Raw genomic sequence first — 115343 nt, forward strand, 5'->3', positions numbered from 1 at the left:
TCGTTGATGGTCACCCAGAACGAGGCACGCGCGCCGAGCTTCAGGTCATCCACCTGCTTGCCCATGTTGAAGCCCAGGTAGTTGGGCAGAAAGCCCATCTTCACCCGTGACTGGCGGCGATCGAACTGCTCGCCCTGCCGGTCGACATCGCTGTTGACGTAGAAGGCGTTGATATAGCCGTCGGTGGAAAACGTCGTCTGGTCCTTGTCGTACAGCATGATCTCGGCCTGGGCGAGGCTGCTCAGGCAAAGGGTCGACAGGCTGACGGTAACAGCCGCCAGCAAGCGTGGGGACAGATTCTTATTGTTGTACATGGCGCGCTCCGAAACGGGGACGGGATGTCGGAGGCGATTATCAGAAGCTGGCAAACAGCCAGAAACGCTGCCTTGGAGGGGGCTGCCAGGTGCTTTGGGCCCGCGCGCGGGGCGTGATGATTCCGGCCCAGGACCGGGTTACACCCAGAGGCAAGACTTCTGGCGTAACCCAGAGGAGCAGGCGAGGATCAATACGGCAGACTGGAGCGAGCCCCGTCAAAGGTCCAGGGCACCACTGAGCAACGCGCCTAGCGTGCTTGAGGTATCAGCCCGTTGCTCGTCCAGCAGACACAACGGCAGGCCTTGCCAGGCGGGTGGCGAATCGGCCAGCCCCTCGCCAATCAAGGCCAGCGGACAAGCGATCTGCATTTGCAGCGAACGCAGGCGCCTGGCCAAGGCTGGGTCCACCGGCACCTGAACCTTGATCACCAGTGCCGCAGGCTGCATCGCCGCACATAGCATGGGGATTTCTTCCAGCGGCTGCCCGCACCCGAGCACTTCGATGCGTTGCTGCTCGCCGCTCAACAACAGCCCGGTACACAATACCTGCAGTTCGGCTTGCCCCTCGGTGCCTGCCAGCAGCACGCGCGGCGCATCGGCCTGGTTCATCTGCAGACGCAGCAGCAGGCGGGCGCGCAGGAACATGTCCAGAAACAGCCATTGGCTACGCTGGCCCGGCGCAATGCCTGAAGCCAGGCCATGCCAGACCGGCATCAGCACCTGGCGCAGCACGCTGGCCTTGGGCAGGATGGTGAACAACTGCCCGTGGATGGCTTCCAACGCTTGTGTATCGAATGCCTGGGTGGCGCGCTCCACGGCGACGCGCCAGTCGTCGAAGCCCGAGTGCTGCTGCACCGGCGCATCTGGCTGACCTGCGAGGATGTCGCCTACCTTGCTGATGGGCACGCCATTGCCGGTCCAGTGCAAGATGTCGCGTATGCGCTGGACATCCCGGGCCGTGTACAGGCGATGGCCGCCCTCGGTGCGCTGCGGGCTTATCAACCCATGGCGCCGCTCCCAGGCCCGCAAGGTCACCGGATTGATGCCGGTCAGGCTGACCACATCGCGCATGGGTAACAAATCGGCTGGGGTGGCGTCAGTCATGATGAGGGTTTATCTGGGGGGTGGCACATTCTAAACCCATATGCACCTTCTGCGGCGAGCCTCGTTGGTTCATCATGCAACAAACGGCGCCGAGGCCTTCTGCACGCAGGCCAGGCTGCGCACTTCGCATACAAATGCCTGTAGGTGGGCCCCATGATCAACGCGAAACTCCTGCAACTGATGGTCGAGCATTCCAACGATGGCATCGTCGTCGCAGAGCAAGAAGGCGACGACAGCATCCTCATCTACGTCAACCCCGCCTTCGAGCGCCTGACCGGCTATCGCGCCGAGGAAATCCTGTATCAGGACTGCCGTTTTCTGCAGGGCGAAGATCATGACCAGGCGGGCCTCGACAGCATCCGCGAGGCAATCCGTGGAGGCCTCCCATGCTGCCAGGTGCTGCGCAATTACCGCAAGGACGGGAGCCTGTTCTGGAACGAGTTGTCCATCACGCCCGTGCACAACGAAGCGGACCAGTTGACGTACTACATCGGCATCCAGCGCGACGTTACAGCGCAGGTTTTCGCCGAGGAAAAGCTACGCGAGCTGGAGGCCGAGGTAGCTGAATTGCGCCGGCAACTGGGCCAGGCGGAGCGCTGACCAAAACCTATACAAGGTCGTTGACTTGTATAGATTTACGCTTAGACTTCAGCTATACCTGTACAGCAAGCCATTTCTGTACAGGATTCCTGGAGCCCAGCATGTCAGCGTATCTGCAGCAATTCGCCGAGCATTTCACCCGCCTCGACGGGGGCAACCTCGGCACCCTTGAAAAGCTGTACAGCGACGATGTCACCTTTCGCGATCCGTTGCATCAGATCCAGGGGCTGACGGCTCTGCGGGCCTATTTCGCGCAGTTGTACGCCAACGCTCACGATATCCGCTATGCCTTTTCCAGCGCCGACGAAGTGACGCCCGGGCAAGGTTACCTGCGCTGGACCCTGCAGTTCCGCCATCCACGCCTGGCCGGTGGTGAGCAGATCACCTTGCAGGGATGCAGTTACCTGCAATGGCATGAACGGGTGCATTTCCACCAGGATTATTTCGACGCAGCAGCACTGCTCTACGAACACGTTCCGGTCATGGGCCGTGCGATTCGATGGCTCAAAGGCAGGGTCGCATGAGCCGCTGCTGGCTGACAGGCGCAAGCAGCGGTATCGGTGCCGCACTTGCACAATGCCTGCTGGAGCAAGGCCATCAGGTTGCCTTGGGCGGACGCAATGCGGATCGTCTCGCGCCGTTGGCTGAACACTTTCCCGGGCAGGTGCTGCTGGCCATCGGCGACCTCGACGACCCTGTACAGGTATCCGGGATCGCAACCCGTATCGAGCAGGCCTGGGGAGCGCTGGACCGGGTGATCCTCAATGCAGGCACCTGCGAGTACCTGGAACCGGGCCATTTCGACCCAGCCCTTGTCGAGCGCGTGATCCGTACCAATTTCCTTGCCGTCAGCTACTGCCTGGCAGCAGCCCTGCCCTTGCTTCGCGCTGGTCAGCACCCTCACCTGGTAGTGATGGGCAGTTCGGTGACCTGGCTGGCCTTGCCCCGCGCCGGCGCCTATGGCGCGTCCAAGGCAGCCGTGCGTTATCTGGTGGAATCGCAGCGCATCGACCTGGCCCGCGAAGGCATCGCCGTCACCCTCGTCAGCCCGGGCTTTGTCGACACGCCATTGACCCGTCGCAACGATTTCCCCATGCCGCAGCTGTGGTCGGCGCAGCGCGCAGCCAGCCATATTGCCAAACGCCTTCCCGAACGCCCGCTGGAAATCAACTTCCCCCTGCTTTTCACCCTGGTATTGCGACTGCTCGGCGCACTGCCCGCACGCCTGCGCCTGGCGCTAGGGCAACACCTTGCCCGTCATGAACAGGAATGATGATCCATGCGTATAGCAATAATCGGCAGCGGCATCGCAGGGCTATCCTGCGCTCATCTGCTGTCACGCAGGCATGAGGTTACGGTTTTCGAAGCCGAGCAATGGATCGGGGGCCACACGCATACCCTCGATGTGATCTGGCAGGGTGAACGCCATGCAATAGATACCGGCTTCATCGTATTCAATGACTGGACCTATCCGCACTTCATCCGCTTGCTCGAGCACCTGAAAGTCGCCTCGCGGCCGACCGAAATGAGTTTCTCCGTGCATGATCCGGCCACCGGCCTGGAATACAACGGGCACGACCTGAACACCCTGTTTGCCCAACGCCGCAACCTGGTGTCCCCGGGGTTCTGGGGGATGCTAAGGGACATTCTGCGTTTCAACCGTCAGGCGCTCGCCGACCTGGATAACCAGCGTATCGATGCCAACGCTACCCTGGGCGCCTACCTCCAGATGCAGCGGTATGGGCAGCGCTTCATCAATCATTACATCGTACCGATGGGCTCGGCGATATGGTCGATGTCCCGCGCGGACATGCTCGGCTTCCCACTTGCGTTCTTTGTGCGGTTCTGTCGCAACCACGGCTTGTTGTCGGTCAACCAACGCCCACAGTGGCGCGTGATCGAAGGGGGCTCGCGCAGCTATGTCGGTCCGCTGTGCCGACCGTTTGCCGGGCGCATCCGCCTCGACTGCAAGGTTTACCGGGTCAGCCGCGACGAAGGTGGCGTCACCCTGATGAGCGCTGCCGGTACCGAACGTTACGACAATGTGGTGTTTGCCTGCCACAGCGACCAGGCCCTGGCGCTGCTGGAAGCGCCGAGCGTGCAGGAGCGGGAAGTGCTCGGCGCCATCGGCTATGCCAGCAACGATGTGGTGCTGCACACCGATACCCGTCTGCTACCCCACCGCAAACGCGCCTGGGCCAGCTGGAACTACCGGCTCGGCGGGCCACAGCAGGCGCCTGCCGCGCTGACTTACAACATGAACATTCTGCAAGGCATCCAGGCACCGGCGACGTTCTGCGTGAGCCTCAACCAGACCGCGCTGGTGGATCCGGCGCAGATCATTGCCCGCTTCCAGTACGACCATCCGCAGTACAGCCTTGCGGCGTGCGCCGCGCAGGCGCGCCAGGAACAGCTGCAGGGCCAGCGCCACAGTTACTTCTGCGGCGCCTACTGGGGCAACGGCTTTCACGAAGATGGCGTGGTCAGTGCATTGAAGGTGGCCGCGCATTTCGGAGAGCACCTGTGAACAGCAGCCTTTGCGTGGGCTGGGTCAGCCACCGGCGCCTGGCGCCGCGCCCCCACGCCTTCCGCTACAGGATCGGCATGTTCTACCTGGACCTGGACGAGCAAGCCTTGCTGACAGGCCTGTCACGCTGGCTGTGGCGCTGGCGCCTGGCGCCGCTCAGCTGGAACGAGGCAGATTACCTGCCAGCCCAGACCCGCCGGGGCGAGCCCCTGGCCCAGGCTGCACGCTTGCTGGTGCGCAGCGCGACGGGAGAGATGCCTGAGGGGCCGGTGCACCTGCTCACGCAATTGCGTTGCTGGGGGCTGTCGTTCAACCCGGTCAGTTTCTATTTCTGCCATGACCGCGACGGACGACTGACGGCAATCCTGCTGGAGGTGCGAAACACGCCATGGCGCGAACGCTTCCATTACGTGCTACCGGTCAGCGAAAACCTTGCCAGGCCCTTCACTGTCACCAAGGCCTTTCATGTGTCGCCTTTCATGCCACTGCACATGGACTATCGCTTGCACTTTGCCCTGGACGCAGAGCATGTGCGCATCCACATGGAGAACTGGCAAGCCGATAGCAAGGTGTTCGAGGCCGACCTGGCCCTGCATCGCCAGCCGCTGGATAAAGCCGCCGTGCACCGATACGTACTGGCCTTCCCCTGGATGAGCCTGCGCACCGTCGCGGCCATCTACTGGCAGGCACTGCGCCTGTTGTTCAAACGCACACCCATCCATGACCACACGCCCAGCCAGAGTGACCTGGCGCTCGGCCATTCCTGCGAGGACCCTGATGATGTCGAACCCCACCCTGAGCGTTAGCAAGTTCGCCGGCCTCGGGCCGTTGTTCGGTGGCCTGGCACGAAACGCCGTGCTCGCCAGCCTGGGCAGGCTGCGCCATGGCCATTTGCGCCTGCTCAGCCACGGGCAGCAATGGAGCTTCGGTGACGCCGACAGCCCGCTGCAGGCCGAGGTGGAAATCCTTGATGACATCACCTGGAGCCTGATAGCCGGCAATGGCTCGATCGGTGCTGGCGAAGCCTACATCCACGGCTATTGGCGAAGTCCCGACCTGGCGCTGGTGACTCGCCTGTTTGTCGCAAACCTTGAGGTACTTGACACCCTCGAGGGTGGCCTGGCCCGCCTCGGCCGCCCTGCCCTGCGGTTGCAGCACAAACTCAACCGCAACAGCAGGCGCGGTGCCCGTCGCAATATCCTGGCGCACTACGATCTGGGCAATGCCCTGTTCGAGCGGCTGCTGGACCCCACCATGATGTATTCGGCAGCCCGGTTCGAACACCCTGAACAGACGCTGGAACAAGCTCAGTTGCACAAGCTGGAGCGCATCTGCCAGAAGCTGGAACTGTGCCCTGCCGACCATCTGCTGGAGATCGGCTGCGGGTGGGGCAGCCTGGCAATCCACGCCGCCACCCGATATGGCTGCAAGGTCACCACCACCACGCTTTCCGAGGCGCAGTACAGCCATACCCTGCAACGCGTTCAGGCCCTGGGGCTGGAGCAGCGCGTGAAAGTGCTTCGCGAAGACTACCGCGATCTTCAAGGCACCTTCGACAAACTGGTCTCGATCGAGATGATCGAGGCTGTCGGCCACCGTTACCTGCCGGTGTATTTCCGCCAGTGCGCCTCGCTACTCAAGCCCGACGGGCTGATGCTGTTGCAGGCGATCACCATCCGCGATCAGCGCTATGCACAGGCGCGGCGGTCGGTGGATTTCATCCAGCGCTACATCTTCCCCGGTGGCGCCCTGCCTTCGTTGAGCGTGATGCTGGAAACTGCCAGCCGGCACACCGCACTCAACCTCTTGCACATGGAAGATTTCGGTCAGGACTATGCCCGCACCCTGCGGCACTGGCGAGAAAACCTGCGCCAGGCACGCGCAGCGTTGACGGACCTTGGCTACGACGACATGTTCCAGCGCCTGTGGGAGTTCTACCTGTGTTACTGCCAAGGCGGTTTTGAGGAGCGCGCCATCGGTGTCGCGCATCTGCTCTGGGCAGCGCCCCAGGCACGGCGCGCGCCCTTGCCTGGCAGTGCCTGATGAGCCGTCGCTGGCTGCTCGCCAATGCCTTGTGGCTACAGGCTGGCTGGTGGCTATGTGTATTGGGGGCCGAAAAAACCTTCCTGTCGTTGCTTGTGATTCCTGGCCTGGCCGTGCACCTGAGCCTGTGCCCGGACGTCCACGCAGAGGTCAAGGCGCTGTTGCGCGTAACGCCGGTGGGATGTGTGCTGGACAGCGCGCTGGGCGTGTTCGGTTTTGACACTTGGCCACTGCCGCTGTGGCTTGCGCTGCTGGGGCTGGTGCTGGCCAGCGGCATGCGCCACAGCCTGGCATGGGCCGACAGGCACTGGCGGCTCGGTGCGCTGATGGGTGCAGTTGGCGGCCCTCTGGCCTATCTGAGCGGGGCGAGGTTGGCAAATGTCGACTTGCCCATGGGCACGCTGGAAACCGGCCTGTTACTGGTGCCGATATGGGCCGCTACCCTGCCCTTGCTCGCGCGCCTCGCGGTGCGGTGCTGACTTGCGGCATCGTTCGGAGCAGTAGCGCACCTGCGCCCAGCAACGCGCCCAGCGCTTGCGCCAGTTGAACGGCCGCCCACACACCACGCAGATCTTGCTGGGCAAAAGACCCTTTTTCATATCGGCTGCGCCGCATCGAGTTGTGCCAGCAGTGACTGGCCACGCTGCCACACGGCATCGCGACGGTCAGCCGCCATGCCATCCAGGCTTCGATAGACCAGCGCCAGACGCGGGTTAGCCGAAAGTTCCGAGCGATGGCGAATCAGAAAATGCCAATACAACGCATTGAACGGGCAGCCATCCACCTCGGTCACGTGGTCAACCCTGTAACTGCATGCCTTGCAATGGTCGGACATGCGCTGGATATAACGACCACTGGCGCAGTAAGGCTTGGACCCCAGGTAGCCACCGTCGGCGTACATCACCATACCAAGCGTGTTGGGCAGCTCGACCCAGTCGAAGGCATCCATGTAGACCGCCAGGTACCACTCACAAATCGCGGCTGGGGCGATACCGGCCAGCAAGGCGAAGTTGCCGGTGACCATAAGCCGCTGGATATGGTGAGCGTAGCCCAGGCGAAGGGTCTGGCCGATGGCCTGCTCCATGCAGCGCATGCGGGTGCGCCCGGTCCAATAGAATTCTGGCAACGCTCGCTCGTTGCCCAGGTAGTTGAGCGCCGCATACTCCGGCATGCGCAGCCAGTAGATGCCGCGCACATACTCGCGCCAGCCGATCAACTGGCGGATGAAGCCCTCTGCTGCATTGAGCGGTACTCGCCCCTCGCGCCAGGCCTTGTCGACCTCCTCGCACAGGCAACGTACGTCCAGAAGCCCGATGTTCAGCGCCGCACTGATGCGCGCATGGAACAGGTACGGCTCGCCCTCGGCCATCGCATCCTGGTAGTCACCGAAAGCTGCCAGGCCGAAATCCAGAAAGTGTTGCCAGAGCTGCCTTGCCTCGGCATGAGTCACCGGGTAGTCGAAACCGTCGATGGCTCCGTAGTGGTCGCTGAAGCGTTGGCGTACCAGGGCTATTACCGCTGCCGTGATCTCGTCCTGCTCGAAATGCGCGGCGAAGGGGCCACGCAGCTGGCGGGGCAAGGCCTTGCGATTGTCGCCATCGAGATTCCAGGTTCCACCTGCCGGGCTGCCGTCAGGCTCCAGCAGCAGACCGGTACGCTTGCGCATGCCACGGTAGAAGTACTCCATACGCAGTTGGCCGCGTTCCCGGGCCCAGCGCGCGAAGGCTTCGCGAGAACAGAGAAATCGCGTGTCGCGATGCCACACAAGCGGCAGTGAGGCATCGCGCAACGCCTGCTCCAGGCGCCACTCTCCGCACTCGGTCAGGTGAATATGCGTGGCTCTCAGGGCTTGCTGCCAGCGCCGCAACTCGCCAACGATGGTTCCGCTGTTGCCGTCATCATCAAGTTTCACATAATGCACCTGCCAACCGCGCTCGCGCAGTGCCAGTGCGAAGTGCCGCATGGCGCTGAAGATCAGGACGATCTTCAGCGGATGATGCGGCACGTACCTGGCCTCCCCTTCCACTTCCGCCATCAGCACAGCATCGCGGGCAGGATCGAGGGCTTTCAGGCTTGCCAGGTCGAACGACAGCTGGTCACCCAATACCAGGCCCAGGCGCATCGTTCAGGTTACCCCAGGCTGGTAAACGTTACCGCTACGCAGATTCATGGCACACCCTCCAGCAGACGCTGACGCAGTTGTTGATCCCTGGCCCGTGGATCGAGCCAGATGGCGAAGAACGCCCGGGCAAAGGCCGGGTCGGCGATCGCCCGGCTGAGTTTGCCATCGACGTAGAAACGGCAGCCCTGCCCCGGCATGTACAAGCCGGTGATGCGCATCCCAGGGCGTACATCCACGAACGCCTGCTGCATGGCCTGGGACCACGCCGCGCGCCGCTGCGGCGTCAGGCTATCAGGATCCAGGCGGTACATTTCCTCGAGGCTGGCCTTCACGAGCATGTCTCTGGACAGCGTCCGGTGATAGGCGAGTTCAAGGGCAAAAGGCCGGTTCCAGTCCTGAACCGGACCTGCTGCCCATAGCTGTGCGGTGTAAAGACGCAGGCCGAACCAGGTGAACTCACCGGAGCCCAGCCGTTGCGCTGCCGGCAGCTCCGCTCGCCAGTCCGCCGCCTCGGACAGGCCTGTCAGTAGCAGGCAAAGCCAGGTCCAACGAGCAGTGCGCCCCATGGTAACCTCGAGCACTCCAAAATACCTGTACAACATTGGTAATTATGTACAGGTTTTAGCCATATTGTACAATTTTTAGTGTCTACCCCGTAGCGACATGTCGGCGCAAGTGGTGAACAGGCGGACATACGGTGATGCCAGGAAAAGGAGGCAGTTCAGTGAACCTTATCAATGACCTTCAATCTCCCGCCAACGTACTGGTCTGCGGAGCCAGCCAGGGAATTGGCCTTGCACTGTGCACGCAGTTGCTGGGGCGCGCCGACATCGGGCGGGTGTTTGCCGTCTCGCGACATGCCACCAGCAGCCCTGCGCTGGATGCTTTGTTCGCCGAGCACCCAAGACAGTTGGTTCGCATCGACTGCGACGCGTGTTCCGAAGTGGCACTGCAAACACTGGCGGCGCGGGTGGGCGCCTGCTGCGACCAGCTGAACCTTGTACTGTGCACGCTTGGCGTGCTGCAAGAGGCACCCGCACGGGCCGAAAAAGCGCTGACACAGGTAGACATGGCTGGGCTGCTGGCCAGCTTCACGACCAACTGTTTCGCCCCTGTCCTGCTGCTCAGGCACTTGCTGCCCTTGTTGCGACAGCAACCGATGACCTATGTGGCACTGTCGGCGCGGGTCGGGTCGATCAGCGACAACCATCTTGGCGGATGGTATAGCTATCGCGCCAGCAAGGCCGCGCTCAACCAGCTTCTGCACACTGCGAGCATCGAACTCAAGCGACTGAACCCTGCTTCCACGGTACTATTGCTGCATCCCGGGACCACCGACACCCGCCTTTCCCAACCCTTTCAGGGCAATGTACCGCCGGGAAAACTGTTCTCGCCGGCATTTGCAGCGACATGCATCCTAGCGCTGGTGAGCCGACACGGCCCCGACCAGAGCGGTACATTCTGGGCGTGGGACGGCACACCGATTGCCTGGTGACGCCAAAGCCAGCATGGCTTGGCTTCTCTTGTCAGCTGAACACCCAGAGCACGCGGGTGGGCTTGTCGGTGAGGTTGGCGTAACGAAAACTTGCGTGGGGTTGCAGCTGAAAACTGTCACTGGCGCGCAGCGTTACCGGCTCGCCGCCATCCAGCCAGACGGTCAGTTCGCCTTCGAGCACGAAGCAGCCCTGCTCCGAGCTGTCGTCCAGGTACTCCTCGCCACTGCTGGCCCCAGGCTCCAGGTGGCTGTCGAGCATGGAGAACGCGCCCGTTATCGTGGGGGATGCCAGCACATCGGTGATGCCACCGGCCAGGTGAAGGGTACGACGCTCGTGAGGGCGGGTGACCCACTCGAGTTCGCGCGGCTGGTCCAGCTTGTAGAAATAGGCCGTGGAGACGCCGAGCTCTTCGCTGATAGCCGTGAGGTCGGCCACGGTTGGGCGGGATACACCCCGTTCGACCTGGGACAGAAAGCCCACCGAACGGCCGATGCGCTGCGCCAGTTCGCCCAGTGTCAGGCCCTTGAACTTGCGCAGGTCGCGAATCAGTACGGCCAGGCCTTCGATCTCTTCGTGAACTTTCATGGTTGAATCGCGACTTTCGGATGGGAAAAATGATGCCCTGAAAAGTACATGATTCATTTCACAAAGCAAGATGCTTCATGGCGATCTTGGGGCTGCTTTGCAGCCCTTCGCGGGCGTGCCCGCGAAGGGTCGCAAAGCGGCCCCAAACAATTCAACTGACTGGCACCAGTCCCAGGGCTCTTCCCTTACCGAACAGCCTCGTACGTCAAGTCCAGGCACTTGCGGGCTTTTTCCACCAGTTCGTCGATCTCCTCGATGCTGATCACCAGCGGCGGCGCGATGATCATGGTGTCGCCCACGGCACGCATGATCAGCCCGTTGTCGAAGCAGTGCTGGCGACAGATCATGCCGACACCTTTACCTTCATGACGCGCACGGGTGGCCTTGTCCTTCACCAGCTCGATCGCGCCGAGCATGCCCAGGCCGCGTACCTCGCCTACCAGCGGGTGGTCGGCCAGCTCGCGCAGGCGTTGTTGCAAGTACGGAGCGGTCTTGTCGTGCACCTGCTCGATGATCTTTTCATCACGCAGTATCCGCAGGTTCTCCAGGCCCACCGCAGCCGCCACCGGGTGGCCGGAATAAGTGAAGCCGTGGTTGAAGTCGCCGCCTTCGCTGATGACTTTGGCCACTTCATCTCGCACGATCACGCCGCCCATGGGGATATAGCCGGAGGTAAGGCCCTTGGCGATGGTCATCAGGTCAGGCTTGAGGTCGTAGTAGTCGCTACCGAACCACTCGCCTGTACGGCCGAAGCCGCAGATCACTTCGTCAGCGACGAAGAGGATGTCGTACCTGGCCAGAATCTCCTTCACCTTCGGCCAGTAGGTCTGCGGTGGAATGATCACCCCGCCAGCGCCCTGGATCGGTTCGGCGATGAAGGCGGCAACGTTGTCCACGCCAACTTCGAGGATCTTCTTCTCCAGCTGTTCGGCCGCCCACACGCCGAAGTCGGCCTCGGTCATGTCGCCGCCTTCGCCATACCAGTACGGCTGCGGGATATGCACGATATCCGGGATCAGCCCGCCCTGCTGGTGCATGCCGCTCATGCCGCCCAGGCCCGCGCCGGCCACGGTGGAGCCGTGGTAACCGTTGATGCGGCCGATGATGACCTTCTTGCTCTTCTGGCCCTTGAGCGCCCAGTAATGGCGGACCATGCGCAGCACGGTGTCGTTGCCTTCGGAGCCGGAGCCGGTGAAGAACACATGGGTCATGCCTTGCGGGGCCACATCGGTGATCGCCTTGGCCAGTTCCAGCGCGGGCGGGTGCGCGGTCTGGAAGAACAGGTTGTAGTACGGCAGCTGCTTCATCTGCTGGCTGGCGACGTCGGCCAGCTCATCGCGCCCATAGCCCACCGCCACGCACCACAGGCCCGCCATGCCATCGAGAATCTTGTGGCCTTCGCTGTCCCAGAGGTATACGCCCTTGGCCGAGGTGATGATGCGCGGGCCTTTCTCGGCCAGTTGCCGAACATCGCTGAACGGGGCCAGGTGGTGGTCGCGGCTCATGGCTTGCCAGGCGAGGGTCTGGGAATTCTGCTCACTCATTGACTTCACTCCATCACGTTGCGCAGCCGTGCCACGCAGGTACTTTTTTGTAATTGGGAAAGATCGCTGTCAGGCGGACTTCAACAGCATCTGGCGCAATACCGAGCGATGCCGGCAGGCCTTGCCAAAGGACTGGAAGATGGTCAGGTAATGCGGGTTGTCCATGACCTGGTACTCGGGGTGCCATTGCACGGCCAGGGCAAAACCCTTGCTGTTCTCGACCGAAATCGCTTCCACCAGGCCATCGGGTGCCAGCGCCTCCACCCTCAGCCCGGGGGCCAGTACATCGATGCCCTGGCCGTGGATGGAATTGACATCGATAACCGCCGGTAAGCCCATGCGGTCGAGCATGCCGCCGGGCTCTATGTGCAGGGCGTGACGCGGGCCGTATTGCTTTTCGATGGGCTCACCCTTGCTTTCGCGGTGGTCCATGAACATGCCGGTCTCATGCACCTTCTGGTGCAGGGTGCCGCCCAGCGCCACGTTCATTTCCTGGAAGCCACGGCAGATGCCAAGCACCGGCACACCGGCGGCGATGGCCGCACGCATCAGCGGCAAGGTGGTGGCATCACGCAGCGGGTCGTGATGGGTGCCCGCTGCACTGGCCGGGCCGTTGTAGTGCAACGGTTCGATGTTGGACGGCGAACCGGTGAAGATCAGCCCATCCACCACGTCGAGAATATCGGCGCTGTCCATCAGGTCTGCGAGGCTGGGTATCACGATGGGCAGCCCGCACGCTGCCTTGGCCGCCGCGCGCGCGTACTTCTCGCTGATGGTCTGGGTTGCATGCAGCTCGATCATGCTGGTGCATGCGGTAATGCCGATAACGGGCACACGTGGCATATCTTCCTCCGGCAAATCCATATTGCGCGTTGTATTGAAACGGTAGAAAGGCAGGGGGCAGCGGCGCTGCCCCAACCCCGGCACCTACAGGAACCAGCGGTATTCGCGGGCATCGATGTGGCGCATGAAGTCCAGTTGCTCCTGGTATTTGTTTTCGCAGTAGACCATCACGAATTCACTGCCCAGGCCCTCGTTCACCTCCGGGTGGTGACGCATGGCCGCCAGGGCACTGAAGGCATCCTTGGGGAACTCGATGCCGCTCTGGCGGTTGTCGTTCAGCGGGGCAATGGGCTCGACGCCACGTTCCAGGCCATGCTCCATCCCGGTCAGGATGGCCGCCAGCACCAGGTACGGGTTGGCATCGGCACCGGCGAGGCGGTGTTCGATGCGCAGGTTGCGCAAGTCGGACTCGGGGATGCGAATACACGCATCGCGATCTTCGAAACCCCAGCTGGCCTTGCTCGCCGCGTTGACCATGGCGCCGTAACGGCGGTAGGCATTGTGGTTGGGGGCGAAGATCGGCATGCAGTGCGGCAGCAGCTCCAGGCACCCTGCCACCGCATGGCGCAGCTTGCGCTGGTCATCGCCGGCCAGGATGTTGTTGCCGGCGTTGTCGTACAGGCTGACATGCACATGCATGCCGCTGCCCGGCGCGTCGAGGTACGGCTTGCTCATGAAGCTGGCTCGGTAGCCGTGCTTCATCGCGATCCCGCGGGTACTGCGGCAGAACAGCGCCGACCAGTCCGCCGCGCTCATGGCATCGTCGCTGTGCGAGAAGTTGATCTCGAACTGGCCTGGGCCCAGCTCCGCGGTGATGACGTTCGCCGGCACGCCCTGCTCGTTGGCGCCATCGACCATCTCGTGCAGCACCGGTGCGAAACGCGACAGCCGCTCGATGTGCATGTTCGGCTGGTCGTCGTGGTCGTCGGTCGCCTTGTCGCGTGGGTACTGTGGCAGGCCGTTGTCGAGCTTGCGGTCGAACAGGTAGAACTCCAGCTCGAAGGCCACCACCGGGCGAATGCCGCGCCTGGCCAGGCGCTGGATCACCCGGGCCAGCACTTCACGGGGCTCGAACTCGATGGGCTTGGCAGTGCCGTCGGAGGTGATGAGCATCTGCGCGATCGGTTCCTTTTCCCAGCGCACCGGCTTGAGGGTACCCGGCACCAGGCGGCGGGCGGCATCCGGGTCGCCGTCGGCGAAGCAGTAGTCACCGATCGGGTAGAGGCCACCCTGGGTGCCCAGCAGCACGCAGTTCTGCGGCAACTTCAGCGGCGCGCCGGCTGCGACTTTTTCCAGCATGTCCATGGGGTAGCGCTTGCCGTAGAAGTGCCCGGGAATATCCAGCGCAATCAGGTCGACATAACGTATTTCTGGGTGCTGCGCTCGGAACGAGCGCACTTCAGTCAGCAGATCCGGAAAGACGACACTCATCTTCTTGTCCTTGTGAGGTGAACGAATTCAGTTGAAGACCCAGAGCACGCGGGTGGCTTTTTCCGTCAGGTTGGCGTAACGGAACTGCGCGTGGGGGTGCAGCTGGAAGCAGTCGTTGGCCTGCAGGGTCACGGCGTCGCCGTGGTCCAGCCAGACCGTGAGTTCGCCTTCGAGCACGAAACAGCCCTGCTCGGAACGGTCAGTCAGGTACAGCTCGCCACTGCTGGCGCCTGGCTCGAGATGGCTGTCGAGCATGGAGAACGCGCCGCCGATGGTGGGCGAAGCCAGCACATCGGTAATGCCCGACTCGAGGTACAGCGTGCGCCGCTCGTGGGGGCGCGTGACCCAGCTGACGCTGCGCGGCTTGCTCAGGTTGTAGAAGTACGCGGTGGATACGCCGAGCGCTTCACTGATGGCGGTGAGGTCGGCCACGGTAGGGCGCGAAACACCGCGCTCGACCTGGGACAGGAAGCCGACCGAGCGGTTGATGCGCTCGGCCAGTTCGCCCAGGGTCAGGTTCTTGAATTTGCGCAGGTCGTGAATAAGGATCGCGAGGGCTTCAACCTCTTCGTGCATCTTCATCGTTTGAGACTGCCGTGAAATTTTTAGAGTTATTTTTCATGAAAAATTACATGAAAAATTTCACGAGTCAAGCCGAAGCTGAAAATGGGAAGCCGCGAATGGAGGTGGGGGGCAACAAGTAGCGAAGAGGCGTAACGAGAAAGGTAACTTGAGGCCCTCAGGACGCGAGGGCCTGCGAACGCTGCCGTACCGGCATTTCATAGCGGTGCGGTTGCTGCCAGGCCAGCTGTGCCTGGACATCGACCGCCGCATCCATCACTTTCTGCGCCCAGTTCTCATCCTTGGGGCACACCACCACCACGCGAAAACCGTGGTCGACGCCTTCCAGCCGCACGCCCTCGGAATCATCGACATGCAGGTCGATGTCGAAGGCCGACGGCAACTTCGAGGGCGCATTCTCAAGCCCGTTCACGGCCAGAATATGCTGGTGCCGGTCACTGTTGACCACGCCATCGACGCGGATACCGTAGAGCATCAACCAACGGCGGATGTAGGACGGCGTGCGCCCCGACGAGGTGTAGATCCAGATGCTGCAACCCTGGCGGCGCAGGTCGCGGATCAGCGAGCGCGTGCCACTGCGCAGGGGTTCACCCAACCAGCGGTGGACGAACGCCGGCAGCTTGCTGTGCTCGGCGGCGGCGTGCTCGGCCTGGCAGGCGAGCGTGTCGTCGATATCGAACGAAATGCGTACCTGCGGGCGATTGAACGTGCGCTCGAGGGCTTGCCGCCCGCGCTGGAACAGAGAAGGGCTTTGCATCAGCGGCACCTCTCGCGCGCAGGCATGGATGCGCCGCCGAGGAAGAACTTGCCGGGCTCGGGCGCGTGCGCTTCAAGGAAAGCTGCATACTTTTTCTTGATCTTGGGTAGTTCGTACAAAGCCTTGACCCCATGCTTGGCGGAGTTGCGTATGACCGAGGACGGGTTGAAGTAACCCTCGGCGTTGTCCAGCGACAGCACGAATGGTGGTAGCCCCGCGCGCATCAGCAAGTAGCTGACAATGAGCGACCCTGTGCGGTTGTTGCCTTCGATGAACAACTGCGGCTTGCTCAGAATTCGAACGTAGACACCCGCCGCGCGCTTCCAGATCGAGTCGCTGCCATACGAGCAATACCAGTTGTAGAGGTCCTTGATGCCGCCCTCCACATTATTGAAAAAGTGCGCCTCGGTCGCCGCCAGGTGCGGGGCAAATTCCAGCCTGCGTGCCGGGTCGCTGCCGCACAGCACGGTGGCGTTGATCTCCAGCATCAGGTTCAGTTGCTGCAGGTCGAAAAGGTCGACACCCCGGGCGACATAGTCGTCAATCAGGGCATAGCCTTCAACCACATTCAGCAGCACCTCGTCGGTGAATGGATCCCGCGGTTCGGTGAAATGCTGGCTGAGTTCGGCAAAGCGGGCCTGCACCTCACGCAGTGCGCGCTCTACCGCTGGCAGATCAAGACGACGCGTCGCTGGCATTGGAAATCCCTGGTAACACTTGGCGGAAGGTAATGCGGCCGGGTGTTGCAGCCTTCCTGGCTGCAACACCCGGCCACCTTGGCAGGTACGGCCTCAGCTGAACTTGCCGCTGATGTAGTCAGCGGTCAGCTGTTCACGCGGGTTCTGGAAAATCTGCGTGGTCGGGCCCATTTCGACCAGGTAACCGGTACGGGTGCCCTTGGAGATGTCGACCGAGAAGAACGCAGTGGTGTCGGCCACACGAATCGCCTGCTGCATGTTGTGGGTCACCAGGGCGATGGTGTAGTCCTTCTTCAACTCGACCATCAGCTCCTCCACCCGGCGGGTGGCAATCGGGTCGAGTGCCGAGCAGGGTTCGTCCAGCAGCAGCACTTCCGGCTCGGTGGCGATGGCGCGGGCGATGCACAGACGCTGTTGCTGGCCGCCGGACAGGGCCAGGCCGCTGACCTTGAGCTTGTCCTTCACCTCGTCCCACAGCGCGGCACCCTGCAGTGCGTGCTTGACGCGGTCGCCGATGTCGCCCTTGTAGCGGTTCAGGCGCAGGCCGAAGGCGACGTTGTCGAAGATGCTCATCGAGAACGGGTTGGGCTGCTGGAACACCATGCCGATGTAGCGGCGCACCACCACAGGGTCGACGCCCTTGCCGTAGACATCCTGGCCCAGGAAGTGCACATGGCCTTCGAAACGGAAGCCCTTCACCAGGTCGTTCATGCGGTTGAGGCTACGCAGCACGGTACTCTTGCCGCAGCCGGACGGCCCGATGAAACCGGTGATCTCGTTCTTGCGGATCGGCACATGGCTGTCGCGAACGGCCATGAAATTGCCGTAGAAGATCTTGTCCAGCTTGCAGTCCATGACGATGGGGGCTTCGCTGACCACGGGAGCGGCTTTTGGCGCAGTGGATACGTTCAAGGTCGGATGCTCCCTTTCTCAATACTTGGGCTTGCCGAATACTCGGCTCAGAATGTTGATTACCAGCACGATCATCACCAGTACCAGCGAGGCCGCCCAGGCGAGCTCGAGCTGGTTGTCGAATGGCATGCCGGAGAAGTTGTAGATCAGTACGGCCAGCGAGGCCGTCGGGTTCATGACTGCCAGGTCGCCGTCATGCAGGATCCAGTAGTTGCTGAACAGCGCGGTGAACAGCAGCGGCGCGGTCTCGCCGGCGGCACGGGCCACGGCCAGCATGACGCCGGTCAGGATGGCCGGCAGGCCGGTGGGCAGGACGATTTTCCAGATCACCTGGGCACGGGTGCAGCCCATGCCGTAGGCGGCATCCTTCATGATCTTGGGCACCATCTTCATCGACTCTTCAGCGGTCAGCACGACGATGGGCAGCATCAGTACTGCCAGGGCCACACCACCTGCCGGGGCGGAGTAGGTGCCGGTGGTCATCACCACCAGGGCGTAGGCGAACACGCCGGCCAGGATCGACGGCAGGCCGGTGAGCATCTTGGCGGCGAAGCGCGCGGCGTTGGCCAGCTTGCTGTCCGGGCCGAGTTCGGCCAGGAACACCGCGGCCAGGATACCGACCGGTACGGCGATGGCGGCAGCAATGCCGACCATGACGAAAGTACCGGCCATGGCGTTGCCAAAGCCCCCGCCCATCTCGAAGCCGGTGGGTGGCAGCTCGGTGAACACCTCCAGGTTGAGGCGTGCGCCACCGCGGGTGATCAGCATGTACAGCACGGAAATCAGCGGCACGCTGGCCACCAGTGCCGCGAACCATGCCAGCGTGGTCAACACCAGGCTGCGCAGGGAACGGCCTTCCAGCTTGCGCTGCAGGCTGGGCAACGCGTTTGCAGGGGTGGTGAGGTTGGTCATCATTTGTTACCCCGCTGGGCGTAGAGCATGATCATCGAGCCGAGCACGTTCACCGCCAGGGTGATGAACATCAATACCAGTGCGGCGTACATCAGCACCTCGATCTCGTTCGGGCCGGCCTCCGGGAAGTTCAGCGCCAGCAAGGCCGCCAGCGTGTTGGCCGGGGCGAACAAGGACAGGGAAATGTTGTTGGCATTGCCCACCAGCATGGCCAGCGCCATGGTTTCACCCAGCGCACGGCCCAGGCCGAGCACCAGCGAACCGAAGATGCCGGTGGCTGCCGATGGCACCATTACCTTGAGGATGGCCTCCCAGTGGGTGGCGCCCAGGCCGTAGGCGGCCTGCTTGGTCTTCATCGGCACGCTGGTCAGGGCGTCCTGCGAAACGGCGGCGATGGTCGGCAGAATCATGATCGCCAGTACCAGCGCGGCAGGCAGCAGCCCTGGGCCGCTGAGGGAAGTACCGAAAAAGGGAATCCAGCCCAGTTCGCTGTTCAGCCAGGTGGTCAGCGGGCGAATGGCCGGGATGACCACATAGATCCCCCACAGGCCGTAGACGACGCTGGGGATGGCAGCGAGCAGCTCGACGATGGTGCGGAACACCGCCGCCAGCCGGGCCGGGAGGAAGTCCTGGGTCAGGAAAATGGCCATGCTGACGCCGAAGAAACCGGCGATCAACAGGGCGATCAGGGCGCTGTAGAGGGTGCCCCAGATCGCTGGCAGAATACCGTACTTGCCTTGGTTGACGTCCCAGACACTGCCGAACAGCACGTCAAAGCCGTGCTTCTCGATGCCTGGCAGTGCCTTGCGGCCCACTTCGTAGACCAGCGCGAAGACCAGCGCCAGCACCAGCACCACACCGATGCGTGCAAGCGCACGGAAGGTGCGATCAACCAGGAAGTCTTTCGCAGACGGTGGCTGGCACGCGGAGTCGGGGTTAGCCGGGATGGCAAAAGGAGTGTTCATTGGCAAGTTCCGGGACAGAGGGCAAACACACCCGGCATGGCCGCCAGACCACACCGGGAGCGCCTGGGCGTGTTACTGGATGTTGGCGGACGCTTTGCGTACCTGATCGACAACCGACGCTGGCAGCGGGATGTAGCCCATCGAGTCGGCGATCTTCTGGCCTTCGGTCAGGCTGTATTCGACCATTTCGCGCATGGCCTTGGCCTTGGCCGGGTTACCGTTGTCCTTGCGGAAGATCATCCAGGTGTAGGAGGTGATCGGGTAGGACTTGGCACCGTCCGGGTCAGGCAGCCAGGCCACCAGGTTCTCCGGCATCTGCACCGCAGCCAGCGCCTCGGCACCGCTCTCGGCGTTCGGCACGACATATTGGCCGGCCTTGTTCTGCAGCTGGGCGAAGTCGACCTTGGCCAACTTGGCGAAGCCGTATTCGATGTAGCCGATGGCGCCTGGGGTCTGGCGGACGGTGGCGGTTACGCCGTCGTTCTTCGGCGACTTGATGAACTTGTCGCTGGCCGGCCAGTTGACGGTGTTGCCTTCACCCAGCGCTTGCTTGAAGTCAGCGTTGATGGCCGACAGGTGCTTGGTGAATACCGCAGTGGTACCACTGGAGTCGGCACGCACGACCACGGTGATCGGGGTAGCTGGCAGTTTCAGCTCAGGGTTGGCCGCGACGATCTGCGGGTCGTTCCACTGGGTGATCTTGCCGAGGAAGATGTTGGAGTACACATCGCGTGGCAGCTTCAGCCCTTTAGGGTTGCCTGGCAGGTTGTAAGCCAGGACGATTTCACCGGCGGTCATTGGCAGCAACTGCACGCCCTCGCCGACCTTGGCGATTTCTTCGGCTTTCATTGCCGAGTCGCTGGCGGCGAAGTCGACGGTCTTGTTCAGAAAGTCCTGAACACCCGCCCCGCTCCCCTTGGACTGGTAGTCAACGGTGACACCGTCGGTTTGCTTGCTGAAGGCCTTGAACCAGGTCAGGTAGATCGGTGCCGGGAAGCTGGCGCCGGAACCGGTCAGGCGGACGTTCTCTGCGGCGAAGGATGCCGAAGTGGCGCAAAGAGAAACGGCAACGGCGAGTGCAGCAGACTTCATCAGGCGTATCATCGAAAAGCGCTCCGTGTGATGGCCGGCACACTTTGCAGCAGCAATGTTACAGCTTTGTGACCAATGAATGGCAAGCCGCACGGTAGAGCCGTCTGGCGGCGCCATCACGGCAACATCAGTGAGCAGAGCCCTGGACGGGTTCCTGTTTCAACCCTAAGGCCTCGATGTGTCGGTTGAATGACTGTTTCGAGTGGGCGACAGGTTTCCTGGCACCGCTGGTCGATTACCGGGCACTCGGGCGTTGCCGCGGCATTCAACCGCTCATGCAAACCAGACGGGAGTGAATGCCATGCCACGCGGCGACAAGGACAAATACACCGACAAGCAGAAGCGCAAGGCCGAACATATCGAGGAAAGCTACGAGCACAAAGGCGTGCCGAAAGACCAGGCCGAAGCGCGCGCCTGGGCCACCGTCAACAAACAGTCCGGTGGTGGCGAGAAGAAAGGCGGCTCGGGCAAGGCCACCTCTTCCAGCGAGAAGAAAACTGCCCGTTCGGACTCGGCCAAACGGGCGGCGAAGTCACGCCAGGGTCATTCCCGCACATCGGGCAGTTCCCTGGAAACCCAGAGCAAGCAGAGCCTGATGAAGGAAGCGCGCAGCAAAGACATCAAGGGGCGCTCCACCATGACCAAGGCGCAATTGGTGGAAGCGCTCAAACACGCATGACACAAGCCCCCGGCCCGGCGAATGTAACGCGGTGCATGGCACCGGCTACGCCGGTGTTCGCGGGCAAGCCCGCTCCCACACCGCCCCGTGCAGGCACCACGATCCCTGAGCAAGGCCATGGCCTTTACTGGAATGGCGCCAACCCTGGGCCAGGCGCGATCCCTGTGGGAGCGGGCGTGCCCGCGAAGAATGCAACGCGGTGCATGGCACCGGCTACGCCGGTGTTCGCGGGTGAACCCGCTCCCACACCGGCCCGTGCAGGCTTTCGCGATCCTTGGGCAAGGCCATGGCCTCTACTGGAATGGCGCCAACCCTGGGCCAGGCGCGATCCCTGTGGGAGCGGGTTTACCCGCGAAGAATGCAACGCGGTGCATGGCACCGGCTACGCCGGTGTTCGCGGGTGAACCCGCTCCCACACCGACCCGTGCAGGCTTCACGATCCTTGGGCAAGGCCATGGCCTCTACTGGAATGGCGCCAACCCTGGGCCAGGCGCAATCCCTGTGGGAGCGGGCGTGCCCGCGAAGAATGCAACGCGGTGCATGGCACCGGCTACGCCGGTGTTCGCGGGCACGCCCGCTCCCACACCGACCCGTGCAGGCTTCACGATCCTTGGGCAAGGCCATGGCCTCTACTGGAATGGCGCCAACCCTGAACCAGGCGCGATCCCTGTGGGAGCGGGTTTACCCGCGAAGAATGCAACGCGGTGCATGGCACCGGCTACGCCGGTGTTCGCGGGTGAACCCGCTCCCACACCGAGCCGTGCAAGCTTCACGATCCTTGGGCAAGGCTATGGCCTTTACAGGAATGGTGCCGATCTCGGGCCAGGCGCGATCCCTGTGGGAGCGGGTTTACCCGCGAAGAATGTAACGCGGTCCATGGCACCGGCTACGCCGGTGTTCGCGGGTGAACCCGCTCCCACACCGGCCCGTGCAGGCTTCACGATCCTTGGGCAAGGCCATGGCCTCTACTGGAATGGCGCCAACCCTGGGCCAGGCGCGATCCCTGTGGGAGCGGGCGTGCCCGCGAAGAATGCAACGCGGTGCATGGCACCGGCTACGCCGGTGTTCGCGGGTGAACCCGCTCCCACAGGGACCGCGCACGTCTCAAAAAATTGAGCAAGTCAATTGCGCCCACCTGGACCGCATCGCACTCAAGTTCCGCGAAGCTTCAACTGCATCAACCAATCCCGGCGATATCCGCCGCGTCGGCATCCCGGCAACTGTTGCGGGACGCGCATACGAATTCCGCCTCGGCGCGTGTCGGGTAGTTGAAGGTCAGGCGCAGCTTTTCTCGTGTGTCATAAAGGTCATAACCCTCCCCTAACGTCGCGGGAAAGCCAAGACTACGCGGGTAAATCTCTTTCTTGAGCGGCACAGCGGGAACCACAACAAAGCGCGTCTGCATGTTCATCCCCCTCCCGGCAGTCTCTTAGTATTAGTACCGCTAAGGGAAAGCATCAAGGTGACTCATACAAACAATCGCAACGCCGGGGTTACCCGCGAAAAGGCTGGGGCATCGCTACAGCGTAAACAACAGCTCCTGGCCAAGATACCTGGCGCTAACCTGATGCCCTGTTTCGTTCAGGTCGAATGGCTGGCACATGGCCCCTGTAGTCACCACATCGCCTGCCTTCAGGGTCTGGCCACGTTCGGCGGCATGCGCATAAAGGTGGGCCAGCGATGCCAACGGGTCGGTCGCCGCATCGCCAGACAAGCCCCGCGCCCGCAACTGGCCGTCTACGTATACCTCGGTGGTTTCGGCCAGGTCAGCCAGCAACGGCACATCGATGCCTGCTGCCAGGCTGTTGCCAATCACCAGCGCTTCAAACCCAACGTTGTCCGCCACGAAGCTTGGCCACCCAACAATCTTGCGATCGACGAAGCGCGAGCGCACCACTTCGAAGGTGACGCAGGTAGCGCGAATATCTTCGCTGGCCGGCACCCGCCCAACCTGGGGTGGAATATCGCGATCCAGCACGAAGGCGACCTCGCACTCGATGGTTACCGGCGTAACGGCCGGCAACCGGATATGCACACCACCAGCATGACAGCGCCCCGCCTCCAACTGGCCAATCAAGGGCCGGGACAAATTGGCTGCACGCATGGCTGCGGAGCTGCCGACACCCAGCTTCCACCCGGCACGCTGGCCTGCGGCGGCCGCAAACAACTCGTCCTGGCTGTCATAGCCCTGTTTCAACGTCTCGGGTTTGAGGCTGGCGGGCAGTTCCGCCAGCAGCTCACCGCTAAGCCAGTGCTGCAGCAACAAGGCTGCGGTACGTTGGTGAATGAAGAGCGAATTGTTCATCAAGACCTCGAGATTGATGGGCGATGGCGGGCAACAGATGCTAGAGCGTGGCATTGATAAGGATAAATATATTGTCATGATGCCTGGCATCACAAACCGTTATGACTCCCTTGTCTCCGACAAGCCAGCGCCCCCAGGTACTGCGCATGACTAATAGCCAACGCGGTCGATGTGGGAGCGGCCTTGTGTCGCGAAAGGGCCGCAGAGCGGCCCCGGCGATTTCGCAATGATGCGAAGATCCTGGGGGCGCTTCGCCCCCCTTTCGCGACACAAGGCCGCTCCCACAGGTGTTGCGTATCCTTGCGATTACTGACCGGTACTCACCGGCTGCTTCAGCAGCAATACGTAGGCCATCGCCGCCACCGCCGCGACCGCCGCACTGATCAGGAACGCCGAAGCAAACGACCCGGTCTGCTGAATGCTGAACCCCGTCACGATCGGTGCCACCGAACCCGCTAGGTAACCGCCGAAATTCTGGATGGAGCCAAACGAGGCCACGCGCCGGCTATCCACGACGGTATTGGCAATCATCCAGGCGGTGGAGCTGGCCATGTTCACGCTGAACAACGCGCAGCACAGCAGGGCCACGCTGAGCATGAAGCCGCTGCCGAACGATAGCGGCACGGTGAAGGCCGCCGCCGCGAACAACGCGCTCACCACTACCCGCTTGCGGCTACCCAGCACGCTGGCGCCGTTCTTCACCAGCCGGTCGCACACACGGCCCGCCACAATGGTGCCCAGGGCGCCGAAAACGTAGGCCAGCGACACCACCCAGGCTGTCTTGTACAAGCTCAGCCCGTGCTCACGCTCGAAGTAGCCCGGCAACCAGGTCAGGTGCAGCCACAGCATGTAGATCACCCCCATGAAGCCCAGCACAGCGCCCCAGGTGCTCTTGTGCCGGAACAACTCGGCCCATGCCGCCAGTTGTGCCTTCATGCTCGGCCTGGCCGTTGCCACCGCCTGCTTCTGCGCCTGGGCCGCCAGCAGGCGTTCACGCTCCTCGGCAGGCAACTCGGCCAGGTAACGTTCCTTGCTTTTATAGAAGGCGAACCAGCAAGCGGCGACCAGGATGCCGAACACCCCGGTGACTATGAACATGCCTCGCCAGCCCCAGTTGACCATCAGCAGCGTCAGCAACGGCGGCGCAATGCACGGCCCGATGCAGGTCGATGACAGCACGATGCCGGTCGGCGTGCCGCGTTTCTCGGCCTCGAACCACTCTGCCAGCGCCTTGGCCGCCGACGGGAACATCGGCGCCTCGCCGATCCCCAGCACCACCCTCAGCCCGATGAACGCGGAAAAACTGTTGATCAGGCCGGAGGCCGTCTGCGCCACCGACCAGCCCAGCAGTGCAGCCCCCAGCGAAATCTTGCTGCCCAGGCGGTCGATGATCATGCCCAGCGGCAACTGGGAAAAGGCATATGCCAGGGAAAATGCCGACAACAGAATGCCCATCTGTGACGGCGTGATCACCATGTCCCGCTGGATCGAGGTGTTGGCGATCGACAGCGCGCTGCGGTCGACGTAGTTGATGATGCCAATCACCAGCAGCAGGCTGACGGTGATGACCTGGTACTTCCTGAACGGGTTCGAGCTCGCGATCGCTTCAGGCTCGCGACCAAGCTCGGCTTGCGCATATTTGGTAGTCATGGGCGTTCACTTTTGTTGTTATTGGTTGAACAGCGGATCAGTGAGCTACATGGATGCCTCAAGCAGCCACTGGTAGTCCTCGGCAGACGCTTCACGCGGGTTGGTGCGGTGGCTGTGATCGGCCAGCGCGCCCTGGATGATGCGCGGGAACAGCTCTTCGCTGACGCCCAGCTCACGCAGCCCGGTCGGCAGGCCCAGCGCACGAGTCATGCGGCGGATCGCGTCTTCGATCTGGCCTTCGTCGGCCAGCCCCATCGCCTGGGCTATGCGTTGCATCTTGTGCTCGTTCAGCACCGTCTCGGCTTTGCGGTTGAAGGTGATGACGGCGGGCAGGAAGATCGCGTTGAGGGTGCCGTGGTGCAGCCGTGGGTTGATGCCGCCCAGTGCGTGGCTGAGGCTGTGCACGCAGCCCAGGCCCTTCTGGAATGCCAGGGCGCCTTGCAGCGAGGCGCTCATCATGTTGACGCGGCTATCCAGGTTGCCGGGCTCGCGGGTGGCGGTTTCGATGAAGCGCCAGGCGCGCCACAGCCCATCCAGGGCAATGCCGTCGGCGGGCGGGTTGAATGCAGGTGCCATGAAGGTTTCCAGGCAGTGGGCAATGGCGTCCATGCCGGTGGCGGCGGTGAGTTGCGCCGGCAGGCCAAGGGTCAGCGCCGGGTCGCAGATGGCAGCCTTGGGCACCACGTGGGGTGAGATCACGCCCACCTTGCGCCCGTCGTCGAGAATCAGGATGGCGCCCCGCCCTACCTCGCTGCCGGTGCCCGCCGTGGTCGGCACGGCGATCACCGGTGCGGTTGCCGCCGTAATGCGCGCCAAGCCGCCTTCGATCACCGCAAAGCTTTTCAATGGGCCGTCGTGCCTGGCACACACGGCCACACCTTTGGCCAGGTCGATCGCCGAGCCCCCACCAATGGCGATGATCCCGTCACAGCCACACTCCTGGAACATGGCAACCGCTTCACGCACGGCGTTCTCGTTCGGGTTGGGCGGTGTGCTGTCATAGATCGGCAATTGCGCGCTGCTGTCACTGAAGGTGCTCAAGGCCACATCGACGATACCGGCAGCACGCACGCCACGGTCCGTCACGATCAAAGGCCTGGTTATACCAATGCGCTCGCACTCGGCAGGCAGGCGCGCAATGGCGCCGATATCGAACTGGATCTGGGTGATGTAGTTGATCAGGGACATAGGGCCTTCACAGCCTCCTGGCGCTATTGTTATGGGCGGTTCCGCCGCACTGGATGCGACACCGTGCAGCGCCAGTATAGGAATGCGCGCCTGGCCATGGTATTGAGAACAATCCATATCGGTATAACCCGGACGCATACCAGATGACCCCTTCACTCAACTCGATCATGTCCAGGCTCCACGCCCGCCACCTGCGCCTGCTCATCGAACTGGACGAGCACCGCTCGCTGCTCGGCGCGGCAAGCAGCGTCGGGCTTACCCAGCCCGGAGCGAGCAAGGCGTTGCAGGAAATCGAAACCACCTTCGGCACGGTGCTGTTCAACCGCACCAATCGCGGGCTGGAGCCCACGGCTGCCGGGCACTGCGCCATCCGCTACGCGCGCGTGGTGCAAACGGACATTTCAAACCTGCGGCATGACCTGGATGCCATCCTGCGCGGGGTCGGCGGCCGGCTGGCGGTGGGGGCGATCATGGGCGCGGTGCCATTGCTGATGAGGGCGGTGTCGCAGCTGGCGAGCATCCAGCCGCAGATGTCGTTCGAGATCATCGAAGACACCAGCCAGTCGCTGCTGGCACAGATCGAGAGCGGTCGCCTGGACGTCGCTTTGTGCCGCACCAGCGTGAGCAATAGCCCTCAGCTGTTTGCCAGCAGGTTTGTCCAGGACGAGACGCTGGCGGTCATCGCCAATATCGACCACCCGCTCAAGCACGCGCAAAACCTGAACCTTGCCGACCTGGCCGAGAGCCGCTGGATCGTGTACCGGGCCAACATGCCGATGCGGGTACAGCTGGAGCGCGAATTCCACGATGCCGGGCTGCGCTTCCCGTTGCACCTGGTGGAAACCACCTCGATCCTGGCGACCTTGTCGCTGCTACAGAACCGCCCCGACTTCGTGGCACTGGTATCGATCGACGTGGCCCGGCAATGCGCGATGAACCAACAGGTGCGCATTCTGCCCCTGACCATGGGCTCGGTCAGCGACCCGTACGAGCTGGTCACCCGCAAAGGCAGCCAGGCGACACCGGCCATGGACACGCTCGCCGAACTGCTTCTGCCGGGAGCCGCCCGGACTACTACCTAGGTAGCTCGCCGGCATTGAGGTGGTGCGCATAAGTGGTCAGCTCGGGCTCGGTCCTTCACTCCATTGACGCATATCAAGCCGCCGGCCCCGGTTCGCGAGACGATGGCTGTCAGCAAGGAACGAATCGAAAACCGCCATGCGCATTGTGCTCAAGGCCATCGCCATCGATCACCGTGCGCGGCTTTGGACAAGGAGCCCCACATGAGCCCGCTGAACCACATACTGGTAGCCACCGACCTGTCCACTTCTGCCCGCAACGCGGCAGAACGCGCTGCGTACCTGAGCAAGGAGCAACAGGCATCGCTGGACCTGCTGTACGTTGCCAACCCGGCCCCCTTCGAGCGCCTGAAGCAGCTGGTGGCACCGGGTGACGACCTGCTGAAGCGCGTGCTGGATACCGCAGGCGAAAAAATTCGCGCACTGGCTGCAATGCTGTTCCAGCGCCATGACATCGCCGCTGGCGTGCAGGTCGCGCACGGCTCGGTGACCACGGAGATCACCCGTGTGGTGCAGGATAAACGCAGCGACCTGCTGGTGTGCGGGGCGAAGGGCCAGAGCGTGGCGCGGCGCCTGCTGCTGGGCTCCACTGTGCAGAAGCTGCTGAACCGCATGCCCTGCCCTTTGCTGGTGGTCAAGCAGGCGCCACGCGATGCGTACCGGACCTTGCTGGTTGCAGTTGATTTTTCGCCTTCGTCACTGCGTTCCATCGAACTGGCAAAAGCCATTGCCCCACAGGCCGAGATCATTCTGTTGCATGTGTACGAGGCGCCGTTCGAAGGCAGCATGCGCTTCGCCCACATCGACCATGACACGCTTGCACACTACCGCAATGTCATCCGCAAGGATGCGGTGAAGCAGCTCGCGGCCTTGAGCGAAACCGCCGGAGTGGCAGATGCTCGGCAGATCGTGGTGCATGGCGACCCTGGCTGGCGGATTGCCGAGCAGGAACAGGAGCTGGAATGCGACCTGATCGTGGTTGGCAAGCAAGGGGAAAGCGCACTTGAAGAACTGCTGATAGGCAGCGTCACCAAGCATGTGCTTAACGAATCCCAATGCGATGTGCTGGTGTCGCCATAGGATGCAGGTGATGTGGAGGACGCTTGCGTGTCCTCCACCGAAGCCCGCGCCATCCACCGCGGCGCCTGCTTCGCGGGTCAGACCGGAACAGACAACCCGACCTTGACCTTGTCCAGAACAATCAGCGTTCGGTAGGTCAGGATGTCCTCGTTATCCGCAAAATGCAGCCTGACCAGCTTTTCGAAATGCGCCACATCACGGGCAAGCATGACGATGATGAACGAAACCCCGCCGTTGACGAAGTAACACTGCTGTATCTCCTCGACATTGGCGAAGTACCGCTTGGCGCGGTCCATCACCAGGGATCGGTCGTCCCGCAAGCGCGATTCGACAATGGCGGTAATCATCTGGCCGACGCTCTCCGAGGCGATCACCGCAGTGTTGGCGACGATCACCTCGCTTGCCTCCATCTGGGCGATACGCCGCTGTACAGCAGGCGTGGACAGGCCGATTTCCTCGGCAATCGCTCGCTGGGAGGTTTTGTTGTCGCGCTGAAGCAACCGCAGAATCGCATGATCGAAGCCGTCAAGCGGGCGGCTGGTGGAGTCACTCATTTTCGGGTTCCAAAGAAAGCAGTTCGCTCATCAGGGGGCTATTTTCACAGCAATTCCTTCGAACGCCGAGCCCTAAAATTGCGTCTCGTATGTCGCTGGAGACGAGCGTGGACTCAAAAAGTGTTGGAGCATTCGCTCCTGTCGGCGCTGCCATCGCCGCCCTGGTGTCTGTGCAGACCGGTGCTGCCTTGGCCAAGACCCTGTTCCCACTGGTCGGCCCCGAGGGCGTGGCCGCACTGCGGCTAGGCCTGTCAGCCGTGATCCTGCTGGCCGTGCTGCGACCCTGGCGCATCTGGCAGCAGGCGAACATGCTTCACCTGCTGGGCTATGGCGTGATGATGGGGCTGATGAATCTGCTGATTTATCGGGCATTCCTCTACATACCGGTTGGTATCGCGGTGTCCATCGAGGTGATCGGCCCTCTGGGGGCTGCCTTGTTGTCTTCCCGACGCCGAATCGACCTGCTCTGGATTGCCTTGTCGGTCGCCGGCCTCACCTTGCTGCCCTGGGGTACGGATAGCCATGGCCTGGACCCGCGCGGGGTGTTGTACTCGCTCGCCGCTGCACTGGCCTGGGGGCTGTATGTGATGCTCGGCAGCAAGGTGGCGGTTCACGGCAAGCAGGCGGTCGCCACCGGGATGTTGTTCGCAGCGTTGCTGGGTGTACCCTTAGGCGTTGACCAGGCAGGTACCGACCTGCTGGCGCCCTGGGTGCTCACGGTAGGCCTGGGCGTCGCCCTGCTCTCCAGCACCGTGCCCTTCCTGCTCGACATGTATGCGATGCGGCACCTGCCACCGAGCATCTTTGGCGTGCTGCTCAGCGCTTCACCCGCCGCCGGGGCCATAGCCGGCTGGCTGATCCTCAACGAGGTGCTGACGCTGCTCCAGTGGCTGGGCATTGCAGCGATTGCCCTGGCCTGCGCAGGCGCTGCGCTGGTTGGCCAGCGCCGCTGAAAGCCTGCTTGCGGAACCTGCAGCATTACTCTCCCTCCAACAGCGGGCGCTCTGCGCAAGGCGTTTCATCGATTGCGCTGATGATTACTATCGAGCGACCCGCATGTTGGCCTGGCAAAAGCGCCCCCTATAATCGCCAGCAAATTTCCCCCGCTCCTTGCGCCTGCTTCAGGCGACATCCCTCTCTTGGAATCCAATACCATGCCAAGTGCCAGCCAGGCCCCTAGCGGCCTCCCCGAACATGATCAACAAAGCGTCAGCCAGCAGTGGCTGGCAATCCTTTCGGTCGCCGTCGGCGCCTTCGCCCTGGTGACCAGCGAATTCCTGCCGGTGGGTGTACTCAACGATGTCGCCAGCGACCTCGGCATCAGTGCAGGCCACGCCGGCCTGATGGTTACCCTGCCCGGCATCATGGCCGCCCTCGCCGCCCCGCTACTGTCGGTGGGCATTGGCGCCCTGGACCGTCGCTACCTGCTGATCGGCCTGACGCTGATCATGATCATCGCCAACGCGGTGGTGGCCTACGCCAGTGACTTCAACCTGCTGCTGTTCGGCCGCGTGCTGCTGGGCGTGAGTATCGGCGGCTTCTGGGCGACGGCCATTGCCCTCAGCGGCCGCCTGGCGCCCAAGGGCGTCGGCGTAGCCCAGGCCACCTCGATCATCATGGTCGGTGTAACCCTGGCCACCGTGCTGGGCGTGCCGGTAGGCACCTGGTTGAGCGGCCTGATGGGCTGGCGCATGACCTTTCTGGTAACCGCGCTACTGGGCGTACCGGTGCTGCTGGCGCAGATCCTGTTGCTCCCGCGTCTCAACCCGGACAAGGCCATTCGCATCAGCGACCTGCCGGCCCTGTTCATCAACCCACAGGCGCGGGTTGGCCTGATCGCCGTGTTGCTGATCGGCCTGGCGCACTTTGCCGCGTACACCTATGTCGCGCCCTTCTTCAAACAAAGCTCCGGCTTCGATGGGCCGACCATTGGCTCGTTGCTGCTGCTTTATGGCGTGGCCGGGGTATTCGGCAATATCTTCGCCGGTTTCGCCGCCAACCGCAGCGTACGTCACACCCTGCTGCTGGTAGCGTTGATGATCGGCACCAGCACTGCCCTGTTCCCTCACTTCGCCACCGGCATGACCGGTGCAGCGATGCTGATCGGGTTGTGGGGCTTCGCCTTCGGCGCGTTCCCGGCCTGCGCCAGTATCTGGATGTTCGTCGTCGCGCCCAAGGATGTCGAACGCGGCATGCCGCTGTTCGTCGCCATGTTCCAGGTGATCATTGCGCTGGGTTCGTTCTTCGGCGGGCGGATCGTCGACCAGCTGGGCAGCTCGGTGCTGCTGAGCCTGGCCACGGCCCTGGTGGGCTGCGGTTTCGCTACGGTGCTGGTGCTGGGGCGTAACGTCAGCAACAGCCTGGCGGCGCAACCTGGCTGAGCAGCCATCGCCGGCCTCCTACAGGGACCGCGTAACTCTTGAAGTCTGCGCTGTACCTGTGGGAGCTGGCTTGCCGGCGATGGGCCGCAAAGCGGCCCCGAATTGCCTGACTGACAGGCATTGGGGCGCTGGCTGATTTTTTACGCTCTTTTTACGGCTGAGCCGACAGACAGAAGGAATACTGGGCGCGCGATGCTCAGGGATGGCATGCATTTCTACCCGCCAGTCCAGAGAAGCCCTTCGTGAGCCAGTCCACCGTCATCGAAAATCAATCCGTTCCCGGCAAGTCCAACCCCATCGGCATGCTCGTCGCCGCTGTCGGCGTGGTGTATGGCGACATCGGCACCAGCCCGCTGTACACCCTCAAGGAGGTGTTCGCCGGGCACTACGGCGTGCAGGCCAACACCGCCGGCGTACTGGGTGTGCTGTCACTGGTGTTCTGGTCGTTGCTCTGGGTGGTGTCGCTCAAGTACGTACTGTTCATCCTGCGTGCCGACAACCAGGGCGAAGGTGGCATCATGGCCCTGACCGCCTTGGCGCATCGGGCGGCGGCGCCCTACCAGCGCCTGGGCAGGATACTGGTGCTGCTCGGCCTGTTCGGCGCCGCGCTGTTCTACGGCGACAGCATGATCACCCCGGCGATTTCCGTGCTATCGGCCGTCGAGGGCCTGCAACTGGCCTTCGACGGTATCGAACATTGGGTCGTGCCGCTGTCGGTGGTGGTGCTGGTGGCGCTGTTCCTGATCCAGAAGCACGGCACCGCGCGCATCGGCATCCTCTTCGGGCCGATCATGGTGCTGTGGTTCGTCGTACTGGGTGCGCTGGGCTTGCACGGCATCGTCCAGCGCCCGGAGGTGCTGCAGGCACTCAACCCGCTCTGGGCGGTGAAGTTCTTCGTGCTCCACCCGGGCATGGGGGTGGCGATTCTGGGCGCGGTGGTGCTGGCGCTGACCGGCGCCGAAGCCCTCTACGCCGACATGGGGCACTTCGGCCGCAAACCCATTGCCCGGGCCTGGTTCCTGCTGGTGCTGCCCGGCCTGGTGCTGAACTACTTCGGCCAGGGCGCGCTGATCCTCGGCGACCCGCAGGCAGTGCGCAACCCGTTTTACCTGCTGGCACCCGAATGGGCCCTGCTGCCCATGGTCGGGCTGGCCACGCTGGCCACCATCATCGCGTCCCAGGCCGTGATCTCCGGTGCATTCTCGTTGACGCGCCAAGCCATCCAGCTGGGTTACGTACCGCGTATGTTCATCCAGCACACCTCCAGCGAGGAACAGGGGCAGATCTACATCGGCATGGTGAACTGGGCGTTGATGGTTGGCGTGGTGCTGCTGGTGGTCGGCTTCGAGTCGTCCGGGGCGCTTGCGGCAGCCTACGGCGTAGCCGTGACCGGGACCATGCTGATCACCACGCTGCTGGCTTCGGCAGTGGTGCTGTTGCTGTGGAAGGCACCACGCTGGCTGGCGGTGCCGATGCTGCTGGCGTTCCTGCTGGTCGACAGCCTGTATTTCGCCGCCAATGCGCCGAAGATCCTCCAGGGCGGTGCATTTCCGGTGATTGCCGGCCTTGCACTGTTCACCCTGATGACTACCTGGAAGCGCGGGCGACGGATGATCGTCGAGCGGCTGGACGAAAGCTCGCTGCCGCTGGACCTGTTCATTACCAGCCTCAAGGCCCAGCCGCCTCACCGCGTGGGCGGTACTGCCGTATTCCTGTCCGCCAGGCCCGAGGCGGTGCCTCACGCCTTGCTGCACAACCTGCTGCATAACCAGGTACTGCATGAACAGGTGGTGCTGTTGACCGTCGTGTTCGAGGACGAGCCACGGGTCAGCGTTGGCAAGCGCTTTGAGGTCGAGGCGTTTGGTGACGGTTTCTTCCGCGTGAGCCTGCATTTCGGCTTCATGGAGGAACCCGACGTGCCGTTGGCGCTAAGCCGCTGCCAACGTGCGGACCTTGAGTTCGGCCCCATGCGCACCACTTATTTCCTCAGCCGGGAGACGGTCATTGCAGGCAGGCAGATGGGCATGGCCCGCTGGCGGGAGCACCTGTTTGCCTTCCTGCTGAAGAATGCCAACAGCAACCTGAAGTACTTCAAGCTGCCGCTGAACCGGGTGATCGAGCTTGGCACTCAGGTCGAGATCTGAACAGTCATGAAGCTTGAGGCTGCCTGGTACTGAAAGGGCCTGGCAGCCGCTTCATCGAACGGCTGCGCACTGCGGAACTTAAAAGGCAACCTTATGTCGTATCCGCACTCAAGCTCCCCCCTGCGCCTTCTGGAGGCGAACAAACATGAAAAAAACCCTGGTAGCCGTCTTTACCTGTGCCCTGGCGCTCGGCGCAACTGCATTGTTGCCTGCCGATATCTCGCCGATTGGTTCCGCATATGCCAAAGGTAATGGCGGCGGCAAAGGTGGGTTCAACGGTAATGGCGCCGGCTACGAGAGTGATCATGCCGGCAAGGCCACCCGCAACCATGGCGAGAGCGGCAATCACTATGGAAGCCTGCGCAATGATGACAACGGCCGTGGCACAACCCGGTCCGGCATTGCCCATTCCAAGGAACACAACAAGGCCGGGCGCTCCTCTTCGAAGCATGATCGATAACTGAAAGCGCACATGGCGTGCCCTCGAACCGGGCGACGCGGTTGATGGCACCGGCTACGCCGGTGTTCGCGGGTAAACCCGCTCCCACAGGTATGGCGCATTTCTTCAGCTGGTGAGGTCCCTGTGGGAGCGGGCATGCCCGCGAAGCAGGCGACGCGGTGAATGACACCGGCTGCGCCGGTGTTCGCGGGCTCGCCCGCGAAGCAGGCGACGCGGTGGATGGCACCGGCTACGCCGGTGTTCGCGGGCTCGCCCGCTCCCACAGGTACAGCACATTCCTTCGGCTGGTGGGGTCCCTGTGGGAGCGGGTTTACCCGCGAAGCAGGCGATGCGGTGGATGGCACCGGCTACGCCGGTGTTCGCGGGCTCGCCCGCTCCCACAGGTACAGCACATTCCTTCGGCTGGTGGGGTCCCTGTGGGAGCGGGTTTACCCGCGAAGCAGGCGATGCGGTGGATGGCACCGGCTACGCCGGTGTTCGCGGGCGCGCCCGCTCCTACAGGTATGGCGCATTCCTTCAGCTGGTGGGGTCCCTGTGGGAGCGGGTTTACCTGCGAAGCAGGCGACGCGGTTGATGGCACCGGCTACGCCGGTGTTCGCGGGCTCGCCCGCTCCCACAGGTACAGCACATTCCTACAGCTGGTGGGGTCCCTGTGGGAGCGGGTTTACCCGCGAAGCAGGCGACGCGGTGGATGGCACCGGCTACGCCGTGTTCGCGGGCGCGCCCACTGCCACAATCTGGTGCCCGCCAGACCTCAAACCCTGAACCGCCCCACCAACGCCGTCATCTCCCCCACCAACCCTGACAACGCCTTGCTCGCCTCACTGGTCTGCTGCGCCCCCGCTGCCGAGGATGTCGACAGCTCGCGAATGTTCAGCAGGTTGCGGTCCACCTCTCGCGCCACCTGGGCCTGCTCTTCGGCTGCGCTGGCAATCACCAGGTTACGCTCGTTGATCTCGCCGATCGCACTGTAGATACCCTCCAGCACCTGCCCCGAAGCCAGGGTCACGTCCAGCGTCGACTGGGCGCGACTGGTACTGGCCTGCATCGAGGCCACGGCCGCTTCGGTACCCGCCTGCACGCGCCCGATCATCTGCTCGATTTCCTGGGTCGACTGTTGCGTGCGGTACGCCAGCGTACGCACCTCATCCGCCACCACCGCAAAGCCGCGCCCGGCCTCGCCCGCACGGGCAGCCTCGATGGCGGCATTGAGCGCCAGCAGGTTGGTTTGCTCGGACACCGAGCGAATCACCTCCAGCACTTTGCCGATGTCCCGCACCTGCCCGACCAGTTGCTGCAGATGCGCGCTGCTGGCCTGGATCTCCCGAGTCATGGCCTCGGTGCCGTCGATGTTGTCGCTGACTTGCCGGCGGCTTTGCGCTGCCAGCTGGTTGGATTCGCTGGTGGTCTGCGAGGTAGTGATGGCATTGCGCGCAACCTCCTCCACGGCCGTGGTCATTTCGGTGACGGCGGTGGCGGCCTGCTCCAGCTCCTGGCCCTGCTGGCGCAGGTTGTTGGCACTTTCCTCGGTGACGGTATTCAGCGCCGTGGCCGCTGCGTCCAGTTGCCTGGCGCAGCTGCTGATCTGCCCCAGGGTGTCGCGCTGGCTCTGCTGCATGCGTTCAAGTTCATGGAACAGCTGCCCGATCTCGTTACCGCCCTGCCCCTGCACCGGCACGCTCAGGTCGCCACCGGCAATGCGCTGGAAGTGCCGGCCAGCTTCGCGCAGCGGGTGCAGCACGCGCTGGGCAACAAAGGCCCAGCACAGCGCCGCCAACAACAGCGTCACGCCCAGCAGCCCCAGGCTCAGCAATTGCGCGCGCGCCAGGCGCCGGTCGGATTCCAGCATGATCTGCTGACCGCGCTCACTCAATGCGCCGACCAGTTGCTGGCGCAGCGCCTGCAGCCGGCCCATGGCGTTGCCGGCGTCGGTGTTGACCTTGAAATACTGCTCGAGCGAACGTTGACGGGTTGCCTCACGCTGCCCGGCGACCGCCTTGGCATACTCGCCATAGGTGGCCTGCAGCGCGGTTGCCAGTGCGTGCAACGCAGGCTCGCGGGCGTTTTCGACAAACTCGTCCACCAGCTTCTGGCTCTTGTCGTTCAGCTCGACCGACAGCGCCATGCGCTTGTTGGCGCTTTCCTCATGACCACCCAGCTGCTCGATGAAGCCCGAGGACACATTGGCACTGGCGCGAATCGCCATCAGCAACGCATTGTTCAACCGGTCCGACTGGTGCGCGGTCTGGTCCAGTTCGGTGATCTGCTGGTCGCTGCCTACCGCCGCCCGCCAGGCACTGACGGTGGAAAACAGCAGGGTCACGCTGAACAGCGACAGCACCCATAACATTCCGGTGCGGATCTTCAGGTTGGCAAGCATGCGGGCAGTACTCCTTGTTGGCACCACTTCTGGTCGATGATTCGACGGTGGGTGTGCTGCTATCGGAGGTACTGCCTCAGGCTTGAGGCGCCGGAGTGCGGTTATGGGCGGTAACCGAACAGATGTTGTCGAGGCAAAGACCGGGCAACAGGCAACAAATCGCCCAGGCGGGAACTTCAACGCTCCAATTCGGTCGATAGCATCCCCTCGCCCTCCAGCCAGGGGCTTGCCCAAGCCCTGTCGAGTCTACCGCCGATGCCCAGCACACCTGTTCTGTCAGCCTTGCTCCTGTTGTTCAGCGCAATCACGGCACAGGGCGCACTGGCCGGCGAACGCTACGCGCCCGCACGCAGCAACAATGCCTCGACGGTGCTGATCGAAACCGCCTCGCAACAATATGCCGACGGCCAACTGGACCAGGCGGCAGCCACCCTGGAGCGTGCGCTGCACATTCAGCCGAACAACCCGGCAACGCTGCACTACCTTGGCGTTCTGCGCCTTCAGCAAGGGCAGTATGAACAGGCCGAAACCCTGGCGCTTCGCTCCAACCTGCGTGTTGGCAACAATCACGCACTGCGCAGCCGCAACCTGCAGTTGATAGAAGCCGCGCACAAGGCCCAGGGCTCGGGCATGCTGCCGACGGCTGCACACTGACGGCGATCAGACGCTGCGCGTCAGGCCACCATCGACCTGCTTTGCACCCACGCGCATTACCCGGTAAAGTCGGCGCCAGGGCGCTGGCTGCGCCTGCGGTCCGCGCCAAGGGGTTTCCCGAGCCATGCGTCATCACATTCCCATACCAGCTCCCGGCTTGTCGGCGGACCGAGCCCCAAAGGAGTTGGCATGCCAGCCATCAATGCATCCCGCCACCACGGCCTGCTAGACCTGCCCGCCTTGCGCAAACGCGCCAAACGCTTGCTCACCGCCCTGAAAAACCACGAGGCCGACGACACCCGCGAGCAGCTACGCGCGCTCGGCCTGCCTGGCCCTGACTACCGGCTTGCCGATACCCAATGGCTGGTGGCCCGCGAGGCCGGTTTTGCCAGTTGGCCCAAGCTCAAGGCCCATGCCGATGCTGTCGCTTTCGCGGCACGCCACCCTGGCTTCACCGCCGATGACGAGGCAGCCGTGCAGCATTGGCGCTGCGGCAACGACATCGCCCACAGCTTGCGCACGGCCGGTTTTGCCGGTGCCTTCCAGATGTTCGAGGACCCCATGGTCATGGGGCCCGTCTGCGCACTGCCCGAGGAGCGGTATTGGCAGGTTCGGGCCGCTTACATACAGCAGGCGTTCAACCTGAGCATTCAGGACGTTGAGCAACGACAAGCGGCACAGCGCACCGCCCTGGCCGGGTTGAACAGCGACAGCAAGATCGTGCTGTGGTGCGAGGGTGACGCTTACGACCAGCTGTTCCTGATCCGCGTACTCGCCAGCCTGCCCAGCCTGCCGCGCCGCCTGGAGCTGATCGAAATCACCCAGGTACCTGGCGTCGAGCGCTTCATCGGTATCGGCCAGCTGGCCCCGGACCTGCTCGCCTGGCTATGGCCACAACGTCGCGCGTTGGGTGAGGACGTGCTGGCCCTGGCCCGCCAGGCATGGGCGGCCTATACCGCGCCTGACCCAAGGGCCTGGGCTGCCCTGGCGGGCCTCCAGCATGCGGCCCTGCCGTTGCTGGGCCGGGCCCTTGCGCGGCAACTTCAGGAACTACCGGGGGCGAACGACGGCTTGAGCCTCACCGAGCGCCTGTTGTTGCGCGTTCTGGCGTCACGCGGCGAACTGCCGGCCGGACGTGTGTTTGCCCAGTTGATGATGCAGGATGAACCGCTGCCTTACCTGGGCGACATGATGTTCCATGTTTTGCTGCAGCCCCTGATCCATGCACCGCACCCGCTGCTGCTGGAAGGCCCGGGCGAGTCTTGGGCGCAACGGCCGTTGCGGCTGACCGCACTTGCCGAGCAGGTGCTCGCGGGGCAGGCGCATTGGCTTGACCACAACCCTGCGCAGCGCTGGGTGGGTGGAGTGCTTATCAATGCCGCGGACAGGCCCTGGGTGGTCAGCGAACAAGGCGAAGTGTGGCAGCGCAAATAGCCCGCTCAAGCCTGATCAGGTAACGCGGTGGATGGCACCGGCGTTGCCGGTGTTCGCGGGCATGCCCGCTCCCACAGGAACCGAGGATACCCGAAACCAGCGCCATACCTGTGGAAGCGACTGCGCCCGCGAAGCAGGCGACGCGATCTATGGCACCGGCAAGTCAGCCCTCATGGAACTACCCATAACTCATTGCATCAGCAGGGACCCTGTGGGAGCGGCTTTAGCCGCGAACACCGGCGCAGCCGGTGCCATGCACCGCGTTGGATTCTTCGCGGCTAAAGCCGCTTCCACAGGGTACGCGGACCGCTTGCGAATTCAGTTTTCTACTCGACAGCGCAACCCAAAGGGCTGGGTGATCGCCCACAGGGATTGCGCTGGACCGATGTTGCAATCGCCTTCGCCGCTTGCGCCAAACGTTGTGTAGCCAGCCGGATTTCATCCATGTCCAGCGAGGCGAAACCGAGGCGCAGGGCATTTTCCGCATGACCAAACGGCGAAAACTGCCGGCCACTGCGTACCACCAGGTCCAACTCCAACGCCTTGCCAACCAACTGATCCACATCGATCCCGTCAGCAAACCTCACCCACAGTGCCAGCCCACCTTCCGGCTCGCGCACGGTTACCTGCTCGCCAAAGGCATCGTGCAAGCAAGCCAACAGGGTCTCTCGACGCCGGCGATACTCCCGGGCAACCCTACGCAAATGCTTCTTCAGCTCGCCATCATTGATCAAGTCCGCCAGCATCTGCTGCATCACCGCATCGCCCTGCCCCAGGGTCAGCGTCGCCCTGCGTTCGAGCGCCGCAGCCACCTCCGCCGGCGCCACGATGAAACTGCAACGGAACGTACTGCCCAGGGACTTGGACAATGAGCCAATGTAGATCACGTGCCGCTGCTGACGGTCGCTGGCCAGCGGCAGGTAAGGCCGCCCGGCGAAGTGGTACTCATGGTCGTAGTCTTCCTCGACCACGCAAAAGTCGTGCTGCCGCGCCAGCTCCAGCAACTGCTGCCGGCGTCCGGCAGGCAGGCTGACCGTGGTCGGGAACTGGTGATGGGGAGTGATGTACAGCATGCGCACCTGGTGCAGCCGGCAAAGTGCATCGATCTGCTCGACCCGGCAGCCCTCGTCATCCAGGTCCACGGTGACCAGCCGGGCGCCCAGCTGGCGGAAGATCTCCCACGCAGGCGGATAGCTCAGGCGCTCGACCAGCACAACGTCACCGGGTTTGAGCAGCACGCTGGCCACCAGGTACAGCGACATCTGCACGCCTTGGGTCAGGCAGATATGCTCGGCGCCAACGTTCAGGCTGCGATTGTGCCGCAGCATGTCGGCCAAGGCGCTGCGCAGGGAGTGGCTGCTGCACGCGCTGCCATGGCGCACGGTGTTGGCGGCAAAGCTGTTGCGCAAGGCATTACGGTAATAACGGTGCAGAACGGTCTGCGGCAGCAGGCGGTGGTCACAGGCACCGTTGTCGAAGAACAACGCACCCGGCCGATCCTGCTGCGCGGCAGCCTGTTCGTTGGCCGCGAAGTAGGCAACGGCAGGCTCCTCCTGTAGCACCAGGGCAAAGGGCTGCGCTGCGTCGGGCTCGGCCAGGGTGCCAGCCGCCAGCTGCCGACTGACGAAGGTGCCACGGCGCTGCACGCTTTCCAGCCAGCCCTTGGTCTCGGCTTCCTCATAGGCGAGGATCACCGTCTTGCGATTGACGTTCAGCAGTTGCGCCATTTCCCGCGTGCCGGGCAACGGCGTACCGGGGCGCAGACGGCCCTCGGAGATCGCGGCTACCAGGCCCTCGACGATCTGCCTGTACGAAGCCTGCGGCTGCGCCCCGTCGAGCTTGAGCAGCGGCTGCCATTTGCGAAGCTGGACCATGTGAATTAACCGAAACTGGAGGTTCTACTGGTCCTGGACTATAGCAACAATCGAACCTCCACTTGCCCCGAGGTGCCCATGCAGAACCGCCACGTCATTGAATTGTCGCCCTCGGGCAAAACCTTCGACGCCAGCCAGGAGCTGCTGCTCGATGCCATGCTCGCCAGCGGCCTGCCGGTGCCCTTCTCCTGCCGCCGCGGCGCCTGCGGGTCGTGCAAGGTCAAGGTGGTGTCGGGGCAGTATCGGCACAAGCAGCGGACGGCAGACATGCCCGCGCCCTGCTACCCCCTCGCCGCCGACGAAATGTTGCTGTGCCAGAGCCACGCCTGCAGCGACATGCGCCTGGAAATCCCCGGCTGGTCCCTGGAAACCCAGACGCTGGAAATCCACGCGCAGGTTCATGGCAAACGCGAACTGAGCGCCGATATCATCGAACTGGTGCTGCAGCCTGCACAGCCGTTGGCGGTACGGGCTGGCCAGTACGTACGCTTTCGGCTCGACAACGGCGATAGCCGCTGTTTTTCCATCGCCAACCTGCCCGCCCAGGACCAGGGGCAACTGGTGTTTCACATCCGCAAGGTAAGCGGCGGCCTGTTTACCGAACGCCTGCTGCCAACCCTGCAAGCAGGTGACAGCTTGAAACTTGAAGGGCCGGTGGGTGCCTGCACCTGGCAGCACGAGGACCAGCGGCCCCTGGTGCTGTTCGCCACTGGCACAGGTTACGCCGGCATCAAGCCATTGCTGCTGAACGCCCTGGCAGGTGATGCCGAGGTCACGTTGTACTGGGGCGGCAGATCGGACGCCGACTTCTATGACCGTGAGTTTCTCGACCAGGCCAGCCGTGCACACGCTCACTTTCGCTGGCACCCGGTGCTGTCGGACCAGGCGCGCGTGCAGCAGGTGGCGCTGGCCCAGGCCCATCGCTGGGCCGACACCCAGGTCTATGCCTGCGGCAATGTCACGATGATCAGCCAGGTTCGCGAGCAGTGCCTCGCAGCAGGCCTGCAGCCCCATCGTTTTGTCGCGGAGGCTTTCGTTGCCAGCGGCGCACTGGCGCCCGCGGCTTCAACAGCCAGCCCATTGCACCCGGAGCTGGAAAAAGTCGGCCCGCGCTACTCGCTGGACGGCATGCTCGCTGCCCGCGAGCAGTCGGTACGGGCCGTGACAGCGATCGCCAGCCAGCTGAAAGTCGGCATGACCACCGCCCAGGCGCTGGAGATGGCCGCGCAAACCTTGCAGGCGATGGGCGCATCGCACACCTGGCACCCGACCTACATCCGCTTTGGCGACGACACCGTGCGCACGCCGCGCCAAGGCATTGATCTGCAACGTGTATTACGTAACACGGATATCGTCGTGGTCGATGTCGGCCCGGTATGGGATGGCTATGAGGGCGACTATGGCGACACCTTCGTGTTCGGCCAGCACGAACTGCACCACGCCTGCGTCAAGGCACTGCATGAAGTGTTCGACGAAACCCGCCAGGCCTGGGGCCGTGGCCTGACCGGGCGCGAACTGTACGACTTCGCCGAGCGCAGTGCCCAGGCAAAAGGCTGGCAGCTGGAGCGCAACCTGGCCGGGCATCGCATCGCCGACTTCCCGCATGTGCTGTATGGGCAGGACAAACTGGCCGAGGTGGAAATCGTCCCGAGCGAAGTGGTGTGGGTGCTGGAGATCCAGTTGTGCCACCCTACCGAGCCGGTCGGGGCGTTTTTCGAAGACATCCTGATTGGCGAGGCCAGGCCGCTTTCACAGATTCAGAAGCAAGCGATCCGCGTACCCTGTGGGAGCGGCTTTAGCCGCGAAGAATCCAACGCGCTGCATGGCACCGGCTGCGCCGGTGTTCGCGGCTAAAGCCGCTCCCACAGGGGCTCTGCTGATTCAATGAGTTATGTGCCGTGCTATCTCAAGCACCGAGCGAATCCAGCACGCCTTGCAGCTTGCCCCGGGTCATCTCGGTGCACGGCTGCATGGGCTCTCGCAGTTCGTCGCTCATCAACCCCTGCAGCTGCAAGGCCGCCTTGACCACAGCCGGGTTGGGCTCGGCAAAGGCCATCTTCATCCACGGCAGCAACTGGTAGAACGTGCCGCGCGCGGCTACCCAGTCGCCATGGTCGACCTGCTGCAGCATGCGCACGTACAAGTCGGCGCGTACATGCGCCGAAGCCGAAATGGCCCCTGCGCCACCCAGGCACAGGTTGTTGAAGATCTGCATGTCCTCACCGGCCAGCACCTGGGCGTGGCCGTCCTGGATCAGGGCCATGGTGGTCTCGCTGTCACCGCTGCAGTCCTTCACCGCCGCGATGCGCGGGTGGCGCACGATGCGGCGCAGGGTTTCACGCTCGATGCGTACCCCGGTGCGGTAGGGGATGTCGTAAACGATCACCGGCACGCTGGCGGCATCCGCCACGGTGCTGAAGAACGCCTCGATGCCGGCCTGCGAAGGCCGGATGTAGCACGGTGCAGGGACCAGCAGTCCGCCAATGTCGCGCCGCTGGATTTCAGCCTGGAAAGCCAACAGCTCGAGCAGGTTGTAGCCCGACAGGCCCATCACCACCCTGCCCGGTTCCACCCAGGCCAGCACAGCGTCCAGCACGGCCAGTTGCTCGGCCTTGGACAGCGCCGCTGCCTCGCCCGTGGTACCGCATACCACAAAACCGGCCACACCCTCTTCGAGCAGCTTCTTCACCAGCTTTTCCAGAGCGGCGAAGTCGATTTCATTGGCGCGCATTGGCGTGACGAGGGCGATCCAGATACCACGGAAATTCGACATGCAAAAACTCCTGATGTTGACCGAAAGTCAGCGTCAGCAGGGCGAAGAGTCGAAGTGGTCTGGCAGGGATACCTGGCGCCTTCTGTCTCGTCAGCCCACCTGACGAGACAGCGCGCCTCGGTCAGATGAGCGGCTGTTTCTTGGATTTCTTGGCAACGGCAACGCACGCGTCTGCCTGGGCGATGAAGCCCGAAGCGAAAATGGCGTGGTTGGAAATGGACATGCCGGCAAGCCCGTTGCGTGGATATGGCTGGATAATGGTGGCGCGGCGCACTCGGTGTCAACACCGAGATAGCAAACCCATCCGGCTGCGCTGGTGTTCACTGCCAAAGCCGCACAGAGATCTGTGGGCCCGATCTTGTACAAGAGGTATTTGATCAATCCAGCATCCACCCAGCATCACCCTCCTCCAGCACACCACCGTGATCCGTCCGGTCACCTTTACGCGCCACGGCCGCGCCCTCGACCAGGAAATGCTCAGCCCCGCTCTCGATCACGGCGCCGCACGTGGTCCGATCCCCCACCCTGGCAACCGCCCTGCCATTGAAGGTGTACGTGGCACTGCCGCTTTCTACCTGGTTGATGCCATGCAGCGGGCAGACATGTCGATGACCTACAAGTACGACAGGGTTCATTGAGCTTCTCCTTCTGATGGCCCGGTACGCGATTCACGGTCCATTTCCTGAGGCCAATCAACCTTCGGCGCCAGGCAGTGCATGTGGCTGAGGCCATCGTCATCGTTCCAGTCGCGGGGTGGGTGCACGAATTTCGGCAGGGCTTCGGGGCCTTGCTGCATGAATAGCCGGGCGATAGCCCAGTAGGCTTCTCCGTGGTAGAGGTCGTGGGTGAATAACACGCGGTCGATGACTTCGTCGGTGTCCGGGTTGCGAACCGACAGCATGACGTTTTCGATCAGCCCACCGTAGCCGGAGGCGTAGACTCGGTAGACTTCGGCGGTTACGTCGTCCCAATTGTAGGCGACAGGTTTGACGCCCCAGTGTTTGCGGCTGAACAGGAAGAGGTAGTTGCATCTGAATTGATAAATATAGATCTTTCGACGCAAGCGATTAAAACGTATTGGTTCGTCTCGTGGAAGTGCCAAGTCTAGCCGGACAAATGAAAAGACGACCCATATGCAGATTAGAGGCCCGAGTATCAGGATTAGCTTCATAATCCAATCGAAGGCCTGACTGTAATCAATGAGGCCCCAATACACTTGTACAGCTACAAAAAACAAGAACAGCAGCGTCGGAATGCCAAGCAAGGCCAATACACCTCGTAGACGGACTGTAGATCGAGGCAACTCCATGTATACATCATCAGCATGGTTTGGTGGCGGATTAATATCGTTCAAACTCAAGAGCGATGTGGGTGCTTCGTGGGCGCTCGGTAGATCGTAGCGCCAGGCTGGCGCACGTCTCATTAGCACTCTTGGCTCATGCGTCATCATTTGCCCTCCGGTTACATACCTCAATATACGCACTTTCAATTTCTCGGTCCGGCCAGTACATTACCAGCAATGTTGCTGCGACAATGGAGTGCGCTCCAATTGTCGGCATGAGTTCTATAAGGCCTGAGATAGCCAATTGGGACCGGTCATTACCCTCCGAAAAAGAAGAGTACTTTTTATCAATATTAAAGTCGCCTTTATAGTCGGGCAGCCTAGGCGGAGAAAAGCCAGGGAAGCTGGCCGACTTGGAAGAGCCAGTTGAGCGACGTGCATGAAACTCATCCACAACCAGCGTCTCTCCTCCCGTGTAGTCCGGGAACTGGCCATCACCTCGACGATGGACTGTCAGGCACCACCGATATGCCGACATTCCGTCTTTGTACTGAGGTAGGATTATCTTGAATTTTATTTTTTGTTTCCGTTCAAGACCGGTCAACCCTCCGATCCTTGGAGTGGCCGGGTCGCTTACCAGATTCGCTTCGAAGTGGAATTCTGCCTGTACACCTAGCGTGGCGGCGTTGAGCTCCGCAAATGCGATGTCTGCGTATTCCGGGCTTCTCCAGTGAATGACTGGCGTCTCATCTGCCTTTCCAAAACAGCACCGTCGGGCCCACCGTTCCAGAGCGGATGACTCATTCTCTTCAGCGCTTTTGCTAAGCGTATAGGCAGTCAACGCCAGCACTACAGCGAGGCCTACGGGTCCCCATACAGTGGAACTTAATGCTGTTCCAGCGACGGCAATGGCGCTGGCCCCGTAAAAACCTGCAGCCAACCAGTATCGTATCGCTGCTGCACCATCTCCTGCTGCCGATGCACGTTTAGCAGCAGAAACTGCCTGTGCTGCCTCAACAAACCCGACGACAGCGCCTATTACAGCACCGATCTTTATCAAGGTCTCGCCTGTGGCAGTAGCACCTTTGGCCCATGGCATACCCTTATAGGCACTTGCCCGCAACATGAGCCCAACCAGTTCGATATGCCCTCCCAACACTCCCAAGTACGATCCTTGCAACGCCAACTTGGCCTCATACGCCTTCGGCCCAATCTCCGCTTCCGCCTTTTCCTGATTCCTGCCAAGGCTGTCCTGCTGCAAATACAAACCGCCTATCGCCAGCAGAACCTCCCAGCTGCCAGCAATCCCGCGCAACCCGGAAAAACCGGTTTTTACCAATCGGGCCGCCTGCTGCGACGTGATCTTCATCCCCTGCAATAATTTGCGTGCATCGGCTTCCAACGTCCCTGCCGCCACCGAGATATCCACCAAAGCAAGCTGCGCCGCACTGCTCGCCTGCGTTACGCCAATGTTGGCTTCCTGGAACAATCGCCCATGCACCTCTTCCGCCTTGCCTTCGACCCACACCGTTACGCTGATCATCGAATTGGTGAACCGCGGGTCGAGTACGGCCAGGCTCATCAGCCCATGCTGGATGATCGGCCGCACCTTGCGCATGGCCTTCATCGAGCCAAACTCGAAGTCATCGATATTGCGGCGCATCCGGTCTCGCGCCTCGGCGATCGACGCGTTGGCCTTGTGCTGCAACTCCCGGAGGTGGGCGCTCTGCAAGGCGTAGTACTCGCCCAGCTTCATCTTCACTTCCAGCTCGATCAGGTGGACGCCGTTGTAGAGAAACTGCGTGGCGCTGTTCAGATGCCGCACGGCCTTCTGAATGCCAGGCGACAGACATGGCGCCAGCCGCTGACTGGCTGCATTGAGCGCGCTCTGCGTTTCGGCAATGGCCTGCTTGAGGGTATTGCGCATGCGCAGGCCGGCGTCATCGCTGGCGATGATCTTGCTCAGCATGCCGTAGAGCTTGTCGCTGTCGTTCCAGTTGATCGCTTCTGTGGCGGAGAAACTGGGCAGCAGCCCGGCCAGCAGAGAGCGATCCCGCATCAACAACGCGCGGTAGGGCGGGCTGTCCGGATCCTGCAGCCATTTCAACCAGAGCAGTTCGCTGGTGCCGGAAGCGGGAACATGCGGTTCAAGGCGGGGGACGACAGCTTCCGTAACGCCACCACCCAGGCACAGGGCCATGGTCTTGGCGTAGGCCACCCCGGACTCGCGATCGTTACCGTCGTAGTCGTACGCCTCGGCCACCTTGAACATGGGCGTATCGAACAAGGCAACGTACGCCTTTGCGTCCTTGTCGATGTAACGCTGAAACTCGCGTTCCTGCTGCTCGTACTCAGCCTGGAACGCGGCCCGCTGCGGTTCGTGGTAGCGCTCTTCAAGCCGCTCGTCACTCTCCTGCTGCGCACGCTCGACCAACAGCTGCCGCTCGACTGCCGGGTCGGTGAACACCGGCGGCCCATCGCCCGTCATCGGTTCCAGCGACGGCACCTTCTGCGCCGCCCATTCCCTGTGCGTGGCGCGAATGATCTGCAGGATCTGCGAGGTCTGCAGCTGATAGGCGCGCATCGGTTCTTCACGCCACACCTGGCGTTTCACCACCCAGTTCAGCCGCTGATGGTTGTACTCCTGAATCAGCCCGACGGTGTCGTCGAGCACCACTGCCAGCACGCCGTTTTCCAGCTGGTGCCGGTTGATCGCATTGACCAGATAGCCGCGCAGGGCGAACCGGCGCAACCAGCGGCTATGGAAGCCATGCGCACTGTCGAAGGGGGCGCAGCCATGCTGGGCATACTCGAATACCTGCTGGTCGACCCCAAGCTTATCGGGCGTCATGGCGATGCCCAGCAGCTCGGGATTGTTGCGTGCCTGAATCAGGTCCAGGCCCTCGAAGCGATGCGCAGGCGACGCGCCGCTCTTGTAGGCGTTCAGCACGCTCACCGGCCAAGGATCGCTGGAGAAGGCCAGCCAGGCGCTGGCGTACCTGCTGGTATCGAGGTTGAGAAAGGCCGAAGGAATATCGTGGTCTTCGTTCACGCATTGTTCGGGCAGCGGCGAAGGCGGGCCGTCTGGCGGCTCGTAGGGATTGAAACGACGCAGGTGACCCTGCTCGCTGACGGCATAGGCATGCCAGACCTGCTGGTCGAGCAGCACATACAGGAAGCCCCTGCGCAAGGTGCGCAAGCCGATCTTTGTCGAGATATGCCGGTTATCCGCCACGGTGGAGACACACTCGGGGCGGGTATCGGGCACCAGGGCGCGGCGCAGCGGCAGGATCGGCAGGCCCTGGCGCTCGCAGAACATGCACTGGTCGTGCGGCAGCCCGGCTTCGGCGATCGCGAGGGCAATACGTTGGCTGATGGTCATAAGCGACTCTCGGATTTCGGCAGGCATTCGATCAGTTGGCGCCATTGCGCCTCGGAGTAGCGGGCGAGCAGTGCGGCAAGAGGCGCCTGACCTCTGGCCGCTGTGTCGATCATTTCGCCCACCGCAGGTACGGTGTGCAGCCTGGGGTGAATGCACAGGTGATGGAGAGCGAAGGCCACGATGTCCTCCATCTCGCTCAGGCCCAACCTGCGTGCATCATCGACATGGTTCGAAGCACGCACCGCAGCAAACGGTGGAATCTGACACTGATTGGTGTGCTGCGAACCCGCTCGCAACACTCTCCAGGTAGCCAGCACACGTTCGATCAGCCCCACATCATCCTGAATTCGCCGCGCAGGGGTCGGCAAAGGGTGTCGCTGCCCGCTCTGCCCTTTCAGGCTTGCCAACCTCCCACCGCTACTCAGGAACAACCAGTCACTGATCGGCCACCATGGGCCTTGTTCAAGCCGCTCGAACGTCGCCGCAAGCAACTCCAGACGGACGGGTTCATAGACCGGGTAGCAGCCAAATTCCCGATTGGAATCGGGCAACCGACACAAGGCCGTGAGATGGGACGCGACAGCGGCCGAAGGCGCCTCACTGAACAGCCAGCCACACAGGTAACGCCGTTGCTGAAACAACGCCCTCTGCGCTGCCCGGGCAGTCAGTTCCAGCAGACGGCGACTGGGAACCGTGCCGGGCGAAGCCAGGCAGACCAGTACGGGATGCAGTTGGGGGGCATGGGCCAGGTCGGCCCGGTGCACACGGGTCAATGCCTGCTCACCCAGGGCATTGCGCAGCGCGGCAAGCACGGCGTGGTCGCCATCGTGAGCAGTCGCAAGCGGGTCTATCAGCACATGGCAGTACAAGTGCGCCCGATGGTGACTTTCGATGAGCCTGGCCAGGTTATCGGTGCGCATCAGACCTTGGCCTCGCACTTTTTGCTGGAGTCAGGCGTAAGCGAGAGTGGCTGGCTGTTTCCAGCCCCTGACGCAGCCGCACTGGTTTGCCCCAGCAGGTCGAGTTTCAGCCCGTTGATGGTGATGCCCTGCCCGTCCAGCACAATGCTGCCGCCCGCGGTTCTGAACTCGATGCGCTCACTGGCGCGCAGCTGATAGATCGTCGTATGTTGCTCCATGCCCTGCCCGACGGTGACCTTTTGCGCACCTTTGACGACAAGCTCGGCGTCCTTTCCGACAAAGGCCTGGTGATTGGCCCCTGTTGATTCGCTACGGTCGTTGCCTACTTTCTCGAACAGGTCATGCTTGATATCTACATGGCAGTTTTGCCCAATGAGCTGGGTATGGTCGCCCCCGGTTTCCTGGCGGAAGTCATGGCCGATATTCAAGTGCTCATCATTACCGACCTGCTCGACACGATTACGCCCCACACGCGTGGTCTCGTCATTGCCGACTACATTGTTCTGGTCCCGCTGGGCATGGATGAACACTTCTTCCTTGCCGAGTTCGTCCTCGAAGCGCAGCTCGTTGAAACCATCGCCCTTGTGGGTCTGGCTCTTGATGGTCATGCGGGTCTTGTGTTCGGGCAGGTCGTACGGCGGCAGCTGGTCGCCGCAATAGGTACGCCCGGTGATCATCGGCTGGTCGGGGTCGGCGTTGACGTACTGGACGATCACGTCCTGGCCGATGCGCGGGATGGCCATCGAGCCCCAGCTGCCACCTGCCCAGCCTTGTGACACGCGCACCCAGCAGGAGCTGAACTCGTTGTTCTCGCTCTCCCGGTCCCAGGGGAAGCTCACCTTGACCCGGCCCCACTCGTCGCAGTAGATCTCCTCCCTGGGCGGCCCGACGACCGTGGCCATGTGCGGGCCGTCGATGCGTGGCTTGGGCAGTGGCGCCGGACGCCATTCGATCCGGCCGGGCACCAGCACGGCTTCCTGCGAGTAGCGCGTTCCTTGTTCGGCCCCGGCAGCTTCTTCTTGCAGACTGGTGAACTGGCTGCCCTCGTGATGTACACGCATCACACGCCAATGGGCGTTGAGGTCTTTGCGCGGGTGTTCGACGAGGGTGAAGCTCAGCCCCGGTTGCAGGTGTACATCGTCACCCTCGACTTCGGCAATACGGGCGTCATGGCGCAGGGCCGTCAGGCGGGTAGCGGTAAAGGGTACACCGACCGCATCGCGCTTGTAGCGGCCGGGGTAATCGAAGCGCTCATAGTCCCGGGACTGATGGGTGATGCTACTGTCACCTGCGCGGTGTTCCTGCCGGTACTGCGGGTTGGTGAAGGTGTAGTCCCGCTGCACCTGGCGTGCAGTGCGCACCTGTTCGCTGTAACGCAGGCGGCGCAGGCAAGGCCTGGCCTGGTCGCCACCGCTGTTGGCGCGGTACAGCACCTGGTCGGGGCCGATGTCGTCTTCGTCGAAGAAGTCATCATCCTCGTCGTCGGCCTTGAGCGCGCTTCGGCTGATCTGCCCCAGCGCCAGCAGTCGGTCGGTGATGACCAACAGGTGGTGTTTTGGCGTGTGCTCGAAGCGATAGACGAAACCCTCTTCACCCGCCAGGCGGGCGATGAAGTCGAGGTCCGTTTCACCGGCCTGTACGCAGAACTCGCGCACCTGATGCTCGCCCATGCTCTTGATTTCGAAACGGGCAATGCCCTGGCGCTTGAGCATCAATTCGAGAATCTGCGGCACGGTCTTCTGCTGGAAGATGCGCCAGTTCGAACGCAAGCCGGCACGGGCCAGCACGGGCTCGACCAGGGCGCGGTAACGGGTGCGATAGAACCCCGTCTCACCTTGGCTGAAACTGCTGACCAGGCCGTGCACATAGCGCAGGGGGCGCTCACCGCGCCAGATCGTGAACAGCACTGGTTTGTCGAGCAACTGGCCGAAGTCGACCTCGTCTTCAAAACTGATCAGTTCCAGTTTCAGCTGGAACGGTGAGCTGATCATTTCGTCGAGTTCGAACGAAACCACTTCGAAGTCAATCTGGCCAGCCAGCGGCTGGAAGGTGAAGCGCAAGTCGGATTGGCTAGGCATGTGGATCCCCCTGCTACTGCTGCAAGATGCCGTTGAGCGATTCCAGCACCTCGGCGGTGATCAAGCTCAGGCGGTAGCTGTAGTAGCAGTAGGCGCAGACCATGGCGATGGCGGAGATCACCAACGGGCTCCACCAGGGCCATTCCCGGCGCAGCCTGCGGTGGGGGCAATGGACCACGTTGGTATACGGGTCGCCCACGAATTCCGGCGTGGGGCCGCGCAGTTCACGAATGACCTTGTGCATCCGCGAAATCAGGGCATTGATGATTTCATCGCACTTCGGGTCCAGGGCGTACTTGCCCTTCAGGCCCAGGCAAAAGCAGAAGTACAGGAACTCCAGCACATCCTGGAACTCCTTGGGCGACTGCATCAACCGCTCCAGCAACACGAAGATCTTCTCGCCACCCTGGGTTTCGTCATGGAAGATGCTGAGCAGCGGTTCGTGGCTCCAGCACGAATTGTTCCCCCAGGGGCGGCTCATCACGGCCTCGTCCAGATAAAGACACAAGGCATAGGAATAGACTTCGAGGTGCACGGCGGAATAACCGTGCTGCTGTATTTCCTCGCGGATGGCGCTGACCTGGGTCTGCAGGGCCTTGTGCACCTGTTCGATGTTGGGCAGGTCATCCAGCGTACGCAGGCGTATGACCAGGCCGAACAGCGGGTTGGCCGCGTCGAGCATCAGGTTGGCGAAGCCTCCGCGTAGCCGGAAGTCCGGGTCGGCCGGATAACCCTGATGATCTGCGCGCCTGCCCTGGCCGGGTAGATAGGGTGAATCGGTGCCCCCCGGGACATCGAGCATGGCATGCAGGCTGCTTTCGGTTACGTCATGGGCAGCGTTGGCGGCCTGGGATTTTCCAGGACGAACAGCAGATGGGCCGGGCATGAAGAGGTCCTTGTCTTCCAGTAGGCTGAAGACATGAACACTATCGGGGAATCAATTCTTCGAGGAGCGTAGGGCTTCCCAAAACGCTGTAGGAATTTTCGCCTTTTGGCTTGTCTGGACGCTGCAATGCCGGAATTCCGGGGCCGCTCTGCGCCCCTTTCGCGACACAAGGCCGCTCCTGCAACGACTGCGCCAGCCCTTGTGTGGGCGGCGCAGCGCCGCAACCGATCAATCAGCCAAACAACCTGGCCAGGCAACCCAGCTTCTTCTTGTACGAGCGCCGAGCCTCCAGTGCGTCCTCCAGGCTGACTTCCAGGAACCGTGCCTGCTGGTTGGGCTGCATCTGCCCGATCAGGTCCAGGTCAGCGCTGATCACCGTGCCGATCATGGCGTAGCCGCCACCCGACACCGCATCACGGTGCAGGATGATCGGCTCCAGCCCCGCAGGTACCTGGATCGAACCGATCGGGTAGCAGCTGTCAACGATGTTCGATGGATCCGAGCCGGCCCCGAACGGCTGCTCCCGTGGCTGGAAGCTCAAGGCACTGCCGCCCTTGTAGCGGTAGCCGATACGGTCTGCCTCGGAGCCTACCGTCCAGGCTTCGGTGAAAAAGCTTTGCGCCGCAGCCTTGGTCAGGCGATGAAAATACAGCCCCGGCACCACCCGTAGCACCACCTCGCCGCCCAAGGCCTGGCGCAAGGCCATTGGCAGGCTCGCACCGGCGCGGGTCTTGCCGCTGGGTACGCCGACCGGCAACAGGTCACCCGCCATCAGCTTGCGCCCATGGAAACCACCCAATGCACCCAACGCATAGGTGGAGCGGCTGCCGAGCACCTCGGGTACATCGATACCGCCGGCCACCGCCAGGTAGGCCCGGGCGCCTGCGGTAGGGAAGCCGAAACGCAACACCTGCCCGGCACGTACGGCAAACGCCGTGTCCGGGCGTTGCTCGCGGCCATCGAGCAACGCCGGCATCTGCGCACCGCAAACCGCCACCAGGGCATCCTGCTGGAACTCCAGCTCCGGCCCCACCAGCGCACACTCGAGGCCCGCGGCGCCGGCCGGGTTGCCCACCAGGTGGTTGGCCGCCCTCAGGGCGTACTGATCGAGGGCGCCGGACGGCGGGATGCCCAGGTGGTAGTAGCCTTCGCGGCCCAGGTCCTGCACCGAGGTAGCCAGCCCGGGTTTGAGTACCTTGATCATGCCAGCACCTCCTGCAGGGTCCGTGGATAGCCGACCGGGTCGGCGAGGAACGCGTCCAGGGAGAATTCCACCGGGCGAATGCGCAGGTCGAAGCGGCCTTCTTCGACATCCGCCACCGCCTGGTCGTAGGTGCGGCGGTCGATGGGCTTGAACTGCACGATGTCTCCCGGGCGGAAGAACACCATGTGCTCCTTCAGGTAATTCAGTGTCTGCTGCGGGTCATAGATCGGCGCCGGGGTGACGCCGAACATCTGGTAGCCGCCTGCCCCGCGCACCGAATAGATGCAGCCGAAGCAGCCGCCATGGCCAAGGGTGAGCTTGGGGGTGTCCGTACGCGGGCGCAGGTACTTGGGCACCTGCAGTTGCCGCTCGCGCTCGACCATCTGGAACATGAACGGCAGGCCGGCAACGAACCCGACCATCGACACGAACCACGGCGCGCCGCTGTGCGCGGCAATGAACGCCTCGACATCGGCCAGGCCGTTGATCCGCGCGGCATACTCCAGGTCGGTGCTGCCCGGGTCCTGGTGGCGGTCACGAAAACGCATCAGCGTTTCATGGGTCCAGGGGTCGTTGTACAGCACTGGAATCTCGATGATCCGCGTCTGCAACGAGCGCTCGGCCACCGCCTGCGCTTCGGCACCGCGCACCGCCTCCAGCAGTGCCTGCGGCGCGATACGGTCCGGGTCGAAGCGGATCTGGAACGAGGCGTTGGCCAGGCACACATCCAGCACGCCATCCAGGGCCAGCCGCTCCACCGCACGGGTGACGGCCATGCCCTTGAAAAAAGCCTCCAGCGACATGCTCTCGCTGACTTCGGCAAACAGGTGCTCGTCGGCGCCAAAGCTGTAGCGGATCGGGGTTGTAGCAAGCGGTTCGGCCATGACTGTTCCTTTTCTTGGAATCTTTATAGAAAGGCAGGCGAAAGCAAATTGCACGGGCTCCGGCGTATACCTGCCGGATGCCCCACGGATTCAGCGTGGCGCGCGCACCACGATACCGGCAGCGTCCAGCGCCTGGCGCGTGGCCTCGACCAGTTCGAGCGCACCCGGGGTGTCACTGTGCAAGCAGATGGAATCGAATTCGATGGCCAGGTCCTGCCCCTCGACCGTGCGCACCACGCCTTGCTGACAAGCCCGCAACACCCGTTCGGCGACCGCCCCGGGCTCATGGCCCCGCACGTTGCGGGTAAACACGATCGACCCGCTCAGGTCGTACTCGCGGTCGGCGTAGAACTCGCGAATTACCGGCTGGCCAAGCTCCTGGGCAATGCGGCAGATCACCGAACCGGGCATGCAGTAAAGCAGCAACTCCGGCTCGATCACCCGCAGGTTTTCCACCAGCAGCCGTGCAGCTTCTTCGTCACGTGCCAGATGCATGTACAGCGCACCGTGCGGCTTGATGTGCTGCAGGCGCACGCCCTGGGCGCGGGCAATTTCACGCAGGGCGCCGAGCTGGTAGAGCATGTCGTCGACCAGTTCCTGGGCCGGGGCATTGATGTGTCGGCGGCCGAAGCCGACCAGGTCGCGGAACCCAGGGTGCGCCCCCACTGCGACGCCCAGGGCCTTGGCCCGCTCGACGGTGCGGCGCATGGTGCCGGGGTCACCGGCATGGAAGCCGGTGGCGATGTTGGCCGTGCTGATGTAGCCCATCAGCTCGTTGTCGACGCCATCGCCAATGGTCCACGGGCCAAAGCCCTCACCCATGTCCGAGTTGAAATCCACCACCTGCATGACTGTCTCTCCTGGCGCTTGTGACTGCATGCAAGCCACGTTAGATTCTCCGCACCCCCTTGGGAAGATCTATAAACAGATAGGGTGTCTTCTGAAAATCAGATACTGCGGGAGCCTACCGTGTCACTGACCCTGCGCCAGGTCCGCTACTTCGTCGCCACCGCCGAGATCGGCCAGATTTCCCAGGCGGCAATCCACCTGAACATTTCCCAGTCTGCAGTCACCACGGCGATCAAGGAGCTGGAGGCGATGCTCGGCGTGCTGCTGTTCCAGCGCTCGGCCCAGGGCATGAGCCTGACCGAGGCCGGCCGGCACTTTCTGAACCGCGCCTACGTGATCCTGCGCAGCGTGGACGATGCGCTGAACAGCCCGCTGCCGGACGTGCGCGCCAGTGGCCTGCTGCGCCTGGCGGCAAGTTATACGGTGATCGGCTACTTCCTGCCGCATCACCTGCAGCGGCTGGAACACTGGCACCCGGACGTGACCCTGGAGCTATACGAACAGGAGCGCAGCGCCATCGAGCAAGGCTTGCTGGAGGGGCGTTTCGACATGGCAGTGGTGCTCACCGCCAACCTCACCCACCCGGACATCGTCTCGGAAACCCTGTTCAACTCCGAGCGCCGCCTGTGGCTGCCCGGCCACCATCCGCTGTGCGAGCGCTCGGCGGTAAGCCTGGCCGAAGTGGCCTGCGAGCCGTTCATCCTGCTGACCGTGGATGAGGCCGAGCAAAGCGCCATGCGCTATTGGGAACAGGCCGGGCAGCGGCCGCAAGTGCGGGTGCGGACCAGTTCGGTGGAGGCCGTGCGCAGCATGGTCGCCAATGGCAGCGGTGTGGCGATCCTGTCGGACCTGGTGCACCGGCCCTGGTCGCTGGAGGGCAAGCGAATCGAGACGGTGACCATCAGCGACCCGGTGACACCGATGAGCGTCGGGTTGGCCTGGCACCGGGAACGGGCGTTCAGCCCGGCGATGCAGGCTGTGCGCAATTACTTCCATGATGCTTTTTTGGCACCGCAGCAGTTGTCGGCACGGCGCTGACCGTTCCCTGCAGGCCCGACTCTTCACGGGTAAATCCGCACACAGCGTCTGCATTCGAAATCAACGCCACTCGCTATAGGGCTCCAGCGGCGTCACCGGCAGCGCCAGGTTGCCCCGCCACGGCTCGAACAGGTAGCGCAGGTAGAGCATGCCATGGCTAGGTGCATAGTCATCGCTGTGCTGCCAGTCGAAGCCGCCGCCCAACACCCACTGGTCGCTCAGGCGCCGCTCGAACAGCCCGCGCAGGCGGTAGCCCAGCCCGCTGCTGTCACTGGCGTCGCTCATGGCGTCTATGTTGGAGCCAACGTCATACTGTGCCAGCACCTTGCGGTTGACGTGCGCGTCCGGGTACAGGCGGCTGCGACCGCTGTGGGCCTGGGACCAGCTTACAGAGCCTTCCAGCAGCACCGACCAGTCGTAGTTGCGCCAGGCATAACTGACCGGTACGCCAACCGATGTGTAGCGCTGCGGGCTGTAGTAGCCGCCCTGCCCCAGGCTGTAGCCGCCCAGGTCCTTGTCGTGCCGCCAGTGCATCAGCGTGAGGCCCACGCGCACACGCTCATCGGCTTTTTCCACCACGCGGTGGTACCAGCCGGCCATGGCCCGGGTGCGCTGGTTGTCGGCGACGTTTTCGCCATACAGCCAGTGGTGCCCGAGGCTGGCCCAGACGCCATTGTCACCGCCCTGGTCCCAGCTCAGGCCGAGTGTGGCGCCATTGGCCGTGACCCCGCCCCAGCGCACGCCTGTGCGCGGGTCACGTGCCCCGGCAAACGATAACAGCGAGTTGCTCATCGGCCGCCGCGAAGCAGTCAGCGACCAGCCAAGCTGGCCGAGGTCACCGTTGACCGTGGCGCCACCCAACCAGTTGTTGATCGCATAGCCCTGGGTGGTGCCCAGGTCGAAGGCCCAGCGGCTGCCCTGCCAACCCAGCGCCAGCACGCTACCGTCCGCCGTTTGCGAACCGCCCTTACACGCGGGGAGCGACCTCCCGTCAGCGGTGCTGCCAACAAACTGGCAGCTGCCGAAGTCCGGGGTATAGCGCCCCTGGTCGTTCTGCTCGAACGACCCCGCATCCATGCCGATGCGCTCCACCCGCGCAAAGGCGGTGCCGTCCTGCCAAGGGGTATCGACATGCAGCAGGGTCGACTGGGTACTCAGTTCGGACGTGCCCGGCGTGCCGTCGTCCTCGCGCCAACCGTAGTCGTGCATCAACGTCACATGGGTATTGCGCTGGCGATACAGCGCATCGACGTCGCTGCGCAGGCTGCGTGCCAGCCAGTCGTCGTCATCCTGCTCACGGCTGGCCAGCGTCAGTGCACGGTCATCCCGTGGCGACACGGCAGCACGCTCGAGCATCTGCGCATCGGCCATCGCTGCGGCGTAAAGGTCCAGCGCCCGTTGCGGGTCATCCTGCGCCACCAGGCGGGCAGCGTCGCGCCGCAACAAGGGGTCGGGGCTAGGGCGCTGCGCTGCGATCTGGTCGAGCATTCTGGCCGCCTGGTCGTGTTCGCCCAAGGCGACCCAGACAGCCGCCAGGCGCCGCTGGGCGTTGCTGTCATCGGCAGCCAGTTGCGGTACCTGCACAGCCAGCATGTGCCGGGCCTGTGCCAGGTTGCCTTCGGCCACCGCGCTTTCGATCACGCCAAGGCGCGCCTGGGGTTGCCCAGGCTGTACGGCAAGCACGCGCTGGTAATAACCGCGCGCCTTGCCAGGCTCACCATTGGCCGCCGCCCAGTCAGCCAGCAGCATCAGGTCGTCGGTGCTGCCTTCGCCACGCGCCAGGCTGGCCTCGAGCAGGCGGGTCGCTTCAGCCGTGCGGCCTTGCGCCTGCAGCTGCTGCGCCGAGGCCAGGGTCATGCGGCGGCGGATACGCTGCTCCAGCGCATGCATGTCAGCGTTCCATGCCCCCTGCGGCACCGCGCCCAGGCTGTCCAGGGCCAGCGCATCGCGGTCGCTGGACTCCAGGAACAGGCCATGGGCATAGCGGGTAGATGGGTCGCCCGGCTGGCGCTGCACGATGCTGGCGAATGCCGCGTCGGCTTCGGCGGTGCGCCCCAGGTGGCGCAGGCTGCTGGCCAGCTGGTAGACCAGCCAGGGCTCATCGGGGGCCAAGGCCGTGGCCTGGCCCAGCACCTGGCTGGCCGCCGCCCAGTCCTCACGCTGCATGGCCTGGTCACCTTGCTGGCGCAGGCGTGCGAGTTCCAGGCTGCGGCGCAGGCTGGCGAACTGCGCTTGCTGCCGAGGCGACAGGCTGTCGAGGTACGCCCGCGCCTTGTCGGGCGATTGCGCCTGGTACACACGCACCAGGCCGCGCACGGCACTTTCGTTATCCGGTGCCATGCGCCGAACCTGCAGGAATTGCCGCTCGGCGGCGGCTGTATCGCCTTCGGCCAGCGAGACATCCGCCAGGCCCAGCAAGGCGTACTCCTCCTTCGGGCGCTGCTGGCGTGCCTGCTGGTAGAAGGCGCGGGCAGCGCGCAGGTCTTTCGCCTGCAGTGCCCGCTCGCCTTTGCTGAGCAGGGCCCAATACTGGCTGGACGACTCCAGGTCCTTCCACTGGCTGATCCAGTAGGTGTCTTGCTCCTTGGCGCTCGCCGCCCGGAACGCCGCATTGGCGTCTTCGTAGCGGCTCTGGCGCATCAGTGCATAGCCCAGTGCACCGTGCAGGCTGGCATCATCCGGATACTGGCGCAGCGCCCGGCGCAGTTGTGCTTCGGCTTCAGCGTTGCGGCCCTTGTCGAGCAATGCCAAGCCCCGCCGGCCAGCCTGCCAGGACGGGTCGGCCAGCAGTTTGCGCTGCTGTTGCAGGGTCTCGCTGGCCTGCGCCTGCAACGGTGAGGCCGGGTAACGCTGGAGAAACGCTTGCCAGGCCGCCGCGCTGGCGGCGCTCACCGCTTGCCCGGACAGGTAGTCGAACTCACGCTGGGCAGCGGCATCCCGTGCGCCAGGGTCGCGGGACAGCTGGTCGAGCAAGGCCAAGGCTTCGCGGTCGCGATTTTCGGCGAACAGCCAACCGGCCAAGGTCTGGCGCAGCCCGGCACTGCCCGGGTACTGCTGGTCCAGCCGCTGCAGCTGCCTGATCGCTTCAGGGCGCTGGCCTGGGAGGTTGCCGCGCACGCGCCAGTAGTCCAGGGCCAATTCCAGGCTTGGCGGTTCACCAGCGAACAACTGCTCATAGGCCGCCAGCGCCTCTTCATTGCGCCCGGTGACCGCCAGCAGGCGGGCCTGCTGCAATTGCCGCACGCGCTCCGGCTGCTGCAGCTCGAGCAGGCGCCTGGCCTGGCGTGCCTGCAAGCTGCCAGGCGCGATGGCACTGATCCGCGCACTCAACTGCTCGGCCTCGGTGCTGTTCTTTTCGCGCAATGCCAGGCTCAGGGCCGCCAGCAACACATCCGGGTTGCGCGGCTCGAGCAATTGCAGCCGCCCCAGTGCATCGCGCACCAGGTCGTCACGATGCAGCGCCTCGCCGCGACGCACCTGGTCCAGCAGCCATTGGCGCTGTTCGCTGGCATCCTTGGGTTGTGCCGTGGCCTGGCAGGTCACTGCCGCCAGCATCAGCACGCCGATCATTCGCTGCATGGCGCGCTCCAGGCCGGCAACAGGCGGCCGTGCGGGTCAAAACGGTAACGGCCTTGGTCCCAGCCCTGGCCAAACAGCGCCAGCACCTGGCTGTAATAGGCCTTGGCTTCGACTGGCTGCTCGCGCAGGCGCTGACGCTGTGCCGCCAGGCCCGCGACGTGCTCCGGCGATGCTGCCAGCAACGGCAGCAACGCCGCAGAGAAACCCGCCGGGCCATGGCCACTGGCAACACCGCTGTGCGCATCCACATGCTCTGGCGGCAAACCCTGGCGCGTGGTCAATGCCGCCATCGGGGCATAGTGGGCCACCAGTTCGGCACGCTGCGCCGCGTCCTTGGCCAGCATGCCGACCCACAGGTAGACGCGGATGGCGTCGTAGTCACCTTCACTGCCATGTTGCGGGTCCGCTGCCAGTTCACCGGCTGGCGTCCACAGCAGCCAGTCCGGGGCAAAGCCCTTTGGCGACGAAGCCAGCCACAAGCGCCGCGTGTTGGCCGCCAGCTCGCCCCACAACGGGTCGACCAGGCTGAAGCGATCGAACAACTGCAGCGGCAAATAGCTGGGGTTCAAGCGAGCGCCGCGGGCATCCTCGAAGCCGTAGTCCCCCGGCAGCAGCATCACCCCCAGGCCCGGCAGCTTGCGCACGGTCTGCGCGGCGATACGCCACAGCATGCGCTGGCCCAGCTGCGTATAGGCCGGCTCGTCCCACAGCCGCCCGGCTTCCAGCAGGCTGTAGGCAATCCACAGGTCGGCATCGCTGGCGTTGTTGGCATCCAGCACCTGCCACTGCTGCTGGCCGTTACGGCCCCACAGCCAGGCGGGCAGATGCCGGGCCAGGTCGCCCTCCGCCAGGTTGTTGCCGGTCCAGCGCAGCAACTGCGCGAAGGCTTGCCGGTCATTGCCCACCAGGGCGAAGAACAGCGCATAGCTCTGCCCTTCCGAGGTGGTGATCAGGCGCTCGTCGCTCGGGTCGATGACCCGACCGTCGACACTCACCAGTTCGGCCTTGAAGCGGTCCCAGGCCGGCCATTTGCAAGCCGGTGCGGCACTCGTGACGACGGGCAGGCCCAAGGCGACCAGCCCCACCAGCAACTGACGCACCATCACCCCGCCTCACCCAGGCGGCGCTTGCCTGCCCAGCGCAGTGCCCGCCACAACAGGAAGGCAAACAGCACCACGCAAATGGCCGCGATCGCCGCCAGCAGCACCGGGTGCTCGGACAGGTGGAACCACAGCAGCAGCCACCACGGCAGCGCGCCTACGAAGTAGTGCTCGCCGACGAACTGGCTGGTGACGCCGCTGCTGCGCACCAGCGTCACCGAACCGGCCACCGCATCGAGCTTGCCCACATCGCCGAGCACATCGCGCAGCAACGCTTGGTCGCTATCGCTGTTGGCCAGCAGGGCGACGACGCTGCGCTGCTCATGGAAGGGCGACTTCAGCCCGGTGATGGCCGCAATCGGCGCCTGCGCGCTGACTGCCACTCGGCTGCTCGCGGCCACCGGCGCGGTATCGAAGCGCTGGCTGCCCGGCAGCCCTGTGCTACGGCCCTGCAGCAGCCAGTCCCGCTGGGCACTGAGCAGCAGGCCAAGGTTGGGCGCCTCCCCCAGCGCCTCAGGCAGGCTGCCGAGCAGCAGCAAGTCGGCATCGGCCGCTGCGGCCTGCTTCCAGTCATCGACCAGCCGCAGGCCAAGCGCCGGGTAGCCGATCTGCCCGGCCAGCCCGCCGACCGCATCGAGCAAGGTGCCCACCTGCATCGCCGTGGGCCTGGCCGGCATGACGACCAGCGTTTCGGAAAGGTCGGCCATGCGGCTGAACGGGAAGCCGCTGCGGGCGAATGCGCGCAGGTCGGGCATGGCGATGTAGTGGTGGTAACCGGACAGGTCGATGGTCGAGTTGTCGTCGATCGCCGCGCGCACATCCACCGGCAACGAGGTCTGACAGCGGTCGCGCTGGGCGCTACCCAGGGTGCTGGCAAAGCTGAAATCGAAGCGCAGGCGGTTGCGGTCGCCGATCTTCAACGCCGGTACCAGCGACTTTTCGGTCAATGCGCTGTTGTCACCGGACAGCACCGCCAGGCGCATTTCCTCGAGCGTACCGCCGCGCCGGTCATTGCCCACCAGCGGCATGCTGGTGATGTACTGGTCGTTGACGCTGATGCTCAGGCGCGATTCGTCGCTCACTGCCGGGGCCGTGTAGCGGTACAGCGTACGCAGCGGAATGCCCTGGTTGCGCCAGACGAACAAGTCCGGCGGCAGGTTCAGCTCCAGCGTCACCGGCCGTGGTTGCAGGCCACTGACCTGCAGCTGCTCGGGGTAATCGAGCAGCTCGGCGAAGCGCACCGGGCGGTCGGTGCGTGTCCAGTTCGGCGCATCGTAAGGCTGGCGCGGCTGCAGTGCCGTCATCTGCTCGACCTTCACCCGGGCACCGCGGAACAGGTTGTTGCCAACCGCCAGCGCCGAGGCGGCCTTGACCAGGTCATCGTCGTTGCGGCCCAGCACCAGCAGCACCTTGCTGAAACGGTCGTCCGGGTGGTCGATCATCTGCAGTACCGGGCCGTCGACCGGCGGGAATTGCTGCAGGTCGGCAAGGAAGGCCGGGCGACGGTCGTTGCTGGCAAACACGATGCTCGGCGTGGGTTTGTCGCCACGGGCCGGCAGGCTGCCGTACAGCACCGGGAAGGTCGCCTTGCGCCAACCGGCCTGGCTGCCGAAGTAGGACGCCAGGATCGCCGCCGCACGCTGCTCGCCCAGGCTCGGCACGCCGCTGAACACCACCGGCAGCGTTACCTTGCCGGTGTCGCGCACATCAAAGAACGGCAGCGGGAAGTACGCCAGGTCGTTGTCCAGGGCCAGGGCCTGTTCGTGCAGCTGCACCTGGCTCTTGCGGTTCAGGTTCAGCCACAGGCCGCTGTGCGCAGGGTCTTCGCAGATGTCGGTGTAATGCCCGACGAACTCCAGGCGTACTCGGTTGAAATCGCTGAGCAGCTTCGGGTCCAGCGGCAGCTGACGGCGCACGCGCTGGCCAAGCTGGTCCTTTTCCACCGGCACCACGCCCATCAGTTCGTCATTCAGGTACACGCGCAGGTGCGACAGGTTCGGCAACAGCGCGGGCGATGGCGTGTAGTCCAGCTGCAGGCTGGCGTCGGTGGCCAGGCGGTCGCGCCGCAGGCCGAACTCGATATGCTCGCTGTTGCGCACCCCCAGCAGCAGGCTGTCGGAGGCATGCCCGAGCTGCTCGAAGGTTTTCGCAACCGCCCAGTTCGGCACCGTGGGTACGGCTGGTTCGGCAAGCGGGGCGACAGAGGCGGCAGCGGCGCTTTGCGACAAGGCAGCAAGCAGCGCCATCGCCAGGCCCCAGGTACGCGCGGGATAACCAGTCATCATGCGTCTCGATCAACAGGGTTCAAGAAAGGGACAGGCTGCGGTGTGCGGGGCCTGTAGCTGGCCAGCCAGTTCGCCAGCGCGTGCAGTGGGCGCAGCCACGCCCGCACCCATGGCGGCAAGTGTTCGACCAGCCGCAGGTAACCGACACCGCCCAGCTTCAGCACGTCGACCAGGCTGCGCAGCGGGCGATCGACCTCGTGCTGCTCGTTCCAGCCAAGCCAGGCATCGGCGCGGGCAAAGGTGCAGTGGACCAGGTCGATACGCTGTTGCTGGCCAAGGTCATGGAACACCAGGCCCACGTGTTGCCCGACGGTGCGGGTGACACAGGCCTGGAAGGCGAACTCGCGCTGGCCGCGGTTGAGCAGCAGGCGCACCCGCTCCCCCGCTTGCAACTCGAGGCCCCGGTGCAATTGCAGGCCGACACCGCCGTCGGAATAGTCGACCAGGGTACAGGGGTAGGCGTGACCGCTGGCCAGCACCAGCCCCGCCGGCAAGCGCATCTGCACCCGGTGGGCGCGGCGCACCTGGCGCACTTCGGCAGCCACGGCGACGGCGGCGCCGATGATCAGCAGGTTGTAGATCACCCACAGCGAGCTGACGATCACCGTGCCGATTTCCGCCGCCGGGCCGGTGAACAGGCGCCACACGGCGAAGCCCAGGCCGGCCACGTTGAGCGCCGCCAGCCACAGGTAGGGTTGGGCGATGCGCCAGTCGAACTGCTCCTGCTCCATCAGGCCGCCCTTGGCGGTGACGTTGAACTTGCCCTTCTTCGGCGCGAACAGCGCGACCGTGGTCGGGCGGGCGATGTACCAGGCCAGCACGGTCTCGTAGACCTCGCCCCAGAAGGTCTGCCGGTACTTGCCCTGCATGCGCGAGTTGGTCAGGCTGGCGTGGATCATGTGCGGCAGCACGTACAGCAGGATCATCAACGCCGGGGCGTAGATGATGTAGGCATGCAGCAACAGGAACGCCAGCGGCGCGGTCAGGAACACCAGCCGTGGCAGGCCGGCCAGGAAGTGCAGCATGGCGTTGGCATAGCACACCCGCTGGAACAGGCTCAGCCCACGGCCGAACAGCGGGTTGTCGGTACGGAAGATCTGCACCATGCCCCGGGCCCAGCGAATGCGCTGGCCGATGTGCGCCGACAGGCTCTCGGTGGCCAGGCCGGCCGCCTGCGGAATGCTCAGGTAGGCCGATGACCAACCCTGGCGGTGCATGCGCAAGGCGGTATGGGCATCTTCGGTCACGGTTTCGACGGCGAAACCGCCGATGCTCTCCAGCGCGGTACGGCGCAGCACGGCACACGAGCCGCAGAAGAACGCCGCGTTCCACATGTCGTTGCCATCCTGGATCAGGCCGTAGAACAGCTCGCCTTCATTGGGGCGACGGCGGAACGAGCCCAGGTTGCGCTCGAACGGGTCGGGCGAGAAGAAATGGTGTGGCGTCTGCACCAATGCCAGCTTCGGGTCCTTGAGGAACCAGCCGACTGTCATTTGCAGAAAGGAGCGCACCGGCACGTGGTCGCAGTCGAAAATGGCGATCAGCTCGCTGTCGGTCACGCCCAGCGCATGGTTGAGGTTGCCGGCCTTGGCGTGCTTGTTGTCCGGCCGCACGATATAGCCCACCCCCACTTCGTCGGCGAACGCACGGAACGCCTCGCGCCGGCCGTCGTCGAGGATATAGATGCGCAGGCACTCGCGCGGCCAGTCCAGGCCCAGGGCGGCCAGCACCGTGGTGCGCACCACCGACAAGTCTTCGTTGTAGGTGGGAATCATCAGGTCGACGGTCGGCCAGTGCGCCGGATTTGCCGGCAGGTTCGCCGGCTTGCGCTGCAACGGCCAGCTGGTCTGGATGTAGCCCAGGATCAGCACGAACCACGAATAGGTTTCTGCCGCCAGCAGGATCACCCCGCACACAAGGCCCGTGGTGTCGTTCCAGTTCAGGGTCGAGGTGTAGCGCCACCACAGGTAGCGGCAGGAGATCAGCGTCGACAGCACGATCAGCATCAGGGTCGGGAAGCGGCCCGGCATGTGCCGCACCAGCAGGGCGATGCCCAGCAGCAGGCAGATGAACACCAGCTGCGCCAGGTAGCCGAACGGTTCGGTCACGCACAGCACGGCCAGGCCGATGGCGCCCAGGGTCAGCACGCCGTAGAAAACCCACCGGGCGAACACGCTCAAGCCGCGCAGGCGTGCCGAGGCTTGCTGCTTGAAAGCACTGGCGCGGTAGCGCGCAGGCAGCTGCTGCAGACGGTCGATCAGCAGGCCATGGTAGCGGCGCAGCACCTGGCGCATACCGCGCAGCTGCGCACGCACTGCCACCCAGGCACGCCGGGCAAACCCCGGCTCGCGAGGCAGCGGTTGGCGCCGGACCAGCAGCCACAGGCTCTGGATCAGCAGGCGCAGCGGGTCGCCCAGGCTTGGGCGCTTGCCCGCCAGTTGCGGGTACAGCCGCTGCCGCTCGGCCAACAGGGCTTGCCAGGCAGGCGACTCCAGGCGCAGGAACAGGAAGGCCAGCCACACGCCAAGGGTAAACAGCCACGCGACCGGCCGCCGCGCGCCACGTGTGCGGAACCAGGCGTAGGCCGACAGAGGGGTCAGGGTCACGACTGGCGCCTCGTCAGGCAGCGCACCGCCAGGCTCTGCACGTCCCGGCAAGCCAGGCTCTGCGGCGCGTAGTGGCCAAGCGGTGCCTTGCACGCCAGGGCCTCGAGGAACGCCTCGTCGCGGTGCACCACCTGGATCGGCAGGCGATCACGGAACAGGTCGCGCCACACCATCAGCAGGTCGCTCTGCAAGCGGCTGGCGGGGTCGTAGCGGTTGACCAGCAACAGGTCGTAGTGCTCGACCTGCCGGCGCCCGAGCAGCAGGTGGCTGGCCATTTCGGCCTCGGCCACCAACACCCGCACGTCAGTCTCGACGCTTTGGCCAGCGGCATCGGCCGGCAGTTGCGGCAGATCGAACAGCAACCAGTCGAAGTGTTCGGCCAGCTCGGCCTGTCGCGCGCGCCAGGCTTCAGCATCGGGCAACGGCGGCCGCGTGCCGGCAGGCAGATTGCCGAACGGCATCAGGCACAGGCCATCGAGCACCTCGTACATGGCATCGCTGTATGGCCGCCCTTCCCGCTCGGCAAGCGCCCAGCCCTCGTGCGTGTCGAGGGGCAGATTGAAGTGCAGGCCGAGCAGGTTGCTTGGGCACAGGTCGACCAGCAGCACCCGCTCACCTACGCCCTGCAACGCATGCCCCAGCGCGGCCAGCAAGGCACTGCGCCCCAGGCCACCGCGAACGCCGTGCAACGCCAGGCTGGTCATGGCGACAGCACCTGGCGCCGCGGCGCCGCCGTGTACAAGGTGCCCTGGGCGCTGCTCCGGCAGCTTTCACCCAGCAGCGGCCAGCGCTGCAAGGCCTGCTGGACACCCACCAGCAATGAGATGTCCTGGTAGTTCAGGTCCGGCATGTCCAGGTGCTGGCGCAACTGGGCGATATCGTCGCTGCGGTCGGCAGGGTCTGCCTTGCCAGTGATCATGGGCGCTCCTTCGGGACAGGCTGCCAGTCGGGCTGGCCTTGCAGGCGCATGTAGGCGCGCCCCTGGTAGTTCAGTACTTGCGCACCTGAGGTTTCCGCGACCTGTTCGGTGGTCGGCAGGTCGCTCAGCAGGCTGGGCACATCCAGCACCTGCTGCTGGCCCAGGCCCGCATACACGCGCGAGATCAGCTCGGACAGCGCCAGGTAGCTGGTGGGTGCCGAGACGTGCAGCGGCTCGCTGCGGGCAGGCTGGCCCATGCCGATGAACTTCAGGCCCACCGGCACATGGGTAATCGATGGGGTGGGGATTTCACGCATGCCCGACAGCTGCATGCGGTCGCCGTGCAGCGCGGCGCCATGTTCCGGGACAATGGCCACGACCACGCGGCGGCCGCTGCGCTCCAGGTCATCGAGGAAGCTGCCAAGCTCGCCGAACAGCCGGGTGGCGCGGGTGGCGTAATCGGCCACGCGGGTACCGCCGTCGGCGGTGACGATACGGTTGCCGTCATGCAGGCTGATGCTGTTGTAGAACAGCGACACATGCTCGGCCGGAGCGCCTTTGCGCTGCCCCCACCAGCGGCGCAGCACCTCCAGGTCGCTGGCGATCGGCGAACCGTCGAAGCCGACCAGTGCCCGCGGGAAGTCGGTGTTGCGCAGGCCGGGTTGAGGCATGTGCTGCTGGGTGATATCGCCGATGAAGTTGTCGAAGCGGCCGCTGTGGTTGAGCAAGGTGTTACTCTGGAAACCGAGCCTAGCCAGGTTCTGGAACAACAGGCACTGCTCCGGGGCCGGCTGATACAGCCCGGCGTGGGACGACTGCCCGCAGCTGGCACGCAGCACGCGGATGGCGGCCGGCCCGCTATAGGACGTGGCCGAGTTGAACTGGTCGAAGATCACGTCCAGGCGCGAGAACAGCGGGTTGTCACGCAGCCCGACGGCAGACAGGTCATCCCAGGCCAGCGAGCAGATGTTGATCACCAGCAGGTCGAACGGCTGCTCATCGGCCTTCATGGCCGGGAATGCTGTCACCCGTTCACGCTCACTGGCGAAGAACCGCTCGAGCCAGCTGTCGAGCGTGGCATTGTCGGCAACCGCGGTGGCCTGCGCCTGCTCGGTGGGGCTGGCAGCCGCGGCGCCAGGCGCCTGGCCCGCATTGAACCCCAGCGCTGGCAGGCCGCCGACCGCCAGCCACGCCACCCCCAGCAGGCTCAAGGTACTCAGCCGCAGCCAATGGCGCAGGTACAGGTAACCCACCAGCAACAGCGCCAGCGCCCCCAGCAGGTTCCAGTTGATGAAGCGGCCGAGCAGTTCGAGCAGGTAGTCCCACGTGAAATCGAACACCCCCGGCTGCGCCAGCAGGCGGCTGAAGGGCGGCAGCCAGGTGTCCTGGTAGAACAACGCGATGCCGACCGGTACGGCCACCAGCTGCCGCGCGATTCGCAGCCACCTGCCCGGCAACGGCAGCAGCAGAAACGCGGCGAACAACAGGTTCGGCAGCGCCTGGAAGTCGAGCATGCCAAGGGCGACCAGCAGGAACTTGGCCAGGAAGTAAAGGTTCCACCCTCCCAGTCCAGGCCAGCGGGCCGGTACCGGGAGGGTGGCGGATGTATTAGTCATTACGGGGTTCCTGGCGTGCAGCGCGGTGGCGTACGCCCAGCGGTTTCAGGTAACGAGGTGGAAGGCGGCGGCGCAACCAGCCGCGCAGCGTGGCGCGCAGGCGCAACAGCAGCAGGGCCAGCGCCAAGGTGACCAGCGCCGTGACGCCGACCACTTGCAGCAGTTGCACGAAGTTCATTGCGTACCCCGCTTGCACAGGGCCACCCGGCGCGGAGCCAGGGCCGGCCTGGCCTGGGTGGGCAGCTGCGCCGCCGCGTCGAGCCGGGGTGGCTGTGGCACGCTGTCGTCGAGGAAAGCCGGGGTGGCCAGGCTGTCGACACCGGCAAGCACCTCCTGGCTGATGAACAACTCTTTCCACGACAACTGGAAGATGTGGTCAAGGGCTTGCTCGACGCCTTCGGAGCGGCAGGCGAACAGGAACAGGAACAGCACATCGCCCACCACGCAGGCGATGTCGCCGTCGCGGCGGAACACCGTGCGGGAACAGGCTTGCAGCGGGGTCAGGCCAGGGGCCGGGCGCAACACCAGCAACTGGTGGGCGATTTCGCCGTTGCGCACCCCGTGCCACATGGTCTGCACCGCTTCGGCGAACGCGCGCGGCGCCACCAGCCCGCAGATAGCCAGCGGCCGCAGGCGTGCGAGCAAGGCATCGAAATCGCTTGGCAGGCGCCGGCGCCAGAGGTAACCCTGGATGCTCTCGACCATGGTCAGAAAGCGCGACAGGCTGGCACCGAACGGCACGATCTGGCTGGCCCCGCAGGCCAGCAGCAGTTGTTCGTCCTGGTAGCGCAGGGTTGGTGCCATCTCGCGCACCACCAGCTTCAAGGCACTGCCACGCAACTGGCGCAAGCGGTGCAACTGGCGCGCCAGGCTATCCAGGCGCTGCCCGCCGTCCATGGCAAAGATGACCGTGGCGGAAACCGCCCTGCCAGCCTTGGCACCCAGTTCCTCGAGGCTCTCGCAGACCTGCCAGTGCTCGGAGAAGGCTGGCGCACCTTCCAGTACCGGGCGCTGGGCCAGGCACAACAGCTCGTCGCCACCGGTGTCGCTGGGGGCCTGCGGCGCCCCGGCGGCAGCGAAGCCTGCTTCAAGCCGCGCCAGTTCCACATCGCGCGTACCGGTCTTGCCGAGCGGGTTGCTCCAGAAATGCTGCAGGTAGCGCACCCCGCCTTTGCCGCGGTACACCTGGGCCAGGCCATCGACGCCCTGGTTGAACGCCCGCAGGCGCTCTACCAGCCCGGCACTCTGGCCGCTGCTGATGACCAGCAATAGCGTGGCCTCGGCCAACAGGACCGGGCGCAGCGCGTTGCACCAGCTTTCGACGTTGCCGGCACCCCAGACGTCGGCGGGCGCCAACAGCACCAGCACACGCCCGGCGGCGTCGATACGCGGCAGGTCATCGACCAGGTGCCGGGCGGCTTGCAGGTCGGCTTCGTACAGCGCCAGTTCGGCTGGGCCCTGCGCGGCATCGAGCGCACTCAGCACATCACCGATGGCTTGCGCATCGGCGACCAGGGCTGCGCGAACGTGCTCGGGCAGCCCCCCGACCACCTGGCGGCATAGCACGGTGGCGTCTTCTGCGTTGTCGCAGGCCAACCAATACAGTCCTTGTACATGAAGCTGGCTGCTTTCGGCGCCTAAGCCGGAAATAGCCAACCACGGCATTCCATTCGTCAAAACACTGGCTCTGAAAAGTAGATTGAAACGGCTCTGAGAGGTGGCTGCGGGCACATGCGCCGCTGAGGCTCGATGAATAGCGTCAAAAAAACAACAAAATGACTGACGAACAACCGAACCCGTCAATTCTACAGCAGGGAGGCAAAATGAAATCAAGCAGAAATGTAATGAATTGCAAAAAATTGTTAGCAGCAGGTACATGTCTGGGATGTTTGATGCCTGTGAGATCGAGCGCCGCCCGCGCAGCGCTTCGCAGCACAAGGCTGCCTCATGTACAACATGAGCCCGAAGCCTGCGCCGGACCTGTGGGAGCGGGCATGCCCGCGAAGCAGGCGACGCGGTGGATGGCACCGGCTGCGCCGGTGTTCGCGGCCACGGCCGCTCCTACAGGTACAGTGTGAGCCCGAAGCCCACGCCGTACCTTTGGGAGCGGGCATGTCCGCTAAGCAGGCGACGCGGTGGATGGCACCGGCTGCGCCGGTGTTCGCGGCTAAAGCCGCTCCCACAGGTACAGCGTGAGCCTGAAGCCTGCGCCGCACCTGTGGGAGCGGGCAAGCCCGCGAAGCAGGCGACGCGGTGGATGGCACCGGCTACGCCGGTGTTCGCGGCTAAAGCCGCTCCCACAGGTACAGCGTGAGCCTGAAGCCTGCGCCGTACCTGTGGGAGCGGGTTCACCCGCGAAGCAGGCGACGCGGTGGATGGCACCGGCTGCGCCGGTGTTCGCGGCCACGGCCGCTCCCACAGGTACAGCGTGAGCCCGAAGCCCGCGCAGAACCTGTGGGAGCGGGCATGCCCGCGAAGCAGGCGACGCGGTGGATGGCACCGGCTCTGCCGGTGTTCGCGGCTAAAGCCGCTCCCACAGGTACAGCGTGAGCCTGAAGCCTACGCCGTACCTGTGGGAGCGGGTTCACCCGCGAAGCAGGCGACGCGGTGGACCGTGCTGGAAGCGCTGGACAGCGGCAAGCCGGTCAGCGAGTGCCAGAACGACACTGCACGAACCCCTGCACGCCTGAGTGATCTGTATGGTTAGCGCCAGGCACAAGCTGATTTTCGGAGACAAGCATGCTGCGTATTTTTGAACGATGGCTCGACCCCTTCCCCCCTGACGAGATACCACCGCCACCAGTTGGCCTGTTGCGCTTCATGTGGGCCTGCACCCGTGGCGCGCGCGGCTACATCCTGGCGCTTGCGCTGTTCAGTGCCGGGGTATCGATCTACGAAGCCTGGCTGTTCGCCTTCCTCGGCCAGGTCGTGGACCTGCTCTCGGACTGGCAGGCCGGCGGTGCCGTCGGCCCCGAAGAAACCCGGGTGCTGTGGGGCATCGGTATCGTCCTGCTGGTCAGCATCGGGTTGGTGGCGCTGCGCACCATGCTTCAGCACCAGGTACTGGCGATCAACTTGCCGCTGCGCCTGCGTTGGGACTTTCACCGGCTGATGCTGCGCCAGAGCCTGTCGTTCTTTTCTGACGAGTTTTCCGGCCGGGTCACCACCAAGGTGATGCAGACGGCGCTGGCGGTACGCGATGTGTTGTTCACCCTCATCGAGATCCTGCCCGGGATCGGTGTGTACTTCATCGCGATCATTGCCCTGGCCGGTGGCTTTGCCCTGAAACTGATGCTGCCATTCATTGCCTGGGTCGTGCTGTTCGGCCTGGCCATGCTGTATTTCGTGCCACGCCTGGGCAAGGTCGGCCAGGAGCAGGCCAACGCCCGATCATCGATGACCGGGCGGGTTTCTGACGCCTACACCAACATCACCACGGTGAAACTGTTCTCGCACGCCAACCGCGAAGCGCACTTCGCGCGCGCAGCCATGGAGGACTTCAAGCAGACCGGTTTTCGCCAGATGCGTCTGGTCAGCCAGTTCGAAATCGTCAACCAGGCGCTGGTGGTGGGCTTGATCATTGCTGCCGGTGGCTATGCGCTGTGGCTGTGGCACCAGGGCCAGGTCGGCACCGGCGCGGTGGCGGCGATCACCGCCATGGCCTTGCGTATCAACGGCATGTCGCACTGGATCATGTGGGAGATAACCTCGCTGTTCGAAAACATCGGCACCGTGCAGGACGGCATGGCCACCCTCACCCGCGGCCCCAAGGTAACGGATGCGCCCGGCGCTGCCGAGCTGGTAACCAAGGGGGGCGCGGTGAGTTTCGACAAGGTCGGCTTCAACTACAACGGCGAGCGCCAGGTGCTCGACGACCTGAGCCTGCACATCCGCCCGGGCGAAAAAGTCGGTTTGGTCGGCCGCTCCGGCGCTGGCAAGTCCACCTTGATCAACCTGCTGCTGCGCTTCTACGACGTGGACCGTGGGGAAATCCGCATCGACGGGCAGAACGTGGCCAAGGTCACCCAGGACAGCCTGCGCAGCGCCATCGGCATGGTCACCCAGGACACCTCGCTGCTGCACCGCTCGATTCGCGACAACATCGCCTATGGCCGCCCAGATGCCACCGAAGCGCAGATCCGCGCCGCTGCGGCCAATGCCCAGGCCGATGGTTTCATCAGCCAGCTCAGCGACCGCCAGGGCAACACCGGTTACGACACTTTGGTGGGAGAGCGCGGCATCAAGCTGTCTGGTGGCCAGCGCCAGCGCATCGCCATTGCCCGGGTGATGCTGAAGAACGCGCCGATCCTGCTGCTGGACGAAGCCACCAGTGCGCTGGACTCGGAAGTGGAAGTGGCCATTCAGGAAAGCCTGGATGAAATGATGAAAGGCAAGACCGTCATCGCCATCGCCCACCGGTTGTCGACGATTGCGGCCATGGACCGGCTGATCGTGATGGATGAAGGGCGCATCATCGAGCAAGGCACCCATGCGCAACTGCTGGCGAAGAATGGTACTTATGCACGGTTGTGGCAGCACCAGAGCGGCGGGTTCCTGGGTGAGGACCAGGGCGTGGCCGAGGCGATGGAGTAGGCAGGAGGTGGGATCAGGTACCGCGTTGGATTCTTCGCGGGCACGCCCGCCCTCATAGAACAACACATAACTCATTGATTTAGCGAGGCTCTGTGGGAGCGGGCGCGCCCGCGAACACCGGCGGAGCCGGTGCCAGGCACCGCGTTGGATTCTTCGCGGGCACGCCCGCTCCCACACCGCTTGCGTACTGAGTTCTCCGGGCCTGCAGCTCAACCAAACACATGCGAAGGCCGGCGCAGCACCGGGTCGAACGGGTTGACCCGCTCGCCAATCGCCGCCGCCTCGCGCTTGAGCAGCGCCACCACGGTTGGCATGCGGTTGGGCCCCAGGCGGTCGCTGATGGTCGCCACGCTCAGGGCCGCCACCGCATGGCCGTTACGATCGAGGATCGGCACCGCCAGGCCGGCCATGCCATCGAGCACTCCGGTATTGCGCCCGGCATAGCCGAGGCTGCGCACATTGTCGATTTCGGCGCGCAGCATGACTTCGTCGTAATGGTGGAAATCCTTCAGCCGCGGCAGGTTGTAGCGGATCACCTCGTCGCGCTCCTCCTCCGGCAGAAAGGCCAGGATTGCCAGGCTGCCCTGCCCCACCCCCAAGGCCACACGGCCGCCAATATCGCCGGTGAAGGTACGGATCGGGTATGGCCCTTCGCTGCGGTCCAGGCACACCGCATCGAACCCCGAGCGCGCCAGCAGGAACAGCGAATCGCCCAGCGAGGCCGACAACCGCAGCAGGCTGGGGCGCACCACATCGCGCAGGTTGCCGGCTTGCCCGGCCTTGGCCGCCAGGGCAAAAAAATCCAGGCTCAGCCGGTAGCGCTTGCTGGTCGCGCACTGATCGACCATGCCTTCTTCAATCAGGCTGCGCAGCAGGCGGTGGGTTGTGGGTTGCGCCAGGCCAACCCGCTGCGCCAGCTGGCTGACCTTCTCGCCCTCGCCGCCGCATTCTCCCAGCGCACGCAACACGGCGAACAAACGCGACACCGCACTGACACCTACTTCCTTGGCCTGCTCATTTCGATTATCGGAATCCATTTTTCGTCCAATCCTTAAAAATTCCATTCAGTGGAATAATTTCAAAATAGCTGTCACCCAGTGAAATTACCCTTTGTCGCCATCCTAATCATTGCCCTACTCTCCGGTCCATAGGGCGATATCACAACATCGGCCGCCGCCACAGAAGCGAGCGCCAACGTCCGTAAAAGCATTGCTTTTCGCCGCTGGCGCTCTGCCCACCCTGAAACTGCCGGTTGACCCCGGTTCCGTTTGCGATGGAGCACAGCCATGACCTTTCTGTTGATCGACAAGCTTTGCAAGCGCTATGGCGCCACGGAGGCAGTGGCCAGCTCGTCACTGGCCATCGAGAAAGGCGAGTTCGTCTCGCTGCTTGGCCCTTCGGGCTGCGGCAAGACCACCACCCTGCAAATGATTGCCGGCTTCGTCGAGGTCACCAGCGGCCGCATTGTCCTCGACGGCCGCGACATCACCCACGCCAAGCCGGCCAGCCGAGGCCTGGGCGTGGTGTTCCAGAGCTACGCGCTGTTCCCGCACATGACCGTGCGCGACAACGTCGCCTTTGGCCTGCGCATGCGCAAGGTGGCCAACGCCGACATCGCCCGCAGGGTCGACCAGGCCCTGGCGCTGGTGCGTCTGGACAAGCATGCCGAGCGCTACCCGCGCGAACTCTCCGGCGGCCAGCGTCAGCGGGTGGCCCTGGCCCGCGCACTGGTGATCGAACCGCCGGTACTGCTACTGGACGAACCGCTGTCCAACCTGGACGCCCACCTGCGTGAAGAAATGCAGTTCGAGATCTGTCGCATCCAGAACGAGGTCGGCATTACCACCTTGATGGTCACCCACGACCAGGCCGAGGCCTTGTCGATCAGCGACCGGGTGGTGGTGATGGAGGCCGGGCGCATCACCCAGGTAGATGACCCCTACCGCCTCTACGAACACCCGGGTACGCCCTTCATTTCCGACTTTGTCGGCAAGGCCAACCGCCTGCGCGGCGTAACCGGCCCCGGCGGGCAACCGCAGGCGAATGCCCAGGGCCCGCTGACCCTCAGCCTGCGCCCGGAAAAATCAGCCTCGGCCCGGCCGGCAGCGGCAAGCTCGCAGGCCGCATCAGCTGCCGCTACTTCCTCGGCAGCCAGTGGCTGTATCGGGTCGACACCGCTCTGGGCAACCTGGCCGTGGTGCGTGCCAACGACGGCAACACACCGCTGGATGAAGGCACACAGGTCGGCCTGGACTGGAACGATGCCCTGCTACGGGTACTGAACGCTGGCGAGGTGGCGGCATGAGCGCGGCAAAGCTGCGCAGCAGCGCCTGGGGCTACGGCCTCAGCAGCCCGGCGCTGCTGTTGTTCCTGGCCTTGCTGGTGGTGCCACTGGGGCTGACCGTGCTGCTGTCGTTCAACGCGTTCGACTACAGCAGCGGCATCCAGGCCGGCCAGTACACCCTCGGCCATTACCTGAGCCTGGTGACCGACACCTACTACTACGAGATCTTCTTCCGCACCTTCTGGATCAGCGCCCTGGTCACCCTGCTTTGCGTGCTGATCGGCATCCCCGAGGCCTTGGTGCTCAGCCGCATGGGCGCGCCGTGGCGCTCGATCTTCCTGATCCTGGTGCTGACCCCGCTGCTGATTTCGGTGGTAGTGCGGGCCTTCGGCTGGAGCCTGCTGCTGGGCGCCGACGGCCTGGTCAACCAGGGCATCATTGCCCTCGGCGGGCAGCCGGTGAAGCTGCTGTACACGCCCTTTGCGGTGATCATCGGCCTGGTCCACGTGATGCTGCCGTTCATGATCATCCCGGTGTGGACCTCGCTGCAGAAGCTCGACCCGGCTGCCGAGCAAGCCGCGCTGTCACTGGGTGCCAGCCAGTGGACGGTGTTCCGCCGCATCGTGCTGCCACAGATCATGCCCGGCGTGCTGTCGGGCACGCTGATCGTGTTCGGCCTGGCCGCCAGTTCGTTCGCCATTCCCGGCCTGCTGGGCGGGCGCCGGCTGAAGATGGTCGCCACCATGATCTACGACCAGTACCTGGCCGAACTGAACTGGCCGATGGGTGCCACCATCGCCGTGGCCCTGCTGCTGATCAACCTGCTGGTGATGCTCAGTTGGAACCGGCTGGTCGAACGCCGCTACAAACGCGCACTTGGAGTCTGAACCGATGACCCGTAACGGCCCGCTGGCCCTTTCCTTTCACGCCCTGGTGATGCTGTTCATGCTCGCCCCGCTGGTGGTGGTGTGCCTGGTGGCATTCACCCCGGAAAACACCCTGAGCCTGCCCACCGCCGGCTTTTCGCTGCGCTGGTTCAGCGCCGTGTTCGAGCGTGCCGATTTCCTCGATGCGTTCTACAACAGCCTGAAACTCGCGGCCCTGGCTGCCTCGCTGGCCACTTTGATCGCCGTGCCGGCGGGCCTGGCGATCACCCGCTACAGCTTCCCCGGCCAAGGCTTTCTCAACGGCCTGCTGCTGTCGCCGATCATCATCCCGCACCTGGTGCTGGGTGTGGCCTTGCTGCGGCTGTTCGCCTTGCTGGGCGTCAATGGCAGCTTCGCCTGGCTGGTGTTCGCCCATGTCGTGGTGATCACCCCTTACGTGCTGCGCCTGGTACTGGCTGCAGCCATCGGTATCGATCGCAGCGCCGAGCAGGCCGCGCAAAGCCTGGGTGCTGGCCGGGTCACGCTGTTCTGCAAGGTCACCCTGCCGATGATCCTGCCCGGTGTGGCCGGCGGCTGGCTGCTGGCGTTCATCAACAGCTTCGACGAAGTGACCCTGTCGATCTTCGTCACCTCGCCTGCCACCCAGACCCTGCCAGTGCGCATGTACGTATACGCCACCGAATCCATCGACCCGATGATGGCCGCCGTCTCGGCGCTGGTGATCGCCGTCACCGCCCTGACCATGGTCGCCCTGGACCGCGTATATGGCCTGGACCGCGTGCTGGTGGGCAAGCAATGACAAGGAATGCCCCCATGCCTCTGTTCAAGCGCGTGGCCGAACACGACCGCGAGCCTGTGCCCTTCCTGCTCGACGGCCAACCGGCCAGAGGCATGAGCGGCGATACCCTGCTGACTGCCATCCTGACCAATGCCGGGCACCTGCGCGGCAGCGACTTCAGCGCCGAACCACGCGCCGGCTTCTGCCTGATGGGCGCCTGCCAGGACTGCTGGGTACGCCTGCAGGATGGCCGCCGGGTACGCGCTTGCTCGACCTTTCTGGAACCGGGCCAGTGCGTGACCCGCGACCCGGGGCGTCAGCCATGAGTGCGATCGTGATCATCGGTGCCGGCCCGGCCGGCATCCGCGCCGCGCAAACCCTGGTAGCCCACGGCCTGCGCCCGGTGCTGCTGGACGAAGCCAGCCGCGGCGGCGGGCAGATCTACCGCCAGCAGCCGGCCAACTTTCGCCGCTCGGCCAAAGCGTTGTACGGCTTCGAGGCAGGAAAGGCGCAAGCCGTGCACGCCACCCTCGAGCAACTGCGCGGGCAGGTCGACTACCGCCCGGACACCCTGGTATGGAACGCCGAGCAGCAAGTGCTGGACACCTTGCAACAGGGCCAACTGGCCGACCGCCTGGCGTTCGACCGGGTGATCGTCGCCACCGGTGCCACCGACCGGGTGTTGCCGATACCCGGCTGGACCCTGCCTGGGGTCTATACCTTGGGCGCTGCGCAAATCGCCCTGAAGTTCCAGGGCTGCGCGATCGGTGAACGGGTGGTGCTGGCCGGCAGCGGGCCGCTGCTGTACCTGGTGGCCTACCAGTACGCCAAGGCCGGTGCCACGGTCAGCGCGGTGCTCGACACCTCACCGTTCAGCGCCCAGGTGCGTGCCCTGCCGCGCCTGCTTCTGCAACCGGGCACCTTTGCCAAGGGCCTGTACTACCGAGCCTGGCTGGCCCGCAAGGGTGTGCCGGTGCACCAGGGCGTGACCCTGCTGGGTATCGACGGTGAGCAACGCGCCAGCGGTGTGCGCTGGCTGCACAATGGCCAGCAACACGACCTGCCATGCGACGCCGTGGCATTCGCCCACGCCCTGCGCAGTGAAACCCAACTGGCCGACCTGCTGGGTTGCCAGTTCGCCTGGAGCGCGCTCAACCGCGCCTGGCTACCGGTACGTGACGCCCAGGGCCGGGCCACCAGCCCCGGCGTGTACCTGGCAGGCGACGGTGCCGGCATCCTCGGTGCCGACGGTGCCGAGATGAGCGGTGAACTGGCCGCCCTGACACTGCTGGCCGACCTCGGCAAGCCCGGCAACCCGCAGCGCCAGCAGCAACTGGAAAGGCGCCTGGCCACCTTGCAGCGCTTCCGCCAGGGGCTGGAGCAGGCCTTTCCATTTCCCGAGCAGTGGGCCCGGCAAGCCCCGGACCAGCTCACCGTGTGCCGCTGCGAACAGATCAGCGCCGGGGAAATCCGCGCCACCGTGCGTGCCGGGCACTGGGAAATCAACCGGGTCAAGGCCATGTGCCGAGTCGGCATGGGCCGCTGCCAGGGCCGCGTGTGCGGTGCCGCTGCCGCCGAGTTGATCGCCTGCGAAAGCGGTCGGGCCATTGACCAGGTAGGGCGCCTGCGTGGCCAGGCACCGGTCAAGCCCCTGCCCTTTGGCCTGGAGATAAAACCATGAAGTTGATCGAAGTGGACGCCATCATCGTCGGCGGCGGCATCATCGGCAGCAGCGCGGCCTTGACCCTGGCCCGCGCTGGTCGGCAAGTGGCATTGCTGGAACGCGACTTCTGCGGCTCGCACTCCAGCGGGGTGAACTACGGCGGTGTGCGCCGCCAGGGCCGCTCGTTGGCCCAGCTGCCGTTGTCGATGCGCGCCCATGCCATCTGGGGGAATCTGCGCGATTGGATCGGCATCGATGGCGAATACGCCCGCAGCGGCCACCTGAAGCTGGCCCGCAGCGAAACCGACTTCGATGCCTTGAAGGCCTATGCCCGGCGTACCCAGGCTTTTGACCTTCGCCTGCAACTGCTTGAACGACGCGAACTGCGCCAGCGCTTCCCCTGGGTGGGCGATATCGCTGTCGGCGCCTCGTACTGCCCCGAGGACGGCCATGCCAACCCACGGCTGGTGTCACCGGCCTTCGCCCAGGCGGCCAGGCGCAGCGGCGCCCAGGTGCATGAGCAGTGCAAGGTGCTGGAGGTGGGGCACGACGGCCACCGTTTCAGCGTAAGCACCAGCAGCGGCCAAGGCTTCAAGGCGCCCTGGCTGTTGAATTGCGCCGGCGCCTGGTCGGCGCAACTGGCCGAGCAGTTCGGCGAGCCGGTGCCGCTGACCGCGGCCCACCCCGCCATGCTGGTGACCGAGCCGCTGCCGCTGTTCATGACCGCCAGCACCGGGGTCGAAGGCGGCGGCATCTACGCCCGCCAGGTGGCGCGTGGCAACTGCGTGCTGGGCGGCGGGCGCGGTTTTGCCCTTACCCCGACCACCGCACGCCCGGGCCAGGCCGCAGTGCTCGACATCCTGCGCAACGCCACCGAGCTGTACCCGGCACTGGCCGGCGCCCAGGCCATTCGCACCTGGAGCGGCACCGAAGGCTACCTGCCCGATGACGAACCGGTGCTCGGCCCCAGCCTGCACCAGCCCGGCCTGCTGCATGGTTTCGGCTTTGCCGGTGCCGGCTTCCAGATAGGCCCGGCTGCCGGTGAAGCGTTGGCGCAATGCATCCTGCACGGCGCGCCGGCACTCAGCCTGGCGGCTTTTTCCATCAACCGCTTTCAGCCCAACCACCACAAGGAAAACCTGTCATGACGCACAAGCAACGTTTGCTCGCCCTGTTCTGCACCGTGCCCGGCCTGTTCGCCTGCCTGCCCGCCATGGCCCAACCCACGCTTTACCTGGGCATGAACGGCGGCACCATGGAACGGCTGTTCAGCGACAATATCCTGCCAAAGTTCGAGCAGGCCAACGGCGTGAAGGTGGTGATTGTCCCCGGCACCTCGGCCGACATCCTCGCCAAGGTCCAGGCCACGCCGAACAAGCCGTCGATCCATGTGATGGTGCTGGATGACGGCATCATGTACCGCGCCATCGGCATGGGCCTGTGCAGCACGCTCAAACCCAACCCGACCTTGGCCCAGTTGCCGGAAAAGGCCCTGATCAAGGACAAGGCCGCCGCAGTCAGCCTGGGCGTGACCGGGCTTGCCTACAACAGCCGCCTGTTCAAGGCCAATGGCTGGGCAGCGCCCACCTCGTGGAACGACCTGGCCGACCCGCGCTTCAAGGACAAGGTGGTGTTCCAGTCGATGGCATCGTCCACCTTCGGCCTGCATGGTTTCCTGATGTACAACCGCCTGCACGGCGGCAGCGATACCGATGTCAACCCGGGCTTCACGGCCTGGCAGAAGAACGTGGGCCCGAACGTGCTGGAGTACATCCCCAACTCGGCCAAGCTCTCGGAAATGGTGCAAACCGACGAAGCCGCGCTGTTCCCGCTCACCCCTACCCAGGTGACGGCGCTGAAGCTCAAAGGCATCCCGGTGGAGTACGCCGCGCCCAAGGAAGGTGCCGTGGTGCTCAACCAGGCCGAATGCGTCACGGCCAACAACGACCAGCCGGAGCTTGCGCAGAAGCTCGCCGAGTTCCTGCTCAGCCCCGAGGCGCAGTCGCCGGCCCTGGAGCTGGGTGACCAGATCCCGTCCAACCCCAACACACCTACCAGTGACAAGACCCGTGGCCAGGTCGAAGCCATGCAGACCTACCTGCAGACTGCCGTGACCATCGACTGGGACCAGGTCAACACCCAGCGCCCCGAATGGAACGCGCGCTGGAACCGCCAGATCGAGCGATAAGCCGAGGGCCTGGGCCGCTCCCGCCCCTTTGGGCTGCGCTGTCGGTCCGCGTACCCTGTGGGAGCGGCTTTAGCCGCGAAGAATCCAGCTCGGTGATGGCACTGGCTGCGCCGGTGTTCGCGGCTGAAGCCGCTCCCACAGGGTCCCGGCTAGCTCAATGAATCATGTTCAGTTCTATGAGATCGAGTTTCCCGCGAAGAGGTCAACACGCCTCCAAACCCTGACACCTCAATCCAGCACCGGCCGCAACAACGCCTGGGCCTCGTACAGGGTCGGCAGATACCGCAAGCGTATTTCATCCACACTCAACCGCGAAGCATGGGTGGTGATGGTCAACGTCGCTTTCAGCCGGCCAGCCCGGTCCAGCAGCGGCACACCCAGCACGCGCATGCCGATTTCATACTCCTGGTCCACGATACAGAACCCCTGCTCCTTCACCCGCAGCAACTCCGCCTCCAGCTGTAACCGGTCCGTCTGCGTATAAGGCGTCAACCCACGCAGCGGGTTACGCGCAAAGTAGGCATCCCGCTCCCCTCATCCAGCCAGGCCAGCCAGACGCGCCCGCCGGCGGTGCAATACATGGGCACCCGCGAACCCGGCCGGATCGACAACGAGGCCACATGGCTGTAGCGGCTACGTACCAGGTGGATGATCTCGTCACCATCACGGGTACCCACCGACACATGCTCCTGGGTCTGCCGCGCCACCTGCTCGACGATCGGCCGCAGCATGCGCGGCAGTTGCGCCGAGTCCACATACGCCTGGCCAAGGCGCAGCGCCTTGGGCGTAAGCCAGTACTCACGGCTGTCGGTTTCGGCAAACCCTTCGTGCACCAAGGTCAACAGAAACCGCCGCGCGGCACTGGGGGTAAGGCCGGACAACCTGGCCGCCTGCGGCACGCTAAGGCGCGGCTGCTCGGCGCTGAACAACTGCATGAGCGCCAGGCCCTTCTGCAAGCCGGCGATCAGGTCACGGGGGTGGATAGCGGGGGTGTTCATCTATTCGACTCGCAAGCAGGGCAAAAACAGCCGATTACCGCGATAACCGGATCAAGGATGCGATTATCGCACTAAAAGCCCGATCAGCGCATTGTTGACCACGCCCCCTTGCCTCACCCTTGGCCTGCATAACAACGCCAATAAGGAGGTCAGCATGATTCGTGGTTCCACTGAACTGGTCGCCATCGTCGGTTCGCCCATTGCCCAGGTGAAGTCCCCCGAAAACTTCAACACCTGGTTCGCCAACAACAACTGCAACCTCGCCATGCTGCCCATCGACCTGCATGAGGCCGCGCTGGATACCTTCGCCGGCACCCTGCGCGGCTGGCAGAACCTGCGCGGTTGCGTGGTCACCGTGCCGTACAAGCAGGCCCTGGCCAGCCGCCTGGACGGCCTGAGCGAGCGCGCAGCCGCGCTGGGCTCGGTCAATGTCGTGCGCCGTGAGCGAGACGGTCGCCTGCTGGGCGACAACGTGGACGGCGCCGGCTTCCTTGGTGCTGCGCACAAACATGGCTTCGAGCCGGCGGGCAAGCGTGCGTTGGTGATCGGTTGTGGCGGGGTCGGCAGTGCCATCGCCTATGCGCTGGGCGAGGCCGGCATCGCCAGCATCACCCTCAGCGACCCCAGCACCGCGCGCATGGGCGCTGTGTGCGAGCTGCTCGGCAATGCCTTCCCCGCGGTCGAACTCGCCACCCGGGTCGACGGGCTGGAAGGCTTCGACCTGCTGGTCAACGCCTCCCCTGTCGGCATGGGCGGCAGCGCGGAATTGCCACTGCCTGCCGCCCTGCTCGCCACCTTGCAAGCCGAAACCCTGGTCGCCGACGTGGTCACCTCGCCCGAGATCACCCCGTTGCTGAACCGGGCACGCCAGGTTGGCTGCGCGGTCCAGACCGGCCCGGAAATGGCCTTCGCCCAACTCGGCCACCTGGGCGCCTTCATGGGCGTCACGCCGCTGGAGATCTGAAGCCATGCCGACGCATGAACATGCGCAACACAACTTTGACCTGGTCGTGCTGGGCAGCGGCGCCGGCGGCTTTACCGCTGCCGCCACGGCCGCGCGCCATGGGCTGAAAGTGCTGGTGGTGGAAAAGGCCGAACACTTTGGCGGCACCTCGGCGATTTCCGGCGGGGCGGTGTGGCTCTACGGTACCGATCAAGCCCGCGCCGCTGGTGCGGTGGACTCCCCGAGGCCATTCGCACCTACCTCAGGCAGGTCATCGGCGACGGCTACGACCCCGCCCTGGTCGACGCCTTCATCGAGCATGGCCACCAGGCGCTGCGCTGGCTGGAGCAGAACACCGAACTGCGCTACGCCCTGCGCCCGCACTCGCCGGACTACTACCCGGACGCCCCCGGCGCCACCCAGTTTGGCCGGGCGCTGGAGATGGTCGAGTACGACGGCAAGCAGCTCGGCCCGTACTTCAAGGACCTGCAGATGCCGCCGCCCGGCATGTTGCTGTTCGGCGGCATGATGGTCAACCGCGTGGATATCCAGCATTTCCTCAGTATCCGCCGCTCGCCCCGGTCGCTGTGGCATTGCCTCAAGCTGATGGCGCGTTATGCGCGGGACCGTCTGCATCACCCGCGCGGCACGCGGCTAACCACCGGCAACGCCTTGATCGCCCGCCTGGCCAGCAGCGCCTTCGCCCATGGCACGCAGCTGTGGTTACGCAGCGAAGCCCTGGAGCTGATCGTCGAACGCGGCGTGGTCACCGGCGTGGTGGTGCAACGCGAAGGGCGCCGTGAACGGGTGCTGGCCCGGGGCGGTGTGGTGTGCGCCATGGGCGGGTTCGCTGCAGGCGCGCTGGCCGACAGCTACCGGCCGGCCCGGCAAGCGCCGCACCTGACCATGTCACCGCCCAGCAATGACGGCGCTGCCCTGCGCCTTGGCCAAGCCGTGGCCGCAGCCCAGGGTGAGGGCCTGGTGGCCAACTTCTTCTGGGCACCGGTTTCCGAACTGCGCCATGCCAGTGGCGAGCATGAGCGCTTCCCGCACCTGGTCACCGACCGCGCCAAACCGGGTGTGATCGCGGTGGGCCCGGACGGGCGACGCTTCGTCAACGAGTCCGATTCCTACCACCACTTCGTGCAGACCATGTTCGCCAAAGGCATTGCCAGCTGCTGGCTGGTCTGCGATGCCGAGGCGATGAACCGCTACGGCCTGGGCCTGGCGCGGCCAAAGCCGGTGGACAACCAGGCATTGATCGACGCCGGCTACCTGCACCGCGCCGCAACAGCGCAGGCCCTGGCCGAGGCCATTGGCGTCGACCCACAGGTGTTCATGCAGACCCTGGAGCAGTTCAACGCCGACGCCCGAAACGGCATCGACCGTGCGTTCGGCAAAGGCGGCAACAGCTACAACCGCTACATGGGCGACCCGCAACACACGCCCAACCCATGCCTGGCGCCACTGACCAGCGGCCCGTTCTACGCCATCCGCATCCACACCGGCGACCTCGGCTCGGCCCGCGGCCTGGTGACCGACGCCCGGGCCAACGTGCTTAACCGCGATGGCCAGCCGATTGCCGGGCTGTATGCAGTCGGCAACGACATGAACTCGCTGATGAAAGGCACCTACCCCGGCCCCGGTATCACCCTGGGCCCAGCCCTCACCTTCGGCTGGCTCGCTGCCAACCACATCGCCGCGCGCCTGCAGGCACCAACCACCCACATGGAGACTCCAGCATGTACTACGAACTGAGAACCTACACCCTCGACCCACTGAAAATGGCCGACTGGCTGAGCCTGTACCAAAGCCACGCGCTAGAGGTACAAAGCGAGCATCTCGGTAACCTGGTCGGCTTTTTCACCAGCGAGTTCGGCGAGGTCAACCAGGTGGTGCATATCTGGGGCTATGCCAGCCTCGACGAGCGCATGGCGCGCCGCGCAGCCATGGCAGCGGACCCGCGTTGGGCCGAGTTCTCACGGCGCAACCGCGAGCTGGGCGCGGTACTGCACTTGCAGTCGCGAATGCTGCGGCCCACCGGTTTTTCGCCGCTGCAGTAAAACCTTCCTCCAACGCCTGAGCGGAACCCCACGATGCAACCCCTCGAATGTGACGTACTCGTCATCGGCTCCGGTGCCTCTGGCCTGGCTGCCGCCGTTACTGCCGCCCATCACGGCCTGCAGGTGATCGTCGCGGAAAAAGCCGGCCAACTGGGCGGCACCAGCGCCTGGTCGGGGGGCTGGCTGTGGATACCGCGCAACCCGCTGGCCATTGCCGAAGGCATCGTCGAGACCGACGATGCCCCGGAGCGCTACCTGCGCGGGCAAACCCATGTCAGCGAACTGGACACGCGCCAACGCGCCTTCCTGCACCATGGCCCGGAGATGGTGGCGTTCTTCCAGCAACACACCGCCGTACAGTTCCAGAGCGGCAGCCGCATGCCCGACATGCGCGAAGGCGACGGCAGCGCGCGCGGTGGCCGTTCGCTGTGCGCGCTGCCATACGACGGGCGCCTGCTCGGGCCCTGGCTGCACAAGCTGCGCCCACCGCTGGACATCGTCAGCCTGGCCGGCATGGGCATTGCCGGCGGCGCCGACATGGCCGCCTTCTTCAGCGCCACGCGCTCGCCCACGGCCGCGCTGCATGTGGGCAAACGCCTGCTGCGCCATGGTCGCGACCTGCTGCTGCACCGCCGCGGCCTGCACCTGGTCAATGGCAATGCCCTGGTGGCACGGCTGCTGCGCAGCGCCCTGGACCTTGGCGTGACGCTACTGACCGACAAGCCGGCCAGTCGCCTGCTGGGCGAAGGCCGGGTCAGCGGCGCACAGTTTGCCGACGGCCAGCTGATCCACGCCCGCCGCGGTGTGGTTTTGGCCTGCGGTGGCTTTGCGCATGATCGCCAGCGCATCGCGCAACTGATGCCGCATGCGCCGGACGGTGACCAGCACTACTCCGCCGCGCCATGGGAAAACAGCGGTGACGGCCTGCGCCTGGGCGAACAGGCCGGTGGCCTGGTCCAGACGACTGCAACCCATGCGGGGGCCTGGGCACCTGTGTCGCGGGTGCCGCGCAGCGATGGCAGTTTCGGCCATTTCCCTCACTTGATCGATCGCGCCAAACCCGGCTTCCTCGCCGTGCGCCGCGATGGCCGGCGCTTCGTCAATGAGGCCGATTGCTACCACGACTTCATGAACGCGCTGTTCGCCGCCACGCCGCAGGGTGAAGCGCCGGAAGCCTGGCTGATCTGCGACCATGCTGCGCAACGGCGCTATGGCATCGGCTGGGCCAAGCCCTTCCCTTTCCCCACCCGCCACTATCAACGCTGCGGTTACCTGCACAGCGGTCGCACGCTGGCGCAACTGGCACAGCGCTGCGGGATCGACGCCGCGCAGTTGCAGCGCACGGTGGACGGTTTCAACCAACATGCAGCCCAGGGTGAAGATCCGGTTTTTCAGCGCGGTGCATCGGCCTACAACCGGGCGCAGGGCGAGCCGTTGCAAGCCCCCAATCCATCGCTGCGGCCACTGCTGCACGGGCCGTTCCACGCAGTGAAACTGTTGCCGGGCAGCCTGGGTACGTTCGCCGGCCTGGGCACGGATGCCTCGGCCCGGGTACTGGACCGCGAGGCGCGGCCGATCCCCGGGTTGTATGCGGTGGGCAACGACATGGACAGTGTGATGGGCGGGCATTACCCGAGTGGCGGTATTACCTTGGGGCCGGGGATGACATTCGGTTATCTGGCTGGTAGAGCGTTGAGTACCTTGACCACCTGAAATCACGTTGCCCCTTGCCTCGCCCGCAGGCCCAACGCAACCGTTCGGTAACCGAACACTAGCCCTTCCCTTCAATTGACGCTGCTGCCTTCACTGCTCACCATGCACCGGCCTTGCGTGTCCCCTGCCTGGGAATCGGTCACGTACTCGTAGCACCGCAGCTGAATACAATTTCAAGAATCGAGCAGTTTATGAACCACTCCAAGATCACCCCCGCCGCCCCCCGGATGCCCCAGGGTTCGATCGGCGACAAGCTTCGCGGCGCCTTCGGCGTCGGCAAGACCCGTTGGGGCATGCTCGCCCTGGTGTTCTTCGCCACCACCCTGAACTACATCGACCGTGCTGCGCTCGGCATCATGCAGCCCGTCCTGGCCAAGGAAATGAGCTGGACGGCGATGGACTACGCCAACATCAACTTCTGGTTCCAGGTCGGCTATGCAGTCGGCTTCCTGCTGCAGGGCCGGCTGATCGACAAGGTCGGGGTAAAACGCGCGTTCTTCTTCGCCGTGCTGCTGTGGAGCCTGGCCACCGGCGCTCACGGCCTGGCCACCTCGGCCGCCGGCTTCATGGTCTGCCGCTTCATCCTCGGCCTGACCGAGGCCGCCAACTACCCGGCCTGCGTGAAGACCGTGCGCCTGTGGTTCCCGGCTGGCGAACGGGCCATCGCCACCGGCCTGTTCAACGCCGGCACCAACGTCGGCGCCATGGTCACGCCGGCCCTGCTGCCGCTGATTCTGGCCGTGTGGGGCTGGCAGGCCGCGTTCATCGCCATGGGCAGCCTGGGCCTGGTGTGGGTGGTGCTGTGGGTGCTGAAGTACTACAACCCTGAAGATCACCCGCGCGTGCGCCAGAGCGAGGTGGAGTACATCCAGCAGGATGACGAGCCCGAGCCAACCCGCGTGCCGTTCAGCCGCATCCTGCGCCTGCGTGGCACCTGGGCTTTCGCGGTGGCCTACGCGATTACCGCACCGGTGTTCTGGTTCTACCTGTACTGGCTGCCACCGTTCCTCAACCAGCAGTACAGCCTGGGCATCAACGTGACCCAGATGGGTATCCCGCTGATCATCATCTGGCTGACGGCAGACTTCGGCAGCATTGGCGGCGGCATCCTGTCTTCCTGGCTGATCGGCCGTGGCGTGCGCGCTACCACGGCGCGGCTGGTGTCGATGCTGATCTTCGCCTGCACCATGGTCAGCGTCATCTTTGCCGCCAACGCCAGTGGCCTGTGGGTCGCGGTGGCGGCCATCTCGCTGGCGGTGGGCGCACACCAGGCATGGACGGCGAATATCTGGAGCCTGGTGATGGACTACACGCCCAAGCACCTGGTGAGCACGGTGTTCGGTTTCGGCAGCATGTGCGCTGCGATTGGCGGGATGTTCATGACGCAGATCGTCGGTAGCGTGCTGACCGCTACCAACAACAACTATGCCGTGTTGTTCACCATGATCCCGGCGATGTACTTCCTGGCGCTGGTGTGGATGTATTTCATGGCACCACGCAAGATCGAGAGCGCCTGAACGCGCTAGCCACTTACCTCTACGGGGCCCTTGCGGGCCCTTTTTTTGACCAGTCAGCAATCAGTAATTTACCTGCCCGGCCTCATCGCCGGCAAGCCAGCTCCCACAGGTACAGCGTTGCTCTCGAGGTTGTCGCTGTACCTGTGGGAGCGGGCGTGCCCGCGAACACGGGCGATAGCCCGTGCCATACGCCGCGTTCTATCAATCAGACTCTGGCCAGCACTGCCATGGCCTTCTCCAGCGCCATGCGCGCACGCTGTTCGCCGCTCATGCCCTGTTCCAGCAACTGCCGGGCGGGATCTCCAGGCTCAACGGCACACTTCTCTGCGGGCCCTTGCGGGCCTTTTTTGATCAATCTGATACACGCACTATATGGGGTCGCGCCTGAGTCAAGACATGCGCAGTACCTGTGGGAGCGGCTTCAGCCGCGAAGAATCCAACGCGGTGCCTGGCACCGGCTGCGCCGGTGTTCGCGGCTAAAGCCGCTCCCACAAGGGCTCCACAGGGTTCAAGCCATGCGCTGTACCTGTGGGAGCTGGCTTGCCGGCGAACACGGGCGATAGCCCGTGCCATGCGCCGCGTACTATCAATCAGACTCTGGCCAGCACTGCCATGGCCTTCTCCAGCGCCATGCGCGCACGCTGTTCGCCGCTTATGCCCTGTTCCAGCAACTGCCGCGTGGGGATCTCCAGGCTCAACGGCACACTTGGCGGCAAGCCGCGCAGCAGGCCGACCAGATCGGCATCGCCCTCGCCCGGGAAGCGCCGCTCGTTGCGTGCCTGGCGCAGGATCTCGTCCATGTCGGCCGGCACCGGGCCGGCAACGTCGCACAGCTGGGCATAACGCATGCGCTGCGGCGCCAGTTGTGCCACATCGTCCAGCGAAGAGCCGGAGCGGTTGAAGTGGAAGGCATCCACCAACACACAGCCATTGGCGCGGTCAGCATTGGCCACCACCCGCATGGCCTGGCGCAGGTCACGCACATCAGTCCAAGGCATGAACTCCAGATGCGGATGAATGCCATACCCCGCCGCCAGGTCACACAACGCAGCAAAGCGCTCGGTCAGCCGCGCTTCATCCGGGTCGTTGCCAGCCACCAGCAGCTCCGTGCCGCCCAGCTCGGCGCCCACCGCCAGGATCGGCTCGAAATCGGCTACACAGGTTTCCGGCTTCAGCCTCAGGATCTCGAGGTCGAGCACCTTGATGCCCGTGTCGCGCAGGCGCGCCTGGGTCTGCCGGCGCAGGTCGGCGTCGGCCACCAGCGGGAAATGCTGTTCCTGCTCGGTGGCGGGCACCAGGCGCAGGCCAACGTGGCTGTAACCGGCGCGGGCTGCTGCCTCGACCATGTCCGGCGGGGACAGCTCGAGTACCGTCAGGGCCGCCAGGGAGAAAATTCGTTCAGTCATTATCGTCACCAGACAAGTCAAGCAATGTGCTCGGGCGCACAGGCCCGGCCAGTTTCCGCGGCCTGGCGGATCGCCTCGATCAGCGCCAGGGTACGGCCACCATCGGCGGCATCGATCAGCGGCGCCTGCTCACCCCGGGCAACCCGCACGAAGTGTTGCAACTGCAAGGTCAATGCCTCGCCGGCGGGGATGCTTTCCTCGCTCTGCAACAACGGCGTGTGCCAGCCCGACCCGACCTCGGCGTAGTGCCAGCGCTTAAGTTGCGGAATGCTCAGCGCCCCCTGGGTGCCGGCCAGCAGGTAGCACGGCTGGCCATCCTGGCGCGGGTAGACCGGGCTTTCGCCGGAGTCCAGCTCCCAACTCCATGGCGCGGCCACCGCGTCGGAGCCAGTCAGGCTGCCCAATGCGCCATTGGCGAACTGCAGCAGCACCGCGGCGCTGTCTTCGTTGGCAAAACCGCGCACATCGTTGCGGGTGAATGCCTGCACCTGCACCACCTCGCCGCACAGGTGGCGCAGCAGGTCGAGGTCATGGATCAGGTTGGTCAGCAAGAAGCCAGCGCCCGGCTCGCGGCGCCAGGGGGTTTCGAAATAGCTGTCGGGCTTTTGCAATTGCCACAGTGCGGTGACGTTGATCAGCCGGCCCAGCTTGCCGTCGGCAATCACCTGGTGAGCCTTGGCGATCAGCGGGTTGTGCCGGCGGTGATGGCCGACCAGCACAGGCACATTGTGGCGGCGCGAGGCTTCCACCAGCGCGCGGACTTCATCCAGGTGCACGCCCACCGGTTTTTCGACCAGCACCGGTACACCGGCCTCGACGCAGTCCAGGGCGGTGGCGACATGCAGGTTGTTCGGGTTGGCGACGATCACTGCCTCGGGGCGCGCGTGCTCCAGCATCTGGCGGTGGTCGGCAAAACAGGGCACGCCACATTCGGCAGCAAAGGCCTCGGCCTGCGGGCCCGGGTCGGCCACAGCGCATAGCTGGGCCTGCGGCACATTTAGCAAATGCTGGTAATGCTGGCGGCCCATGCTGCCGGCGCCGATCAAGGCAATACGAAGGGGTGCGTTCAACAGCCTGTCCTCTTGTCATTGTTGTCATGCAGATTTCGGAATCTGATTCCACAATCCACATTGAACAATTTAGAACCAGGTTCAGCTTTTCAGAAGAAGCCGCAGAACAGAGTGTGCGGTAATCGACCGGAAATGCACCTTCAGGCGAACAACTCACTGGCCAGGCTGGCCGCCGACAGTTCCTCTGCCGCCGCCAGCAACAGCGGCGCCAGTTCTGCCAGGCGGCTTTGCGCCAGGCGCGCACTGGGCCCGGCGATGCTCAGCACACCGATCACCTCGTCACTTTGCGGGCGGCGCACCACCGCAGCCAGGGCCGAGGTGCCAATGGCCGAGGTTTCCTCGACCCAGGCATAACCGCGCTCGCGGGCGCGGCGCAGGTAGGTGAGCAACTCGTCGGTGGAACGCGGCGCATTCGGGCCGAACTGCGCCGGGTCGGCAATGCCCTGGCGCAACACCATCTGCAGCGCCTGCTCATCGTCCAGGCTGGCCAGCCAGGCATGCCCGGACGCGGTATAGAACAGCGGTGCGTCGCGGCCCATGTCCGGGTCGTAGCGCAGCCCGGAACGGGCGCCCTGGGACTTGGCGATCCAGGTCTGGCGGGCACCGTCGATCACGCCAAGGCGCACCAGTTCGCCGCTGTCCTGGGCCAGGCGGTCGAGAATCGGCTGAATGATGTCGGCACCGCTGCTGGCCAGGTAACGGAAGCCCAGCGCCACCAGCTTGGCCGACAGCTGGTAGCGGCTATTGTCCCGGTTCTGCCGCACATAGCCCAGCCGCACCAGCTCGGTGAGCATGCGATGGGTGGCGCTCTTGGGGATGTCCAGGCGCTCGGCCAGGGTTTGCAACGGCAGCCCCTGCGGTTCACCGGTAAGGCTTTCTACAAGACTGAAGGCGCGTTCGATCTGACTACCAGCCATGACACAGGTCCCTGAAATTTTTGCGAATTCTAGAAGATGATTCCATACCGCCGATAGCCGCTGCAGCCAAGGCGGCACGAACTGTCCGGTTATCGCCCATTACTTGCCTGGCAGGGCCGCCACACCCTTGCGGGCCGATTCGCTGCCAATAAGAATATGGAACCTTGTTCCAATAACAATACAGGAATCCCGCAATGCCTTCCGCTCCCTACGAAACCGAATGCGATGTACTGGTCATAGGTTCTGGTGCCGCCGGGCTGGCTGCGGCCGTGACGGCTGCGTGGCATGGGCAGAAGGTGATCGTGGTGGAGAAGGAGCCAGTGTTCGGCGGCGCCACCGCCTGGTCCGGCGGCTGGGCCTGGGTGCCGCGCAACCCGCTGGCACGCCGGGCCGGTATCGAGGAAGACATCGAGCAGCCGCGTACCTACCTGCGCAATGAACTGGGGGCGTATTACAACGCCGAACGCGTCGACGCCTTCCTCGAAGCCTGCCCGCACATGGTGGCGTTTTTCGAAAAGCACACGGCGCTGCAGTTTGCCGACGGCAACGGCATCCCCGACATGCATGGCGACACACCGGGCGCGGCCCAGGGCGGGCACCAGGTGATTGCCGCGCCCTATGACGCCCGCGAGGTCGGTGCGCTGCTACCACGCCTGCGCAAGACCATGCGCGAAACCTCGTTCATGGGCATGCCGATAATGGCGGGTGCCGACCTTGCCGCGTTCCTCAACATGACCCGCTCGTCCAAGGCCTTGCTGCACGTGTGCAAACGCTTTGGCCGCCACCTTTACCACCTCGCCCGGTATGGCCGAGCGATGCACCTGGTCAACGGCGTGGCGTTGGTGGCCCGCCTGGCCAGGTCGGCGCAGGACCTGGGCGTGCGCCTGCAGGAGTCGGCACCGGCCAAACGCCTGCTGGTCGAGGATGGCCAGGTGCGGGGGCGCTGGTGGCTACACCGCAGGGCGAGCAACTGATCCGTGCCAAGGCCGTGGTGCTCGCGGCGGGTGGTTTCCCCAACGACAACGCCCGCCGTCGGCAACTGTTCCCGCGCGATGCCAGCGGCCACGACAACCTTGCCCTGCCCCCCAAGGGTTGTTCGGGCGACGGCCTGCGCCTGGGCGAATCGGCCGGCGGTGTGGTCGCCACCGACCTGAAGTCGCCGGTGGCCTGGGCGCCGGTTTCGCGAGTGCCGCACCGCGACGGCAGTGTCGGCCACTTCCCGCACATCATCGAACGCGGCAAACCGGGCATCATCGGCGTGCTGGCCGACGGCAAACGTTTCGTCAACGAAGCGCATGGCTACTACGACTATGTGTCAGCGATGATCGCGGCGGTGCCGCAGGGCGAAGAGGTGTGTTCGTGGCTGGTTTGCGACCACCGCTTCCTGCGCCGCTACGGCCTGGGCCATGCCCGCCCGGCGCCACTGCCTGTGTGGCCGCACGTGCGCAGCGGCTATCTCAAGCGGGGTGTCACCCTCGAGCAGCTGGCCGAGGCCTGCGGCATCGACCCGGTAGGGCTGCGCGCCACGGTCAGCGATTTCAACAACCATGCCCGCAACGGCCAGGACCCGGCGTTCGGCCGTGGCTCCACACCGTTCAACCGCAAGCAGGGTGACCCGCAGCACAAGGGGCCAAACCCTTGCGTGGCGCCCATCGAGCAGGGGCCGTTCTATGCGGTGAAGGTGCAGCCCGGCTGCTTTGGCACCTTTGCCGGGCTGCGCACCGACGGCAATGCCCGGGTGCTGGATGAGGCTGGGGAGCCGATTGCTGGCCTGTATGCGGCGGGTACCGACATGGCCAGCGTGTTTGGCGGTTGGTATCCGTCGGGTGGCATCAACCTGGGGCCGGCGTTGACCTTTGGCTATGTGGCCGGGCGGCATATTGCCGGGGCGCAGGGGTATGAGTGAGGTGAGATCAGGCCGGCGGTTTTGCAGCGCCTGTGAGACCGGGCGGCGCTTCGCGGCAGGGAATGCCGGGCTCGATGCGGAACTTTACCCGCAAAGAAGCCCACTCTAATACCGAAGGTCAGAGCTGCTCCAACCGCTCGCGCAGGAAGTTCACAAAACCCTGCACCGGCCGCGCCACCTGTCGGTGCTGCGGGTACACCGCCGACAGCTGCAGCGCCGGCGGCCGCCACTCATCCAGCACCGTCACCAGCCGCCCATCCGCCAGTGCCCGGCCCACGATGAAGGTTGGCAGGTAAGTCACCCCCATCCCGGCAATCGCCGCATCCCTTAGCAGCTCGCCATTGTTCGCCCGCATCCGCCCGGCTACCTGGATCGCCTGTGTCTTGACGCCCTGGCTGAACTGCCACTGCACCTGCCGCGAATGCCCATATGGCAGACAATCATGCCCAGCCAACTGCTCCGGCCTGGCCGGCACGCCCCGCGCTTCCAGGTACGCCGGGCTCGCGCAATACACCCGCTCGACACTGGCAATGCGCCGCGCAATCAGGCTGGAGTCCTCCAGCGCACCAATCCGTAGCGCCAGGTCATAGCCCTCGCCGATCAGGTCAACGGCGCGGTCGCTCAAATCCACTTCCACATCCACCTGCGGGTGCAACTGCAGAAACTCGGTCAGCAGGCAGCCCAGGTGCGCCATGGCGAACGACAGCGGCGCACTCAGGCGCAAGGTGCCACGCAAGGCCTGAGCCTGGCCGCTGATGTCGTGCTCCACCTGCTGCACTTCGCCGAGCAGGCGCAGCGCCGACTGGTAGTAGTGCTGGCCCAGCGGCGTGGCGTCCAGGCGCCGGGTGGAGCGATTGAGCAGGCGCACGCCCAGGCGCTCCTCCAGCTGCATCAGGCGCCGGCTGACCGATTGCTTGGACATCCCCAGGCGGTCGGCGGCCGCAGTGAAACTGCCAGCCTCCATGACCTGGGCAAAGATGCGCATGTCTTCGTAAGGGTTCATTGTCTCGCTCTTGGTGACAGTCAAACGCTTTATAGCGGCTTTTTCCCATCAGCGCATCTCCCTAATCTACGCACAAGTCGCAGCGATGGCCCTGAAGGCCAGGCAAGACGCCCATTACCAACATTCAACAGAAAAGGATTCGCTCATGAACATTGTCCACAAAACCCTTACCGCTTCCCTTCTGGCCCTGTCCGTTTCCAACGCCTTCGCCGCTGGCAGCCCGGGTATCGAACAGCACACCCAGGCCTTCCTCGAAGCCCTGGAACAAGGCGGCGGCAAGCCACTGGAGCAACTCAGCCCGAAAGACGCCCGCGCGGTGCTGACCGGTGCCCAGGCCTCGGTCAAGGTCGATCTCTCGGGTATCGAGGTGAAGGAACGCACCATCCAGGCCAACGGCGAGTCGATCAAACTGCAAGTGGTTCGCCCGGCCAACGTGAAGGGTGACCTGCCGGTGTTCATGTTTTTCCACGGTGGCGGCTGGGTGCTCGGCGATTTCCCGACCCACCAGCGGCTGATCCGCGACCTGGTGGTTGGCTCTGGCGCAGTGGCGGTCTACGTCGACTACACCCCATCGCCGGAAGCGCACTACCCGACCGCGATCAACCAGGCCTACGCCGCCACCCGCTGGGTGGCCGAGCATGGCAAGGAAATCGGCGTGGACGGCAAGCGCCTGGCCGTGGCCGGCAACAGCGTCGGCGGCAACATGGCGGCAGTAGTGGCCTTGAAAGCCAAAGAGGCCGGCACCCCGGCCCTGCGTTTCCAGCTGCTGCTGTGGCCGGTGACCGATGCCAGCTTCGAAACTGCGTCGTACAAGCAGTTTGCCGAGGGGCATTTCCTGACCACCGGGATGATGAAATGGTTCTGGGACAACTACACCACCGACGCCAAGGCACGGGAACAGATCTACGCCTCGCCGCTGCGGGCCAGCAGTGAACAGCTCAGGCCTGCCGCCGGCATTGGTGCAGACGGCCGAGTTCGACGTGCTGCGCGATGAAGGTGAGGCGTATGCCCGCAAGCTGAATGCTGCCGGGGTGACCGTTACCTCGGTGCGGTACAACGGCATGATCCATGACTACGGGCTGCTCAACCCGCTGCATCAGGTGCCGGCCGTGCAAGCGGCCATGCGCCAGGCCGCCGGCGAGCTGAAAGTGCACCTGCAGTAACCTCATCCACCCATGCGGCAGGGCCTGGTGCCCTGCCGGTTCAGGAGACCCATCATGCTGACCATCCGTAACGCCAAAGATCGCGGCCTGGCCTTTCATGGCTGGCTGAAATCGTTCCACACCTTCTCCTTCGGCCACTACCGCAACCCGGACGAGCAAGGGTTCTCGGACCTGCTGGTGATCAACGACGACCGCGTCATCCCCGGCAAGGGCTTTGGGCAACACCCGCACCGCGACATGGAGATTTTCTCCTACGTGCTGGAAGGCGCGCTGGAGCACAAGGACACGCTGGGCACCGGCTCGGTGATCCGCCCGGGCGATGTGCAGCTGATGAGCGCTGGTCACGGCGTGGCCCACAGCGAGTTCAACCACAGCCAGGTGCAGCCGGTGCACTTCCTGCAGATCTGGATCGTACCGAACGTGCAAGGCGCAACGCCGCGTTACCAGCAACAGCATTTCAGTGCCGAGGAAAAGCGCGGCAAGCTGCGCCTGATCATCTCGCCGGATGGCGCCGAGGGGTCGTTGCAGGTACGGCAGAATGCGCGGGTGTATGCCGGCCTGTTCGACGGTGACGAGCGTGCCACCCTGACCTTGCCGGAAAACCGCCATGCCTATGTGCATGTGGCCCGGGGCAGCATCGAGCTCAATGGGCAAGTGCTGAATGAAGGGGATGGGGTGCGGGTGAGGCAGGAACAGGTGCTGGAACTGGGCAATGGGGTGGATGCCGAGGTGCTGGTGTTCGACCTGCGGCCGCATGAATTGCCTGGCATGCCTTGAGTTTCTGCGTCGACAGCAATGGCCCTATCGCCGGCAAGCCAGCTCCCACAGGTACTGCACAGGTTTCAGATACTGTGCAGTACCTGTGGGAGCTGGCTTGCCGGCGATAGGGCCATCAGCCATCACTCAGGGCTCGAACCCTTCGACGATGATCACCTCAGCCTTCGCCACCCCCTGGCGATGGCTGCAAGCCTCCTGGTACAGCTCGGACCGGTAACACGCCAGCGCCTGCTCGTACGAATCGAACTCGATCACCACGCTACGCTGAGGGGTAGGCCGCCCTTCCATCGCCTCGCTACGCCCGCCACGGGCCAGGAAACGGCCGCCGAATGCCTTGAAGGCAGCCGGGGCGCGCTGGGTGTACTGCTGGTATTGCTCGGGGTCGGTCACGTCCACATGGGCGATCCAATAGGCCTTCATGCGTTGCTCTCCTGTTACGGCGATATTTGTGTATGATGGTATACCATAATCATCACCCCACCACAGTGAGCGTGCAACATGGCTTTCAACACCATCGAAGAACTTCTCGAGGACTACCGGCAAGGCAAGATGGTCCTGCTGGTGGATGACGAGGACCGGGAAAACGAAGGCGACCTGCTGATCGCCGCCGAGCGTTGCGACGCCCAGGCCATCAACTTCATGGCCCGTGAAGCGCGCGGGTTGATCTGCCTGACCCTGACCGACGATCACTGCCAACGCTTGGGCCTGGAGCAGATGGTGCCGGCCAACGGCAGCGTGTTCAGCACCGCCTTCACCGTGTCGATCGAGGCGGCCACGGGCGTTACCACCGGTATTTCCGCTGCCGACCGGGCGCGTACCGTGGCGGCGGCCATGGCCCCCGACGCCCGCCCCGAAGACCTGGTGCAACCCGGACACATCTTCCCCCTGCGCGCCCGCGAAGGCGGGGTGCTGACGCGCGCAGGCCACACCGAAGCCGGCTGCGACCTCGCGCGCCTGGCCGGGTTCACCCCGGCGTCGGTGATCGTCGAAGTGCTCAATGACGACGGCACCATGGCCCGTCGCCCGGACCTGGAAGTGTTCGCTGCCCGGCATGGCATCAAGATCGGCACCATCGCCGACCTCATCCACTACCGCCTGAGTACCGAGCAGACCATCAAGCGCATCGGCGAACGCGAACTGCCGACCGTGCACGGCACCTTCCGCCTGGTCACCTACGAAGACCGCATCGAAGGTGGCGTACACATGGCCATGGTCATGGGCGATATCCGCCGCGAGCAGCCGACCCTGGTGCGGGTGCACGTGATCGACCCGCTGCGCGACCTGGTCGGCGCCGAATACGCCGGCCCTGCCAACTGGACGCTATGGGCGGCGCTGCAGAAAGTGGCCGAGGAAGGCGCCGGCGTGGTGGTGATCCTGGCCAACCATGAGTCCTCGCAGGCGCTGCTGGAGCGCGTGCCGCAGCTGACCCAGCCGGTGCGGCCTTACCAGCGTGGGCAATCGAAGGTGTACTCGGAGGTGGGTACAGGCGCGCAGATCCTGCAGGACCTGGGCGTGGGCAAGCTGCGCCACCTGGGCCCACCGCTGAAATATGCGGGGCTGGCGGGGTATGAGCTGGAGGTCGTGCAAAGCATCCCCTTCGAGCCCGGGATCGCAGGTTGATATACGGACCCTGTGGGAGCGGGCGAGCCCGCGAAGCAGACACCGCGGTGCATGGCACGGGCTTCGCCCGTGTTCGCGGGCTCGCCCGCTCCCACACAGACCGCGCAAGCTTTTAGACCCCTGTTCAAATCGATCTCCTGATAAGCAATGTGCCCAAACCTAGGACGGAGTGATGGCCGGTAGGCTCATACCTCTTGCCAAAAGTTTGGAATACCATAATATGATATCCCGTAGACCTTGAATCTGCAGGCCGGCACCTACAATCAAAAACGGCCACAAGACACTTTGTTTTAGCTGCTCCCCGAACACTGTTGGCGGGCGCACCACAAGCCCCGCCTCGAATAACAAAAGCAACGAGGGCGTAACCATGCTGTTGAGCAAACGTGTAACCGCAGTGCTGTCCGCCAGCCTGCTGACCCTGGCATGTCAGGCCGCCCAGGCCGCCGACAGCCTGAACTTCGTCAGCTGGGGCGGTACCACCCAGGACGCCCAGAAAGAAGCGTGGGCCGCACCCTTCACCAAAGCCACCGATATCAAGGTCGTCCAGGACGGCCCTACCGACTACGGCAAGCTCAAGGCCATGGTCGAGAGCGGCAACGTGCAGTGGGACGTGGTCGACGTCGAGGCCGACTTTGCCCTGCGTGCCGCCAGCGAAGGCCTGCTCGAACCCCTCGATTTCACCCAGATCAAGCGCGACAAGATCGACCCGCGCTTCGTCTCCGACCATGGCGTCGGCTCGTTCTTCTTCTCCTTCGTGCTCGGCTACAACGAAGGCAAGCTCGGTGCCAACAAACCGGTGGACTGGACCGCACTGTTCGACACCAAGACCTACCCCGGCAAGCGTGCCCTGTACAAATGGCCCAGCCCAGGCGTACTGGAACTGGCCCTGCTGGCCGACGGCGTAGCCCCCGACAAGCTGTACCCGCTGGACCTGGACCGCGCCTTCAAGAAGCTCGACACCATCAAGAAAGACATCGTCTGGTGGGGCGGTGGCGCCCAGTCGCAGCAACTGCTGGCCTCGGGTGAAGCCTCGCTCGGCCAGTTCTGGAACGGCCGCGTCTATGCCCTGCAGCAAGACGGTGCACCGGTGGGCGTGAGCTGGAAGCAGAACCTGGTCATGGCCGACTTCCTGGTCATCCCCAAAGGTGCCAAGAACAAGGACGCGGCCATGAAGTTCCTGGCCAACGCCAGCAGTGCCGAAGGCCAGGCCGAGTTCGCCAACAAGACTGCCTACGCGCCGGTGAACGTCGACAGCGTGGCCAAGCTGGACAAAGACCTCGCGCAGAACCTTCCGACCGCCTACGCCCAGGACCAGGTCACCCTCGACTTCGCCTACTGGGCCAAGAACGGCCAGGCCATCGCAGCCCGCTGGAATGAGTGGTTGGTCAAATGAAAGTCGCCATCAACGCCCTGCATAACGCGCAAGGTGCCCCCACGGGCACCGGCGCCCCGGGAACGGCCCCCCGCCGCGTCAGCCTGAGCCAGCGCTGGAAAGGCAGCCGCAATTTGCTGCCGGCCCTGCTGTTCCTTGGCCTGTTCTTCTTTGCCCCGCTGGCCGGCCTGTTGCTGCGCGGGGTGCTGGAGCCAACGCCGGGCCTGGGCAACTACGAGCAGCTGTTTGCCAACTCGGCTTATGCGCGGGTACTGTTCAACACCTTCTCGGTGGCCGGCGTGGTCACCCTGATCAGCGTGCTGCTGGGCTTCCCGCTGGCCTGGGCAATTACCCTGGTGCCCAAGGGCTGGGGCCGCTGGTTGCTGAACATCGTGCTGCTGTCGATGTGGACCAGCCTGCTGGCGCGCACCTACTCGTGGCTGGTGCTGCTGCAGAGCTCGGGGGTGATCAACAAGGCGTTGATGGCCATGGGTATCATCGATGCCCCGCTGGAAATGGTGCACAACCTGACCGGCGTGGTGATCGGCATGAGCTACATCATGATCCCGTTCATCGTGCTGCCGCTGCAGGCGACCATGCACGCCATCGACCCGATGGTGCTGCAGGCCGGCTCGATCTGCGGCGCCAGCCCGTGGACCAATTTCTGGAAGGTGTTCCTGCCGCTGTGCCGCTCGGGGCTGTTCTCCGGGGCACTGATGGTATTCGTGATGTCGCTAGGTTACTACGTCACCCCGGCCCTGCTGGGTGGTGCGCAAAACATGATGCTGCCCGAATTCATCATCCAGCAGGTGCAGTCGTTCCTCAACTGGGGCCTGGCCAGCGCCGCCGCCGCACTGCTGGTGGTGATCACCCTGGTGCTCTTCTACCTGTACCTGAAGCTGCAGCCGGAATCCCCGGTTGGCAATGCGAGGTAAACCGCCATGCTCCTGTCTCCCAATGCCATGGGCCGCCCGCTGCGTACGGGCCTGTACCTGACCACCGGGGTCATCGCGGCCTTCCTGCTGCTGCCGGTGGTGTTCATCGTGTTGCTGTCGTTCGGCTCGTCGCAGTGGCTGGTGTTCCCGCCACCGGGCTGGACCTTCAAGTGGTACGGTCAGTTCTTCTCCAACCCGGAGTGGATGGACGCCGCGCTGGCCAGCCTGAAGGTGGCCGTGCTGACCACCATCGCCGCCGTGCTGCTCGGCCTGCCCACCGCGTTTGCCCTGGTGCGTGGCCGCTTCCCCGGCCGCGAGCTGCTGTACGGGCTGTTCACCATGCCGATGATCGTGCCGCTGGTGATCATTGCCGTGGCGGTGTACGCGCTGTTCCTCAAGCTCGGTTACACCGGCACGCTGTTCGCCTTCGTGGTCAGCCACGTGATCGTCGCCCTGCCCTTCACCATCATTTCGATCATCAACTCGCTGAAGCTGTTCGACCAGTCGATCGAGGATGCCGCGGTGATCTGCGGCGCCTCGCGCCTGCAGGCGATCTTCAAGGTGACCTTCCCGGCCATTCGCCCGGGGATGATCGCCGGCGGCCTGTTTGCCTTCCTGGTGTCGTGGGATGAAGTGGTGCTGAGCGTGATGATGGCCAGCCCCGACCTGCAGACCCTGCCGGTGAAGATGTGGACCACCCTGCGCCAGGACCTCAGCCCGGTCATCGCCGTGGCCTCGACCCTGCTGATCGGCCTGTCGCTGCTTGTCATGTTCATTGCCGCCGCCTTGCGCCGGCGCACCGAAGCCAACGCCTGAGCGCGCGGAGAAAACAACAATGAGTGCAGTGATCAAAGACAACGCGCACGGCAAGACCCTGGTCAGCCTGCGCGGCCTGAACAAGCACTACGGCGACTTCACCGCCGTGGACAACCTCGACCTGGAAATCCAGGACGGCGAGTTCCTGACCTTCCTCGGCTCCAGCGGCTCGGGCAAGTCCACCACCCTGTCGATGCTGGCCGGCTTCGAAACACCGAGCAGCGGCGAGATCCTGGTCGAGGGCCAGTCACTGGTCAACGTGCCGCCGCACAAGCGTGACATTGGCATGGTGTTCCAGCGCTATTCGCTGTTCCCGCACCTGAACGTGCGCGACAACATCGGCTTTCCGCTGGCCATTCGCAAGCTCGGCGCCAGCGAAACCAGCAAGCGCGTCGATGCCATGCTCAAGCTGGTGCAGCTGGAGAAGTTCGCCCACCGCAAGCCGTCGCAGATGTCCGGTGGCCAGCAGCAGCGCGTGGCGATTGCCCGGGCGCTGGTGTACGAACCGCGCATCCTGCTGATGGACGAACCGCTCGGCGCGCTGGACAAGAAACTGCGCGAAGACCTGCAGGATGAACTGCGCCAGTTGCACCGGCGCCTGGGCATCACCATCGTCTACGTCACCCACGACCAGGAAGAAGCCATGCGCCTGTCCCAGCGCATCGCCATCTTCAGCCATGGCAAGATCGTCGGCCTGGGCACCGGTTACGACCTGTACCAGAACCCGCCGAATGCCTTCGTCGCCTCGTTCCTGGGCAACTCCAACTTCCTGCGGATCAAGGCCAGCAGCAATGGCGCGGGCAGCTTCGAGGGACAGCCGGTAGCCATCCGCCTGACCCCGGGCCTGGCCGCCTCGCAGGACGCACTGATCATGGTGCGCCCGGAAAAGGCCCTGGCCCTGACCGCCGAACAGGCCGCGCGCGAGCCGCTGCCGGCGGGCTGGAACGAGGTCAGCGCCAAGGTTGGCGAAGTGCTGTTCCTGGGCGAGAGCCAGACCTGCCATGTGGTGACTGCGGGCGGTACCGAGCTGACGGTCAAGGCTTTGTCGGCGGCGGGCATGCCGATGCAGCCGGGGGATACTGTGAAGGTGCGCTGGGCGGTGGCGGATGCGTGCATCTATACCGAGTGGGCAGAAAGTGACCTGAGCAAGTCTGCCGGGGCGCATTGATACCGCTGGGGCCGCTTTGCGGCCCTTTCGCCGGCGAGCCAGCTCCCATAGTTACAGCGCAGGTTTCAGGATTGGCAAGGGCCCTGTGGGAGCTGGCTTGCCGGCGATGGGCTGCACAGCAGCCCCATTGACGCGAACTTACAAGCATCAGGCAAAGCCCACTGCCCCATGGACTGTCACATTATCATCACGCCACTGTCGTAATCTGCCGGCCATCTCTATGCCATAGGCCTTCCGGCATGCCCCGTCTGCTTGTCTTGCTGCTCACTCTGCTGCCGCTGGCGACCCTGGCCGAGCCCGCTCACCTGCGCGTGCAAGGTTCCAACACCATCGGCGCGGCCTTGCTGCCAGCGCTGGTGCAAGGGCAACTGCGCGCACAGCAAGCTACCGCCATCGAACAATACCCGGGCACGCTGGCCAATGAGACTGTCATCACCGCTCGCGATACGCGTGGCCAGCCTTTGCGCATCGACATCGCCGCACACGGTTCCAGCACCGGCTTCGTCGCCCTGGGCCATGGCGAGGCCGACCTGGCCGCCGCGTCGCGGCCGATCAACGACAACGAAGCAAGCCAACTGCAGGCTTTGGGCGACCTGCGCGCCGCTGCCGCCGAACAGGTCATCGGCCTGGATGGCGTCGCCGTCATCGTTCACCCCGACAACCCGCTGCCACAGCTCACCACAGGGCAACTGGCACAGATTTTTGCCGGGCAGATCCAGCGCTGGGAGCAATTGGGTGTTGCCGGTGGGGCCATCCACCTGTACGCCCGTGACGACCGCTCCGGTACCTTTGAGACCTTCAAGGCACTGGTGCTGGAGCCTCAGCACGGCGAGCTTTCGCCCAAGGCCCAACGCTTCGAGTCCAGCGACGAGCTGGCCGCGCGAGTGAGCACCGACCGCCAGGCCATCGGTTTCAGCAGCCTGGCGGCGGTGCATGGGGCCAAGGTGCTGGCGGTGGCCGAAGGTGACGCGCCGGCCATGCTGCCGGAGCGTGCACTGGTGGCCAGCGAGGATTACCCGCTATCGCGGCGCCTGTACTTCTACCTGCCGGCCAACCCCAAGCCCCAGGCCAAGGCCCTGGCCGATTTCGCTCAGAGCCCGGCGGGCCAGGCGATCGTCGCCCAGCAGGGTTTCGTTGCGCAGCAGATCGAGGCCCAACCTGTAGCCCCCCAGGCCGACATGCCGCCGCGCTATCGCACCCTCGCCCAGCAGGCGCAGCGGTTGAGCGTTAACTTCCGCTTCCAGGAAGGCAGCGCCAGCCTCGACAACAAGGCCCTGCGCGATGTGCAGCGGGTGGCCGACTACCTGCGCCAAGCGGGCAAGTTGCGGCGCAAGGCGGTGCTGGTGGGCTTTGGCGACCCCAAGGAGACACCCGGTCGCGCCGCCCTGCTCTCCCGCCTGCGGGCCCAGGCGGTGCGCCGTGAGCTGGCGCGCGATGGCGTGGAGGTGCTGGAGGTGACGGGGATGGGGGATGAACTGCCAGTGGCAGGGAACGAACTGGAGCAAGGGCGACTGCGTAATCGCCGGGTGGAGGTGTGGGTTTATTGAACGATAGGCCTGCTCTGGCCTGACCGGGTAGGAGTGCCCTGGCAAAGAAATGTAACAGCTCCCCATTCGGCATCACCGGCAAACGGGTCTAGGCTCAAGCCCATGTGATACCGGGCCCCTCTGACGGCTGCCAGGCCGCCATGTCGGATCACTGTTGCCATGCAACGTCGACATTGAAGGAGGGGCTCATGACAGCTCTACAGACATTCCTCACCACCCCGTTCCTCGGTACCAGCGCCTGGTTGTGGCTGGTGTTCATGGCCATCGTCATCGGTTTGCTGGTACTCGACCTGGGCGTGCTGCACCGCCACGACCGGGAAATCGAAATGCGCGAGAGCCTGCTGCTGTATTCGGGCTATTTCAGCGTCGGCGTGCTGTTCGGCGCCGGGGTCTGGTACCAGTTGGGCGCGCAGTCGGCGCTGGAGTTCTACACCGGCTTCCTGGTCGAGCAGTCGCTGTCGATGGACAACGTGTTCGTCATGGCGATGATCTTCAGCTATTTCGCCATCCCCCGCCGCTACCAGCACCGCGTGCTGTTCTGGGGCATCCTCGGGGTGGTGTTCCTGCGGGCGATCATGATCGGCGTGGGCGCGGCGCTGGTGCAGAACTTCGCCTGGGTACTGTATATCTTCGGTGCCTTCCTGCTGTTTACCGGGGTGAAGATGGCGCTGTCGAAGGAGGACAGCCGCCCCGACCTGGCCAACAACCCGATCCTGAAGTTCGTGCGCCGGCACATGCGGGTCACCGAGCAGATCCACGGCTCGCACTTCTTCGTGCAGCAGACCCCGCCCGGGCAGCACAAGGCGCTACGCCATGCCACCCCGCTGTTCATGGCGCTGGTGCTGATCGAACTGGCCGACCTGGTATTCGCCGTCGACAGCGTCCCGGCAATCTTCGCCATCACCCAGGACCCGTTCATCGTCTATACCTCGAACATCTTCGCCATCCTCGGCTTGCGCTCGCTGTATTTTGCGCTGGCGGCGCTGATGCACCGGTTCGTTTACCTCAAGTACGCGCTGGCGCTGGTGCTGATCTTCATTGGCTGCAAGATCTTCTACCACGGCATGGTGGGCAAGGTGCCAGCGTTGCTTTCGTTGGGGGTGACGTTCGGGTTGTTGCTGGGTGGGGTGGTGGTTTCGCTGGTCAAGACGCGAGGGGAGAAGCCGGAAATCAAGGGTGCTCAATCCAGACAGCCTTCAAATGCCGATCGCACAGTCAGCGAGAAGGAGGAAGACCCGCAGATGCGGGTCTGACCATCCAGAGTGAGCCTTCAAGGGCCTCTTCGCGGGCTTGCCCGCTCCCACAGGTATTGCGCACAGCTTGGAGGCGGCACAGTACCTGTGGGAGCGGGCAAGCCCGCGAAGAGGCCGGAACAAGCCGGTAAATTACCGCCCGCTACGCATCATCTCCGCCGGCACGTACTTGCCAATCTCATACTTGCCAATCGCCGCCCGGTGCACTTCATCCGGCCCGTCGGCCAGGCGCAAGGTGCGCTGCATGGCGTACATGTACGCCAGCGGGAAATCGCCACTTACCCCTGCCCCGCCATGAATCTGGATCGCCCGGTCGATCACCTTCAGTGCCACGTTCGGCGCCACTACCTTGATCTGCGCAATCTCGCTGCGGGCGACCTTGTTGCCGACCGTGTCCATCATGTACGCCGCTTTCAACGTCAGCAGCCGGGCCATGTCGATCTCCATGCGCGAGTCGGCGATCTTGTCGACGTTGCCGCCCAGACGCGCCAGTGGCCGGCCGAAGGCGGTACGCTCCACCGAGCGCTTGCACATCAGTTCCAGCGCGCGCTCGGCCATGCCGATCGAGCGCATGCAATGGTGAATGCGGCCGGGGCCAAGGCGCCCCTGGGCAATCTCGAAGCCACGGCCCTCACCCAGGATCACGTTCTCATACGGCACCCGCACGTTCTCGAAGAGCACCTCGGCGTGGCCATGGGGAGCATCGTCATAGCCGAACACCGGCAGCGGGCGGACGATCTTCACCCCAGGCGCATCGGTGGGCACCAGCACCATCGAGTGCTGCTGGTGGCGTGGCCCTTCAGGGTCGGACAGGCCCATGAAGATCATCACCTTGCAGCGCGGGTCGCAAGCGCCGGAGGTCCACCACTTGCGGCCGTTGATTACCCATTGGTCACCGTCACGCACTGCGGTGGCGGCCATGTTGGTGGCATCCGAGGAGGCCACGTCCGGTTCGGTCATGGCGAACGCCGATCGGATCTCGCCACGCAGCAGCGGCTCCAGCCACTGGCGCTTCTGCGCTTCGCTGCCATAGCGCACCAGCACTTCCATGTTGCCGGTGTCTGGCGCCGAACAGTTGAACGGCTCCGGGCCGAGCAACGAACGGCCCATGATTTCTGCCAGCGGGGCGTATTCCAGGTTGCTCAGGCCGGCACCGTATTCCGATTCGGGCAGGAACAGGTTCCACAGCCCTTCAGCGCGAGCCTTGGCCTTGAGTTCTTCCATGATCGCGGTGGGCTGCCAGCGGTCGCCCTCGGCGACCTGGCGCTCGAACACCGCCTCGGCGGGGTAGACATAGGCGTCCATGAACGCGCTGACGCGCTCACGCAGTGCCTGGACCTTGGGCGAATAGGCGAAATCCATCTGGGCTACCTTCACGGTTCGGAGTACATGGGCCAGAGCCTAGAGCAGCATGACCCCATCCACCTAGTCTATTTTCCGCGTGTATAAACATTCATAACCGATATATGATCGGCCAATAATTCCAACAAAGAGCGGCGCCCATGAACCTCAGCAAGGTCGACCTCAACCTGTTCATCGTGTTCGATGCGATCTACACCGAAGCCAACCTGACCCGCGCCGGGCAGATCGTCGGCATCACCCAGCCGGCAGTGTCCAACGCCCTTTCGCGGCTGCGCGAAACCTTCAACGACCCGCTGTTCGTGCGTACCGCGCAAGGCATGGTGCCCACGCCCATGGCGCAGAACATCATCGGCCCGGTGCGCAACGCCCTGGCACTGCTGCGCACCTCGGTGCAGGAAAGCCGCATCTTCAACCCGCAACAGGCCAACAAGACCTTCCGCATCAGCATGACCGACCTGACCGAAGCGGTGATCCTGCCGCCGCTGTTCCAGCGCTTGCGCCGCCTGGCGCCGGCGGTGCTGATCGAAAGCTTTTTGTGCAAGCGCCGCGAGACCACCAAGGAACTCGCCGCCGGCCGCCTGGACTTCGCCATCGACGCACCGTTGAACACCGACCCGCAGGTACGCCACGTCAAACTGATGCAAGACCGCTATGTCTGCGCCCTGCGCCAGGGCCACCCGCTGGCCGACAGCAAGCTGACCCTCGACAACTACCTGGGCATGACCCACATCCATATTTCCAGCCGACGCAACGGCCTGGGCTATGTCGACCTGGCCCTGGGCAAGATGGGCGTGCAGCGCAAGGTTGCCTTGCGCTCGCAGCATTACCTGATGGCCTCGCAGGTGTTGCAGCAGACCGACATGGCGATGACCGTCCCCGAGCGCTTCGCCCGTCGTCATCAGTTGCGTTACCAGCCACTGCCGGTGGAGGTGCCTGCGCTGGAAACGCACCTGTACTGGCATGAAAGCACCGATCAGGACCCGGCCAACCGCTGGATGCGCGAGCAGATCACCGAGTTGTGCGAACGTGTGGTTGCCGAGGAAGAGAGGGCCTTGGCACCAGCCTGAAGAGGCTGACGAGGGGCCTTTGCTGAGCCCCTCGCGATGCGGAGAAAAATTTTCCAGGAAAAGCTCAATAGAGAGAAATTTTTATTGCGCATCCTGAGAATAGAGCCGGCGGAAGCGAAAAATATCTCTCGAGCAGCGGGTACGCTTGCTCCAACGATCGCCGATTTCACGGCGACAGAAACGGACCCGCCCCAATGCCCAGCGCCCCGCTCTACTTCGATTACGCCGCCACCACTCCGGTCGACGACCGGGTCATCGAAACCATGCTCGCCTGCCTTGGCAGCCAGGCCAACTTCGGCAACCCGGCGTCCAGTGGCCATGCCTTCGGCCAGGCCGCCCGCCACGCCGTGGAGCAGGCCCGCCAGCAAGTGGCCGAACGCGTCGGCGCACAGGCCGATGCACTGGTCTGGACCTCAGGTGCGACCGAGTCCAACAACCTGGCGCTCAAGGGCATTGCCCAGGGCCTCGGTAAACCCGGGCACCTGATCACCAGCCAGCTGGAACACAAGGCCGTGCTCGACACGGTGGCCGAACTGGAGCGCCAGGGTTGGGCCGTTACCCGCCTGGCACCGGATGCCGTCGGCCTGATTCAGCCTGCGGCGGTGCAGGCAGCGTTGCGCGCCGACACCCGCCTGGTATCGCTGATGGCGGTGAACAATGAACTGGGCACGATCACCGACTTTGCCGCGATTGGCGAACAGGTACGTGCCCACGGTGCCCTGCTGCACGTGGATGCGGCGCAGGCGGTGGGCAAACTGGCCATCGACCTGAGCGCCATGGCCGTGGACCTGATGTCGTTCTCGGCGCACAAGGTGTATGGGCCCAAGGGCATCGGTGCGCTCTACGTCGGGCCACGCGCCCGCACGCTGATGCGTGCGCAGATGCACGGCGGCGGCCATGAGCAAGGCCTGCGCTCCGGCACCCTGGCGACCCACCAGATTGCCGGCATGGGCAGCGCCTTTGCCCTGGCCGGCCAGCCCGGCGACAGCGAACACTTGCGCCTCGAGCAACTGGCCAGGCGCCTGCGCGAAGGCCTGCTGGCCCTGCCCGGCGTCACCCTGAACGGCTGCGCCAACCAGCGCATTCCCCATACGCTGAACCTGTGTATCGACAGCAAGGGCTTCAACAGCGCGGCGCTGGCCAGCGAGCTGGCGTTGTCGACTACCTCGGCCTGCAACTCGGCGAGCAATGCGGCCTCGCATGTGCTGCTCGCGCTGGGGCTGGATGAACACCAGGCACGCAACAGCGTGCGCCTGAGCATCGGGCGTTTCAGCAACGAGGCTGAAGTGGACAAGGCCCTCGAAGTGTTTGGCCGGGTGCTGACAGCGGCATCAGCGGCACTTTGGTGAACCGGCCCTAGAACAGCCGGCTGTCCGGGGTGAAGTCCTCGACCTTGAGCCTGGCGCTGTTTGCCTGCGGATGGCGCGGGTTGAACAGGTAATTGGTGGTGCTGGGCATGATCGCGCTCGGCACCGGCAGCAGCAATGCCGAGCACTCATCCAGAAAGCGGTTGCCCAGGCCCCGGGTCAGTTCGGTCTGGCTCGACCAGCCAGGCTGCAAGGCGGGCAACTGCGCTTGCGAAACGGTGTCGGGCAACTCGATACGCAGCAGCCGCATGGTGGTGGGGAAATCCTCAGGGTCGATCTCCAGGTGCACCAGCACCTCCAGCATTGCCCCGGCTGGGCTGGTGGCGGCATACACCACTGGCCGGCCCGCCTGGTGCCAGCGGCCGCTGACACGCAAGCCGCCCGTTCCGCTCAAGTCTGCATAGGCGCTGATACGCCACAGAATCACAGGCCGAAGCCCTCGGCGATCTGCAGCAACATCTCTTCGACCTGGGTGGTGCCCTGCTGGGTGGTGAGCATCTGCATCGGCGTCAGCCCCGAGAAGCGCTCCTTGGGCTTGGACAGCCAGCGCTTGGCCTTGCCCGCCTCACCGAACACGGCTTCGGCCATGGCGGTGATATGGGCCGAGCGGAACAGCCGGTCGCTTTCTTCCACGGTCAGTGGCTGGTCACGTTCGATGCGGGTTTTCAGCGTGCGCAGGGGAATGATCTGGTCACGCTCCACAGGGGTGAACACGCCGAGTTCGGTCAGTTTCACCAGCCAGGTGGCAGCGAAGCCATGGGTGATGCGGGTGTGAATTTCGAAGTCACTGGCGAGTTCGGGGATTTCCAGCAGTGCATGCAGGCGCGCCCGGTACTCGTGGTAACCGTTGTCGCGAAGCACTTCGGCAAGCATGGCGCTCTCCTTTCCGGCGTTTGCCGACAAGTATGCGGCATATGCCGGACATATGCCAGTCCATGAGGCCTGTGAAAGCCTTGAAGGCGATGCCATCCTGTGGGAGCGGCCTTGCGTCGCGAAAGGGCCGCAGGGCGGCCCCGGGTATCTCACAGGAAGGTGAACACCTGCGAAGCCGGCAACCGCGACTTGTTCAAGCCAGCGTTGAAGTCCGCCTCGCTGCGATAGCCCAGGCTGAGAATGACCACACTGGTGAACCCACGCTCGCGCAAGCCCAGCTCGGCATCGAGAATCTTGCTGTCGAAGCCTTCGATCGGCGTGGCATCCAGCCCATGTGCCGCAGCCCCCAGCAAAGCAGTACCCAACGCCAGGTAGGTCTGCTTTTCCATCCAGTGCTGCACGTCCTTCTGGTCAAAGCGGTGCAGGTCGACGTAATGCCGGCGGCTCTGGTTCTGCCCGGCACGCGCCTGCTCATCGCGGAAGCGGCCATCGGCGCCTTCCTGGTGGAGCACGGCATCCAGGTGCGCTTCGGTCATCTCGGTTCGGGTGCAGAACACGATCACATGCGAGGCATCGAGGATCTTCGGCGAATTGTAGGCATAGCGCTCTGTGGTGCTCTTGGCCAGGCGAGCCTTGCCTTCGGCGCTGTCGGCAACGATGAAATGCCACGGCTGCGAGTTGACCGAGGAAGGGCTATGGCGCAGTTGCTCGAGCAGGGCATCGACAGTCGCCTGGGGAATGCGGCGCGAGGCATCGTAGGCTTTGGTGGTGTAGCGGCGCTTGGCCAGCGAGACGGTATCCATGCAACAACTCCGGGAATGAACAGAGGATTTGCCGGGCATCTTATCTTTCCTGCAGAAAAGAAAAACCGGCACAATGCAGCAACACTTTCATCCCTGGAGTGAAAATGCTGCGCATCGCCGACCTCGAACTGTTCGTCCGCAGCAGCGTGCTGGGCAGCTTTACCGCCGCCGCCCATGAGGCCGAACTGCTGCCGGGGCAGGTGGCCGCCGCGATCAAGCGCCTGGAGCGCGACCTGGATGTGCGCCTGTTCGCCCGCACTACCCGCAGCCTGCGCCTGACCGCCGAAGGCGAGTTGTACCTGCCGACTGCCCTGAATGTGCTGGAGAGCCTGCGCCAGGGGCGTGAAGACCTGCATGGCAACGCCAACACCCTGCGCGGTACTCTGCAGGTTTCGGCACCGTCCGACCTGGGCCGCAACATGTTGCTGCCGTGGCTGAGCGCCTTCCGCCGCGAGCACCCGGCCCTGCACCTTCGCTTCTTCCTGTCTGACCAGATTGCCGACCTCAACCGCGACCCGGTAGATGTGGCGATCCGCTACGGCCTCAACCAGGACGCCAACTACATTGCCCTGCCGCTGGCAGACTGGAACCGCCGGGTGCTGGTGGCGGCGCCCGATTACCTGGCCCGTCACGGCCGCCCCCTCACGCCCGACGCCCTGCAGCAGCATGCCTGCCTGCTGTATATGCAGCACAACCGGGTCTACGACAAGTGGCGGGTGGGCAACCGCACCGTGCAGGTGCGTGGGCCGCTGATCAGCGACGATGCCGACGTGATCCGCCGCCTGGCCTTGCAGGGCGAAGGCATCGTCTACAAGTCGTGGCTGGACGTAAGCGCCAACATCGCGGCCGGCGAACTGGAAATCATCCTACCCGAGCACTTTGGTGAACCCGCCCCGGTCACCCTGGTGTGCCCGCACCGAAAGCAGCTCACGCCCGCAGTGGCGCAACTGCATCTGTGGCTGCGCGAACGCTTCGAGGCCTTGCGTAACCGGGCGCTGGCCAACGGCTGCACAATCGTTCCAGACTGAGCCTGGCCGTTGCGCTAAGGTAGCGATTTCTGCCACGGCACGCCCCCATGAGCAACTGGATCGACCTCAAGCAAGACGCCGACACCGGCATCGAGTCGGTCCGCGCGCATTTCGTCGGGCATGCCTACGACCCGCACTGGCACGACAGCTTCCTGGTTGGCGTTACCGAGCAGGGCGTGCAGCAATTCGATTGCCGGCGAGTACGCCATCGCAGCACGCCGGGGCACGTGTTCCTGCTGGAGCCCGGTGAAATCCATGACGGCCATGCGCCCACCGAGGACGGCTTCACCTATTCGACGCTGTACCTGGAACCCACCTGGGTGGACAGCCAACTGCGGGCACTGTTCGAACACGCGCCAGGCGACAGCCTGCCCAGCTTCGCCGATACCTTGTGCCACGATGAGCGCCTGGCGCGTGCCACTGCCCTCGCCTTCCAGGCCGTGCATACCCAGGACTTGCGCATTGTCCGGCAGACGGCCATGGACGACCTGCTGGCCTGCCTGACCCGCCACCTGCACTGGCGCCGACGCCTGAACCCGGACCCGCGCCTGCCGCTGACCGCGCAGCGCGCACGGGATTACCTGCACGCCAACCTGGAGCGCGACATCGGCCTGGAAGACCTGGCCCAGGCCTGTGGCATCGACCGCTTCCGCCTGACCCGCGCGTTCAAGGCCGCATTCGGCCTGGCGCCGCATGCCTATCTGATCCAGCTGCGCCTGGCCCGGGCGCGGCGCCTGCTCGCCCGAGGCCAGACACCAACCGAAGTGGCCATGGCCCTGGGCTTTGCCGACCAGAGCCACCTGGGGCGCTGGTTCCGCCGTGCCTACCAGCTGACCCCGGCCGACTACCGCAGGCGCTGCTCAAACCTTCCAGACTGAAAGGCGGCAGGCAGCGAGCATGGTGCTTCGTTTATCCGGAGCCCTTGATCATGTCGCAGTCGTTGTTGCCCTTCATCCTGTTTGCCCTGGTGTCCAGCATCAGCCCGGGGCCGACCAACCTGTTGATTCTCGCCCATGGCGCCCGCGTTGGCCTGCGCGCGAGCCTGGCGCCGATCGTGGCGGCCTGCGGTGCAGCAGCAGCGATCGTGCTGATGGTGGGCCTGGGGCTGGGTGAACTGCTGCTGCGCCACCCGCTGACCCAGCAGTTGATGAGCTGGGCCGGGGTTTTGTGGTTGAGCTGGCTGGCGTGGAAGATGCTGCGCAGTGCTGCCGCCCCGCTGCAGGCGGCCACGGCGCAAGGCTTCAGTGCACTCAGTGCGGCCTCGTTGCAGGTGGTGAACCCCAAGGTGTGGTTGATGGCCGTGGCGGTGGCCGGGGTGTTTGCCGCGCCGTCGTTGCCGGTATGGCAACTGGCGCTGGTGTTCTTGCTGATTGCCCTGCCATGCATGGCGGCTTGGGCGCTGCTGGGGGTGGGCAGCGCGCGATGGTTGCAGGCACCGCGGCGGTTGCGGGTGTTCAACCAGGTGTTGGCGGGGGTGTTGTTGATTTCTGCGTGGGCTGCCGTACTGGCTTGAGCCCGCTATTGCCAGTACCGGCCTCTTCGCGGGCACGCCCGCTCCCACAGGTACAGCATCGCGCCTGAAGTTGATGCAGTACCTGTGGGAGCGGGCGTGCCCGCGAAAAAAACAGCACGGTCATTCAGGAATGCCCTGCCCCCCCCAGCGCCTCGCGGAACCGCCGGGTGCTGGCCACAGCCAGCAGCAACCCGGCCACCGCCACGCTACCGCCCACCAGGCCGATATCCGCCACATCCAGCTGGCTGCTGACGATACTGCCCAGCAACGCACCACCGCCAATACCGATGTTGTAGATACCCGAGAACAGCGCCATGGCCACATCGGTGGCATCGGACGCCAGTTTCAGGGTCTTGGACTGCAGCGACAGGCTGAAGCTGAGGATCGCCACACCCCAGAACATGCTCAACGCGGCAAACATGTAGAAGTTGCCCGACAGCGGCAACAGCAGCAACAGGCACGCCGCCAGCAGGCCGATCGACCCTACCAGGAAGCCATGCGGGAAGCGGTCGCTGTAACGGCTGAACAGCAATGAGCCGAACACCCCGGCACCGCCGAACAGCAGCAGCAACAGCGTGGTGCGCTCACCGCCTATCTGCGCCACGTGCAGGGCGAACGGTTCGATGTAGCTGTAGGCAGTGAACTGCGCGGTAATCACCAGCGTCACCAGCACATAGGTGATCACCAGCGCCGGGCGCTTGAACAGGATCGGCAGGCTGCGCAGCGAGCCCGAGTTCTGGCTGGGCAGCAGCGGCAGCGACTTCATCAGGCACAGCATGGTCGCCAGCGCCACCCCGGCAATGCTCAGGAAGGTGATGCGCCAGCCCAGCGCCTCGCCCACCACGCGGCCCAGCGGAATGCCCAGGACCATGGCCAGGGTGGTGCCAGTGGCCAAAAGGCCCAGCGCCTTGGCCTGCTGCCCTGGCGGCGCCACGCGCACCGCCAGGGAAGCCGTGATAGCCCAGAACACCGCATGCGCCAGGGCAATACCGATGCGGCTGACCAGCAACATGGCAAAGCTCTGTGACAGCCACGACAGCAGGTGGCTGACGATGAACACCAGGAACACGAACAGCAACAGGCGCCGCCGCTCGATGTTGCGGGTCAGCAGCATCATCGGCAGCGAGGCCAGCGCCACCACCCAGGCGTAGATGGTCAGCATCAGGCCGACCTGCGCGGTGCTCATGTCAAAGCTGCGGCCAATGTCGCTGAGCAGCGCCACCGGGACGAACTCGGTGGTGTTGAAGATGAAGGCCGCCAGGGCCAGGGCAATGACGCTCAGCCAGCTGCCGCTACCCGCCGTGGGTGGCATGTTGGTGGGTGTGGGTCCGTTCATGGGTGCAAACCGCTTCTCCGCAGGCAAAGCAACAGGACGCACGCCAGCCACCCGCTTGCCGGGGTGTGGACGCACGCTTTGTTATTGGAAGGAATGCCCGGCATGGTACGCGTCAAGCCGGGGCTCACAACCGCGAGGCGGGCAGAAGGAGTAACATGCGCGCTTTGTGCGAACGCGTATGCAACAAGGAGCCCGATCCGCTCATGGACCAGCAGCACTCCCAGCAGCAACAGTGGCAGCAGGCGGTCACCGCCTATGCCCAGGCCGTCAACGACTATGTCGCGCAGGGCCGCGCGCAAGGCTGGGATGACCTCGAAGAGCCCCTGCCGCAAGCCACCGATCATTTGCTCGATGCCTGGCTGCAAGCCCTGCAAGCAGCCAACCGGCCTGGCGTAGAAGCCTTCGAGCAGCAAGCCTTCCGCGAAGCCTGGCCACCCGCCCACCACCCATTGCTGCCGCTGATCAAGGAGCACGGGCAAGGCATCGGCAACGTCCTGCTGCTGGAGGATGGCAGCCTGCTGGCACGTATCGGCATGCCGCATGACAAAGGCCAGGTGGTGCGCATCGACCCTCTCGGGGTGACCCCGGTGATCGGCGTCGATCACTTCGGCCGCTGCCCGGCCCGCCGCTATTTCGCCCTGGCCAATGCCGAGGGCATACGCGTGACCGATGGCTGGGGCGGCCCGCAGGTGCTGCGCCTGGCCTGGCCCACGGGGTTGGAGGGGTTGCCGCCGGGTTACCCGTTCGAGCCATTCGACCTGCCGCCCACGCCGACCGCGCTGATCCCCTTCCCGGATGGCCAGCGGGTGCTGCTGGTGAGTGCCGAGGGTATCTTCCTGCTGACGCGCCACGGCGCGACCCGCCTGCTGCCGCACCAGGCGCGGGTGCTCGACGAGCTGGACGAAGGCACCGACCCCGACGACATCAGCCTCGGGCTGAGCATGGAGCACGGTGCGGTGTCGGCGGATGGCCGGTTGATCGTGGTCGGCGAGCAAGGCAGCCGTCACCTGGTGCTGGACGACCAGCTCAGGCCCGTGGCAGCAATCGGCCCGGCCAGCGAGTATCCGCACTTTGCGCTGTTCAACCGCGCGGGTGACCAGTTGGTGGTCAACGCCTGCCATTTCTACAGCGGTGCCACGCTGGCTGTCAGGGTGGCCGACTTGCCGGGGCTGGATACCGACTACTACAGCCAGGACCCGCGTACCCCGCTGGTACAGGATGGCGCACGGGTGTATGCCGGCGTGGCGCGCGACGGGGAGTACATCGTGGGGGATGCCTATGGTTACCTGCGGGCATTTGGCGAAGACGGCATGGAGCATTGGCAGCATTACCTGGGGTCGACCATCAGTGCGCTGGATATCAGTGCGGACGGGCGTACGCTGGTAGCGGCGAGCCATGCCGGGTTCGTTTCGGTGATTGTCCTAGACAACGGGCGGCCGGCCTGGCAGATCGGTACCGGGGCGCATGGCGAGGTACGGCGGTGGTTGTTCTGGAAAGGCTGGGACAGGGCATTGGCCTGGTAACAGATCCAGCATCTTCATTGCCTGTACTGGCCTATTCGCGGGCTCGCCCGCTCCCACAGGTAAATCACAGCTTACGAAGTCTGTGCAGTACCTGTGGGAGC

General features: G+C 64.3%; 98 protein-coding genes and 6 pseudogenes (1 of these 104 cut by a window edge). 48 read left to right on the forward strand and 56 right to left on the reverse strand.

All coding sequences use genetic code 11. The features are described from left to right. On the reverse strand, positions 1 to 314 hold the beginning of the coding sequence (locus ABX298_RS25985) for a porin (protein ID WP_075045536.1). It extends 871 nt beyond the left edge of the window; 314 of the gene's 1185 nt are visible here — the first part of the coding sequence; its start codon is at positions 312 to 314; the stop codon falls past the left edge of the window. A 216-nt stretch (positions 315 to 530) separates the two neighbouring features. Continuing rightward, positions 531 to 1418, reverse strand: a complete 888-nt coding sequence (locus ABX298_RS25990) for a MerR family transcriptional regulator (protein ID WP_367393866.1) — start codon at positions 1416 to 1418, stop codon at positions 531 to 533. A gap of 153 nt (positions 1419 to 1571) precedes the next feature. Here ABX298_RS25990 and ABX298_RS25995 point away from each other — a divergent pair, with 153 nt between their 5' ends. The 7 genes from ABX298_RS25995 to ABX298_RS26025 all read left to right on the forward strand — a co-directional run bounded on the left by ABX298_RS25995 (position 1572) and on the right by ABX298_RS26025 (position 7067). Next, positions 1572 to 2018 (forward strand): PAS domain S-box protein, encoded by a 447-nt coding sequence (locus ABX298_RS25995; protein ID WP_046613898.1) that lies wholly within the window; start codon positions 1572 to 1574, stop codon positions 2016 to 2018. 101 nt (positions 2019 to 2119) lie between these two features. Continuing rightward, positions 2120 to 2542: a nuclear transport factor 2 family protein gene (locus ABX298_RS26000; RefSeq protein ID WP_367393867.1), complete on the forward strand. Its 423-nt coding sequence runs from the start codon at positions 2120 to 2122 to the stop codon at positions 2540 to 2542. After that, on the forward strand, positions 2539 to 3291 hold the full coding sequence (locus tag ABX298_RS26005) for an SDR family NAD(P)-dependent oxidoreductase (protein WP_367393868.1): 753 nt from the start codon (positions 2539 to 2541) through the stop codon (positions 3289 to 3291). Before ABX298_RS26000 ends, ABX298_RS26005 begins: the two co-directional genes overlap by 4 nt. Positions 3292 to 3297: 6 nt before the next feature. Then, entirely contained in the window at positions 3298 to 4545 is a 1248-nt protein-coding gene (locus ABX298_RS26010) for an NAD(P)/FAD-dependent oxidoreductase (RefSeq protein WP_367393869.1), read from the forward strand. After that, positions 4542 to 5351 (forward strand): DUF1365 domain-containing protein, encoded by an 810-nt coding sequence (locus tag ABX298_RS26015; RefSeq protein ID WP_367393870.1) that lies wholly within the window; start codon positions 4542 to 4544, stop codon positions 5349 to 5351. The genes ABX298_RS26010 and ABX298_RS26015 overlap by 4 nt, the downstream gene beginning before the upstream one ends. Continuing rightward, positions 5326 to 6588 carry a class I SAM-dependent methyltransferase gene (locus ABX298_RS26020; RefSeq protein WP_367393871.1) on the forward strand — a complete coding sequence of 421 codons (1263 nt, stop codon included), beginning with the start codon at positions 5326 to 5328 and terminating at the stop codon, positions 6586 to 6588. Before ABX298_RS26015 ends, ABX298_RS26020 begins: the two co-directional genes overlap by 26 nt. Then, the gene (locus ABX298_RS26025) at positions 6588 to 7067 is read left to right on the forward strand and encodes a DUF2878 domain-containing protein (RefSeq protein ID WP_367393872.1); all 480 of its coding nucleotides are present in this window, start codon (positions 6588 to 6590) and stop codon (positions 7065 to 7067) included. The genes ABX298_RS26020 and ABX298_RS26025 overlap by 1 nt, the downstream gene beginning before the upstream one ends. Here the strand turns inward: ABX298_RS26025 and ABX298_RS26030 are convergent. The 3 genes from ABX298_RS26030 to ABX298_RS26040 are packed head-to-tail and all read right to left on the reverse strand — an operon-like array spanning position 7005 to position 9276. Then, on the reverse strand, positions 7005 to 7187 hold the full coding sequence (locus ABX298_RS26030; protein WP_075045543.1) for a DUF2256 domain-containing protein: 183 nt from the start codon (positions 7185 to 7187) through the stop codon (positions 7005 to 7007). The genes ABX298_RS26025 and ABX298_RS26030 overlap by 63 nt on opposite strands. Next, on the reverse strand, positions 7184 to 8710 hold the full coding sequence (locus ABX298_RS26035; RefSeq protein ID WP_075045544.1) for a cryptochrome/photolyase family protein: 1527 nt from the start codon (positions 8708 to 8710) through the stop codon (positions 7184 to 7186). Before ABX298_RS26035 ends, ABX298_RS26030 begins: the two co-directional genes overlap by 4 nt. 44 nt (positions 8711 to 8754) lie before the next feature. Continuing rightward, positions 8755 to 9276, reverse strand: a complete 522-nt coding sequence (locus ABX298_RS26040; RefSeq protein WP_075047001.1) for a chalcone isomerase family protein — start codon at positions 9274 to 9276, stop codon at positions 8755 to 8757. Between the two features lie 158 nt (positions 9277 to 9434). Here ABX298_RS26040 and ABX298_RS26045 point away from each other — a divergent pair, with 158 nt between their 5' ends. Further along, complete coding sequence (locus tag ABX298_RS26045) at positions 9435 to 10205, forward strand: SDR family NAD(P)-dependent oxidoreductase (protein ID WP_367393873.1); 771 nt, start codon at positions 9435 to 9437, stop codon at positions 10203 to 10205. Between the two features lie 31 nt (positions 10206 to 10236). Here the strand turns inward: ABX298_RS26045 and ABX298_RS26050 are convergent, their stop codons facing one another. The 11 genes from ABX298_RS26050 to pstS form a co-directional block, all read right to left on the reverse strand. Then, entirely contained in the window at positions 10237 to 10791 is a 555-nt protein-coding gene (locus tag ABX298_RS26050; RefSeq protein ID WP_025339569.1) for a helix-turn-helix domain-containing protein, read from the reverse strand. Positions 10792 to 10976: 185 nt separating this feature from the next. Continuing rightward, positions 10977 to 12335, reverse strand: a complete 1359-nt coding sequence (locus ABX298_RS26055) for an aspartate aminotransferase family protein (protein ID WP_075045546.1) — start codon at positions 12333 to 12335, stop codon at positions 10977 to 10979. 69 nt (positions 12336 to 12404) lie between these two features. Further along, positions 12405 to 13178, reverse strand: a complete 774-nt coding sequence (locus ABX298_RS26060) for a gamma-glutamyl-gamma-aminobutyrate hydrolase family protein (RefSeq protein WP_025339571.1) — start codon at positions 13176 to 13178, stop codon at positions 12405 to 12407. An 84-nt stretch (positions 13179 to 13262) separates the two neighbouring features. Then, positions 13263 to 14609 (reverse strand): glutamine synthetase family protein, encoded by a 1347-nt coding sequence (locus tag ABX298_RS26065; RefSeq protein ID WP_367393874.1) that lies wholly within the window; start codon positions 14607 to 14609, stop codon positions 13263 to 13265. 27 nt (positions 14610 to 14636) lie between these two features. Then, the gene (locus tag ABX298_RS26070) at positions 14637 to 15191 is read right to left on the reverse strand and encodes a helix-turn-helix domain-containing protein (protein WP_015270026.1); all 555 of its coding nucleotides are present in this window, start codon (positions 15189 to 15191) and stop codon (positions 14637 to 14639) included. 157 nt (positions 15192 to 15348) lie between these two features. Further along, positions 15349 to 15948, reverse strand: a complete 600-nt coding sequence (locus tag ABX298_RS26075; protein WP_085663356.1) for a hypothetical protein — start codon at positions 15946 to 15948, stop codon at positions 15349 to 15351. Next, positions 15948 to 16646 (reverse strand): hypothetical protein, encoded by a 699-nt coding sequence (locus ABX298_RS26080; protein WP_085616084.1) that lies wholly within the window; start codon positions 16644 to 16646, stop codon positions 15948 to 15950. The genes ABX298_RS26075 and ABX298_RS26080 overlap by 1 nt, the downstream gene beginning before the upstream one ends. A gap of 93 nt (positions 16647 to 16739) precedes the next feature. After that, entirely contained in the window at positions 16740 to 17501 is a 762-nt protein-coding gene (pstB, locus tag ABX298_RS26085) for a phosphate ABC transporter ATP-binding protein PstB (protein WP_031324478.1), read from the reverse strand. Between the two features lie 75 nt (positions 17502 to 17576). Then, a complete protein-coding gene (gene pstA, locus ABX298_RS26090; RefSeq protein WP_024086822.1) occupies positions 17577 to 18470 on the reverse strand; it encodes a phosphate ABC transporter permease PstA in 894 nt (297 codons plus the stop codon). After that, positions 18470 to 19435: a phosphate ABC transporter permease subunit PstC gene (pstC, locus tag ABX298_RS26095; RefSeq protein WP_023661148.1), complete on the reverse strand. Its 966-nt coding sequence runs from the start codon at positions 19433 to 19435 to the stop codon at positions 18470 to 18472. The genes pstA and pstC overlap by 1 nt, the downstream gene beginning before the upstream one ends. Positions 19436 to 19507: 72 nt before the next feature. Next, the gene (pstS, locus tag ABX298_RS26100; RefSeq protein ID WP_367393875.1) at positions 19508 to 20539 is read right to left on the reverse strand and encodes a phosphate ABC transporter substrate-binding protein PstS; all 1032 of its coding nucleotides are present in this window, start codon (positions 20537 to 20539) and stop codon (positions 19508 to 19510) included. Positions 20540 to 20828: 289 nt separating this feature from the next. On the opposite strand from pstS, the gene ABX298_RS26105 reads away from it, so the two are divergent. Further along, positions 20829 to 21206: a hypothetical protein gene (locus tag ABX298_RS26105; RefSeq protein WP_025339576.1), complete on the forward strand. Its 378-nt coding sequence runs from the start codon at positions 20829 to 20831 to the stop codon at positions 21204 to 21206. 1177 nt (positions 21207 to 22383) lie between these two features. On the opposite strand, the gene ABX298_RS26110 is transcribed toward ABX298_RS26105, so the two are convergent. The 4 genes from ABX298_RS26110 to ABX298_RS26125 form a co-directional block, all read right to left on the reverse strand. Then, on the reverse strand, positions 22384 to 22617 hold the full coding sequence (locus ABX298_RS26110) for a hypothetical protein (protein WP_075045549.1): 234 nt from the start codon (positions 22615 to 22617) through the stop codon (positions 22384 to 22386). Between the two features lie 108 nt (positions 22618 to 22725). Then, on the reverse strand, positions 22726 to 23511 hold the full coding sequence (locus ABX298_RS26115; RefSeq protein ID WP_075045550.1) for a 2-keto-4-pentenoate hydratase: 786 nt from the start codon (positions 23509 to 23511) through the stop codon (positions 22726 to 22728). Positions 23512 to 23817: 306 nt separating this feature from the next. Beyond that, positions 23818 to 25161: an MFS transporter gene (locus ABX298_RS26120; protein WP_286100084.1), complete on the reverse strand. Its 1344-nt coding sequence runs from the start codon at positions 25159 to 25161 to the stop codon at positions 23818 to 23820. 45 nt (positions 25162 to 25206) lie between these two features. Beyond that, a complete protein-coding gene (locus ABX298_RS26125) occupies positions 25207 to 26349 on the reverse strand; it encodes an iron-containing alcohol dehydrogenase (RefSeq protein WP_367393876.1) in 1143 nt (380 codons plus the stop codon). Between the two features lie 143 nt (positions 26350 to 26492). Between ABX298_RS26125 and ABX298_RS26130 the strand changes: the two genes are divergently transcribed. Both ABX298_RS26130 and ABX298_RS26135 read left to right on the forward strand, forming a co-directional pair. Next, positions 26493 to 27431 (forward strand): LysR family transcriptional regulator, encoded by a 939-nt coding sequence (locus ABX298_RS26130; protein ID WP_367393877.1) that lies wholly within the window; start codon positions 26493 to 26495, stop codon positions 27429 to 27431. A 201-nt stretch (positions 27432 to 27632) separates the two neighbouring features. Continuing rightward, positions 27633 to 28508 carry a universal stress protein gene (locus ABX298_RS26135; RefSeq protein ID WP_075045554.1) on the forward strand — a complete coding sequence of 292 codons (876 nt, stop codon included), beginning with the start codon at positions 27633 to 27635 and terminating at the stop codon, positions 28506 to 28508. 77 nt (positions 28509 to 28585) lie between these two features. Here ABX298_RS26135 and ABX298_RS26140 read toward each other — a convergent pair whose 3' ends face one another. Further along, positions 28586 to 29062: an Lrp/AsnC family transcriptional regulator gene (locus tag ABX298_RS26140; RefSeq protein WP_137164279.1), complete on the reverse strand. Its 477-nt coding sequence runs from the start codon at positions 29060 to 29062 to the stop codon at positions 28586 to 28588. Between the two features lie 107 nt (positions 29063 to 29169). Between ABX298_RS26140 and ABX298_RS26145 the strand changes: the two genes are divergently transcribed. The 4 genes from ABX298_RS26145 to ABX298_RS26160 all read left to right on the forward strand — a co-directional run bounded on the left by ABX298_RS26145 (position 29170) and on the right by ABX298_RS26160 (position 34047). Next, entirely contained in the window at positions 29170 to 30015 is an 846-nt protein-coding gene (locus ABX298_RS26145) for a DMT family transporter (protein WP_084785337.1), read from the forward strand. A gap of 201 nt (positions 30016 to 30216) precedes the next feature. Continuing rightward, the gene (locus ABX298_RS26150) at positions 30217 to 31443 is read left to right on the forward strand and encodes an MFS transporter (protein ID WP_075045557.1); all 1227 of its coding nucleotides are present in this window, start codon (positions 30217 to 30219) and stop codon (positions 31441 to 31443) included. A 302-nt stretch (positions 31444 to 31745) separates the two neighbouring features. After that, positions 31746 to 33587 (forward strand): potassium transporter Kup, encoded by a 1842-nt coding sequence (locus ABX298_RS26155; RefSeq protein ID WP_084785338.1) that lies wholly within the window; start codon positions 31746 to 31748, stop codon positions 33585 to 33587. Positions 33588 to 33732: 145 nt separating this feature from the next. Continuing rightward, a complete protein-coding gene (locus ABX298_RS26160) occupies positions 33733 to 34047 on the forward strand; it encodes a hypothetical protein (RefSeq protein WP_075045559.1) in 315 nt (104 codons plus the stop codon). Positions 34048 to 34801: 754 nt separating this feature from the next. Here ABX298_RS26160 and ABX298_RS26165 read toward each other — a convergent pair. Continuing rightward, positions 34802 to 36427: a methyl-accepting chemotaxis protein gene (locus ABX298_RS26165; protein ID WP_084785212.1), complete on the reverse strand. Its 1626-nt coding sequence runs from the start codon at positions 36425 to 36427 to the stop codon at positions 34802 to 34804. A gap of 255 nt (positions 36428 to 36682) precedes the next feature. Here ABX298_RS26165 and ABX298_RS26170 point away from each other — a divergent pair, with 255 nt between their 5' ends. Together ABX298_RS26170 and ABX298_RS26175 are read left to right on the forward strand one after the other, a co-directional pair. Continuing rightward, positions 36683 to 37081 (forward strand): tetratricopeptide repeat protein, encoded by a 399-nt coding sequence (locus ABX298_RS26170; protein WP_025339589.1) that lies wholly within the window; start codon positions 36683 to 36685, stop codon positions 37079 to 37081. A 189-nt stretch (positions 37082 to 37270) separates the two neighbouring features. Next, positions 37271 to 38515 carry a DUF1835 domain-containing protein gene (locus ABX298_RS26175; RefSeq protein WP_367393878.1) on the forward strand — a complete coding sequence of 415 codons (1245 nt, stop codon included), beginning with the start codon at positions 37271 to 37273 and terminating at the stop codon, positions 38513 to 38515. 326 nt (positions 38516 to 38841) lie between these two features. Here ABX298_RS26175 and ABX298_RS26180 read toward each other — a convergent pair whose 3' ends face one another. Next, entirely contained in the window at positions 38842 to 40389 is a 1548-nt protein-coding gene (locus tag ABX298_RS26180) for a PLP-dependent aminotransferase family protein (protein WP_367393879.1), read from the reverse strand. Positions 40390 to 40404: 15 nt separating this feature from the next. On the opposite strand from ABX298_RS26180, the gene ABX298_RS26185 reads away from it, so the two are divergent. Beyond that, positions 40405 to 42243, forward strand: a complete 1839-nt coding sequence (locus ABX298_RS26185) for a M24 family metallopeptidase (RefSeq protein ID WP_367394491.1) — start codon at positions 40405 to 40407, stop codon at positions 42241 to 42243. Positions 42244 to 42295: 52 nt separating this feature from the next. Here the strand turns inward: ABX298_RS26185 and dapA are convergent, their stop codons facing one another. From dapA to pxpA, 11 genes are all read right to left on the reverse strand, one after another. Continuing rightward, entirely contained in the window at positions 42296 to 43162 is an 867-nt protein-coding gene (dapA, locus tag ABX298_RS26190) for a 4-hydroxy-tetrahydrodipicolinate synthase (RefSeq protein WP_367393880.1), read from the reverse strand. A 121-nt stretch (positions 43163 to 43283) separates the two neighbouring features. Continuing rightward, a complete protein-coding gene (locus ABX298_RS26195) occupies positions 43284 to 43436 on the reverse strand; it encodes a hypothetical protein (protein WP_157896968.1) in 153 nt (50 codons plus the stop codon). A gap of 103 nt (positions 43437 to 43539) precedes the next feature. Further along, entirely contained in the window at positions 43540 to 43797 is a 258-nt protein-coding gene (locus tag ABX298_RS26200) for a PAAR domain-containing protein (RefSeq protein ID WP_025339593.1), read from the reverse strand. Further along, positions 43794 to 44612, reverse strand: coding sequence for a DUF6708 domain-containing protein (locus ABX298_RS26205; RefSeq protein WP_367393881.1), 819 nt, complete (start codon positions 44610 to 44612; stop codon positions 43794 to 43796). Before ABX298_RS26205 ends, ABX298_RS26200 begins: the two co-directional genes overlap by 4 nt. Continuing rightward, on the reverse strand, positions 44599 to 47826 hold the full coding sequence (locus ABX298_RS26210) for a T6SS effector BTH_I2691 family protein (RefSeq protein ID WP_367393882.1): 3228 nt from the start codon (positions 47824 to 47826) through the stop codon (positions 44599 to 44601). Before ABX298_RS26210 ends, ABX298_RS26205 begins: the two co-directional genes overlap by 14 nt. Beyond that, a complete protein-coding gene (locus ABX298_RS26215) occupies positions 47823 to 48746 on the reverse strand; it encodes a hypothetical protein (RefSeq protein ID WP_367393883.1) in 924 nt (307 codons plus the stop codon). Before ABX298_RS26215 ends, ABX298_RS26210 begins: the two co-directional genes overlap by 4 nt. Continuing rightward, positions 48746 to 50824, reverse strand: a complete 2079-nt coding sequence (locus ABX298_RS26220; protein ID WP_367393884.1) for a type VI secretion system Vgr family protein — start codon at positions 50822 to 50824, stop codon at positions 48746 to 48748. Before ABX298_RS26220 ends, ABX298_RS26215 begins: the two co-directional genes overlap by 1 nt. 13 nt (positions 50825 to 50837) lie before the next feature. Then, on the reverse strand, positions 50838 to 51710 hold the full coding sequence (gene icmH, locus ABX298_RS26225; protein ID WP_367393885.1) for a type IVB secretion system protein IcmH/DotU: 873 nt from the start codon (positions 51708 to 51710) through the stop codon (positions 50838 to 50840). Positions 51711 to 51942: 232 nt separating this feature from the next. Next, positions 51943 to 52914, reverse strand: coding sequence for a biotin-dependent carboxyltransferase family protein (locus ABX298_RS26230; protein WP_075045569.1), 972 nt, complete (start codon positions 52912 to 52914; stop codon positions 51943 to 51945). Further along, entirely contained in the window at positions 52911 to 53798 is an 888-nt protein-coding gene (locus ABX298_RS26235) for an allophanate hydrolase subunit 1 (RefSeq protein ID WP_084785213.1), read from the reverse strand. Before ABX298_RS26235 ends, ABX298_RS26230 begins: the two co-directional genes overlap by 4 nt. Before the next feature lie 90 nt (positions 53799 to 53888). Next, positions 53889 to 54647 carry a 5-oxoprolinase subunit PxpA gene (pxpA, locus tag ABX298_RS26240; protein WP_354315972.1) on the reverse strand — a complete coding sequence of 253 codons (759 nt, stop codon included), beginning with the start codon at positions 54645 to 54647 and terminating at the stop codon, positions 53889 to 53891. A 120-nt stretch (positions 54648 to 54767) separates the two neighbouring features. Here pxpA and ABX298_RS26245 point away from each other — a divergent pair, with 120 nt between their 5' ends. Continuing rightward, positions 54768 to 55685 carry a LysR family transcriptional regulator gene (locus ABX298_RS26245; protein ID WP_354315971.1) on the forward strand — a complete coding sequence of 306 codons (918 nt, stop codon included), beginning with the start codon at positions 54768 to 54770 and terminating at the stop codon, positions 55683 to 55685. Between the two features lie 60 nt (positions 55686 to 55745). Here the strand turns inward: ABX298_RS26245 and bcsC are convergent, their stop codons facing one another. From bcsC to ABX298_RS26290, 9 genes are read right to left on the reverse strand one after another with little or no spacing between them, the layout of a single operon-like run. Then, on the reverse strand, positions 55746 to 59264 hold the full coding sequence (gene bcsC / locus ABX298_RS26250) for a cellulose synthase complex outer membrane protein BcsC (RefSeq protein ID WP_367393886.1): 3519 nt from the start codon (positions 59262 to 59264) through the stop codon (positions 55746 to 55748). Next, positions 59252 to 60367, reverse strand: coding sequence for a cellulose synthase complex periplasmic endoglucanase BcsZ (gene bcsZ / locus ABX298_RS26255; RefSeq protein WP_367393887.1), 1116 nt, complete (start codon positions 60365 to 60367; stop codon positions 59252 to 59254). The genes bcsC and bcsZ overlap by 13 nt, the downstream gene beginning before the upstream one ends. After that, on the reverse strand, positions 60367 to 62649 hold the full coding sequence (bcsB, locus tag ABX298_RS26260; protein WP_367393888.1) for a cellulose biosynthesis cyclic di-GMP-binding regulatory protein BcsB: 2283 nt from the start codon (positions 62647 to 62649) through the stop codon (positions 60367 to 60369). Before bcsB ends, bcsZ begins: the two co-directional genes overlap by 1 nt. Next, positions 62646 to 65255 (reverse strand): UDP-forming cellulose synthase catalytic subunit, encoded by a 2610-nt coding sequence (gene bcsA, locus ABX298_RS26265; RefSeq protein ID WP_286919893.1) that lies wholly within the window; start codon positions 65253 to 65255, stop codon positions 62646 to 62648. The genes bcsB and bcsA overlap by 4 nt, the downstream gene beginning before the upstream one ends. Further along, on the reverse strand, positions 65252 to 65959 hold the full coding sequence (gene bcsQ, locus ABX298_RS26270; RefSeq protein WP_075045574.1) for a cellulose biosynthesis protein BcsQ: 708 nt from the start codon (positions 65957 to 65959) through the stop codon (positions 65252 to 65254). Before bcsQ ends, bcsA begins: the two co-directional genes overlap by 4 nt. After that, entirely contained in the window at positions 65956 to 66174 is a 219-nt protein-coding gene (gene bcsR / locus ABX298_RS26275) for a cellulose biosynthesis protein BcsR (protein WP_025339608.1), read from the reverse strand. The genes bcsQ and bcsR overlap by 4 nt, the downstream gene beginning before the upstream one ends. Then, positions 66171 to 67790: a cellulose biosynthesis protein BcsG gene (gene bcsG / locus ABX298_RS26280; RefSeq protein ID WP_367393889.1), complete on the reverse strand. Its 1620-nt coding sequence runs from the start codon at positions 67788 to 67790 to the stop codon at positions 66171 to 66173. Before bcsG ends, bcsR begins: the two co-directional genes overlap by 4 nt. Further along, complete coding sequence (bcsF, locus tag ABX298_RS26285) at positions 67783 to 67968, reverse strand: cellulose biosynthesis protein BcsF (protein WP_367393890.1); 186 nt, start codon at positions 67966 to 67968, stop codon at positions 67783 to 67785. Before bcsF ends, bcsG begins: the two co-directional genes overlap by 8 nt. After that, entirely contained in the window at positions 67965 to 69455 is a 1491-nt protein-coding gene (locus tag ABX298_RS26290; RefSeq protein WP_367393891.1) for a BcsE family c-di-GMP-binding protein, read from the reverse strand. The genes bcsF and ABX298_RS26290 overlap by 4 nt, the downstream gene beginning before the upstream one ends. A 1074-nt stretch (positions 69456 to 70529) precedes the next feature. On the opposite strand from ABX298_RS26290, the gene ABX298_RS26295 reads away from it, so the two are divergent. Beyond that, positions 70530 to 72383: an ABC transporter ATP-binding protein gene (locus ABX298_RS26295; protein ID WP_367393892.1), complete on the forward strand. Its 1854-nt coding sequence runs from the start codon at positions 70530 to 70532 to the stop codon at positions 72381 to 72383. A 209-nt stretch (positions 72384 to 72592) separates the two neighbouring features. Here the strand turns inward: ABX298_RS26295 and ABX298_RS26300 are convergent, their stop codons facing one another. Beyond that, complete coding sequence (locus ABX298_RS26300; RefSeq protein ID WP_286919897.1) at positions 72593 to 73420, reverse strand: IclR family transcriptional regulator; 828 nt, start codon at positions 73418 to 73420, stop codon at positions 72593 to 72595. Positions 73421 to 73669: 249 nt separating this feature from the next. Between ABX298_RS26300 and ABX298_RS26305 the strand changes: the two are divergent. The 7 genes and pseudogenes from ABX298_RS26305 (at position 73670) to ABX298_RS26335 (ending at position 80183) form a co-directional block, all read left to right on the forward strand. After that, positions 73670 to 74688, forward strand: a pseudogene (locus ABX298_RS26305) (ABC transporter ATP-binding protein). Next, positions 74685 to 75554: an ABC transporter permease gene (locus ABX298_RS26310; RefSeq protein ID WP_367393893.1), complete on the forward strand. Its 870-nt coding sequence runs from the start codon at positions 74685 to 74687 to the stop codon at positions 75552 to 75554. The pseudogene ABX298_RS26305 and the gene ABX298_RS26310 overlap by 4 nt, the downstream one beginning before the upstream one ends. Positions 75555 to 75558: 4 nt before the next feature. Beyond that, complete coding sequence (locus tag ABX298_RS26315; protein ID WP_025339622.1) at positions 75559 to 76353, forward strand: ABC transporter permease; 795 nt, start codon at positions 75559 to 75561, stop codon at positions 76351 to 76353. Between the two features lie 14 nt (positions 76354 to 76367). Then, positions 76368 to 76658 carry a (2Fe-2S)-binding protein gene (locus ABX298_RS26320; RefSeq protein ID WP_025339623.1) on the forward strand — a complete coding sequence of 97 codons (291 nt, stop codon included), beginning with the start codon at positions 76368 to 76370 and terminating at the stop codon, positions 76656 to 76658. Then, positions 76655 to 78013: an NAD(P)/FAD-dependent oxidoreductase gene (locus ABX298_RS26325; protein ID WP_075045583.1), complete on the forward strand. Its 1359-nt coding sequence runs from the start codon at positions 76655 to 76657 to the stop codon at positions 78011 to 78013. The genes ABX298_RS26320 and ABX298_RS26325 overlap by 4 nt, the downstream gene beginning before the upstream one ends. After that, a complete protein-coding gene (locus ABX298_RS26330; protein WP_075045584.1) occupies positions 78010 to 79143 on the forward strand; it encodes an FAD-binding oxidoreductase in 1134 nt (377 codons plus the stop codon). Before ABX298_RS26325 ends, ABX298_RS26330 begins: the two co-directional genes overlap by 4 nt. Then, positions 79140 to 80183, forward strand: coding sequence for an ABC transporter substrate-binding protein (locus ABX298_RS26335; RefSeq protein WP_013972112.1), 1044 nt, complete (start codon positions 79140 to 79142; stop codon positions 80181 to 80183). The genes ABX298_RS26330 and ABX298_RS26335 overlap by 4 nt, the downstream gene beginning before the upstream one ends. A 228-nt stretch (positions 80184 to 80411) precedes the next feature. Here ABX298_RS26335 and ABX298_RS26340 read toward each other — a convergent pair. Further along, positions 80412 to 81181: pseudogene (locus ABX298_RS26340) on the reverse strand (IclR family transcriptional regulator). Between the two features lie 154 nt (positions 81182 to 81335). On the opposite strand from ABX298_RS26340, the gene ABX298_RS26345 reads away from it, so the two are divergent. From ABX298_RS26345 to ABX298_RS26365, 5 genes and pseudogenes are all read left to right on the forward strand, one after another. Then, positions 81336 to 82145 carry a shikimate dehydrogenase gene (locus ABX298_RS26345; RefSeq protein WP_367393894.1) on the forward strand — a complete coding sequence of 270 codons (810 nt, stop codon included), beginning with the start codon at positions 81336 to 81338 and terminating at the stop codon, positions 82143 to 82145. A 4-nt stretch (positions 82146 to 82149) separates the two neighbouring features. Then, positions 82150 to 83882: pseudogene (locus tag ABX298_RS26350) on the forward strand (FAD-dependent oxidoreductase). Beyond that, positions 83867 to 84187 carry an NIPSNAP family protein gene (locus ABX298_RS26355; RefSeq protein ID WP_025339629.1) on the forward strand — a complete coding sequence of 107 codons (321 nt, stop codon included), beginning with the start codon at positions 83867 to 83869 and terminating at the stop codon, positions 84185 to 84187. Before ABX298_RS26350 ends, ABX298_RS26355 begins: the two are co-directional and overlap by 16 nt. Positions 84188 to 84220: 33 nt before the next feature. Beyond that, a complete protein-coding gene (locus ABX298_RS26360; RefSeq protein ID WP_367393895.1) occupies positions 84221 to 85900 on the forward strand; it encodes an FAD-dependent oxidoreductase in 1680 nt (559 codons plus the stop codon). 191 nt (positions 85901 to 86091) lie between these two features. Further along, a complete protein-coding gene (locus ABX298_RS26365; protein WP_137164316.1) occupies positions 86092 to 87417 on the forward strand; it encodes an MFS transporter in 1326 nt (441 codons plus the stop codon). Positions 87418 to 87622: 205 nt separating this feature from the next. Here the strand turns inward: ABX298_RS26365 and ABX298_RS26370 are convergent. The 4 genes and pseudogenes from ABX298_RS26370 to ABX298_RS26385 form a co-directional block, all read right to left on the reverse strand. Then, positions 87623 to 87738 (reverse strand): annotated as a pseudogene (locus tag ABX298_RS26370) (sugar phosphate isomerase/epimerase); the annotation flags it as partial. Positions 87739 to 88007: 269 nt separating this feature from the next. Then, positions 88008 to 88823 carry a sugar phosphate isomerase/epimerase family protein gene (locus tag ABX298_RS26375; RefSeq protein WP_367393896.1) on the reverse strand — a complete coding sequence of 272 codons (816 nt, stop codon included), beginning with the start codon at positions 88821 to 88823 and terminating at the stop codon, positions 88008 to 88010. A gap of 17 nt (positions 88824 to 88840) precedes the next feature. Continuing rightward, positions 88841 to 89893 carry a Gfo/Idh/MocA family protein gene (locus ABX298_RS26380; RefSeq protein WP_085663307.1) on the reverse strand — a complete coding sequence of 351 codons (1053 nt, stop codon included), beginning with the start codon at positions 89891 to 89893 and terminating at the stop codon, positions 88841 to 88843. A 140-nt stretch (positions 89894 to 90033) separates the two neighbouring features. Next, positions 90034 to 90810 (reverse strand): IclR family transcriptional regulator, encoded by a 777-nt coding sequence (locus tag ABX298_RS26385; protein WP_367393897.1) that lies wholly within the window; start codon positions 90808 to 90810, stop codon positions 90034 to 90036. Positions 90811 to 91004: 194 nt separating this feature from the next. Here ABX298_RS26385 and ABX298_RS26390 point away from each other — a divergent pair. Next, positions 91005 to 92716: pseudogene (locus ABX298_RS26390) on the forward strand (FAD-dependent oxidoreductase). A gap of 118 nt (positions 92717 to 92834) precedes the next feature. Here the strand turns inward: ABX298_RS26390 and ABX298_RS26395 are convergent. Continuing rightward, positions 92835 to 93719 (reverse strand): LysR family transcriptional regulator, encoded by an 885-nt coding sequence (locus ABX298_RS26395; RefSeq protein ID WP_367393898.1) that lies wholly within the window; start codon positions 93717 to 93719, stop codon positions 92835 to 92837. Positions 93720 to 93864: 145 nt separating this feature from the next. Here ABX298_RS26395 and ABX298_RS26400 point away from each other — a divergent pair. Beyond that, positions 93865 to 94882, forward strand: a pseudogene (locus ABX298_RS26400) (alpha/beta hydrolase). A 54-nt stretch (positions 94883 to 94936) separates the two neighbouring features. Continuing rightward, positions 94937 to 95659 carry a pirin family protein gene (locus ABX298_RS26405; protein WP_075045595.1) on the forward strand — a complete coding sequence of 241 codons (723 nt, stop codon included), beginning with the start codon at positions 94937 to 94939 and terminating at the stop codon, positions 95657 to 95659. Positions 95660 to 95785: 126 nt separating this feature from the next. Here ABX298_RS26405 and ABX298_RS26410 read toward each other — a convergent pair whose 3' ends face one another. After that, positions 95786 to 96079 (reverse strand): DUF1330 domain-containing protein, encoded by a 294-nt coding sequence (locus ABX298_RS26410; protein WP_025339641.1) that lies wholly within the window; start codon positions 96077 to 96079, stop codon positions 95786 to 95788. 78 nt (positions 96080 to 96157) lie between these two features. Here ABX298_RS26410 and ribBA point away from each other — a divergent pair, with 78 nt between their 5' ends. The 7 genes from ribBA (at position 96158) to ABX298_RS26445 (ending at position 104370) form a co-directional block, all read left to right on the forward strand. Then, positions 96158 to 97279, forward strand: a complete 1122-nt coding sequence (ribBA, locus tag ABX298_RS26415; RefSeq protein WP_085706298.1) for a bifunctional 3,4-dihydroxy-2-butanone-4-phosphate synthase/GTP cyclohydrolase II — start codon at positions 96158 to 96160, stop codon at positions 97277 to 97279. Positions 97280 to 97646: 367 nt separating this feature from the next. Further along, positions 97647 to 98672, forward strand: coding sequence for an ABC transporter substrate-binding protein (locus tag ABX298_RS26420; protein ID WP_025339643.1), 1026 nt, complete (start codon positions 97647 to 97649; stop codon positions 98670 to 98672). Beyond that, positions 98669 to 99586, forward strand: a complete 918-nt coding sequence (locus ABX298_RS26425; RefSeq protein ID WP_015270844.1) for an ABC transporter permease — start codon at positions 98669 to 98671, stop codon at positions 99584 to 99586. The genes ABX298_RS26420 and ABX298_RS26425 overlap by 4 nt, the downstream gene beginning before the upstream one ends. A 6-nt stretch (positions 99587 to 99592) precedes the next feature. Then, positions 99593 to 100402: an ABC transporter permease gene (locus tag ABX298_RS26430; RefSeq protein WP_015270845.1), complete on the forward strand. Its 810-nt coding sequence runs from the start codon at positions 99593 to 99595 to the stop codon at positions 100400 to 100402. A 19-nt stretch (positions 100403 to 100421) separates the two neighbouring features. Then, positions 100422 to 101570: an ABC transporter ATP-binding protein gene (locus tag ABX298_RS26435; RefSeq protein WP_075045597.1), complete on the forward strand. Its 1149-nt coding sequence runs from the start codon at positions 100422 to 100424 to the stop codon at positions 101568 to 101570. A 239-nt stretch (positions 101571 to 101809) separates the two neighbouring features. Then, positions 101810 to 103117 (forward strand): substrate-binding domain-containing protein, encoded by a 1308-nt coding sequence (locus ABX298_RS26440; RefSeq protein WP_274079876.1) that lies wholly within the window; start codon positions 101810 to 101812, stop codon positions 103115 to 103117. Between the two features lie 188 nt (positions 103118 to 103305). Then, complete coding sequence (locus ABX298_RS26445) at positions 103306 to 104370, forward strand: TerC family protein (protein ID WP_286100119.1); 1065 nt, start codon at positions 103306 to 103308, stop codon at positions 104368 to 104370. 132 nt (positions 104371 to 104502) lie between these two features. Here the strand turns inward: ABX298_RS26445 and ABX298_RS26450 are convergent, their stop codons facing one another. Next, positions 104503 to 105732 carry an acyl-CoA dehydrogenase gene (locus ABX298_RS26450; RefSeq protein ID WP_013973159.1) on the reverse strand — a complete coding sequence of 410 codons (1230 nt, stop codon included), beginning with the start codon at positions 105730 to 105732 and terminating at the stop codon, positions 104503 to 104505. 140 nt (positions 105733 to 105872) lie between these two features. Here ABX298_RS26450 and ABX298_RS26455 point away from each other — a divergent pair, with 140 nt between their 5' ends. Together ABX298_RS26455 and ABX298_RS26460 are read left to right on the forward strand one after the other, a co-directional pair. Next, positions 105873 to 106799, forward strand: coding sequence for a LysR family transcriptional regulator (locus ABX298_RS26455; protein WP_025339647.1), 927 nt, complete (start codon positions 105873 to 105875; stop codon positions 106797 to 106799). Between the two features lie 194 nt (positions 106800 to 106993). Further along, complete coding sequence (locus tag ABX298_RS26460) at positions 106994 to 108148, forward strand: cysteine desulfurase family protein (protein WP_367393899.1); 1155 nt, start codon at positions 106994 to 106996, stop codon at positions 108146 to 108148. 7 nt (positions 108149 to 108155) lie between these two features. Here the strand turns inward: ABX298_RS26460 and ABX298_RS26465 are convergent, their stop codons facing one another. The 3 genes from ABX298_RS26465 to nfsB all read right to left on the reverse strand — a co-directional run bounded on the left by ABX298_RS26465 (position 108156) and on the right by nfsB (position 109842). Continuing rightward, the gene (locus ABX298_RS26465) at positions 108156 to 108593 is read right to left on the reverse strand and encodes an RES family NAD+ phosphorylase (RefSeq protein WP_025339649.1); all 438 of its coding nucleotides are present in this window, start codon (positions 108591 to 108593) and stop codon (positions 108156 to 108158) included. Further along, positions 108590 to 109039: an antitoxin Xre/MbcA/ParS toxin-binding domain-containing protein gene (locus ABX298_RS26470; protein WP_013973163.1), complete on the reverse strand. Its 450-nt coding sequence runs from the start codon at positions 109037 to 109039 to the stop codon at positions 108590 to 108592. The genes ABX298_RS26465 and ABX298_RS26470 overlap by 4 nt, the downstream gene beginning before the upstream one ends. Positions 109040 to 109188: 149 nt before the next feature. Further along, positions 109189 to 109842 (reverse strand): oxygen-insensitive NAD(P)H nitroreductase, encoded by a 654-nt coding sequence (gene nfsB / locus ABX298_RS26475; protein ID WP_367393900.1) that lies wholly within the window; start codon positions 109840 to 109842, stop codon positions 109189 to 109191. A 104-nt stretch (positions 109843 to 109946) separates the two neighbouring features. Here nfsB and ABX298_RS26480 point away from each other — a divergent pair, with 104 nt between their 5' ends. From ABX298_RS26480 to ABX298_RS26490, 3 genes are read left to right on the forward strand one after another with little or no spacing between them, the layout of a single operon-like run. Further along, entirely contained in the window at positions 109947 to 110870 is a 924-nt protein-coding gene (locus ABX298_RS26480) for a LysR family transcriptional regulator (protein ID WP_054572087.1), read from the forward strand. 47 nt (positions 110871 to 110917) lie between these two features. Continuing rightward, a complete protein-coding gene (locus ABX298_RS26485) occupies positions 110918 to 111748 on the forward strand; it encodes an AraC family transcriptional regulator (RefSeq protein WP_025339652.1) in 831 nt (276 codons plus the stop codon). Between the two features lie 50 nt (positions 111749 to 111798). After that, the gene (locus ABX298_RS26490) at positions 111799 to 112383 is read left to right on the forward strand and encodes a LysE family translocator (protein ID WP_367393901.1); all 585 of its coding nucleotides are present in this window, start codon (positions 111799 to 111801) and stop codon (positions 112381 to 112383) included. A 124-nt stretch (positions 112384 to 112507) separates the two neighbouring features. Here ABX298_RS26490 and ABX298_RS26495 read toward each other — a convergent pair whose 3' ends face one another. Beyond that, positions 112508 to 113719, reverse strand: coding sequence for a sugar transporter (locus ABX298_RS26495; protein ID WP_084785217.1), 1212 nt, complete (start codon positions 113717 to 113719; stop codon positions 112508 to 112510). A 203-nt stretch (positions 113720 to 113922) separates the two neighbouring features. Here ABX298_RS26495 and ABX298_RS26500 point away from each other — a divergent pair, with 203 nt between their 5' ends. Next, complete coding sequence (locus ABX298_RS26500) at positions 113923 to 115242, forward strand: hypothetical protein (protein ID WP_075047005.1); 1320 nt, start codon at positions 113923 to 113925, stop codon at positions 115240 to 115242. Positions 115243 to 115343: the final 101 nt, after the last annotated feature.

This window comes from Pseudomonas sp. X4 (genome assembly GCF_040784925.1).
GTDB lineage: Bacteria > Pseudomonadota > Gammaproteobacteria > Pseudomonadales > Pseudomonadaceae > Aquipseudomonas > Aquipseudomonas putida_Z.

Coding starts and splice junctions, on each gene's coding strand:
- ABX298_RS26040 (WP_075047001.1), bottom strand. CDS start 9,276: ATGGGGCGCACTGCTCGTTGGACCTGGCTTTGCCTGCTACTGACAGGC.
- dapA (WP_367393880.1), bottom strand. CDS start 43,162: ATGTCGAATTTCCGTGGTATCTGGATCGCCCTCGTCACGCCAATGCGC.
- ABX298_RS26025 (WP_367393872.1), top strand. CDS start 6,588: ATGAGCCGTCGCTGGCTGCTCGCCAATGCCTTGTGGCTACAGGCTGGC.
- ABX298_RS26075 (WP_085663356.1), bottom strand. CDS start 15,948: ATGCAAAGCCCTTCTCTGTTCCAGCGCGGGCGGCAAGCCCTCGAGCGC.
- ABX298_RS26230 (WP_075045569.1), bottom strand. CDS start 52,914: ATGATCAAGGTACTCAAACCCGGGCTGGCTACCTCGGTGCAGGACCTG.
- ABX298_RS26150 (WP_075045557.1), top strand. CDS start 30,217: ATGCCAAGTGCCAGCCAGGCCCCTAGCGGCCTCCCCGAACATGATCAA.
- ABX298_RS26160 (WP_075045559.1), top strand. CDS start 33,733: ATGAAAAAAACCCTGGTAGCCGTCTTTACCTGTGCCCTGGCGCTCGGC.
- ABX298_RS26165 (WP_084785212.1), bottom strand. CDS start 36,427: ATGCTTGCCAACCTGAAGATCCGCACCGGAATGTTATGGGTGCTGTCG.
- ABX298_RS26335 (WP_013972112.1), top strand. CDS start 79,140: ATGACGCACAAGCAACGTTTGCTCGCCCTGTTCTGCACCGTGCCCGGC.
- ABX298_RS25995 (WP_046613898.1), top strand. CDS start 1,572: ATGATCAACGCGAAACTCCTGCAACTGATGGTCGAGCATTCCAACGAT.
- ABX298_RS26210 (WP_367393882.1), bottom strand. CDS start 47,826: ATGACCATCAGCCAACGTATTGCCCTCGCGATCGCCGAAGCCGGGCTG.
- pstB (WP_031324478.1), bottom strand. CDS start 17,501: ATGGACTGCAAGCTGGACAAGATCTTCTACGGCAATTTCATGGCCGTT.
- ABX298_RS26010 (WP_367393869.1), top strand. CDS start 3,298: ATGCGTATAGCAATAATCGGCAGCGGCATCGCAGGGCTATCCTGCGCT.
- ABX298_RS26470 (WP_013973163.1), bottom strand. CDS start 109,039: ATGCTTGCCGAAGTGCTTCGCGACAACGGTTACCACGAGTACCGGGCG.
- ABX298_RS26060 (WP_025339571.1), bottom strand. CDS start 13,178: ATGCCACGTGTGCCCGTTATCGGCATTACCGCATGCACCAGCATGATC.
- ABX298_RS26110 (WP_075045549.1), bottom strand. CDS start 22,617: ATGAACATGCAGACGCGCTTTGTTGTGGTTCCCGCTGTGCCGCTCAAG.
- ABX298_RS26310 (WP_367393893.1), top strand. CDS start 74,685: ATGAGCGCGGCAAAGCTGCGCAGCAGCGCCTGGGGCTACGGCCTCAGC.
- pstC (WP_023661148.1), bottom strand. CDS start 19,435: ATGAACACTCCTTTTGCCATCCCGGCTAACCCCGACTCCGCGTGCCAG.
- ABX298_RS26000 (WP_367393867.1), top strand. CDS start 2,120: ATGTCAGCGTATCTGCAGCAATTCGCCGAGCATTTCACCCGCCTCGAC.
- bcsR (WP_025339608.1), bottom strand. CDS start 66,174: ATGATCACTGGCAAGGCAGACCCTGCCGACCGCAGCGACGATATCGCC.
- ABX298_RS26005 (WP_367393868.1), top strand. CDS start 2,539: ATGAGCCGCTGCTGGCTGACAGGCGCAAGCAGCGGTATCGGTGCCGCA.
- ABX298_RS26385 (WP_367393897.1), bottom strand. CDS start 90,810: ATGGCTGGTAGTCAGATCGAACGCGCCTTCAGTCTTGTAGAAAGCCTT.
- ABX298_RS26205 (WP_367393881.1), bottom strand. CDS start 44,612: ATGATGACGCATGAGCCAAGAGTGCTAATGAGACGTGCGCCAGCCTGG.
- ABX298_RS26065 (WP_367393874.1), bottom strand. CDS start 14,609: ATGAGTGTCGTCTTTCCGGATCTGCTGACTGAAGTGCGCTCGTTCCGA.
- ABX298_RS26080 (WP_085616084.1), bottom strand. CDS start 16,646: ATGCCAGCGACGCGTCGTCTTGATCTGCCAGCGGTAGAGCGCGCACTG.
- ABX298_RS26395 (WP_367393898.1), bottom strand. CDS start 93,719: ATGAACCCTTACGAAGACATGCGCATCTTTGCCCAGGTCATGGAGGCT.
- bcsG (WP_367393889.1), bottom strand. CDS start 67,790: ATGACTAATACATCCGCCACCCTCCCGGTACCGGCCCGCTGGCCTGGA.
- ABX298_RS26435 (WP_075045597.1), top strand. CDS start 100,422: ATGAGTGCAGTGATCAAAGACAACGCGCACGGCAAGACCCTGGTCAGC.
- ABX298_RS26155 (WP_084785338.1), top strand. CDS start 31,746: ATGCTCGTCGCCGCTGTCGGCGTGGTGTATGGCGACATCGGCACCAGC.
- ABX298_RS26200 (WP_025339593.1), bottom strand. CDS start 43,797: ATGAACCCTGTCGTACTTGTAGGTCATCGACATGTCTGCCCGCTGCAT.
- ABX298_RS26135 (WP_075045554.1), top strand. CDS start 27,633: ATGAGCCCGCTGAACCACATACTGGTAGCCACCGACCTGTCCACTTCT.
- bcsF (WP_367393890.1), bottom strand. CDS start 67,968: ATGAACTTCGTGCAACTGCTGCAAGTGGTCGGCGTCACGGCGCTGGTC.
- ABX298_RS26480 (WP_054572087.1), top strand. CDS start 109,947: ATGCTGCGCATCGCCGACCTCGAACTGTTCGTCCGCAGCAGCGTGCTG.
- ABX298_RS26495 (WP_084785217.1), bottom strand. CDS start 113,719: ATGAACGGACCCACACCCACCAACATGCCACCCACGGCGGGTAGCGGC.
- nfsB (WP_367393900.1), bottom strand. CDS start 109,842: ATGGATACCGTCTCGCTGGCCAAGCGCCGCTACACCACCAAAGCCTAC.
- ABX298_RS26235 (WP_084785213.1), bottom strand. CDS start 53,798: ATGGCCGAACCGCTTGCTACAACCCCGATCCGCTACAGCTTTGGCGCC.
- ABX298_RS26485 (WP_025339652.1), top strand. CDS start 110,918: ATGAGCAACTGGATCGACCTCAAGCAAGACGCCGACACCGGCATCGAG.
- ABX298_RS26290 (WP_367393891.1), bottom strand. CDS start 69,455: ATGCCGTGGTTGGCTATTTCCGGCTTAGGCGCCGAAAGCAGCCAGCTT.
- ABX298_RS26440 (WP_274079876.1), top strand. CDS start 101,810: ATGCCCCGTCTGCTTGTCTTGCTGCTCACTCTGCTGCCGCTGGCGACC.
- ABX298_RS26450 (WP_013973159.1), bottom strand. CDS start 105,732: ATGGATTTCGCCTATTCGCCCAAGGTCCAGGCACTGCGTGAGCGCGTC.
- ABX298_RS26460 (WP_367393899.1), top strand. CDS start 106,994: ATGCCCAGCGCCCCGCTCTACTTCGATTACGCCGCCACCACTCCGGTC.
- ABX298_RS26215 (WP_367393883.1), bottom strand. CDS start 48,746: ATGCGCACCGATAACCTGGCCAGGCTCATCGAAAGTCACCATCGGGCG.
- ABX298_RS26425 (WP_015270844.1), top strand. CDS start 98,669: ATGAAAGTCGCCATCAACGCCCTGCATAACGCGCAAGGTGCCCCCACG.
- icmH (WP_367393885.1), bottom strand. CDS start 51,710: ATGCCCGGCCCATCTGCTGTTCGTCCTGGAAAATCCCAGGCCGCCAAC.
- ABX298_RS25990 (WP_367393866.1), bottom strand. CDS start 1,418: ATGACTGACGCCACCCCAGCCGATTTGTTACCCATGCGCGATGTGGTC.
- pxpA (WP_354315972.1), bottom strand. CDS start 54,647: ATGCAGGTGGTGGATTTCAACTCGGACATGGGTGAGGGCTTTGGCCCG.
- ABX298_RS26180 (WP_367393879.1), bottom strand. CDS start 40,389: ATGGTCCAGCTTCGCAAATGGCAGCCGCTGCTCAAGCTCGACGGGGCG.
- ABX298_RS26175 (WP_367393878.1), top strand. CDS start 37,271: ATGCCAGCCATCAATGCATCCCGCCACCACGGCCTGCTAGACCTGCCC.
- ABX298_RS26020 (WP_367393871.1), top strand. CDS start 5,326: ATGTCGAACCCCACCCTGAGCGTTAGCAAGTTCGCCGGCCTCGGGCCG.
- ABX298_RS26055 (WP_075045546.1), bottom strand. CDS start 12,335: ATGAGTGAGCAGAATTCCCAGACCCTCGCCTGGCAAGCCATGAGCCGC.
- ABX298_RS26070 (WP_015270026.1), bottom strand. CDS start 15,191: ATGAAGATGCACGAAGAGGTTGAAGCCCTCGCGATCCTTATTCACGAC.
- pstA (WP_024086822.1), bottom strand. CDS start 18,470: ATGACCAACCTCACCACCCCTGCAAACGCGTTGCCCAGCCTGCAGCGC.
- ABX298_RS26035 (WP_075045544.1), bottom strand. CDS start 8,710: ATGCGCCTGGGCCTGGTATTGGGTGACCAGCTGTCGTTCGACCTGGCA.
- bcsB (WP_367393888.1), bottom strand. CDS start 62,649: ATGATGACTGGTTATCCCGCGCGTACCTGGGGCCTGGCGATGGCGCTG.
- ABX298_RS26490 (WP_367393901.1), top strand. CDS start 111,799: ATGTCGCAGTCGTTGTTGCCCTTCATCCTGTTTGCCCTGGTGTCCAGC.
- ABX298_RS26315 (WP_025339622.1), top strand. CDS start 75,559: ATGACCCGTAACGGCCCGCTGGCCCTTTCCTTTCACGCCCTGGTGATG.
- ABX298_RS26120 (WP_286100084.1), bottom strand. CDS start 25,161: ATGACTACCAAATATGCGCAAGCCGAGCTTGGTCGCGAGCCTGAAGCG.
- ABX298_RS26445 (WP_286100119.1), top strand. CDS start 103,306: ATGACAGCTCTACAGACATTCCTCACCACCCCGTTCCTCGGTACCAGC.
- ABX298_RS26050 (WP_025339569.1), bottom strand. CDS start 10,791: ATGAAAGTTCACGAAGAGATCGAAGGCCTGGCCGTACTGATTCGCGAC.
- ABX298_RS26295 (WP_367393892.1), top strand. CDS start 70,530: ATGCTGCGTATTTTTGAACGATGGCTCGACCCCTTCCCCCCTGACGAG.
- ribBA (WP_085706298.1), top strand. CDS start 96,158: ATGGCTTTCAACACCATCGAAGAACTTCTCGAGGACTACCGGCAAGGC.
- ABX298_RS26130 (WP_367393877.1), top strand. CDS start 26,493: ATGACCCCTTCACTCAACTCGATCATGTCCAGGCTCCACGCCCGCCAC.
- ABX298_RS26220 (WP_367393884.1), bottom strand. CDS start 50,824: ATGCCTAGCCAATCCGACTTGCGCTTCACCTTCCAGCCGCTGGCTGGC.
- ABX298_RS26410 (WP_025339641.1), bottom strand. CDS start 96,079: ATGAAGGCCTATTGGATCGCCCATGTGGACGTGACCGACCCCGAGCAA.
- ABX298_RS26345 (WP_367393894.1), top strand. CDS start 81,336: ATGATTCGTGGTTCCACTGAACTGGTCGCCATCGTCGGTTCGCCCATT.
- ABX298_RS26330 (WP_075045584.1), top strand. CDS start 78,010: ATGAAGTTGATCGAAGTGGACGCCATCATCGTCGGCGGCGGCATCATC.
- bcsZ (WP_367393887.1), bottom strand. CDS start 60,367: ATGGTGCGTCAGTTGCTGGTGGGGCTGGTCGCCTTGGGCCTGCCCGTC.
- ABX298_RS26105 (WP_025339576.1), top strand. CDS start 20,829: ATGCCACGCGGCGACAAGGACAAATACACCGACAAGCAGAAGCGCAAG.
- ABX298_RS26430 (WP_015270845.1), top strand. CDS start 99,593: ATGCTCCTGTCTCCCAATGCCATGGGCCGCCCGCTGCGTACGGGCCTG.
- ABX298_RS26170 (WP_025339589.1), top strand. CDS start 36,683: ATGCCCAGCACACCTGTTCTGTCAGCCTTGCTCCTGTTGTTCAGCGCA.
- ABX298_RS26115 (WP_075045550.1), bottom strand. CDS start 23,511: ATGAACAATTCGCTCTTCATTCACCAACGTACCGCAGCCTTGTTGCTG.
- ABX298_RS26420 (WP_025339643.1), top strand. CDS start 97,647: ATGCTGTTGAGCAAACGTGTAACCGCAGTGCTGTCCGCCAGCCTGCTG.
- ABX298_RS26320 (WP_025339623.1), top strand. CDS start 76,368: ATGCCTCTGTTCAAGCGCGTGGCCGAACACGACCGCGAGCCTGTGCCC.
- ABX298_RS26365 (WP_137164316.1), top strand. CDS start 86,092: ATGAACCACTCCAAGATCACCCCCGCCGCCCCCCGGATGCCCCAGGGT.
- ABX298_RS26355 (WP_025339629.1), top strand. CDS start 83,867: ATGTACTACGAACTGAGAACCTACACCCTCGACCCACTGAAAATGGCC.
- ABX298_RS26140 (WP_137164279.1), bottom strand. CDS start 29,062: ATGAGTGACTCCACCAGCCGCCCGCTTGACGGCTTCGATCATGCGATT.
- bcsQ (WP_075045574.1), bottom strand. CDS start 65,959: ATGACCAGCCTGGCGTTGCACGGCGTTCGCGGTGGCCTGGGGCGCAGT.
- ABX298_RS26455 (WP_025339647.1), top strand. CDS start 105,873: ATGAACCTCAGCAAGGTCGACCTCAACCTGTTCATCGTGTTCGATGCG.
- ABX298_RS26125 (WP_367393876.1), bottom strand. CDS start 26,349: ATGTCCCTGATCAACTACATCACCCAGATCCAGTTCGATATCGGCGCC.
- ABX298_RS26375 (WP_367393896.1), bottom strand. CDS start 88,823: ATGACTGAACGAATTTTCTCCCTGGCGGCCCTGACGGTACTCGAGCTG.
- ABX298_RS26300 (WP_286919897.1), bottom strand. CDS start 73,420: ATGGATTCCGATAATCGAAATGAGCAGGCCAAGGAAGTAGGTGTCAGT.
- ABX298_RS26030 (WP_075045543.1), bottom strand. CDS start 7,187: ATGAAAAAGGGTCTTTTGCCCAGCAAGATCTGCGTGGTGTGTGGGCGG.
- ABX298_RS26405 (WP_075045595.1), top strand. CDS start 94,937: ATGCTGACCATCCGTAACGCCAAAGATCGCGGCCTGGCCTTTCATGGC.
- pstS (WP_367393875.1), bottom strand. CDS start 20,539: ATGATACGCCTGATGAAGTCTGCTGCACTCGCCGTTGCCGTTTCTCTT.
- ABX298_RS26360 (WP_367393895.1), top strand. CDS start 84,221: ATGCAACCCCTCGAATGTGACGTACTCGTCATCGGCTCCGGTGCCTCT.
- ABX298_RS26325 (WP_075045583.1), top strand. CDS start 76,655: ATGAGTGCGATCGTGATCATCGGTGCCGGCCCGGCCGGCATCCGCGCC.
- ABX298_RS26500 (WP_075047005.1), top strand. CDS start 113,923: ATGGACCAGCAGCACTCCCAGCAGCAACAGTGGCAGCAGGCGGTCACC.
- bcsC (WP_367393886.1), bottom strand. CDS start 59,264: ATGCAGCGAATGATCGGCGTGCTGATGCTGGCGGCAGTGACCTGCCAG.